At 74.0% G+C, this 115,343-nt stretch carries 99 protein-coding genes and 1 pseudogene; 57 read left to right on the plus strand and 43 right to left on the minus strand.

All coding sequences use genetic code 11. The features are described from left to right. Window positions 1-27: 27 nt before the first annotated feature. Window positions 28-1,041, minus strand: coding sequence for a tripartite tricarboxylate transporter substrate binding protein (locus tag ACFSHS_RS05415; protein ID WP_376872760.1), 1,014 nt, complete (start codon window positions 1,039-1,041; stop codon window positions 28-30). Between the two features lie 138 nt (window positions 1,042-1,179). Here ACFSHS_RS05415 and ACFSHS_RS05420 point away from each other — a divergent pair, with 138 nt between their 5' ends. The 10 genes from ACFSHS_RS05420 (at window position 1,180) to ACFSHS_RS05465 (ending at window position 12,623) form a co-directional block, all read left to right on the plus strand. Beyond that, the gene (locus tag ACFSHS_RS05420; protein ID WP_376872762.1) at window positions 1,180-2,073 is read left to right on the plus strand and encodes a LysR substrate-binding domain-containing protein; all 894 of its coding nucleotides are present in this window, start codon (window positions 1,180-1,182) and stop codon (window positions 2,071-2,073) included. A gap of 155 nt (window positions 2,074-2,228) precedes the next feature. Then, window positions 2,229-3,143: a 5-dehydro-4-deoxyglucarate dehydratase gene (gene kdgD / locus ACFSHS_RS05425; RefSeq protein ID WP_376872765.1), complete on the plus strand. Its 915-nt coding sequence runs from the start codon at window positions 2,229-2,231 to the stop codon at window positions 3,141-3,143. Between the two features lie 49 nt (window positions 3,144-3,192). Then, entirely contained in the window at window positions 3,193-4,524 is a 1,332-nt protein-coding gene (locus ACFSHS_RS05430; RefSeq protein WP_376872767.1) for an enolase C-terminal domain-like protein, read from the plus strand. 49 nt (window positions 4,525-4,573) lie between these two features. Then, window positions 4,574-5,740, plus strand: a complete 1,167-nt coding sequence (locus ACFSHS_RS05435; RefSeq protein ID WP_376872769.1) for an L-talarate/galactarate dehydratase — start codon at window positions 4,574-4,576, stop codon at window positions 5,738-5,740. A gap of 51 nt (window positions 5,741-5,791) precedes the next feature. Beyond that, a complete protein-coding gene (locus tag ACFSHS_RS05440; protein WP_376872771.1) occupies window positions 5,792-7,324 on the plus strand; it encodes an aldehyde dehydrogenase (NADP(+)) in 1,533 nt (510 codons plus the stop codon). After that, window positions 7,317-8,177 (plus strand): ATP-grasp domain-containing protein, encoded by an 861-nt coding sequence (locus ACFSHS_RS05445; protein ID WP_376872773.1) that lies wholly within the window; start codon window positions 7,317-7,319, stop codon window positions 8,175-8,177. The genes ACFSHS_RS05440 and ACFSHS_RS05445 overlap by 8 nt, the downstream gene beginning before the upstream one ends. Then, window positions 8,174-9,103: an AEC family transporter gene (locus tag ACFSHS_RS05450; RefSeq protein WP_376872776.1), complete on the plus strand. Its 930-nt coding sequence runs from the start codon at window positions 8,174-8,176 to the stop codon at window positions 9,101-9,103. The genes ACFSHS_RS05445 and ACFSHS_RS05450 overlap by 4 nt, the downstream gene beginning before the upstream one ends. A gap of 11 nt (window positions 9,104-9,114) precedes the next feature. After that, window positions 9,115-10,626 carry a malate dehydrogenase (quinone) gene (mqo, locus tag ACFSHS_RS05455; protein ID WP_376872779.1) on the plus strand — a complete coding sequence of 504 codons (1,512 nt, stop codon included), beginning with the start codon at window positions 9,115-9,117 and terminating at the stop codon, window positions 10,624-10,626. Beyond that, a complete protein-coding gene (locus ACFSHS_RS05460; RefSeq protein WP_376872781.1) occupies window positions 10,623-12,044 on the plus strand; it encodes an FAD-binding oxidoreductase in 1,422 nt (473 codons plus the stop codon). The genes mqo (ACFSHS_RS05455) and ACFSHS_RS05460 overlap by 4 nt, the downstream gene beginning before the upstream one ends. A 36-nt stretch (window positions 12,045-12,080) precedes the next feature. Beyond that, window positions 12,081-12,623 (plus strand): acyl-CoA thioesterase, encoded by a 543-nt coding sequence (locus ACFSHS_RS05465; RefSeq protein ID WP_376872783.1) that lies wholly within the window; start codon window positions 12,081-12,083, stop codon window positions 12,621-12,623. A gap of 37 nt (window positions 12,624-12,660) precedes the next feature. Here the strand turns inward: ACFSHS_RS05465 and ACFSHS_RS05470 are convergent, their stop codons facing one another. The 3 genes from ACFSHS_RS05470 to ACFSHS_RS05480 are packed head-to-tail and all read right to left on the minus strand — an operon-like array spanning window position 12,661 to window position 14,957. After that, window positions 12,661-12,933 carry a YciI-like protein gene (locus tag ACFSHS_RS05470; RefSeq protein ID WP_376872785.1) on the minus strand — a complete coding sequence of 91 codons (273 nt, stop codon included), beginning with the start codon at window positions 12,931-12,933 and terminating at the stop codon, window positions 12,661-12,663. A 10-nt stretch (window positions 12,934-12,943) separates the two neighbouring features. Next, the gene (locus ACFSHS_RS05475) at window positions 12,944-14,164 is read right to left on the minus strand and encodes an MFS transporter (protein ID WP_376872788.1); all 1,221 of its coding nucleotides are present in this window, start codon (window positions 14,162-14,164) and stop codon (window positions 12,944-12,946) included. Window positions 14,165-14,198: 34 nt separating this feature from the next. Then, on the minus strand, window positions 14,199-14,957 hold the full coding sequence (locus ACFSHS_RS05480; protein ID WP_376872790.1) for a DeoR/GlpR family DNA-binding transcription regulator: 759 nt from the start codon (window positions 14,955-14,957) through the stop codon (window positions 14,199-14,201). A gap of 83 nt (window positions 14,958-15,040) precedes the next feature. Between ACFSHS_RS05480 and ACFSHS_RS05485 the strand changes: the two genes are divergently transcribed. The 3 genes from ACFSHS_RS05485 (at window position 15,041) to ACFSHS_RS05495 (ending at window position 17,837) form a co-directional block, all read left to right on the plus strand. Further along, window positions 15,041-15,481 carry a flavodoxin family protein gene (locus ACFSHS_RS05485; protein ID WP_376872793.1) on the plus strand — a complete coding sequence of 147 codons (441 nt, stop codon included), beginning with the start codon at window positions 15,041-15,043 and terminating at the stop codon, window positions 15,479-15,481. A 129-nt stretch (window positions 15,482-15,610) separates the two neighbouring features. Next, window positions 15,611-16,816 (plus strand): low temperature requirement protein A, encoded by a 1,206-nt coding sequence (locus ACFSHS_RS05490; RefSeq protein WP_376872795.1) that lies wholly within the window; start codon window positions 15,611-15,613, stop codon window positions 16,814-16,816. A 43-nt stretch (window positions 16,817-16,859) separates the two neighbouring features. Next, complete coding sequence (locus ACFSHS_RS05495; RefSeq protein ID WP_376872798.1) at window positions 16,860-17,837, plus strand: patatin-like phospholipase family protein; 978 nt, start codon at window positions 16,860-16,862, stop codon at window positions 17,835-17,837. A gap of 24 nt (window positions 17,838-17,861) precedes the next feature. Here the strand turns inward: ACFSHS_RS05495 and mqo (ACFSHS_RS05500) are convergent, their stop codons facing one another. Further along, window positions 17,862-19,361, minus strand: a complete 1,500-nt coding sequence (mqo, locus tag ACFSHS_RS05500; protein WP_376872801.1) for a malate dehydrogenase (quinone) — start codon at window positions 19,359-19,361, stop codon at window positions 17,862-17,864. 268 nt (window positions 19,362-19,629) lie between these two features. Here mqo (ACFSHS_RS05500) and ACFSHS_RS05505 point away from each other — a divergent pair, with 268 nt between their 5' ends. After that, window positions 19,630-20,265, plus strand: a complete 636-nt coding sequence (locus ACFSHS_RS05505) for a DUF2238 domain-containing protein (protein ID WP_376872804.1) — start codon at window positions 19,630-19,632, stop codon at window positions 20,263-20,265. 25 nt (window positions 20,266-20,290) lie between these two features. Here the strand turns inward: ACFSHS_RS05505 and ACFSHS_RS05510 are convergent, their stop codons facing one another. Further along, entirely contained in the window at window positions 20,291-20,677 is a 387-nt protein-coding gene (locus tag ACFSHS_RS05510) for a YchJ family protein (protein WP_376872807.1), read from the minus strand. 83 nt (window positions 20,678-20,760) lie between these two features. Here ACFSHS_RS05510 and mug point away from each other — a divergent pair, with 83 nt between their 5' ends. From mug to ACFSHS_RS05535, 5 genes are all read left to right on the plus strand, one after another. After that, window positions 20,761-21,345: a G/U mismatch-specific DNA glycosylase gene (mug, locus tag ACFSHS_RS05515; protein ID WP_376872809.1), complete on the plus strand. Its 585-nt coding sequence runs from the start codon at window positions 20,761-20,763 to the stop codon at window positions 21,343-21,345. A gap of 86 nt (window positions 21,346-21,431) precedes the next feature. Beyond that, window positions 21,432-22,658 (plus strand): Gfo/Idh/MocA family protein, encoded by a 1,227-nt coding sequence (locus ACFSHS_RS05520; protein WP_376872812.1) that lies wholly within the window; start codon window positions 21,432-21,434, stop codon window positions 22,656-22,658. Between the two features lie 161 nt (window positions 22,659-22,819). Next, window positions 22,820-23,788: a substrate-binding domain-containing protein gene (locus ACFSHS_RS05525; RefSeq protein WP_376872815.1), complete on the plus strand. Its 969-nt coding sequence runs from the start codon at window positions 22,820-22,822 to the stop codon at window positions 23,786-23,788. A gap of 60 nt (window positions 23,789-23,848) precedes the next feature. Beyond that, entirely contained in the window at window positions 23,849-24,907 is a 1,059-nt protein-coding gene (locus ACFSHS_RS05530) for an ABC transporter permease (RefSeq protein ID WP_376872817.1), read from the plus strand. 1 nt (window position 24,908) lies between these two features. Next, on the plus strand, window positions 24,909-25,724 hold the full coding sequence (locus ACFSHS_RS05535; protein ID WP_376872819.1) for an ATP-binding cassette domain-containing protein: 816 nt from the start codon (window positions 24,909-24,911) through the stop codon (window positions 25,722-25,724). A gap of 252 nt (window positions 25,725-25,976) precedes the next feature. On the opposite strand, the gene ACFSHS_RS05540 is transcribed toward ACFSHS_RS05535, so the two are convergent. Next, the gene (locus tag ACFSHS_RS05540) at window positions 25,977-26,846 is read right to left on the minus strand and encodes a sugar phosphate isomerase/epimerase family protein (RefSeq protein ID WP_376872821.1); all 870 of its coding nucleotides are present in this window, start codon (window positions 26,844-26,846) and stop codon (window positions 25,977-25,979) included. A gap of 57 nt (window positions 26,847-26,903) precedes the next feature. Continuing rightward, complete coding sequence (locus ACFSHS_RS05545) at window positions 26,904-28,091, minus strand: phytanoyl-CoA dioxygenase family protein (protein WP_376872824.1); 1,188 nt, start codon at window positions 28,089-28,091, stop codon at window positions 26,904-26,906. 114 nt (window positions 28,092-28,205) lie between these two features. Between ACFSHS_RS05545 and ACFSHS_RS05550 the strand changes: the two genes are divergently transcribed. The 8 genes from ACFSHS_RS05550 (at window position 28,206) to ACFSHS_RS05585 (ending at window position 36,688) form a co-directional block, all read left to right on the plus strand. Then, a complete protein-coding gene (locus ACFSHS_RS05550) occupies window positions 28,206-29,246 on the plus strand; it encodes a LacI family DNA-binding transcriptional regulator (protein ID WP_376872826.1) in 1,041 nt (346 codons plus the stop codon). Window positions 29,247-29,359: 113 nt separating this feature from the next. Next, entirely contained in the window at window positions 29,360-30,382 is a 1,023-nt protein-coding gene (locus ACFSHS_RS05555; RefSeq protein WP_376872829.1) for a Gfo/Idh/MocA family oxidoreductase, read from the plus strand. Window positions 30,383-30,577: 195 nt separating this feature from the next. Then, entirely contained in the window at window positions 30,578-31,321 is a 744-nt protein-coding gene (locus tag ACFSHS_RS05560; protein ID WP_376873179.1) for a sugar phosphate isomerase/epimerase family protein, read from the plus strand. A gap of 35 nt (window positions 31,322-31,356) precedes the next feature. Further along, window positions 31,357-32,358 carry an intradiol ring-cleavage dioxygenase gene (locus tag ACFSHS_RS05565; protein ID WP_376872832.1) on the plus strand — a complete coding sequence of 334 codons (1,002 nt, stop codon included), beginning with the start codon at window positions 31,357-31,359 and terminating at the stop codon, window positions 32,356-32,358. Next, window positions 32,355-33,467: a maleylacetate reductase gene (locus tag ACFSHS_RS05570; protein ID WP_376872834.1), complete on the plus strand. Its 1,113-nt coding sequence runs from the start codon at window positions 32,355-32,357 to the stop codon at window positions 33,465-33,467. Before ACFSHS_RS05565 ends, ACFSHS_RS05570 begins: the two co-directional genes overlap by 4 nt. Window positions 33,468-33,478: 11 nt before the next feature. Beyond that, window positions 33,479-34,561: a Gfo/Idh/MocA family protein gene (locus ACFSHS_RS05575; RefSeq protein WP_376872836.1), complete on the plus strand. Its 1,083-nt coding sequence runs from the start codon at window positions 33,479-33,481 to the stop codon at window positions 34,559-34,561. 67 nt (window positions 34,562-34,628) lie between these two features. After that, the gene (locus tag ACFSHS_RS05580) at window positions 34,629-35,642 is read left to right on the plus strand and encodes a Gfo/Idh/MocA family protein (RefSeq protein WP_376872838.1); all 1,014 of its coding nucleotides are present in this window, start codon (window positions 34,629-34,631) and stop codon (window positions 35,640-35,642) included. Next, on the plus strand, window positions 35,639-36,688 hold the full coding sequence (locus ACFSHS_RS05585) for a Gfo/Idh/MocA family protein (protein ID WP_376872841.1): 1,050 nt from the start codon (window positions 35,639-35,641) through the stop codon (window positions 36,686-36,688). Before ACFSHS_RS05580 ends, ACFSHS_RS05585 begins: the two co-directional genes overlap by 4 nt. A 6-nt stretch (window positions 36,689-36,694) precedes the next feature. Here the strand turns inward: ACFSHS_RS05585 and ACFSHS_RS05590 are convergent, their stop codons facing one another. Next, window positions 36,695-37,693 (minus strand): sugar phosphate isomerase/epimerase family protein, encoded by a 999-nt coding sequence (locus tag ACFSHS_RS05590; protein ID WP_376872843.1) that lies wholly within the window; start codon window positions 37,691-37,693, stop codon window positions 36,695-36,697. A 29-nt stretch (window positions 37,694-37,722) separates the two neighbouring features. Beyond that, window positions 37,723-38,955 (minus strand): Gfo/Idh/MocA family protein, encoded by a 1,233-nt coding sequence (locus ACFSHS_RS05595; RefSeq protein WP_376872846.1) that lies wholly within the window; start codon window positions 38,953-38,955, stop codon window positions 37,723-37,725. Window positions 38,956-39,119: 164 nt separating this feature from the next. Between ACFSHS_RS05595 and ACFSHS_RS05600 the strand changes: the two genes are divergently transcribed. Both ACFSHS_RS05600 and ACFSHS_RS05605 read left to right on the plus strand, forming a co-directional pair. Next, on the plus strand, window positions 39,120-40,145 hold the full coding sequence (locus tag ACFSHS_RS05600; protein WP_376872848.1) for a LacI family DNA-binding transcriptional regulator: 1,026 nt from the start codon (window positions 39,120-39,122) through the stop codon (window positions 40,143-40,145). Window positions 40,146-40,307: 162 nt separating this feature from the next. Next, window positions 40,308-42,566, plus strand: coding sequence for a cytochrome P450/oxidoreductase (locus ACFSHS_RS05605; RefSeq protein ID WP_376872851.1), 2,259 nt, complete (start codon window positions 40,308-40,310; stop codon window positions 42,564-42,566). A 28-nt stretch (window positions 42,567-42,594) separates the two neighbouring features. On the opposite strand, the gene ACFSHS_RS05610 is transcribed toward ACFSHS_RS05605, so the two are convergent. After that, window positions 42,595-43,596, minus strand: coding sequence for a LacI family DNA-binding transcriptional regulator (locus ACFSHS_RS05610; protein WP_376872854.1), 1,002 nt, complete (start codon window positions 43,594-43,596; stop codon window positions 42,595-42,597). A 112-nt stretch (window positions 43,597-43,708) separates the two neighbouring features. On the opposite strand from ACFSHS_RS05610, the gene ACFSHS_RS05615 reads away from it, so the two are divergent. Both ACFSHS_RS05615 and ACFSHS_RS05620 read left to right on the plus strand, forming a co-directional pair. Continuing rightward, a complete protein-coding gene (locus ACFSHS_RS05615) occupies window positions 43,709-44,719 on the plus strand; it encodes a Gfo/Idh/MocA family oxidoreductase (RefSeq protein WP_376872857.1) in 1,011 nt (336 codons plus the stop codon). Further along, window positions 44,716-45,543 carry a TIM barrel protein gene (locus ACFSHS_RS05620; RefSeq protein ID WP_376872859.1) on the plus strand — a complete coding sequence of 276 codons (828 nt, stop codon included), beginning with the start codon at window positions 44,716-44,718 and terminating at the stop codon, window positions 45,541-45,543. The genes ACFSHS_RS05615 and ACFSHS_RS05620 overlap by 4 nt, the downstream gene beginning before the upstream one ends. Before the next feature lie 1,717 nt (window positions 45,544-47,260). Here ACFSHS_RS05620 and ACFSHS_RS05625 read toward each other — a convergent pair. From ACFSHS_RS05625 to iolC, 8 genes are all read right to left on the minus strand, one after another. Beyond that, window positions 47,261-48,754, minus strand: a complete 1,494-nt coding sequence (locus ACFSHS_RS05625; RefSeq protein ID WP_376872862.1) for a CoA-acylating methylmalonate-semialdehyde dehydrogenase — start codon at window positions 48,752-48,754, stop codon at window positions 47,261-47,263. An 11-nt stretch (window positions 48,755-48,765) separates the two neighbouring features. Further along, on the minus strand, window positions 48,766-49,704 hold the full coding sequence (locus ACFSHS_RS05630) for a sugar phosphate isomerase/epimerase family protein (RefSeq protein ID WP_376872864.1): 939 nt from the start codon (window positions 49,702-49,704) through the stop codon (window positions 48,766-48,768). Continuing rightward, window positions 49,701-50,774 carry a Gfo/Idh/MocA family protein gene (locus ACFSHS_RS05635; protein ID WP_376872867.1) on the minus strand — a complete coding sequence of 358 codons (1,074 nt, stop codon included), beginning with the start codon at window positions 50,772-50,774 and terminating at the stop codon, window positions 49,701-49,703. Before ACFSHS_RS05635 ends, ACFSHS_RS05630 begins: the two co-directional genes overlap by 4 nt. Next, window positions 50,771-51,766, minus strand: a complete 996-nt coding sequence (locus ACFSHS_RS05640; protein WP_376872869.1) for a sugar phosphate isomerase/epimerase family protein — start codon at window positions 51,764-51,766, stop codon at window positions 50,771-50,773. The genes ACFSHS_RS05635 and ACFSHS_RS05640 overlap by 4 nt, the downstream gene beginning before the upstream one ends. A gap of 34 nt (window positions 51,767-51,800) precedes the next feature. After that, on the minus strand, window positions 51,801-53,747 hold the full coding sequence (gene iolD, locus ACFSHS_RS05645; protein ID WP_376872873.1) for a 3D-(3,5/4)-trihydroxycyclohexane-1,2-dione acylhydrolase (decyclizing): 1,947 nt from the start codon (window positions 53,745-53,747) through the stop codon (window positions 51,801-51,803). After that, window positions 53,744-54,655, minus strand: a complete 912-nt coding sequence (gene iolB, locus ACFSHS_RS05650; protein ID WP_376872875.1) for a 5-deoxy-glucuronate isomerase — start codon at window positions 54,653-54,655, stop codon at window positions 53,744-53,746. The genes iolD and iolB overlap by 4 nt, the downstream gene beginning before the upstream one ends. Window positions 54,656-54,731: 76 nt before the next feature. Beyond that, window positions 54,732-55,649: a class I fructose-bisphosphate aldolase gene (locus tag ACFSHS_RS05655; RefSeq protein WP_376872877.1), complete on the minus strand. Its 918-nt coding sequence runs from the start codon at window positions 55,647-55,649 to the stop codon at window positions 54,732-54,734. Next, window positions 55,642-56,628 carry a 5-dehydro-2-deoxygluconokinase gene (iolC, locus tag ACFSHS_RS05660; RefSeq protein ID WP_376872880.1) on the minus strand — a complete coding sequence of 329 codons (987 nt, stop codon included), beginning with the start codon at window positions 56,626-56,628 and terminating at the stop codon, window positions 55,642-55,644. The genes ACFSHS_RS05655 and iolC overlap by 8 nt, the downstream gene beginning before the upstream one ends. Before the next feature lie 244 nt (window positions 56,629-56,872). Here iolC and ACFSHS_RS05665 point away from each other — a divergent pair, with 244 nt between their 5' ends. Beyond that, complete coding sequence (locus ACFSHS_RS05665; RefSeq protein ID WP_376872883.1) at window positions 56,873-57,610, plus strand: GntR family transcriptional regulator; 738 nt, start codon at window positions 56,873-56,875, stop codon at window positions 57,608-57,610. A 39-nt stretch (window positions 57,611-57,649) separates the two neighbouring features. Here ACFSHS_RS05665 and ACFSHS_RS05670 read toward each other — a convergent pair whose 3' ends face one another. Together ACFSHS_RS05670 and ACFSHS_RS05675 are read right to left on the minus strand one after the other, a co-directional pair. Continuing rightward, window positions 57,650-57,916, minus strand: a complete 267-nt coding sequence (locus tag ACFSHS_RS05670) for a hypothetical protein (RefSeq protein WP_376872886.1) — start codon at window positions 57,914-57,916, stop codon at window positions 57,650-57,652. 34 nt (window positions 57,917-57,950) lie between these two features. After that, window positions 57,951-58,385 carry a hypothetical protein gene (locus tag ACFSHS_RS05675; protein ID WP_376872889.1) on the minus strand — a complete coding sequence of 145 codons (435 nt, stop codon included), beginning with the start codon at window positions 58,383-58,385 and terminating at the stop codon, window positions 57,951-57,953. Between the two features lie 191 nt (window positions 58,386-58,576). Here ACFSHS_RS05675 and ACFSHS_RS05680 point away from each other — a divergent pair, with 191 nt between their 5' ends. Then, window positions 58,577-59,608 carry a LacI family DNA-binding transcriptional regulator gene (locus ACFSHS_RS05680; protein ID WP_376872892.1) on the plus strand — a complete coding sequence of 344 codons (1,032 nt, stop codon included), beginning with the start codon at window positions 58,577-58,579 and terminating at the stop codon, window positions 59,606-59,608. A 69-nt stretch (window positions 59,609-59,677) separates the two neighbouring features. Here ACFSHS_RS05680 and ACFSHS_RS05685 read toward each other — a convergent pair whose 3' ends face one another. The 4 genes from ACFSHS_RS05685 to ACFSHS_RS05700 form a co-directional block, all read right to left on the minus strand. Then, window positions 59,678-60,442, minus strand: a complete 765-nt coding sequence (locus ACFSHS_RS05685; protein ID WP_376872895.1) for a DivIVA domain-containing protein — start codon at window positions 60,440-60,442, stop codon at window positions 59,678-59,680. Next, window positions 60,439-61,578: a globin domain-containing protein gene (locus tag ACFSHS_RS05690; protein ID WP_376872898.1), complete on the minus strand. Its 1,140-nt coding sequence runs from the start codon at window positions 61,576-61,578 to the stop codon at window positions 60,439-60,441. Before ACFSHS_RS05690 ends, ACFSHS_RS05685 begins: the two co-directional genes overlap by 4 nt. An 85-nt stretch (window positions 61,579-61,663) precedes the next feature. Beyond that, window positions 61,664-62,926, minus strand: a complete 1,263-nt coding sequence (locus ACFSHS_RS05695) for a globin domain-containing protein (protein WP_376872901.1) — start codon at window positions 62,924-62,926, stop codon at window positions 61,664-61,666. Window positions 62,927-63,110: 184 nt separating this feature from the next. Continuing rightward, a complete protein-coding gene (locus ACFSHS_RS05700; RefSeq protein ID WP_376872904.1) occupies window positions 63,111-63,989 on the minus strand; it encodes a hypothetical protein in 879 nt (292 codons plus the stop codon). 148 nt (window positions 63,990-64,137) lie between these two features. Here ACFSHS_RS05700 and ACFSHS_RS05705 point away from each other — a divergent pair, with 148 nt between their 5' ends. Genes ACFSHS_RS05705 through ACFSHS_RS05720 form a run of 4 tightly spaced genes read left to right on the plus strand, consistent with a single transcriptional unit; the run spans window position 64,138 to window position 67,686 of the window. Then, window positions 64,138-65,436: a hypothetical protein gene (locus ACFSHS_RS05705; RefSeq protein ID WP_376872907.1), complete on the plus strand. Its 1,299-nt coding sequence runs from the start codon at window positions 64,138-64,140 to the stop codon at window positions 65,434-65,436. After that, a complete protein-coding gene (locus ACFSHS_RS05710; protein WP_376872910.1) occupies window positions 65,433-66,182 on the plus strand; it encodes a glycosyltransferase family 2 protein in 750 nt (249 codons plus the stop codon). Before ACFSHS_RS05705 ends, ACFSHS_RS05710 begins: the two co-directional genes overlap by 4 nt. Further along, on the plus strand, window positions 66,179-67,018 hold the full coding sequence (locus ACFSHS_RS05715; RefSeq protein ID WP_376872913.1) for a ChbG/HpnK family deacetylase: 840 nt from the start codon (window positions 66,179-66,181) through the stop codon (window positions 67,016-67,018). The genes ACFSHS_RS05710 and ACFSHS_RS05715 overlap by 4 nt, the downstream gene beginning before the upstream one ends. After that, on the plus strand, window positions 67,015-67,686 hold the full coding sequence (locus ACFSHS_RS05720) for a class I SAM-dependent methyltransferase (protein ID WP_376872916.1): 672 nt from the start codon (window positions 67,015-67,017) through the stop codon (window positions 67,684-67,686). The genes ACFSHS_RS05715 and ACFSHS_RS05720 overlap by 4 nt, the downstream gene beginning before the upstream one ends. A 22-nt stretch (window positions 67,687-67,708) precedes the next feature. Here the strand turns inward: ACFSHS_RS05720 and ACFSHS_RS05725 are convergent, their stop codons facing one another. After that, entirely contained in the window at window positions 67,709-68,707 is a 999-nt protein-coding gene (locus tag ACFSHS_RS05725; RefSeq protein ID WP_376872918.1) for a YihY/virulence factor BrkB family protein, read from the minus strand. A gap of 105 nt (window positions 68,708-68,812) precedes the next feature. Here ACFSHS_RS05725 and ACFSHS_RS05730 point away from each other — a divergent pair, with 105 nt between their 5' ends. The 4 genes from ACFSHS_RS05730 to ACFSHS_RS05745 all read left to right on the plus strand — a co-directional run bounded on the left by ACFSHS_RS05730 (window position 68,813) and on the right by ACFSHS_RS05745 (window position 77,976). Continuing rightward, window positions 68,813-69,592 (plus strand): sulfotransferase family protein, encoded by a 780-nt coding sequence (locus ACFSHS_RS05730; RefSeq protein WP_376872921.1) that lies wholly within the window; start codon window positions 68,813-68,815, stop codon window positions 69,590-69,592. A 469-nt stretch (window positions 69,593-70,061) separates the two neighbouring features. After that, window positions 70,062-72,068 carry a glycoside hydrolase family 3 C-terminal domain-containing protein gene (locus ACFSHS_RS05735; protein ID WP_376872923.1) on the plus strand — a complete coding sequence of 669 codons (2,007 nt, stop codon included), beginning with the start codon at window positions 70,062-70,064 and terminating at the stop codon, window positions 72,066-72,068. A 137-nt stretch (window positions 72,069-72,205) separates the two neighbouring features. After that, a complete protein-coding gene (locus tag ACFSHS_RS05740) occupies window positions 72,206-73,222 on the plus strand; it encodes a zinc-dependent alcohol dehydrogenase family protein (RefSeq protein WP_376872926.1) in 1,017 nt (338 codons plus the stop codon). A gap of 212 nt (window positions 73,223-73,434) precedes the next feature. Further along, a complete protein-coding gene (locus ACFSHS_RS05745; protein WP_376872929.1) occupies window positions 73,435-77,976 on the plus strand; it encodes a cation-translocating P-type ATPase in 4,542 nt (1,513 codons plus the stop codon). Window positions 77,977-77,995: 19 nt separating this feature from the next. On the opposite strand, the gene hutI is transcribed toward ACFSHS_RS05745, so the two are convergent. The 6 genes from hutI to ACFSHS_RS05775 form a co-directional block, all read right to left on the minus strand. Then, on the minus strand, window positions 77,996-79,159 hold the full coding sequence (hutI, locus tag ACFSHS_RS05750) for an imidazolonepropionase (protein WP_376872931.1): 1,164 nt from the start codon (window positions 79,157-79,159) through the stop codon (window positions 77,996-77,998). Further along, window positions 79,156-80,481: a formimidoylglutamate deiminase gene (locus tag ACFSHS_RS05755; RefSeq protein WP_376872933.1), complete on the minus strand. Its 1,326-nt coding sequence runs from the start codon at window positions 80,479-80,481 to the stop codon at window positions 79,156-79,158. The genes hutI and ACFSHS_RS05755 overlap by 4 nt, the downstream gene beginning before the upstream one ends. Further along, complete coding sequence (locus ACFSHS_RS05760) at window positions 80,478-81,737, minus strand: allantoate amidohydrolase (protein ID WP_376872935.1); 1,260 nt, start codon at window positions 81,735-81,737, stop codon at window positions 80,478-80,480. The genes ACFSHS_RS05755 and ACFSHS_RS05760 overlap by 4 nt, the downstream gene beginning before the upstream one ends. Beyond that, on the minus strand, window positions 81,734-83,392 hold the full coding sequence (hutU, locus tag ACFSHS_RS05765; RefSeq protein WP_376872937.1) for a urocanate hydratase: 1,659 nt from the start codon (window positions 83,390-83,392) through the stop codon (window positions 81,734-81,736). Before hutU ends, ACFSHS_RS05760 begins: the two co-directional genes overlap by 4 nt. 42 nt (window positions 83,393-83,434) lie before the next feature. Next, entirely contained in the window at window positions 83,435-84,973 is a 1,539-nt protein-coding gene (hutH, locus tag ACFSHS_RS05770) for a histidine ammonia-lyase (RefSeq protein ID WP_376872940.1), read from the minus strand. Window positions 84,974-85,047: 74 nt separating this feature from the next. After that, on the minus strand, window positions 85,048-85,857 hold the full coding sequence (locus tag ACFSHS_RS05775) for an IclR family transcriptional regulator (RefSeq protein ID WP_376872943.1): 810 nt from the start codon (window positions 85,855-85,857) through the stop codon (window positions 85,048-85,050). A 158-nt stretch (window positions 85,858-86,015) separates the two neighbouring features. Here ACFSHS_RS05775 and ACFSHS_RS05780 point away from each other — a divergent pair, with 158 nt between their 5' ends. Further along, window positions 86,016-86,699, plus strand: a complete 684-nt coding sequence (locus ACFSHS_RS05780; RefSeq protein ID WP_376872945.1) for a dienelactone hydrolase family protein — start codon at window positions 86,016-86,018, stop codon at window positions 86,697-86,699. 84 nt (window positions 86,700-86,783) lie between these two features. Here ACFSHS_RS05780 and ACFSHS_RS05785 read toward each other — a convergent pair whose 3' ends face one another. From ACFSHS_RS05785 to ACFSHS_RS05805, 5 genes are all read right to left on the minus strand, one after another. After that, complete coding sequence (locus ACFSHS_RS05785) at window positions 86,784-86,975, minus strand: DUF2795 domain-containing protein (RefSeq protein WP_376872947.1); 192 nt, start codon at window positions 86,973-86,975, stop codon at window positions 86,784-86,786. A 96-nt stretch (window positions 86,976-87,071) separates the two neighbouring features. Beyond that, the gene (locus ACFSHS_RS05790) at window positions 87,072-87,695 is read right to left on the minus strand and encodes a LutC/YkgG family protein (RefSeq protein WP_376872949.1); all 624 of its coding nucleotides are present in this window, start codon (window positions 87,693-87,695) and stop codon (window positions 87,072-87,074) included. Then, window positions 87,692-89,185: a LutB/LldF family L-lactate oxidation iron-sulfur protein gene (locus ACFSHS_RS05795; protein ID WP_376872952.1), complete on the minus strand. Its 1,494-nt coding sequence runs from the start codon at window positions 89,183-89,185 to the stop codon at window positions 87,692-87,694. Before ACFSHS_RS05795 ends, ACFSHS_RS05790 begins: the two co-directional genes overlap by 4 nt. A gap of 73 nt (window positions 89,186-89,258) precedes the next feature. Beyond that, window positions 89,259-90,047, minus strand: a complete 789-nt coding sequence (locus ACFSHS_RS05800; RefSeq protein WP_376872955.1) for a (Fe-S)-binding protein — start codon at window positions 90,045-90,047, stop codon at window positions 89,259-89,261. Further along, entirely contained in the window at window positions 90,044-91,153 is a 1,110-nt protein-coding gene (locus ACFSHS_RS05805) for a LacI family DNA-binding transcriptional regulator (RefSeq protein ID WP_376872958.1), read from the minus strand. Before ACFSHS_RS05805 ends, ACFSHS_RS05800 begins: the two co-directional genes overlap by 4 nt. A 129-nt stretch (window positions 91,154-91,282) precedes the next feature. Here ACFSHS_RS05805 and ACFSHS_RS05810 point away from each other — a divergent pair, with 129 nt between their 5' ends. The 10 genes from ACFSHS_RS05810 to ACFSHS_RS05855 all read left to right on the plus strand — a co-directional run bounded on the left by ACFSHS_RS05810 (window position 91,283) and on the right by ACFSHS_RS05855 (window position 103,027). Then, complete coding sequence (locus ACFSHS_RS05810) at window positions 91,283-92,836, plus strand: sugar ABC transporter ATP-binding protein (protein WP_376872960.1); 1,554 nt, start codon at window positions 91,283-91,285, stop codon at window positions 92,834-92,836. Continuing rightward, window positions 92,833-93,900 carry an ABC transporter permease gene (locus tag ACFSHS_RS05815; protein ID WP_376872962.1) on the plus strand — a complete coding sequence of 356 codons (1,068 nt, stop codon included), beginning with the start codon at window positions 92,833-92,835 and terminating at the stop codon, window positions 93,898-93,900. Before ACFSHS_RS05810 ends, ACFSHS_RS05815 begins: the two co-directional genes overlap by 4 nt. Beyond that, window positions 93,890-94,933, plus strand: a complete 1,044-nt coding sequence (locus ACFSHS_RS05820; protein ID WP_376872965.1) for an ABC transporter permease — start codon at window positions 93,890-93,892, stop codon at window positions 94,931-94,933. Before ACFSHS_RS05815 ends, ACFSHS_RS05820 begins: the two co-directional genes overlap by 11 nt. 88 nt (window positions 94,934-95,021) lie before the next feature. Beyond that, window positions 95,022-96,107, plus strand: coding sequence for a rhamnose ABC transporter substrate-binding protein (gene rhaS / locus ACFSHS_RS05825; protein WP_376872967.1), 1,086 nt, complete (start codon window positions 95,022-95,024; stop codon window positions 96,105-96,107). 70 nt (window positions 96,108-96,177) lie between these two features. Beyond that, on the plus strand, window positions 96,178-96,558 hold the full coding sequence (locus ACFSHS_RS05830) for an L-rhamnose mutarotase (protein WP_376872970.1): 381 nt from the start codon (window positions 96,178-96,180) through the stop codon (window positions 96,556-96,558). Beyond that, window positions 96,555-97,724: an L-rhamnose isomerase gene (gene rhaI / locus ACFSHS_RS05835; protein ID WP_376872973.1), complete on the plus strand. Its 1,170-nt coding sequence runs from the start codon at window positions 96,555-96,557 to the stop codon at window positions 97,722-97,724. The genes ACFSHS_RS05830 and rhaI overlap by 4 nt, the downstream gene beginning before the upstream one ends. A 94-nt stretch (window positions 97,725-97,818) precedes the next feature. Beyond that, a complete protein-coding gene (locus ACFSHS_RS05840) occupies window positions 97,819-99,855 on the plus strand; it encodes a bifunctional aldolase/short-chain dehydrogenase (protein WP_376872976.1) in 2,037 nt (678 codons plus the stop codon). Window positions 99,856-99,867: 12 nt separating this feature from the next. Then, entirely contained in the window at window positions 99,868-101,352 is a 1,485-nt protein-coding gene (locus ACFSHS_RS05845; protein WP_376872979.1) for a rhamnulokinase, read from the plus strand. Between the two features lie 89 nt (window positions 101,353-101,441). Continuing rightward, a complete protein-coding gene (locus ACFSHS_RS05850) occupies window positions 101,442-102,728 on the plus strand; it encodes a D-arabinono-1,4-lactone oxidase (protein ID WP_376872982.1) in 1,287 nt (428 codons plus the stop codon). Window positions 102,729-102,865: 137 nt separating this feature from the next. After that, window positions 102,866-103,027: a hypothetical protein gene (locus ACFSHS_RS05855; protein ID WP_376872984.1), complete on the plus strand. Its 162-nt coding sequence runs from the start codon at window positions 102,866-102,868 to the stop codon at window positions 103,025-103,027. 276 nt (window positions 103,028-103,303) lie between these two features. Here the strand turns inward: ACFSHS_RS05855 and ACFSHS_RS05860 are convergent, their stop codons facing one another. The 3 genes from ACFSHS_RS05860 to ACFSHS_RS05870 form a co-directional block, all read right to left on the minus strand. After that, window positions 103,304-103,987, minus strand: coding sequence for a GntR family transcriptional regulator (locus ACFSHS_RS05860; protein WP_376872986.1), 684 nt, complete (start codon window positions 103,985-103,987; stop codon window positions 103,304-103,306). 79 nt (window positions 103,988-104,066) lie between these two features. Beyond that, complete coding sequence (locus ACFSHS_RS05865) at window positions 104,067-105,674, minus strand: flavin-containing monooxygenase (protein WP_376872988.1); 1,608 nt, start codon at window positions 105,672-105,674, stop codon at window positions 104,067-104,069. Window positions 105,675-105,769: 95 nt separating this feature from the next. Then, complete coding sequence (locus tag ACFSHS_RS05870; protein WP_376872990.1) at window positions 105,770-106,714, minus strand: alpha/beta hydrolase; 945 nt, start codon at window positions 106,712-106,714, stop codon at window positions 105,770-105,772. A 202-nt stretch (window positions 106,715-106,916) separates the two neighbouring features. On the opposite strand from ACFSHS_RS05870, the gene ACFSHS_RS05875 reads away from it, so the two are divergent. The 3 genes from ACFSHS_RS05875 (at window position 106,917) to ACFSHS_RS05885 (ending at window position 110,282) form a co-directional block, all read left to right on the plus strand. Next, window positions 106,917-107,693, plus strand: a complete 777-nt coding sequence (locus ACFSHS_RS05875) for a cyclase family protein (RefSeq protein WP_376872993.1) — start codon at window positions 106,917-106,919, stop codon at window positions 107,691-107,693. After that, window positions 107,690-109,336, plus strand: a complete 1,647-nt coding sequence (locus tag ACFSHS_RS05880; protein WP_376872996.1) for a thiamine pyrophosphate-binding protein — start codon at window positions 107,690-107,692, stop codon at window positions 109,334-109,336. The genes ACFSHS_RS05875 and ACFSHS_RS05880 overlap by 4 nt, the downstream gene beginning before the upstream one ends. Before the next feature lie 73 nt (window positions 109,337-109,409). Further along, complete coding sequence (locus ACFSHS_RS05885; protein WP_376872999.1) at window positions 109,410-110,282, plus strand: alpha/beta fold hydrolase; 873 nt, start codon at window positions 109,410-109,412, stop codon at window positions 110,280-110,282. Here ACFSHS_RS05885 and ACFSHS_RS05890 read toward each other — a convergent pair. The 3 genes and pseudogenes from ACFSHS_RS05890 to ACFSHS_RS05900 all read right to left on the minus strand — a co-directional run bounded on the left by ACFSHS_RS05890 (window position 110,261) and on the right by ACFSHS_RS05900 (window position 112,519). Beyond that, the gene (locus ACFSHS_RS05890; RefSeq protein ID WP_376873002.1) at window positions 110,261-111,730 is read right to left on the minus strand and encodes an MFS transporter; all 1,470 of its coding nucleotides are present in this window, start codon (window positions 111,728-111,730) and stop codon (window positions 110,261-110,263) included. The genes ACFSHS_RS05885 and ACFSHS_RS05890 overlap by 22 nt on opposite strands. Window positions 111,731-112,063: 333 nt before the next feature. Further along, a pseudogene (locus ACFSHS_RS05895) lies at window positions 112,064-112,297 on the minus strand (OsmC family protein); the annotation flags it as partial. Window positions 112,298-112,318: 21 nt separating this feature from the next. Next, a complete protein-coding gene (locus tag ACFSHS_RS05900) occupies window positions 112,319-112,519 on the minus strand; it encodes a hypothetical protein (RefSeq protein ID WP_376873005.1) in 201 nt (66 codons plus the stop codon). 187 nt (window positions 112,520-112,706) lie between these two features. Between ACFSHS_RS05900 and ACFSHS_RS05905 the strand changes: the two genes are divergently transcribed. Next, a complete protein-coding gene (locus tag ACFSHS_RS05905) occupies window positions 112,707-114,359 on the plus strand; it encodes a RecQ family ATP-dependent DNA helicase (protein ID WP_376873008.1) in 1,653 nt (550 codons plus the stop codon). A 343-nt stretch (window positions 114,360-114,702) separates the two neighbouring features. Then, window positions 114,703-115,068 (plus strand): hypothetical protein, encoded by a 366-nt coding sequence (locus ACFSHS_RS05910; protein WP_376873011.1) that lies wholly within the window; start codon window positions 114,703-114,705, stop codon window positions 115,066-115,068. Window positions 115,069-115,343 lie beyond the last annotated feature (275 nt).

Below are 115,343 nucleotides of genomic sequence, written 5' to 3' on the forward strand. Positions count from 1 at the left end.
GGGTGTGCGCCCCGTCGTGCGCAGGTGTCATGAGTCCTCGCCGAGCTGGATGTCGTACTCCTCGACGACGGCCCGGTACTTGTCGAGGTTGCTCGTCCACTCCTCGCGGAGCTCCTCGCCGTCGACTTCGTGCGGGGTGAGCTGGTTCTCCTCGTTGAACTGCTGGTAGGCCTCCGACTCGAACGCCGTCTGGAACGACTCGCGCAGGGTGTCGAGGACGTCGTCCGGCGTGCCCTTCGGCGCGAAGATCGCGCGGGCCTGCTGCACGGGCACGTCGTAGCCCTCCTCGACGGCGGTCGGGGTGTCCGGCAGGTAGCTCACCCGCTCCTCGGCGAAGGTGACGATCGGAGTGAGCTCGCCGGCCTCGATCTGCTCGATCGCCTCACCGAGCTGGATCGAGCCGACGTCCACCTGACCACCGAGCACCGCGGTGAGGGTAGGCGACCCGCCGTCGAAGGGGACCGCCGTGGCCTCGATGCCGGCCTGGTTGAAGAGCAGCTCCTGCGACAGCTGGCTGCCCGTGCCCACGCCCGTGGTGCCGAAGGTGATCGGGCGCCCGGCGTTGGCGAGGTCCTCGACGGTCTCGAAGCCCGACGAGGGTGCGGTGACGAGCACGTAGTCGTCGCGCGAGATGCCGGTGACGATCTCGTAGTCGGCGATGTCGGGGGCCTCGCCCTCGCCGACGGCGAGCGGGGTGATGTAGGCCAGGCTGCCGTTGTAGACCATCAGCGTGTGGCCGTCGGGCTCCTCGCCCGCCAGCTCCTGGGCGGCCAGGGCGCCGTTCGCGCCGGGCTTGTTCTCCACGGTCACCGGCACGCCGAGGTCGTCGGACACCTCGTCGGCGAGCGCGCGGGCGATCAGGTCGGTGCTGCCGCCCGGGTCCTGGCCCACGAGGATGGTGATCGGGTCGCCGCCCGGGAACTCCTCGCTGTCGGCCTCCGACCCGCCGCCGACGTTGCCGCCGCAGGCGGCGAGCGAGAGGGCCAGAGCGAGTCCGGCACCGGTCGTCGCCCAGCGGCGCGCACGGTGGTTGGTGGTCATGTCGTTCTCCTCTTCGAGCAGCTCTTCAGCTGGGTGGACCTTGTGAGTGGGGTCACGAAGCCCGGACGCAGCGGAGCGTAGGGAGCCGACGTCATGCGGGTCCAACTCCAATGAGGCATTGATTGATACCTTGACGGCATGGCGTTCACCTTGGAGCAACTCCGCGGTTTCGTGGCCGTCGCCGACGAGCTGCACTTCGGCCGCGCCGCCGCCCGGCTCAAGATGACGCAGCCGCCGCTGAGCCGCCAGATCCAGAAGCTCGAGCGCGTCGTCGGAGCGCAGCTCCTGGAGCGGGACAACCGCCGGGTGGCCCTCACCGCGGCCGGTCAGGTCTTCCTGGAAGAGGCCCGGCGGCTCCTGTCACTCGCCGACACCGCGCCCGAGCTCGCCCGCCGGGTGTCCTCCGGGTCGCGCGGCGTCGTGCGGATCGGGTTCACGGCCGCCTCGACCTACGGCACGCTGGGCCGGCTCATCGACGAGGTGGGCCGTGGGCTGCCGGACATCGACCTCGACCTGCAGGAGATGGTCACCCGGGAGCAGATCGCGGGGCTGCTCAACGAGGAGATCGACCTCGGCCTGGCCCGGCCCCCCTTCGACGCCGAGACGTTCGGCTCGCGCCTGCTGCTGCGTGAGGCGCTGCTGGTCGCGGTGCCCACCGGGCACCGGCTGCTGGACCTGGGGAGGGACGCGGTCGCGCGCGACCTGGCGACCGAGCCGGTGGTGATGCACTCGCCGACACGGGCGCGCTACTTCTACGACCTGGTGGTGAGCATGGTTCCCGCCGCCTCGGGCAACGCCGTGCACACCGTGAGCCAGGTCCTCACGATGCTGTGGCTGGTCGCCGCAGGACGGGGCATCGCCTTCGTCCCCGCCTCCGCGGCCCGCCTCGCCATCGAGGGCGTGCACTTCGTCCGCCTGGAGACGCCCGTCCCCGACCCGGTGGAGCTGCACCTGCTCTGGGTCCGCGAGTCGCGGAACCCGGCGCTCCGACGGGTCCTGGAGCTGCTGGCCCGGAGCGCCATCGCCTTCTGATCGGCGCGATGCCCGAAGTGCATCACGCGATGCGCAACAACTCTTGGACAGGCATCGTCGCATGTTTCTACGGTGACGCCGACCGCCGCTTGCGCCCCGGCCCGCCGCCGACGCGCTCGGACCCCGCTCGGACCTGTCGCCCCGAAGGAACCCCCGTGACGATCCTCCCTCCTGACGCCCTCGCCGACCGCCTGAAGAACGGCCTGCTCTCCTTCCCGGTCACCCACTTCGATGCCGACCTGCGGGTCGACGAGGCGCGCTACCGCGAGCACCTGGCCTGGCAGTCGAGCTTCGACGTGGCCGGGCTCTTCGCCGCCGGCGGCACGGGCGAGGGCTTCTCCCTGACCTCGCAGGAAATCGACCGGGTGGTCCGCATGGCGGTCGAGGAGGCCGGCAACCGGGTTCCGGTGCTCGCTCCCGCGACCGGCAGCACGGCGCAGGCCGTCGCCCAGGCGCAGGCGGCCCAGGAGGCCGGCGCCTCCGGGCTCCTGCTCTTCCCGCCGTACCTGACCGAGGCCAGCCAGGCGGGCCTCGTCGAGCACATCAGCGCCGTCTGCCGGTCCACCGACCTGGGCGTCATCGTCTACAGCCGTGCCAACGCCGTGCTGCGCGACACCACGGTGGCCGAGGTGGCCGACCGCAACCCGAACCTGATCGGGCTCAAGGACGGCGTCGGCGACATCGAGCAGATGACCCGGACCTACGCCAAGGTGGGGGACCGGCTGATCTACGTGGGTGGCCTGCCGACGGCCGAGACGTTCGCCCTGCCGCTGCTGCAGCTGGGGGTGAGCACCTACTCCTCGGCGCTGTACAACTTCCTGCCCGAGTTCGCCCTCCGGTTCTACGCGGCGGTCCGGGCCCAGGACCGGGCGGCGGTCTACCAGATGCTCAACGATTTCGTGATCCCCTACCTCGACATCCGCGACCGCGCCAAGGGGTACGCGGTCTCGATCGTCAAGGCCGGGCTGACCGCCGTCGGTCGCGACGGCGGCCGCGTGCGCCCGCCGCTGACCGACCTGACCGAGGCCGAGCTCGCCGAGCTCACCACTCTGGTGGACAAGGTCTCCTGACCCGCCGGACGACAGATCCCGGAACGCCCGGACCCACCTGGAGGACCGCATGACCGGCCGGACGCCCACCGTCGCAACCGTCGAGGTCGTGCCCGTCGCGGGGCACGACAGCATGCTGCTGAACCTCAGCGGCGCGCACGGGCCCTTCTTCACCCGCAACGTCGCGATCGTCACCGACTCCGAGGGGCGCGTCGGGTTGGGGGAGGTGCCGGGGGGCGAGGCCATCCGCCGCACCATCGAGGACGCCGGCGCGCTGCTCGCGGGACAGCCGGTGGCGCACTACGGCCGGCTGCTGCGCTCGGTCTCGGCGACCTTCGCCGACCGGGACGCCGGCGGCCGCGGCCTGCAGACCTTCGACCTGCGGACGACGATCCACGCCGTCACCGCGCTGGAGTCCGCGCTGCTCGACCTGCTCGGCCAGCACCTCGGCGTCCCCGTCGCGGAGCTGCTCGGCGAGGGCCAGCAGCGCGACACCGTCCCGATGCTGGGCTACCTGTTCTACGTCGGGGACCGGACCGCAACCGACCTGCCCTACCTCGCCGAGGCCCACCCGGCCGACGACTGGGAACGGCTGCGCCGCGAGCCCGCCCTCACGCCCGAGGCCGTGGTGTCCCTGGCCGAGGCCGCCCAGGCCCGCTACGGGTTCAGCGACTTCAAGCTCAAGGGCGGCGTCCTGCCCGGGGAGCAGGAGGTCGCGGCCGTGACGGCCCTGGCCGAGCGGTTCCCCGACGCGCGGATCACGCTCGACCCCAACGGTGGCTGGCTGCTGGCCGACGCGATCGAGCTGTGCCGGGGACTGGGCCATGTGCTCGCCTACGCCGAGGACCCGGTCGGCCCGGAAGGGGGCTACTCCGGTCGCGAGACCATGGCCGAGTTCCGCCGCGCCACCGGCCTGCCGACGGCGACCAACATGATCGCCACCGACTGGCGGCAGATGGCGCACGCGGTCCGCTCGAACGCCGTCGACATCCCGCTGGCCGATCCGCACTTCTGGACGATGCGCGGCTCGGTCCGCGTCGCGCAGCTGTGCCACGACTTCGGCTTGACGTGGGGATCGCACTCGAACAACCACTTCGACATCTCCCTGGCGATGTTCACCCAGGTCGGCGCCGCCGCACCGGGTGCCATCACCGCCCTGGACACGCACTGGATCTGGCAGGACGGGCAGCCGCTCACCCGGTCCCCGCTGCAGATCAAGGACGGCGCGATCGCGGTGCCCACCGCGCCCGGCCTCGGCGTCGAGCTCGACCGGGACGCCCTCGACGCGGCCCACCAGCTCTACCTCGAGCACGGCCTGGGCGCCCGCGACGACGCCGTCGCGATGCAGTACCTCGTGCCCGGCTGGCAGTTCGACCCCAAGCGCCCCTGCCTCGTCCGCTGAGCCCCGTCCGATGAGCCCGTCCGCTGACCCGACCCCTCCTGGAGGAACCATGACGACGACTGCGGCCCCGCTCACGGCGGCACCGGCGGTGCTCGACCGGATCGAGTCGGTGACGCTCTCCTCGGTGACGCTGCCCCTGCCCAACCCCATCAGCGACGCCAAGGTCTTCACCGGCCGCCAGCGGCCCATGAGCGAGGTCGCCTTCCTCTTCGCCGAGATCCGCACGGAGGCCGGGTTCGAGGGCCTCGGGTTCGGCTACTCGAAGCGGGCAGGCGGGCCCGCGCAGTTCGCGCACGCCCGGGAGATCGCCGCCGACGTGATCGGCGAGGACCCGAACGACATCGCCCGGCTGTGGACCAAGCTCGTCTGGGCCGGGGCGTCCGTGGGCCGCAGCGGCGCCTCGACGCAGGCGATCGCCGCCATCGACGTCGCGCTCTGGGACCTCAAGGCCAAGCGGGCCGGCCTGCCGCTGGCCAAGCTGCTGGGCGCCCACCGGGACTCGGTGCGCTGCTACAACACCTCGGGCGGGTTCCTGCACGAGTCGATCGAGCAGGTCAAGGAGAACGCGACCCGGACGCTGGAGAGCGGCGTCGGCGGGATCAAGATCAAGGTGGGCCTCCCGGACTCCGCCGAGGACCTCCGCCGGGTGCGTGCCGTGCGCGAGCACCTCGGCGACGGCGTGCCGTTCATGGTGGACGCCAACCAGCAGTGGGACCGCCCCACCGCCATGCGGGTCAGCCGCCGGCTGGAGGAGTTCGACCTGGTCTGGATCGAGGAGCCGCTGGACGCCTACGACGCCGAGGGCCACGCCGAGCTGGCCCGCTCCCTGGACACCGCCGTGGCCACCGGCGAGATGCTCACCAGCGTGGCCGAGCACTACGAACTGATCCGGCAGCGCTCGGTCGACATCATCCAGCCTGACGCCCCGCGGATCGGCGGCATCACCCAGTTCCTCAAGCTGGCGGCACTGGCCGACCACGCCAACCTGCAGCTGGCCCCGCACTTCGCCATGGAGATCCACGTCCACCTGGCCGCGGCGTATCCGCACGAGCCGTGGGTGGAACACTTCGACTGGTTGCACCCGCTGTTCAACGAGCGGCTGGAGACGCGCGACGGCCGGATGCACCTGTCCGACCGCCCGGGCCTGGGTGTCACTCTTACCGAGCAGGCTCGCGCCTGGACGGTCGACAGCGTCCGCATCGACGCGCCCCGCTAGTCGCTCGCCCGACCCTGCCGACCCGGACCACCCGCACCCCTGGAGGACCCCATGGCCACACCCCCCGCCCGCGACGTCGTCAGCATCGATCCGCGCACCGGGGAGGCGGTCGAGGTGGTCGCGCAGGAGACCACCTCCGCCGAGGTCGACCGCCTGTGCGCGGCCGCGCTCGCTGCCGCCCCCGCGCTCGACGGGATGGGCCGCGCCGGCCGCGCCGCCCTGCTCCGGGCGCTGGCCGACGCGCTGGAGGCCCGGCGTGAGGACGTCGTCGCGACGGCCGACCGGGAGACCGCTCTGGGCGGGACGCGGCTCAACGGAGAGCTGACCCGCACCTGCTACCAGTTGCGGCTCTTCGGGGAGGTGATCGAGGAGGGCAGCTACCTCGAGGCGACGATCGACCATCCCGGGGACACGCCCATGGGCCCGCGGCCGGACCTGCGCCGCATGCTCGTGCCGATCGGCCCGGTGGCCGTGTTCGGGGCGAGCAACTTCCCGCTGGCGTTCTCCGTACCCGGTGGTGACACGGCCTCGGCACTGGCGGCCGGCAACCCGGTGATCGTCAAGGCGCACGGCTCGCACCCCGCGACCTCGCAGCTGTGCTTCGAGATCATGTCGGCGGCGGCGCGGGAGGCCGGCGCTCCCGACGGCACCCTCGGCATCGTGCACGGCGTGCAGGCCGGCGCCGACCTGGTGGCCCATCCCGCGATCCGGGCCGTCGGCTTCACCGGCTCGGTCAACGGCGGGAAGGCCCTCCTGGAGATCATCGAGCGCCGCCCCGACCCGGTGCCGTTCTTCGGCGAGCTCAGCAGCCTCAACCCGGTCGTGGTCACTCCGCAGGCCGCCGCCGAGCGCGGCGCCCAGCTGGGCCGCGAGCTCGTCGGCTCCTTCACCCTCGGAGCCGGCCAGTTCTGCACCAAGCCCGGCCTGGCGTTCGTCCCCGCAGGCCCCGAGGGGGACGCCGTCCTCGACGCCATGGCGGAAGCCGTGCGTGCCACCGACGCGCCGGTCCTGCTCAACGAGGGCATCGCCACGTCCTACAGCCGGATCTCCGGGGGCCTGGCCGAGCTGCCCGGCGTCTCGACGGTCGCGCGCGGGGGCGAGCCGCAGGAATCCGGCTTCCGGGCGACGCCGCTGCTGCTGGAGACCTCGGCGGCGGACATGCCCCACGAGGTGACCGAGGAGTGCTTCGGCCCGGTGTCGGTCGTGGCCCGCTACGACGACGAGAAGACGCTGTTCGCCGCCCTGGAGGCGATGCCGTCCTCGCTCACGGCGACGGTCCTGCGTGGCGAGGGGGAGACCGAGCTGCCGCTGGCGGTCTCGCAGGAGCTGCGCACCCGTGCCGGGCGCCTGGTCTACGACGCCTATCCGACCGGGGTCGCGGTCAGCTGGGCCCAGCACCACGGCGGTCCGTGGCCTTCCACCAACTCCCAGCACACCTCGGTCGGCACGACCGCGATCCGCCGCTTCCTGCGACCGGTCAGCTGGCAGGGCGCGCCGCAGGAGGTCCTCCCCGAGGAGCTGCGCGACGACTACCGCGGCATCCCGCGGCGGATCGACGGGAAGTTGCAGCTGCCCGGTGAGTGAGCGGGTCGCTCTGGTCGGCTCCGAGCGGGGGCTCCGGGTCGACCCCGACCTGCCGTTGGCCGGCACGGCCCTGCGGCAGGCCGGCTATGCGGTCGACCTCGTCCGCTGGGACGACTCGACCGTCGACTGGGACGCCTACGACCTCGCCGTCGTGCGGTCCTGCTGGGACTACGCCTGGCGGCTCGACGAGTTCCTGAGCTGGGCCGGGTCGGTGCCGCGGCTGCGCAACACCGCCGAGGTGCTCCGCTGGAACACCGACAAGTCCTACCTCCGCGACCTCGAGCGGGTGGGCCTCCCGGTGGTCCCGACGGTGTGGGACCCGGTCCGGGGCGAGGAGCTCCCCGACGCGGCCGAGTGGGTGGTCAAGCCGTCGGTCTCGGCCGGCTCCCGGGACACCGCCCGGTGGTCGGAGCCCGCCGCGGCGCTCGCCCACGTGGCCCAGCTGGTCCTGGCCGGGCGCACCGCGATGCTGCAGCCCTACCTCGCCAGCGTGGACGACGAGGGCGAGACCGCCATGCTCTTCATCGGCGGCCGGTTCTCCCACGCCGTCCGCAAGGGGCCGCTGCTCGCCCGCGGGGAAGGGGTTCGCCAGGACCGCGACAGCCGCGGGGACCTGACCCGGGCCCGGCCGACGGCGGCCCAGCGGGAGGTCGCCGAGGCGGTGTTCGCCGCCATCGGAGAGCTCGTGCCGGGCGCCGCGCCGCTGTACGCGCGGATCGACCTGGTGCACGACGACGCCGGGCGGCCGGTCGTCCTGGAGCTGGAGCTGACCGAGCCCAGCCTCTTCCTCCCGCAGGTCCCCGAGGCGGCGTCCTCCCTGGCGGGTGCGGTGGAGGCGGAACTCTCCAGGTGACCGGGGTGCTCGGCGGTTTCGCGGCCCTGGCCGCGGTGATCGCGGTCGGCTGGGTCGTCGGCCGCACCGGCGTCCTGGGCGCCGACGCGCCCGCCATCCTGTCCCGTCTGTCGTTCTTCGTGGCCACCCCGGCGCTGCTCTTCCTCACCCTGGGCGGGGCCGACACCACGGCGGTCCTGTCGGTCGCGCTCGTCGGGACCGCGGGGAGCGCGGTGCTGACCGCGCTGCTCTACGCCGCCCTGGCCTGGTGGCGCTGGCGGCTGCCGGCCGCGCAGCTGACGACCGGGGCGCTGGCCACGTCCTACGTCAATGCCGGCAACCTGGGCATCCCGGTGTCGGTGTACATCCTGGGCGACGCCTCCTACGTGGCGCCGGTGCTGCTGTTCCAGGTGCTGGTCATGGCGCCGATCGGGCTGGCGGTGCTGGCCGGCTCCCGCACCGGCGACCAGGCGGCGCCCACGTGGCGGCAGCTGCTCGCCCAGCCGCTGCGGACGCCGGTGGTGATCGGCTGCGCGCTCGGCCTGCTCCTGTCCGCGAGCGCAGTGGACCTCCCCGCGGCCGTCCTGGAGCCGGTCGAGCTCGTCGCCGCCCTGGCGGTGCCCGCCGCGCTGCTGGCCTACGGCATGACGCTGCACGGCGCGCCACGGCCGGCCGCGGGGGAGCTGGCGGGGCAGGTCTGGCTCGCCGTCGTGCTGAAGAACCTCGCCATGCCGGCCATCGCGTACGCGCTCGGGCGCTGGGTGGCCGGTCTGGAGGGCATCGCCCTGCTCGGGGTCGTGGTCACGTCGGCCCTGCCCACGGCCCAGAACGTGTTCGTCTACGCCGCCACCTACGACCGCGGGACGCTGCTGGCCCGCGACGTCATCCTGCTGAGCACCGTGCTGTCCGTCCCGGTCCTGGTCGGCATCGCCCTGCTGCTCGGCTGAGAGGAGAAACCGTGTCCGTGATCCCGGTGGAGGACCACGACGCCGTCCTCGTCGGCGGCGGGGTCATGAGCGCCACCCTCGGCACGCTGATCGGCGAGCTCGAGCCGGACTGGCGGATCGCCGTCGTGGAACGACTCGAGCAGGCGGGGCTGGAGAGCTCGAACGCCTGGAACAACGCCGGCACGGGCCATGCCGGGCTGTGCGAGTTCAACTACACACCGCGGCGGGGCGACGGGTCCGTCGACGGAACGCGGGCCGTGGAGATCGGCGAGCAGTTCGCCACCTCTCTCGTCCTCTGGGCGCACCTCGTCGAGCGCGGCGTCCTCGGTGACCCGGAGGACTTCCTCCACGCCGTGCCCCACATGGGCTTCGGCCGGGGTCCCGAGGGGGTCGCCCACCTGCGGGCGCGGTGGGCGGCCCTGCGCGGCCACCCGCTCTTCTCCGACCTGGAGTACAGCGAGGACAGGGAGGTCCTCGCCGGCTGGCTGCCGCTGATGTTCGGCGCCCGGCCGGACGGCGAGCCGGTCGCCGTGACGCGCTCGGCCCAGGGCACCGACGTCGACTTCGGTGTGCTGGCGCGCCGCATGCTCACGGCCCTCCGGGCCCGGGGCGCCGCCGTGCGGACCGGCCACGAGGTGACCTCGCTGAGCCGGCAGGGTGGGGCGTGGCACGTGGACGTCCGGGACCGGCGCACCGGGGTGCGGAGCCGCCTGCGGGCGCCGTACGTGTTCGTCGGTGCGGGCGGTGGCACGCTGCCGTTGCTGCAGCGCGCGGGGGTGCCGGAGGTCCGCCGCTACGGGGCCTTCCCGATCAGCGGGCAGTTCCTCCGGACGTCGCGGCCCGAGCTGCTGGCCGCCCACCACGCCAAGGTGTACGGCCACGCGGCGCCGGGGGCCCCGAGCATCTCCGTGCCGCACCTGGACCACCGGACCGTGGAGGGTCAGGAGCACCTGCTCTTCGGTCCCTTCGCGGCCTTCTCCCCGCGCTTCCTCCGGGCGGGACGGCTCACCGACCTGCTCCGGTCCGTGCGTCCGGGCAACCTGCCGGTGCTGGCGGCGTCGGCCCGGGACAACCGCTCGCTCATGGCCTACCTGGTGGGGCAGCTTGCCCAGTCGCAGCGGGCACGGCTGGCCGCCTTGGGCGGCTTCGTCCCCGAGGTGCGGGCGGAGGACTGGGAACTCGTGACCGCCGGGCAGCGCGTGCAGGTGCTCAAGATCGCCGGGGGTCGGGGCGCGATGGTCGGCTTCGGCACCGAGATCGTCACGTCCGCCGGCGGAACGCTGGCCGCCCTCCTCGGCGCCTCCCCGGGCGCCTCGACGGCGGCGTCGGCGATGGTCGACGTCCTGGCGGCGAGCTTTCCCGACCGGATGGCGGAGTGGACGCCGCGACTGCGGGAGATCGCCCCGCCCACCGCCGACCTCGCGCGCCTGGAGCGCGACGACCTGCTGGCGCGCACGGCCGCCGCGCGCAGGGTCCTGCGCCTGGACCCGCCGCACCCCACCCACCGGGAGGACACCGCATGACCGCCGCCGACGTACCCGCCCTGCTGCGGGAGACCGTGGGGGAGGGCGCCCTGATCACCGATCCGGCCGGGATGGGCAGCTACCTGACCGACTGGCGCAACGCCTGGTCCGGCGCCGCCGCGGCCGTCGTGCGACCGGGCAGCACGGAGGAGGTGGCCGCCGTCGTCCGTGCCTGCCGCACGGCGGGGGTCGCGGTGGTGCCGCAGGGCGGCAACACGGGGCTGTGCGGCGGGTCGATGCCCGACTCCTCCGGCCGGCAGGTGGTGCTCTCGCTGGACCGGATGCGGCGGATCCGCGGGGTGGACCCGGTCGACCTGACGATCACGGCCGAGGCGGGCGTGGTGCTCCGGTCGGTGCAGCAGGCGGCTGCCGCCGAGGGGTGCCTGTTCCCCCTCTCCCTGGGCTCCGAGGCCAGCTGCACGATCGGTGGCAACCTGGCGACGAACGCCGGCGGGACGGGGGTGCTCCGCTACGGGAACATGCGGGACCTCACGCTCGGGCTGGAGGTGGTCCTGCCCGACGGCCGGATCTGGAACGGCCTCCGCGCGCTCCGGAAGGACAACACCGGCTACGACCTCAAGCAGCTGTTCGTCGGGGCGGAGGGCACGCTCGGCGTCATCACCGCCGCGGTGCTGAAGCTGTTCCCGGCCGTGCGGAGCCGGGCGACGGCCTGGGTGGCGCTGCCGTCGCCGCAGGCGGCCGTGGACCTGATCGGGGTGGTCCGGGCGCTGTGCGGTGACCGGCTGACCGGCTTCGAGGTGATGTCGCGTCAGAGCGTCGACTTCGTCCTGCGCCACCAGGCCGGCGCCCGTGACCTCTTCGCCGACGTCCACCCGTGGTACGCGCTCGTCGAGCTCAGCGACACGCTGCCGGACGCCGGTCTCGACGGGCTGCTCGAGGCCGGCCTGGCCGAGGCGTTCGAGCGGGAGGTGGCGGCCGACGCGGTCGTGGCGTCCGGCTCGGCGCAGGTGGCCGCCCTGTGGGCCCTGCGCGAGGGCATCTCCGAGGCGCAGAACTTCGAGGGGCCGAGCCTCAAGCACGACGTCACGGTGCCGGTGAGCAGCATCCCCGCGTTCGTCGAGCGGACCGACCGCGCGCTGCAGGCCGCCCTGCCGGGCATCCGCATCGTCACCTACGGCCACATCGGCGACGGCAACCTGCACTACAACCTCAGCAAGCCCGCCGGCAGCGACGACGCCGCATTCCGGGCCATGGCGGGTGAGCTCGCGCGCGTCGTCTACGACTCGACCAGCAGCTTCGACGGCAGCATCAGCGCCGAGCACGGGCTGGGCCAGTCCAAGCGCGACGTGATCGCCGACTACAAGGACGGCCTCGAGCTCGAGCTGATGCGCGGGATCAAGCGACTGCTCGATCCGCCGGGGCTGATGAACCCGGGAAAGGTGCTCCCGTCGGCCTGAGAATTCCGCTCAGGAGCGATCGAGGAGGAAGGCGACATGGGCCCGAACGACACGCCGTCCCCGGAGAACACGTCCCCGGACGATCGGCACCGGCTGTCGATGACCATCCTGATGACGCCCGACATGTCGAACTTCGCGGGCAACGTCCACGGCGGCACCCTGCTGAAGTACCTCGACCAGGTGGCCTACACCTGTGCGACCCGCTACGCGCGGAACTACGCCGTGACACTGTCGGTCGACCGGGTCGTCTTCCGCGAACCCATCCACGTCGGCGAACTGGTCACCTTCCAGGCGTCGGTCAACCACACGGGTCGGACGTCGCTCGAGATCGGTGTCCGGGTGACCACGCAGGACCTGGTCCGGCAGACGGTCCGGCACACCAACAGCTGCTACTTCACGATGGTGGCCGTCGGACCGGACGGGAAGTCCGTCCCCGTCCCGCCCTGGGAACCGCGGACGGCCGAGGAGCGGCGCCGGCACGCGGCGGCGGTACGTCGTCGGCAGCTGCGACGGGAGATCGAGCGCGTGACGACCGAGATCAGGGCGTCCGCGGCCCCGGAGGAGGCCGCTCCGACCTGACCGGCCGACCGCTCCGACCGGCCGCCGCTCCGGCCGGTCAGCCGCCGACGACGACGTTCCAGGGGCGGATCGTCCAGCCGGTGACCAGGCCGTGCGTCACGTAGGGGTCACGGGCCACGAAGTCCTCGACGACCTCGCGGAGGGCCGTCCACACCAGCAGCGACCGGTCGTAGGGATCGGGCATCGCCCCGGCGAGCAGCAGCTCGCCGCGCTCGTGAGCGGTCTGCAGCAGCGCGAGGTGCTCGTCGCGCAGCGCCGTCCGGCGGTCGAGGTAGTCGTCGGCCAGGGAGTACTCGAGCACGAGGTGCATGCCGTCACTCTCACACGGCGGTGCGAGCGCCCGCGACACGCCCGCCGAGGACGCCGCCCAGCAGGAGGGCGCCGAGCCCGGCGACCACCACGGCGAGCAGCGCCACCCGGAGGCTGGTGGCGTCGGCGAGGACGCCGATCAGCGGCGGAGACAGCAGGAACCCGATGCGCAGCAGCCAGTTGATGACCGCCAGGCCGGTGCCGCGCCGCAGCCCGGGCAGCTCGTCGGCGGCGTGGTAGACGGCCGGGACCAGCGTGGCGACGCCCAGGCCGGCCAGGGCGAAACCGACCAGGGTCGACGCGATCGAGGGGACGGCCAGGGCCAGGCCCATGCCGCCGGCGATCAGGGCCCCGCCGACCTGGACGACCCGGCGCTGCCCGAACCGGTCCACGACGCGGTCGCCGGTGAGCCGGCCGACGGTCATGGCGCCCTGCAGGGCGACGAAGCCCAGCCCGGCGGTCGCTGCCCCGGCCGCGAGCTCGGTGCGCAGGTAGAGCGCGCTCCACGAGGCGCCGGCGTCCTCCACGAAGGCCCCGCAGGTGGCCAGCACGCCCAGGGCGGCCAGCGCGAGGACGGCGGTCCGCGCCCCGTTCCGGGGCTCGGCCGGCACCCCGTCGGCGCCGTTCTCCGACTCCTCGCGGTCGGCGTCGTCGTGCCCGGGGAGCATGGCGCGGAAGGCGAGCAGAGCCAGGGCGCCGAACACCACCGCGGTGACGCCCAGCTGGACGCCGAGCGGAACCCCCAGACCGGCGGCGGCCGACCCGAGCAGGCCGCCGCTCACCGCCCCGATGCTCCAGAGGCCGTGGAAGCCGTTGAGGATCGAGCGACCGTAGAGCCGCTGGACCCGGAGGCCGTGCGCGTTCTGGGCCACGTCGATCACCGCGTCCAGCCCCCCTGCCAGCAGGAGGATCGCAGCCAGCGCGGGCCAGTTGGGTGCGACCGCCACGCCCGAGAGCAGGACCCCCAGCAGCACCAGCCCGCCGGTGGCCACCCGGGCGGAGGTGAAGCGGCGGATCAGCGCCGCCGAGAAGAGTCCGGCCACGAGCGCCCCCAGGGGAACCGCGGCCAGCGCCGCGCCCAGGGAGCTGTTGCTCAGGCCGAGCTCGGCCTTGATCTCCGGGAGGCGCGGGACGAGCCCGGCGTAGAAGACGGCGTTCAGGAAGAAGCACAGGGCGACGGCGAGGCGGGCGGAGCGCAACGCGGTCGAGGGAGGGGCGAGGTCGGAGGGCATCCCGGCGTCCTGTCAGCAGTCGGAGGGGAGTCGGTCAGGCGCGGATCACGTCGACGCCGGCGGCGGTGAGCTGCGCGACCGCCTCGTCGGGCACGTCGACGTCGGTCACGACGGTGTCGATCTCGGTGACGGGGCAGACGACCACCAGCGCGGTCCGGGCGAACTTCGCGGCCTCGGCCACCAGCACCACCCGGCTGGCCGACGCCACGGCCGCGCGCTTCACGGCGGCGTCCTGCACGTCGTAGGCGGTCACCCCGTCGGTGGCCGAGAAGCCGCAGCAGGTCAGGACGACGGTGTCGAAGCGCAGCGACCGGAGACTCGCCTCGGTCATCGGGCCCACGAGAGAGCCCTCCCCGAAGCGCGCCGTCCCGCCGGGCACGAGCAGGGTCGTGGCCGGGCTGCCGGCCAGGGGACCCAGCGCGTGGATCGACAGCGGCATGACCGTGAGCCGGCGACCGGCGAGGGCGCGCGCGACCGCCAGGCCGGTCGTGCCGCTGTCGACGACGACCGCCTCGCCGTCGCGGAGGAGGCCGGACACGGCCGTGGCCATGCGTTGCTTCGCGTCGGAGGCCTCCACCTCGCGCATCGCGAAGGGGAGCTCCTCGCCGCGGGACAGGAGGCTGACCGCTCCTCCCCGGACCCGCCGCAGGACTCCGGCCCGGGCCAGGACGTCGAGGTCCCGTCGGATCGTCATCTCGGACGTGCCGAGGGCCGCCGCGAGGTCGGCGACCTCCACGCGTCCCTCCCGGCGCAGGTGGGTGAGGATGCCGGCATGGCGGGTCGTGCTGTCCACCCCGCGACCATACATAGCCGGTGTTCGTGCGAACAAACGAGGTGTGCGGACGGCGCGCGGTCCAGGTGCGGGAGGATGCCCGGGTGCCGCGCCTGCTGATCGTCCACCACACCCCCTCACCGAACCTGCAGGCCCTGCTCGAGGCGGCCCGGGAGGGTGTCGCCCTGGTCGACGGGGTGGAGCTCACCGTGCGCCCGGCGCTGTCCGCGGGGGCCGCGGACCTGCTCGGCGCCGACGGCGTCCTGCTCGGCACGCCGGCCAACATCGGTTACATGTCGGGGGCCCTGAAGCACTTCTTCGACACCGTGTACTACCCGTGCCTCGACGCGACCGTGGGCCTGCCCTACGGGGTCTACGTGCACGGTGGGGACGACACCGCCGGAGCCCTGTCGGCCATCCAGAAGATCACCGGGGCCCTGCGCTGGAAGCAGGTCGCCGCGCCGCTGAGCCTCACCGGCCCGCCCTCGGCAGCGGACCTGGAGGCCTGCCGCGAGCTCGCGGCGACGGTCGCGGTCGGTCTGTAGCCCGCTGAGCCGGCAGACCGGCCGCTGGCCCCGCCGGCAGGCGTAGCCGGCCCCGCGCGGGGTAGTGGCCCGACCGTCGACGGGGAGGCGCTCGCTGGTCGGGCGGCCCCCCGGATCGGGGTGGGCGACGTGGGGGATCGATCGGCGGCGGGACGGCTGCTGGACGCCCTCCGGGACGCGGTACGGCCGCCGGCCCTGACGACCGACGACGAGCGGGCCGCCTCCCGGCTGGAGCTGTTCTTCGATCTCGCGTTCGTCCTCGTGGTGGCCGAGCTGGCCATCGCACTGCGGGAGGACGTCACGCTGCACGGGGAGCTGCTGTTCGCCGGGCTCTTCACCGTGGTGTGGTGGTCGTGGGTGAGCGCGACCCTCTATGCGAACCGGTTCGACCACGACGACCTGGTCTACCGGGTCTACAAGCTGACCAGCATGGCGGCCGTCATCGGCATGGCCGCGTCGGCCACCGAGGCGACCGGGGAACGCTTCGGGATCTTCGTCGCGTGCCAGCTGGTGATGCGGGCGACCCTGCTGCTGCAGTACCACCGGGCCTACCGCCACGTCGTGGCGGCCCGCCCGATCGCGCGCCTCTACCTGGCGGGCGCAGGCATCGGGGCGGTGCTGTGGGCGGTCTCGCTGCTGGTGCCGCGGCCCGTCGCCTTCGGCCTCTGGGCCGCTGCCGTCCTCGTCGAGGCTCTCGTGCCGCTCCTGGCGACCCGGCACTCCGCCGACGTCCCGCTGCACGTGCAGCACCTGCCCGAGCGGTTCGCCCTGTTCGTGATCCTGGTGCTGGGCGAGTCGGTGGCGGGGATCGCGCACGGCTTGTACGACGCCGAGTGGGCGCCCTCGGCGATCCCCGTGGCGCTGCTGTGCTTCGTTCTGGCTGCCGCGTTGTGGTGGAGCTACTTCGACCTCGCCGGTGCCCGCGCCAAGCGGCTCCTCAACGAGGTCGGAGCAGAGCGCAGCGACCACTCTCACGACGTCTACGTCTTCGGCCAGCTCCCGCTGACCCTCGCGCTGGCGACCGTCGGTGCCGGCATCGAGCTGGCGGTCGTGCAGAGCGGGGCGGGCGAGGTCCCCGCCGGGACCCGGCTCCTCGTGGCCGGCGGGGTGGCCGTCTACCTGGTCTCGATGACGCTGACCGACAGCGGGATGTCCCGCGGGACGCGCCGAGGGTGGTGGTGGCCGCTGGCCGCGGCCGTGCTGGCTGCCCTCGACGCCGCCCTGGAGCTCCCCGCCGTGCTGGTCGTGGGCGTGCTCGCGGGCCTGCTCGTCGCGGTGGTCCTCGTCGGGACGGCGGAGCGGGTGACCGGCCGGCTGGACGTGGACCCCGTGTGAGGCCGCCGCGTCCCGGACCGGGGGCGCGTGGCAGGCTCGGACCGTGACGCGCGTGGGCCTCGTGCTCGGTGGCGGCGGGGTGGTGGGTCAGGCCTACCACTCCGGCGTGCTCGCCGTCCTCCAGCACGACTTCGGGCTCGACGCCCGCAAGGCCGACATGATCGTCGGCACCTCGGCGGGCTCGATCACCGGCACGCTGCTGCGGCTGGGGGTGTCGGCGGAGGACCTCGCCGCCTGGACGGTGAAGGCACCCCTCTCGGGCGACGACGACGTGCTCCGCCAGATGGCCGAGGCGCGCCTTCCCGAGCTCGCCCCCTTCCGGCCGCTGGAGCTGATCCGCCGGCCGCTGCGGCTGCCGGGGCGGCACATGCTGGCCCGGGCGCTGACCCGCCCGCTGCAGTTCCGCCCGATGGCGGCGGGCATGGCCCTCATGGCGCCGGGCCGGCACGACATCCTCGAGCAGCTGGCCGCGCTGCGCGAGCTCGAGCGCCCGGATTGGCCGCAGCCGGCCCTGTGGATCTGTGCCGTGCGGCGGCGCGACGGCCGGCGCGTGGTGTTCGGCCGGCCGGGGGCCCCGGAGGCGCCGATCCACCGGGCGATCGGAGCGTCCTGCGCCGTACCGGGTTACTTCACGCCCGTCCGGATCGGCCCGCACAGCTACATCGACGGCGGGGTGCACTCGCCGACGAACGCGGCGGTGCTGCGCGGGCAGGGGCTCGACATCGTGATCGTCGTCGCGCCGATGAGCGGCCCCGCCGGCTGGCGTCCCGGGCTCTTCCCGGCCGCCCGCCGGTACTCCGACCGGTTGCTGCGGCGGGAGGTCCGGGCGCTGGAGGAGGAGGGCGTGCGGACCGTCGTCTTCACCCCCGGCCCCGGCGAGCAGCGGGTCATGGGCACCGACATGATGTCCCGCGCGCGGCTGGACGAGGTCATCCAGCAGTCGTTCCTCACGGCCGGGGCGTACGCGGCGACCTCCGAGGTGGCCGACCTCCTGCGCGCCGCGGCCGGTCGCCGGCGCTAGCCGGCCGGCGACCGGCCGAGGGGATCAGCCGTTGAGCTCGAGGACCTGCATGGTGTCCGCCCGCACCTCGGCGAGCAGCGCCGGGTCGTCGGAGAGCCGGCGGCCGTAGGAGGGGATGGCCTCCTGCAGCGCGGGGCGCCAGGCCGGGATCCGGTCGGGGAAGCACTGTTCCAGGAGGCTCAGCATCGCCGAGACCGCGGTCGACGCCCCGGGGGAGGCGCCCAGCAGGCCGGCGACGGAGCCGTCGCCGCCCACGATGAGCTCGGTGCCGAACTGCAGCATCCCGCGGCCCGTCGCCGGGTCCCGCTTGATCACCTGGACGCGCTGCCCCGCGGTGATCATGTCCCAGTCGTGCTCCTCGGCCTCGGGCACGAAGTGGGTGAGCGTGGCGTGCCGGGCCGACCGGGACTGCAGGAGCTCGCCGATCAGGTACCGGGTGAGCGCGAGCTCGGTCCGCGCCACCCCGAGCATGGACCCGAGGTTGTCCGGCCGGACGCTGCGCGGCAGGTCGAACATCGAGCCGGCCTTCAGGAAGCGCGGGGAGAAGCCCGCGTAGGGACCGAACAGCAGCGAGTGGTCGCCGTCGATGAGCCGGAGGTCCAGGTGCGGCACCGACATCGGCGGCGCCCCCACGGCGGCCTGGCCGTACACCTTGGCCTGGTGCCGGCCGACCAGCTCCGGCGACGTGGTGCGCAGGAACTTCCCGCTGACGGGGAAGCCGCCGAAGCCGCGGATCTCCGGGATGCCGGCGCTCTGCAACAGCGGCAGGGCGCCACCGCCGGCGCCGACGAAGACGAAGCGGGTGCGCACGGTGCGGCGCTCGCCGGTGACGGCGTCCCGCACCGTGACGCGCCAGCGGCCGTCGGTCTCCCGCTCCAGGCGCTGCACGCGCTGGTTGCAGTGCACGGTGACGCCGCGCCCGGCGGCGTCGTCGAGCATCAGTCGCGTGAGTGCGCCGAAGTTGACGTCGGTGCCGGCGACCGACCGGGTGGCGGCGACGGTCTGGCCCGGGTCACGGCCGGTCATCATGAGCGGGAGCCAGCCGGCGAGCTCCTCGGCGCTCTCGGTGTACTCGAGGCCGGCGAAGAGCGGCTCGGCCGCCAACGCCTCGTAGCGGTTGCGCATGTAGGCGCGGCCGTCCTCACCGGTGACGAAGCTCAGGTGGGGGACCGGGGTGACGAACTCCTTGGGGGAGCCGGTCATGCCCCCGCGCACCAGGTAGGACCAGAACTGGCGCGAGACCTGGAACTGCTCGTTGATCGCGACGGCTTTCGACGGGTCGACGCGGCCGTCGGGCCCCGCCGGCGTGTAGTTCAGCTCGCACAGCGCGGCGTGCCCGGTCCCGGCGTTGTTCCAGGCGTCGGAGCTCTCCCCGGCCACGTCGGGGCCGGACTCGAAGACGGTGACGCTCCACTGCGGGGCGACCACACCGATCAGCGCGGCCAGGGTCGCGCTCATGATGCCGCCGCCCACGAGTACTACGTCGGGGTTCGCGCTGTCGGGAACCGCGCCGTGCTCAGTCACGTCTGCCTCTCAGGCCGTCCAGGGGTGCGCCGGAGGCGCCGTCCTTCTGATCGTCGGCCGAAACGGGCGGTCACATGCAGTCCGGTCGGTGTGAGCTATCTCCACCTCGTGATCTTCGCCATATCCGGGGGTCGATCGTCCGTGTCCGGCCAGGTCGGAGAGGTGGGCGCACACCGGCGACGGTCACTCCTGCGGGGGACCGACGCGCCCGGGCCCGCTTCCCGGCCCGCCGCGGTCAGCGGGCGTGGCGGGTGGGTAGGCGTCGCGCGTGGACACGCGCACACTCCTGCTGGGCGACTGGACCCCCGTGGTGCGGGACGGCATCGACGTCCTGCGCCTGGTCATCCTCGGCGGTGCCGTCGTGTACGCGGTGAACGGACGACCGGGACCGGCGGCGGTGCTCGCCACCCTGGGCGCCGTCACCGTCCTCGCGCGGCTGGTCAACCTGCCGCGGATCTACGACCTGTCGGTGACGGCGGCGATGGCCCTCCAGGGGTTCGGCGAGACGCTGGGGCTCTACGACGAGTTCGTGCGGTTCGACGACCTGGTCCACTTCACGCTGCCGATGCTCACCGCGCCGGTCATCTACATCGCGCTGGCGCGGGTCGAGGTCGTTCCCGACCCGCGGGAGGAGACCCATCTGCCGCACTACGTGGGCATCGCCGTCGTGACGGCGGCTCTCGGGATCGCGGTGGGCGCGCTGTGGGAGATCGTCGAGTGGCGGTCGGACGCCTGGTTCGGCACGGCGCTGTCGGAGGGCAACGACGACACCAACGGCGATCTGGTGCGCGACACCCTCGGCTCGCTGGCCGGGGCCGGGCTGCTCGTGGTGTGGGCCCGCTTCGGCTGGGGGTCGGTGCGGCGGATCCCGGGGGTGAACACCCACGAGGAGGTCATCGCCTGAGCCCTCGTCCGACCGGGCGGCGCGCTCAGGGCAGCGACACGCCGTCCAGATACCGCCACCGGCCGCCCTCGCGGACGAACCGGCTGGTCTCCTGCTGGACGCCGGTCCGGCCGCCCGTGACGTAGTGGGCGCGGAACTGGACGGTCCCCTCTGCGCCCAGCAGGCCGCCGCCCGTCGTGGCGAGCACCTCCAGGCCCGTCCACCGCACCGCGGGGTCGAGGTCCAGCGCCCGCGGACGGGTGTCGGGATGCCAGGTCTCCAGCAGGTAGGCGATGTGACCGAGGGCGAAGGCGCTGTACCGCGACCGCATCAGCTGCTCGGCCGTCGCGGCCGCGAGCGTGCCCTCGTGCAGCCGGCCGCAGCACTCGTCGAGGGGCAGACCGGTGCCACAGGGGCAGCGTCGGAGCGGCACGGCACGAGTCTCCCCCGTCGGGCGGGCGTCCGACGGGGGAGCCCCTGCGTTCATCCCGCATCCGGTGGGGCACCCACGGCGTCGTGCCTGCCAAGCCGCTGCCGGACGTCGTCGCGCCGGATCTCGACGTGCTCTTCTGCGGCATCAACCCGTCGCTGGTGTCCGCCGCCCGCGGTCACCACTTCGCCCGGCCCGGGAACCGCTTCTGGCCCGCGCTGCACCTGGCGGGGCTGACCCCGCGCCGGCTCGCGCCCGAGGAGGACCGGCTCCTCCTCGGCCACGGGCTGGGCGTCACCAACGTCGTGGACCGGCCGACGCGTGCGGCCGCCGAGCTGACCCCGGCCGAGCTCCGGGCGGGAGCGGCCGCGCTGGCGGGGCTCGTGGCGGAGTACCGGCCCCGCGTGCTGGCGGTCCTGGGCATCACTGCCTGGCGCGTGGCCTTCGACCGGCCCCGAGCGGGCATGGGCCGCCAGCCCGAGCGGGTCGCGGGCGCCGTCACCTGGGTGGTGCCGAACCCCAGCGGCCTCAACGCACACTTCCAGCTGCCGGACCTGGCGCGGATCTACGGTCGGCTGCGCACGGCGGGCGACGAGGGGCCGGGCCGACGCCGTCGTACGGCCGGAGGAGCAGCGCCGGCCGGCCGGACGCATGTCCGTCCCGGACGGTGACGGCCCGCGTCGAGGCGCACCGACCGGCCACCCCGGAGGCCGTCACGGGCACTAGCATCCCCGTCCGCGAGGACCGGAGGGCCGCCATGGGCGAGGTCGTCACGGAACCCGGTGGCACCCGGCCGATCGGGGTCGGCGTCATCGGATTCGGCTGGATGGGGAGGGTGCACGCCCAGGCCTATGCCCGGGTGCGCCACCACTTCCCGGGCCTGCGACTGGTCCCGGAACTGGTCGTGGTCGCCGACGAGGTGCCGGGTCGCGCGGAGGAGGCCGCCGAGCAGTTCGGGTTCGCCACGGCGGTGCGCGACTGGCGGGACGTGCTCGCCGACCCACGCGTGCAGGCAGTCAGCGTGACGGCGCCGAACTGGCTGCACCGGGAGATCGGGGTGACCGTCGCAGAGGCCGGCCGGCACCTGTGGATAGAGAAGCCGGTCGGGCTGACCGCCGACGACGCCCGCGCCGTGGCCGACGCCGCCCGCGCCGCCGGTGTGCGGAGCGCGGTGGGCTTCAACTACCGGAACGCGCCGGCCGTCGCGCTGGCCCGCGAGACGGTGGTCTCCGGTGGGATCGGCCGGGTCACGCACGCCCGGTTCTACTTCCTCAGCGACTACGCCGCGTCCCCCGACGGCGCGTTGACCTGGCGGTACGAGCGGGCTCGCGGCGGCAACGGGGTCCTCGGCGATCTCGCGTCGCACGCGGTGGACCTGGTGCGCTTCCTCCTGGGGGACATCGCCTCGGTGGTCGCCGACACCGCGGTCTTCCTGCCCGAGCGCGCCCGCCCCACCAGCGCCACGGCTGGGCACTCCCTGGTCGTCGGCGGGGAGAAGGGGGCCGTCGAGAACGACGACTACGTCTCGGCGCTGCTCCGCATGGCCTCCGGGGCGCGGGTCGCCCTGGAGGCCAGCCGGGTCGCCGTAGGTGAGCAGAACACCTACGGCTTCGTCGTGCACGGCACCGCCGGGACGGTGTCCTGGGACTTCCGGCGGATGGGGGAGCTCGGCGTGAGCCAGGGCGGCCGCCACCAGGACCAGCCGGTCACGACCGTGTTCGTGGGACCCGGGGCAGGCCACTTCGCCGCCTTCCAGCCCGGCGCAGGGATCCCGATGAGCTACGACGACCTGAAGGTCGTGGAGGCCCGGAACTTCCTGTCCTCCATCGCGTCAGGGCGGCCGGAGGGCGCGGATCTCGACGATGCCGTCGTCGCGGCCGTCACGCTCGACGCCCTGGCGGCATCGTCGGAGCGCGGTTCCTGGCTGGCTCCTACCGTCCCCGCCGGCCCCGGCGGTGCCCGCGCGACGACGAGGAGACCTTGACGTCCTTTGTCACTCATGTCACATTTCGCATGTCACTATGTCCAGACATACCGACGGCGATCGGGCCGAGGCCGGAGCGTCCTCGACCACTCGTGCCGGATGTCCCGGACCTGCCCGATCCCGCCGATACCCGCGCGGGTCCGCCCAACGAGGAGACGAGCATGAGGAGCACCCGTAGGTCGCTGCAGGCTGTGGTGGCGGTGACAGCCGCGACCGTTGGGCTGGCCGCGTGCAGCAGTGGGGGCGGCGCGCAGGACGCGCCCGAAGGCGGCCAGGATCTGACCATCGCGATGATCACCCACGAGGCGCCGGGCGATGCCTTCTGGGACAAGATCCGGGCGGGTGCCGAGGCCGCTGCGGACAACCTCGGAGTCACCCTGAACTACTCCAACGACCCCGACGCCGGCCAGCAGGCGACGCTGGTCCAGAACGCGATCGACAGCAAGGTCGACGGCGTCGCCGTCACCCTGGCCTTCGTGGACCAGGTCGGCCCGGCGGCGCAGGCGGCTGTCGACGCCGGGATCCCGGTGGTCGCCTTCAACTCCGGGATCGACAACTACCAGGACTACGGCATCTCGATGTACTTCGGGTCCAACGAGCAGCTCGCCGGCCGCACCGTGGGCCAGCGGATCCAGCAGGACGCCGGCGGAAAGGCCCTCTGCGTCATCCAGGAGCAGGGCCACATCGCCCTGGAGACCCGCTGTGCCGGTGTGACCGAGGGATTCCCGAACACCGAGATCCTCTACGTCGAGGGCACCGACCTGCCTTCGGTGCAGCAGACGATCGGGTCCAAGCTGCAGCAGGACCCGTCGGTGACCCACATCGTCACCCTCGGTGCGCAGGTGGCACAGGCCGCCCAGCAGGCCAAGACCGACGCCGGCAGCCAGGCGGAGATCGTCACCTTCGACCTCAACGCCGACATCGCGCAGGCCATCGAGAACGGTGACATCGCCTTCTCGGTCGACCAGCAGCCCTACGTCCAGGGCTACATGGCCGTCCAAGCGCTGTGGTTGAACCTGACCAACGGCAACGACATCGGTGGCGGTGGCCCGGTCCTCACCGGTCCGTCCATCGTCGACCGGGGCAACGTCGGCCCCATCGTCGAGTTCGCCCAGAACAACACCAGGTAGTCCCCACGGAGGGAGCCGGGGATCGTCCCCGGCTCCCTCCCCCAATCCCCTGGAGCAGTCATGAGTTCTTCTGTGGCGACAACACCGTCCACCCCGGCGACCACCGCGCCGGTCCGCTCGCAGCGCTCGCTGGTGTCGCGAGTCCTGGGCCGGCCCGAGATCGGCGCGCTCGCGGCGGCGATCGCGATCTTCCTGTTCTTCTACGCGGTCGCCGAGCCGTTCCGCACGCTGCCCGCCTTCGCCACCGTCCTGTACGCGAGCTCGACCATCGGCATCGTGTCGGTCGGGGTCGCCCTTCTCATGATCGGCGGCGAGTTCGACCTGTCGGCCGGGGTCGCGGTGGCCACCGCGGCGCTGGCCGCGGCGATGATCACCTACCAGTTCAGCCTGAACATGTGGGTGGGCGTCGTGTTCAGCCTCGTCGTCGCGCTGGCCATCGGCTTCATCAACGGCTGGCTGGTGATGAGGACCGGGATCCCCAGCTTCCTCATCACCCTGAGCACGTTCTTCATCCTCCAGGGCCTGAACCTCGGCGTCACGAAGCTGGTCACCGGGACGGTCGCCACCCCCAACACCAGCGCCATCGACGGTTTCGGCGCGGCCAAGGCGGTCTTCGCCAGTGACGTCGACCTCGGCTTCATCTCGCTCAAGGTCACGGTGCTGTGGTGGTTCCTCTTCGTGGCGGTCGGCACCTGGCTGCTGCTGCGGACTCGCACCGGCAACTGGATCACCGCCTCCGGCGGCAACCAGGCGAGTGCCCGCGCGGTCGGTGTGCCCGTGCGCAAGGTCAAGATCGGGCTGTTCATGGGGGTCGCCTTCCTGGCCTGGTTCCTGGGGATGCACCTGCTCTTCAACTTCAGCTCGGTGCAGTCCGGCCTGGGTGTCGGCAACGAGTTCATCTACATCATCGCCGCGGTCGTCGGCGGTGCCCTGCTCACCGGCGGCTACGGCTCGGCGGTCGGCTCGGCGCTCGGTGCCTTCATCTTCGGGATGACCACCCAGGGCATCGTGTTCGCCGGCTGGGACCCGAACTGGTTCCGCACGTTCCTGGGCGTGATGCTGCTGCTCGCCGTCCTGGTCAACCTGTACGTCAAGAACTACGCCGCTCAGAGGAAGTGACATGACCGACACGATCATGGAGCACGCCGCCCCTGACCTGCACAAGGGAGAGCCGCTCGTCGAGATGGAGGGCGTCGGCAAGAACTACGGCGCCATCCGGGCGCTCGAGGGCATCAACCTGCGGGTCAGCGCCGGGGAGGTGACCTGCGTCCTGGGGGACAACGGCGCCGGGAAGTCCACCCTCATCAAGATCATCTCCGGTCTGCACCCGCATTCCGAGGGCACGCTGAAGGTGGACGGTCAGGAGGTCCACTTCAGCTCGCCCAGGGAGTCGCTCGACCACGGGATCGCCACGGTCTACCAGGACCTCGCGGTGGTCGGCCTCATGGAGGTGTGGCGGAACTTCTTCCTCGGCTCGGAGATCCGGAAGGGCAAGTACCCCATGGCTCCGCTGGACATCAAGGCGATGCGGGAGATCGCCGACACCGAGCTGCAGAAGATGGGCATCGTCGTCAAGGACATCAACCAGCCGATCGGCACGCTCTCCGGCGGTCAGCGGCAGTGCGTCGCGATCGCCCGTGCGGTGTACTTCGGTGCCCGCGTCCTGATCCTCGACGAGCCCACCGCCGCGCTCGGTGTGAAACAGTCCGGCGTCGTCCTCAAGTACACCGCCGCCGCGCGTGACGCCGGCCTGGGCGTCGTCTTCATCACCCACAACCCCCACCACGCGTACCTGGTGGGCGACCACTTCATCATCCTCAAGCTCGGCCGCCGGGTCCTCGACCGGAAGCGCTCGGAGGTCACCCTGGAGGAGCTCACCACCGAGATGGCCGGCGGTCAGGAGCTCGCCGAGCTGTCCCACGAGCTCAAGCGCTAGGAACGACGCCAGGGCGCCCGCCGCCCGGACCACGCGTGTCCGGGCGGCGGGCGCCGTCGCGTACGCCCGGCCCGCGCTCGGAGCAGGGGACCCGAACCGGAGGGGTCGCCCGCGATGTGCGCGGTGTCGTCGACCGTGGGGTCGGCGGCCCGGTTGCCCGTGAGCTCCGCCGCGATCGGCTGCAGGCGTGTTGGTGCGCCCCCGTCGGCAACCCGCGCCGGGCAGCATCGTCGTCCCGCCGACCGATCGGGGTCAGCGGTGGGCCGAGACGGCCTCGAACTGGGCCCGGGTGGTGGTGGCCGCGTGCATGGCGGCCTGCCGGACGTCGAGTCGGCGGTGCTCGGTGGAGAGGATCTCGACGCCCCAGGGGCCGGACCAGCCGACGGCGCGCAGCGCGGTGATGATGCCGGCCAGGTCGAAGGAGCCCTCGCCGCAGTAGCGTCGCCGGTCGACGGTGTCCTCGGAGAACGTGCCGACGACCTCGCGGTCGGCGTCGTCGAGCTCCACGCCGACGATCCGGTGCAGCGGTAATGCGGCGAGCTCCTGCGGCGGGGTCCCGGCGCGCTCGACGTGCCAGACGTCGATGACGATCCCGCCGGCCGGGTGACCGGCGTCCTCGACCAGCCGCAGCGCGTCGTGGGCGGTCCGGATGTTGGACCAGGGCAGGAACTCGATGCCGAGGCGTACCCCCGCGTCGGTGGCCTGGGCGGCGAGGAGAGCGAACTCCGCCGCCCAGTGCTCCGGCTCCCACGGGCCCCCGCTGGTGTCGGGCGTGACCTTGAGGTGACGGGCGCCGAGCGCCTCGGCGGCGGACAGCACGAACTGGCGCAGCTCGTCCGATCGCGCCCGCTCGGGACCGCTGCTCCACCAGCGGGGCAGCCCCTCCAGCTCCAGGTGGACGATGCCGTTGTCCGTCAGCATCGCGCGGATGCCGGACAGGCCGTGCTCCCGCACGGCGCTGGCCACGTCGACGGCGAGCACCCCGAAGCCGGTGAACCCCGCGGCGGCCGCGGCCTCGATCCGCTCCCGCAGCGGGACCGGGCTGCGCCAGTCCGCCTCTGACGGCGCGGCGTCGCCGGCCGTGGTCCAGCACGTGGCCAGCAGCGCGTCCGCGGCTGTCATGTCCTCCCTCTGTGCTCCCGGATGCGGGAACGGCCACCCTCGGGCGGAGGGTTCGTTTCAGAACCCGCTGCGGTGCCGGTCGGCCTGGGCGGTCAGCTCGGTCGCCAGCGCGTCGGACGTCCACTGCTCCTGCAGGGCGCGCCAGACCAGCTCGGCCTGGGTCTCGGGTGCGAGGCCGCCGATCGGCTGGTCGCGGTCGAGGTTGGTGGGGAAGGCGTAGCCCTCGGCGGAGGCGGCGACGACGTTGCGCAGGGTGCGCTCGTCGACGCCGGCGGCCTGCAGCGCCAGCAGGACCGGGTAGATCGCCCGGCACATGGCCGAGCGGTCGACGGCCTCCATCGCGCGGCCGAAGGCGGAGGAGACCTGCAGCAGGTTGGCCATGCGGCGGACGTCGGTCGAGCGGTTGGTGCCGGCGCCGTGGAACAGGGCCGGGTTGAAGAAGGCGGCGTCGCCCTTGCGCAGCGGTAGCTGCACGAAGTGCTCGTCGAAGTAGGCGGTGAACTCCGGCTGGTGGAAGGCGACGTAGCCGGGGGCGTACTTCTGCGAGTGCGGCAGGTACATCGTCGGGCCGGTCTCCACCGGCATGTCGCAGTGCGCGACCGCTCCCTGCAGGGTCATGACGGGGGAGAGGCGGTGCACGTGAGCCGGGTAGGCCAAGGCCTGCTCCTCGGACATGAAGCCGAGGTGGTAGTCGCGGTGGGCGACCTGGGCCTGCCCGCCGGGGTTGACGACGTTGACCTGGCTGGTCACCTGGTACCCGCGGCCCAGCCAGGACTCCGAGACCAGGGCGAGCACGTCGTTGCCGTAGTACTCGGCGAACAGCTGCGGCTCGCGGACGGCGAACTTGTCGAGGGCGCCCCAGATGCGGTCGTTGGCGCCGGGCTTGGCGAAGTGGTCGCCGGCGACGACCCCGGCGGCCTTCTGCTCGGCGATCACCGCCTCGAAGACGGCGGTGGCCCGGTCGACGACTCCGGTGTCGGGGAAGGCGCCGGCGAAGACGACGATGCCCGGCCCGTCGGCGAGCGCGCGAGCCAGTTCGGCCTGCACGTCGCGGCGGCCCTCCGCGGTGGCGACGTGGTTGCGCAGCCGGGACCCGTAGACGAGGACGTTCTCCCGCACCTCGTCGGCGTACGGGTAGTCGGCCAGGTCGGTGGTCGTCTCGACGATCGCGCGGAAATCCGCCAGGCGGCAGTCGTCCGCGGTGAACCAGCCGGGAGCGGTCCGGGCGGCGGCGAAGGCGGTCATGGCGGCGTCCTTCCTGAGCGGGATGGGGATGTCATCGAGCCTGACGGGTGAGCGCGGCAGCTGCAAGGGGCCGCGGCCATCGCAGATCCGTCATTTGTCCCTCAGACTGGGCGCATGCCGCACCCGTATCCGATCCGCGAGATCGCCCGCCAGGCCGGGTTGTCCGAGGCGACCGTCGACCGTGTGCTGAACCGGCGCGGAGGGGTGCGGCAGAGCACCGTCGACGAGGTGCACCGGGCGATCGCCGATCTGCACCGGCAACGCTCGCAGGTCCGGCTGACCGGTCGGACGTTCTTCCTGGACCTGGTCGTCGACGCCCCGGCCCGGTTCTCCTCGGCGGTGCGGGCGGCGCTGGAGTCGCAGCTGCCGCTGGTCCGCCCGGCGACCTTCCGGGCGCGGTTCCACCTCGCGGAGGCGCCACCGGTCCCGGAGCTGGTGGCCACGCTCGACGGCATCGCCCGGCGCGGGTCGCAGGGCGTCGTCCTCAAGGCCCCGGACCACCCCCAGGTCGTGGCCGCGGTCGAACGGCTGGCCGAGACCGGCATCCCGGTGGTCACGCTCGTCACCGACCTGCCGACCAGCCGACGCGTCGCGTACGTCGGCCTGGACAACCGGGCCGCCGGGGCGACCGCGGCCTACCTGCTCGACCAGTGGCTGCCCGACGACGCCGCCGTCCTGGTCACCCGGGGCACCGGCTCCTTCCGCGGCGAGGACGACCGCGAGATGGGTTTCCGCGCGACGCTGCGGCAGGTGCGGCCCGGCCGGCAGCAGGTCGACCTCGTCGATCCGAGCGGGGACGACGCGGTGCTGCGCGGGCTGGTCCGCGACGCCCTGGCCGCCCACCCGGCCATCGCTGCCGTCTACTCGCTGTACGCCACCGGCGGCAACGCCGCGACGGTGGCGGCCTTCGCCGACGCCGGCCGGGCATGCCGAGCCTTCGTGGCGCACGACCTGGACGCCGAGAACCTGGCGCTGCTGCAGGAGGGACGGCTGTCGGTGGTGCTGCACCACGAGCTCGCCCTCGACCTGCGCCGCGCCTGCCACGTGGTCATGCAGGCCCACGGCGCGCTCCCCGGCAGTCCCCGGTCATGGCACTCGGGCGTCCAGGTGATCACGCCCTACAACCTCCCGTCCGAGGCCCTCACCGCCTCCTGACGGATTGAGGGGATTTTGAGGGACCGCTGACGTTGACGACGCTGTGGCGGCGGCCACAGCCTTGACCTCGACGCGGCCGGCGGAAGCGGCCGAACGGGATCGAGGAGGGCGTCGTGGCGCTGGACGTGGGGGTCATCGGGGTCGGCATGATCGGCCAGGAGCACATCCGCCGCCTGGACGGCGGCCCCGGCGGCAGCCGCGTGGTCGCGGTCGCCGACGCGGACGCCGAGCGCGCCGCGGCCGTGGCCGGGCAGCTGCCGGTTGCGAAAGCCCTGCCCACCGGCGAGGAGCTGATCGCGTCGGACGCGGTCGACGCCGTCGTCGTCACCTCCTGGGGGCCGACGCACGAGCCGTACGTGCTCGCGGCCGTCGCCGCCGGCAAGCCGGTGTTCTGCGAGAAGCCGCTGGCCACCACGCAGGAGTCCTGCCGGCGGATCGTCGAGGCCGAGGTCGCCGCCGGTCGTCGGCTGGTCCAGGTCGGCTTCAACCGGCGCTACGACCCCGCACACCGGGCGCTCAAGCAGGCCGTGGACGGCGGCGCCATCGGGGCTCCGCTGCTGGTGCACTGCGCGCACCGGAACGCCTCGGTGCCTCCGCACTACACACGGGAGATGTCGATCGCCGACACCGCGATCCACGAGATCGACGAACTGCGGTGGCTGGTCGGTCAGGAGATCGTCGCCGCCCAGGTCTTCACCGCACGGAAGAGCAGCCGCGGCGGGCAGCTGCAGGACCCCCTGCTGGTGCTCCTTGAGATGGCCGACGGCGTGCTCGTCGACGTCGAGGTGTCGGTGAACATCCACTACGGCTACGAGATCCGCTGCGAGGTGTCGGGGGAGACCGGCACCGTCGAGCTGGCCGAGCCTGCCCCGGTGACCATCCGCCGCGAGGGCACGGTCGCCGGTCTCGTCCCGGCCGACTGGCGGGAGCGCTTCGCCCTCTCCTACGACATCGAGCTGCGCGAGTGGGCCGACACCGTCGCCGCCGCACGGCCGCCACAGGGCCCCAGCGCATGGGACGGCTACGTCGCGCAGATCGTCTCCGACGCCGCGTTGCGCTCGTTGAGCGACGGCGCCCGGGTAGCGATCGAGCTGCCGCCGCGGCCGGACCTGTACACCCCGACCGCGACGCCGTGACGTCGGAGCCCGCACACGCGTCACGACCGAGGGAGGCGACATGATGCCCGGCCCGACCATTCCCAACCGCGAGCTGCTGGCCACCTGCTGGACCTCGGCCGGAGACGCGGCCCCCGACCGCGGCGACGAGGTCAGCCCGGTCGACCTGCGGACCCGGGTAGAGACCGCCGCGGAGGTGGGCTGGAGGGCTTCGGCCTGCTGCACGCCGACCTGGCGATCGCCGCGCGCACCTTCGGCCTGCCGGAGCTGCGCCGGATCTTCGACGGCGCCGGGATCACGCACGTCGAGCTGGAGGTCCTGCCGTGGTGGTGGACCACCGACGAGCGGCGACGCGTCTCCGACCAGCGGCGGACCCTACTGCTCGACGCCGCCGAGGTCCTCGGCGCCCGGACGATCAAGGTCGCCGCCGAGGGCGGCGGCCGACCGGTCGATCCCGCACGCTTCCACGACGACTTCGACCGCCTGGCCACCCAGGCCGGCAACGCCGGCGCACGCGTCGCGCTGGAGCCCATGCCGATGACCAACCTCTCGACCATCCAGGCCGGCGTCGACTTCGTCACCGCCGTGGGCAACCGGAACGGGGGCCTGACCGTCGACACCTGGCACGTCCACCGCGGCGGGACCAGCTACGCCGAGCTGGAGCGGATCCTGCCGGTCGAGTACCTGTTCATCGTCGAGCTCGACGATGCCGACGAGCAGATCGTCGGCACGCTGTGGGAGGACACCGTCAACGCCCGCCGCCTCCCTGGTGAGGGGATCTTCGACGTGCCCGCCTTCATCGCCGCCATCCACCGCGTGGGCTACCGCGGCCACTGGGGCGTGGAGATCATCTCGGCCGAGCACCGGAAGTTGCCCGTCCGCGACGGACTCACCCGCGCCCGCGCCGCCTCGCTCCAGGCGCTCGACGCCGCGGAGCGCCTCGTGGCCTCGGCCGGCTGACCCGAACACCCCCGACTCCACCCCGGAGGCACGTCTTGCCCGATGCGCCCATCGACACCGCGCTCTCCGCGCGGCCGGCACCCACCCGCGCAGGCGGCGAGCCCTTCACCGAGGAAGGCTCGGCCGAGGTGGTCGCCGCCAGCTTCGCCCGCACCCCGGACCCGCGGCTGCGGCAGGTGCTGACGTCGCTGGTCCACCACCTGCACGCATTCGTCAAGGACGTGGAGCTGACCGAGGAGGAGTGGGAAACCGCGATCGCGTTCCTCACCCGCACCGGCCAGATGTGCGACGACGTCCGGCAGGAGTTCATGCTGCTGTCCGACGTCCTCGGGGTCTCGATGCTCGTGGAGACGATCAACCACCGCACCGGGGGAACCTCGACCGAGTCGACGGTGCTCGGTCCGTTCCACATGGTGGAGTCCCCGCCGCGGGAGCTCGGGGACGACATCGCCCTCGACGGCAAGGGTGAGCCCTGCCTGGTCACCGGGCAGGTGACGGGCCCCGGCGGCGAACCGCTGACCGGAGCGCTGGTCGACGTCTGGCAGGCCGACGACGACGGCTTCTACGACGTCCAGCAGCCCGGCGTCCAGCCCGAGCGCAACCTGCGCGGCCTGTTCACCGCCGACGACGACGGGCGCTTCTGGTTCCGGACGATCGTGCCGCGCCACTACCCGATCCCCGACGACGGCCCGGTCGGGGAGCTGCTCGTCGCCACCGGCCGGCATCCCAATCGCCCGGCCCACGTGCACTTCATCGTCACGGCGCCCGGCCACCGGCCGGTGACCACGCACCTGTTCGTGGACGGCGACCCGTACATCGACTCCGACGCGGTCTTCGGGGTCAAGGAGAGCCTGGTCCGTGAGTTCCCGGTGGTCGACGACCCGGCCCGCGCCGCCGAGGTGGGTCTGCCCAACCCGTTCCGCACCGTGCACTTCGACGTCGTCCTGCTGCGCACCGACAGCCCCCATGTCGAGGCACAGCCGGCGGCCCAGCCGGCGCACCTCCAGTCGACCGTCGTGCAGGGAGCGCCGTCGTGATCCGGCCCTTCACCTACCAGGCGCTGCCCATGCGCGTGGTGTTCGGCCCCGGCTCGCTCGCTGGGCTCCCCGCCGAGGTCGCCGCCCTGGGGCTGGACCGGGTGCTCGTCCTCTGCTCCCCGGAGCAGGAGGTCACCGGCGAGCAGGTCGCCGCCGCCCTGGGCGCGAAGGCGGCCGGCGTGCTCCCCGAGGCGCGCATGCACGTGCCGATCGAGGTCGCCCGTCGCGCGCGCGAGGTGGCTGCCGACCTGGGAGCCGACGGCTGCGTCGCCGTCGGCGGCGGCTCCGCCATCGGGCTCGGCAAGGCCATCGCGCTCGAGCACGACCTTCCGGTGATCGCCGTGCCGACGACGTACGCCGGGTCGGAGATGACCCCGGTGTGGGGGCTGACCGAGGATGGGCAGAAGCGCACCGGCCGGGACATCAGGGTGCTGCCGAAGAGCGTGCTCTACGACCCGGAGCTGACGCTGACCCTCCCCGCGCAGCTGTCGGCGACCAGCGGGATGAACGCGATCGCCCACGCCGTGGAGGGCCTGTACGCGCCCGACGCGACCCCGATCGTCTCGCTGATGGCCGAGGAGGGGACCCGCGCGCTGGCAAGCGCCCTGCCCCGCGTGGTGGCCGACGGGAGCGACCTCGACGCCCGCGGCGAGGCGCTGTACGGCGCCTGGCTGTGCGGCGCGGTGCTCGCGGCGACGACCATGTCGCTCCACCACAAGCTGTGCCACACCCTCGGCGGCACGCTGGACCTGCCGCACGCCCAGACCCACACCGTCGTCCTGCCGCACGCGCTGGCCTACAACCAGCCCGCCGTCCCGGACGCGGTCGCCGCGCTGTCCCGCGCCCTCGGCGGCGTGCCCGATCCCGCCCGGGAACTGTGGGAACTGGCCGGCCGGCTCGGGGCTCCCCGCTCGCTGCGCGAGCTCGGCATGGCCGAGGACGACATCCCGCGGATCGCCGAGCTCGCCGTCGCGGGGTGGGCGGGGTCGGGCTATCGCAACCCCCGGCCCGTCACCCGCAACGGCATCGAGGCCCTGCTGTGGACCGCCTGGACCGGCGCCCCGCCGCCCCGTGGCGGCCCCACCGTCCCGACCCGCCCCGTCGAGTGAGGGAGCAGGACATGACCGAGCCCGTCGTCGTAGGACTCCTGGGCATCACCCATCCGCACGCCTCGGCGCGCGTCCGCGCACTCCGTGAGATCGACGGTGTGCAGGTCGTCGCCGCCGCCGACGACGATCCCCGGTTGAAGTACTTCACCGACAAGTACGACCTCGCGCCGGTCGCCACCGACGAGCTGCTCGCCGACGAGCGCATCACCGCGGTGATGGTGCACTCGAAGAGCAAGGACATGGTCCCGCTCGCCCTGCGCGTCCTGGACGCCGGCAAGGCCGTGCTCGTCGAGAAGCCCGGCGGCGCCGCGCTCGCCGACATCCGGCAGCTGGCTGCGGCGGCGCAGGCACCCGGCGCGATCGTGCAGGTCGGCTACAACGTGCGCTTCGCCGAATCCGTGACCCGCGCCCGGCAGCTGCTCGACCAGGGGCTCATCGGCGACGTCGTCTCGGTCAGTGCCCGAGGCGCCCCCCTCGTCGGCGAGCACCTCACCCAGCACCTCAACCAGCCCGCCGACATGGGCGGGGCGTTGTGGATCATCGGCTGCCACATGCTCGACGTCCTGCTGTCGATCTACGGCTGTCCCGACAGCGTCAATGCGCGCGTGCGCAAATACCCCCGGCTCTCCGACGCCTCCAGCCGCGAGGACGCCGCCGCCGTGATCCTCACCTACCCCGAGCGGCAGATCGTGTTCGACTTCGACGTCCACGACCGCCTGGAGTGGTTCGAGAGCTCACGGGTCGCCTTCCACGGCACCGGCGGCCTGCTGGAGATCGGCATCCTGCCGCAGTCGGTCCGCGTCCACCTGCCCGAGGCCCGCGACGGCTGGAGCGCGGGCTGGACCACCTGGGAGGCCAGCCGCTTCACCACCCCCTTCGCCCGCACCGAGCAGAACAGGTTCTCCGAGCTGCCCGAGCTGGACAACATCGACTTCTTCCGCCCGGAGATGCGCAGGTTCGTCGACAGCATCCGCACCGGCGCACCGGTCGCCGTCCCGGTCACCGAGGCCCTGGGCGTCGCCCTCGTCGTGGACGCCTGCTACCGGTCCGAGAGCGACCGTGGGGCCGACACACCCCTGGCGGACCCGGTCTGACGGGTCCGCCGACACCACACGACAGCAGGGGCTGACGGCCCCGCCATCTCGCAGAAAGGCGCACCTCATGCGGCTCGGACTGATCGGGCTCGGCAGGATCGGGGCGTTCCACGCCGGCACACTGGTCGGGATCCCGGCGATCGAGTCGCTGGTGGTGACCGATCTCGTCCCGGAGAAGACCAAGCAGATCGTCGACCGTCACCGGTCGGAGGGGGTCGAGGGAGTCGACTCGCTGGAGGCGCTGCTCGCCTCCGGCGTCGACGGGGTGATCATCGCGGCGGGTACCGACGCCCATCCCGAACTCGTCCTGGCATGCGTGGCGGCCGGACTGCCGACGCTGTGCGAGAAGCCGGTCGCGCAGACGGGCGCAGCGGGTGCCCAGCTGCTCCGCCGGCTCGAGGGCTCCACCGTCCCCGTGCAGATCGGGTTCCAGCGCCGGTACGACGCCGCCATCGCCGCGGCCCGGGCAGCGGTCGTCAGCGGCGAACTCGGGTGGGTCAACACGATCCGGTCCACCACCCTCGACCCCGAACCCCCGCCCCCCGAGTACGTGGCGGTCTCCGGCGGCATGTTCCGCGACTGCGGAGTGCACGACTTCGACGTCATCCGCTGGGTCACCGGCCAGGAAGCCGTCGAGGTCTACGCCACCGGCAGCAACCGGGGCGCGGACTTCTTCCGTAGGTACGACGACGTGGACACCTCCGCCGCCATCGTGACCTTCGCCGACGGCGCGCTCGGGGTCGTGTCGAACACCCGGTACAACGCCCGGGGCTACGACGTGCGGCTGGAGGTCCACGGCTCGCAGGACAGCGTCGCCGCCGGCGTCGACGACGGGTGGCCCATCCGCGCGACAGAACCCGGGGTGACGTTCCCGGCCGGCCCGCCGCACCGGTTCTTCATGGACCGGTTCCTGCCGGCGTTCCGGGCGGAGTTCGAGACCTTCCTCGAGGTCGTCGCCGGTGACCGGCCCTCGCCGTGCACGGTCGCCGACGGGCTGGAGGCGGACTGGATCGCCGAGGCCTGTGCCCGATCGATGAAGGAGCACCGGCCGGTGCGGATCGACGAGGTGCGCATCCCATGACGACCATCCCGACCACCGAGCCGCCGGCGTCCTCCGCGCCACTGCGGATCGGGGTCCTCGGTGCCGCCCGCATCGCCGAGAGGGGCATCGTCGTCCCCGCGAAGAACACGGGCTGCCGGCTGGTGGCGGTCGCCGCCCGGGACGCCGCGCGGGCCGAGGCATGGGCGCGCACGCACGGCGTCGAGCGCGTGCTGCCCTCCTACGCCGACGTCCTCGCCGATCCGGAGGTCCAGGCGATCTACAACCCGCTGCCGAACGCCCTGCACGGGCCGTGGAACCTGGCCGCGGTCGCCGCCGGCAAGCACGTGCTGTCCGAGAAGCCGTTCGCCTCGGACGCCGCGGAGGCCGCCGAGGTCCGCGACGCCGCGCACCGTGCGGGCCTGACCGTGATGGAGGGCTTCCACCACCTGTACCACCCGGTGATGCGCCGCCTGCTGCAGCTGGTCGGCTCCGGCGAGCTGGGCGACGTGGTCCACGTCGACGCCACCATCGCCATGCCGCCGCCGGACCCCGGTGATCCGCGGTGGTCGCTCGCGCTCGCCGGAGGTGCGCTCATGGACCTGGGCTGCTACGGGCTGCACGCCGCGCGCAGCCTGGCGCCGTGGACCGGCGGCGAGCCGGAGCCGGAGGCCGCGCAGGCGGGGGAACGCGCGGCAGCCCCGGGTGTCGACGAGTGGCTGCACGCCGACCTGCGCTTCCCGTCCGGAGCCACCGCCACCGTGCGCTGCAGCATGGTGCACCCCGACCGCGACTTCTCGCTGCGGATCGTCGGCACGCGTGGCGAGGCGACGGCGCCGGCGTTCGTCGAGCCGAACCGGGACGACCGGGTGCTGGTGCGCACGCCCGACGGCACGCGCACCGAGCACCTCGGCACCCGGTCGTCCTACACGTTCCAGCTGGAGGCGTTCATCGCCGCGGTCAGAGACGGGGCACCCGTGCCGACCGGTCCGGACGACGCGGTCGCCACGATGACGCTGATCGATCGCTGCTACGGGCTCGCCGGGCTGCCCCTCCGGCCCCGGGCTACGGTCGGACCGTGGGCCTGACCCGTCCTACATCTTGTCGGCCGCCGCCCGCAGGTTCTGCGCGGCCAGGGCGAGGCCGTCGAGGCGGGAGTACGCGGCGTCCTCGTGCTCGATGTTGACCGCCATGTCGGGGTCGACCTCGGCGAGCGCGCGGAGGAACTCGGTCCAGTAGTCGACGTCGTGGCCGACGCCGACGGCGACGAACCGCCACCCCGGGTCCTGCGGCCAGGCGTTGCACCAGAAGCCGTAACCGGTGGGCACCTTGTCCGGGGCGTCGGCGGGCACCCGCTCGAACGACGTGTCGAGCACGCCCCGGATGTCGACGCCGGGGGTGATCATCGCGTCCTTGGCCGCGGCGTGGAACACCAGCGGGCCGAGGTCCCGGATGCAGGCGACGACGTCCATGCCCTGCCACATCAGGTGGGAGGGGTCCATCTCGGCGCCGACGTTCGTCGCGCCGGTCAGGTCCACCAGCTTCCGCAGGGTCACCGGCGAGAAGACCAGGTTGTGCGGGTGCATCTCGATGGCGACCCGGACGCCGTTGGCACGGGCGAGGGCGTCGATGTCGGTCCAGAAGTCGGCGGCGACGTCCCACTGGTAGTCCAGGACGTCCATGTACACGCCGTCCCAGGGGTTCACGACCCACGACGGGTACCTCGCGTCCGGGTCGGAGCCCGGCGTGCCGGACATGGTCACCACGTTGCGCACCCCGAGCAGACCGGCGAGCTCGATCGTGCGGCGCAGGTCGTCGGCGTGCTTGGGGCCGACGCCGGGCAGCGGGTTGAGCGGATTGCCGTTGCAGTTGAGCCCGGTCAGCTCCATCCCCCGCGACGCGAAGACGTCGAGGTAGTCGCGCCGGGCCCGCTCCGAGGAGAGCAGCAGGTCGACGTGGCAGTGCGGGGAGGGGATGAAGCCGCCGGTGTTCACCTCGACGGAGGTCAGGCCGTTGGCCTGCAGCACGTCGAGGGCCTCGGCCAGGGGGCGGTCGTGCAGGCAGGCGGTGTAGGCGCCGAGCTTGAGGGCCATGGGACTGCTCGCTTTCCGGTCGTGGGGGGTCAGGCGGGGGGAGCGGGGACGGCCGGGGCGTCGGCCTCGAGGGGCGGGACAGCGCCCACCTCGACGGGGGCGCCGTCGGACCGGGACGACCGGACGACGGCCTGGATGACCTCCATCGTGTGGAGGGCGTCGGCGAAGGAGGCGTTTGCGGGCAGCGGGTCGGGCGTGCCGGCGACCTGGTCCAGGAAGGCCCGGCACTGGTAGGTGAAGGCCTCCTGGTTGCCGAGGCCGACGCCGGGGGCCTCCATGGGGTAGCCGCCGGAGAAGTAGGGCATCTGCGGGCCGACGATCACCTGCCGCACGCCGCGGGTGCGGGCCTCGGGCTGGGCGTCGTCGAACAGGTATTCAGCGGGACGGTGGAAGTCGAAGGCGGCGCGGCCGCCCAGCCCGTAGACGTCGAACCCCAGGCCGTTCGGCATGCCGAAAGCGGTGCGGGACACGGAGAACGACCCCGCCAGGCCGGACCCGAACCGCGCGGTGAACGTCGCGGTGTCCTCGTTCTCGACCTCGCCGACCTCGTCGCTGACCGGGGCGGTGCCGTGCCCGACGACGGCGCCGAGGGGCAGCGGGCGCTCGGGGATCTGGGTCGACAGCGCGCCGCCGGACACCGCGACGATCGGCCCGCAGAGGTACTCCGCGGCGTCGATCACGTGCGCGCCGATGTCGCCCAGCGCGCCGGAGCCGGGTCCCCCCTTGAACCGCCAGGTCAGCGGGCTGCGGGGGTCGCATGCGTAGTCGCACCAGTACCGGCCGGAGAAGAGCGACAGCTTCCCGAGCTCGCCCCTGCGCACGTGATCACGGATCGCGGCGATGGCGGGGGACCGGCGGTAGGTGTAACCGACGGCGGTGACGACCTCGGCGTCCGCCTCGAGGGCCACCATGGCCCGGGCGTCGTCCATCGAGCCGGCCAGCGGCTTCTCGCACAGGACGTGCTTGCCGGCGGCGACCAGCGCCTCGGCGATGGGCCGGTGCAGCGCGTTGCCGACCACGATGCTGACCGCGTCGATCGTGGGGTCCGCCACGACCGCCTCCCAGTTGGACACGGCCTTCTCGAAGCCGTAGCGGCGGGCGGCGTCCCGGGCCAGCGCTTCGTTGGCGTCCGCCACGACGGCCAGGCGGACCGGCGGCAGGCCCTCGCCGAAGACGGTGCCGGCCTGGCGGTAGCCGGCGGCATGGCTGCGGCCGGCCATCCCGGCACCGATGACGGCCACGGACAGTGGCTGGTGCGACATCGCGGTTCCCTTCTCATCGGACGAGCGGACCCACGGCGGCCACGACGGCGTCCTCGTGCGCCTGGCACCCTCGCGTGCGGCAGTGGTGTTGCCACGGCGCTTAAAGCGCTTTAATGATGCTGCCGATCAGAGCAGTGGACGGCGGACGTGTCAAGGGAGCGGCGGTGGGCGAGCTGAGCGTGGAGGAGCCGTCGCGACGTCCGCGGCTGCAGGACGTCGCGGACGAGGCCGGGGTCTCGACGGCGTCGGCGTCCCTCGTCCTGCGCGGTGCCGCCGGGCCCAGCGAGGCGACCCGGGAGCGGGTGCTGAGCGTGGCGGCGCGACTGGGGTACCGGCCGGATCGTGCCGCCAGCCTGCTGGCCCGTCGGCGGAGCAGGCTCATCGGTGTCCTGATGGACGTCCGCAGCACCTTCCACGCCCAGATGGTCGAGGACGTCCACGAGGTGGCCGCGGAGCGCGGATACGACCTGGTCCTGAGCACGATCACCCGCACCCGCGACGAGGGGCGGGCGGTCGAGACTCTGCTGGACTCGCGCTGCGAGGCACTCGTGCTCCTCGGTCCCGAGGCGCCGGCGAACCGCCTGAGTGCGCTCGACCGGCAGCTTCCCGTGGTGGCCGTCGGCCGGTCCGTCCCCTCGGCGGGTGTCGACGTCGTCCGCGCCGCCGACGACGAGGGCGTGGCGCTGGCCGTCGACCACCTCGTCGCTCTCGGGCACCGTCGCATCACCTACGTGGACGGTGGCCCCGGGATCATCTCCGCCGGCCGCCGCCGTGGCTACCAGCGGGCGATGCGCCGGCACCGGCTCGGCGGGCAGGTGCACGTCATGGCCGGCGACCACGGGGAGGAGTCCGGGGCGCGCGCGGCCCGGGAGCTGCTCGCGTCGGGCCTCCCCTCGACCGCGGTGGTCGCGTACAACGACCACTCCGCGGTGGGCGTGCTGGACACGCTGTCGCGCAGCGGGGTCGTGGTCCCCGAGGCCGTCTCCGTGATCGGTTACGACGACAGCCCGCTCTCGCGCCTGGCGCACGTCGACCTGACCACCGTCAGCCAGAACTCGCACGAGCTCATGCAGCACGCGGTCGCGGCGGTGGTCGAGCGGCTCGACGGCGGCCGGACCGGGCACCGCGAGGTCGTCGTGCCCCCGCGCCTGGTGGTGCGGGGGACGACCGGTCCGCCGCCCGACCGCTGACCCCGGGAGCTGGTCCGCCTCAGCGCGCACGTTTGACAGGACAAACTGTTGACAGTGAGCCGGGTCACTCGACAGCCTGGCAGTTGAAGCGCTTTAGACGGGCTGCCGGTCCAGCGCTTCGGTCCGCCGCCCCAGTCGACCCACGCGCTCGCGGAGACACACATGGCCAGCACCGCCACGGCGATCGACTACGACCCGTTCGCCCCCGACTTCTACACGTCCGATCCGTTCGGGGTGTACCGCCGGATGAGGGACGAGGCGCCGGTGTACTACAGCGAGCGGTGGGGCTGGTACGCCCTCACCCGCTTCGAGGACGTGCGGGCGGCCGCCCTGGACGCGGACACGTTCCGCAGCTTCGAGGGCATGGACATCGACGACAGCCGCCTCGAGCAGGTTCCGCCCGGCTCCATCGGCAGCATGGACAACCCCCGGCACGACCAGGTCCGGTCGGTGGTGCAGCCGTACTTCCTCCCTCGCCGGATCGCCGAGCTGGAGGACGGCATCCGCGCCGTGGTGCGCGAGCTGGTCGCCTCCTGGCGCGACCGCGGCGCGGTCGGCAGGGGGACGGTGGACATCGCCCAGGAGCTGGCCTGGCCGATGCCCTTCGACGTCTTCTTCCACCTGATGGGGCTGCCGAGCCGGCACGCCGAGGACCCGCTCGAGCGGGCGCGGCGCGAGCAGCTCGAGCACTGGACCCACGAGCTCAAGGACCGGGTGCCCGGCACCCCGCACCTCACCGCAGTGGCGAAGGCGGCCACCGCGGCCGTCCAGCAGTACTTCATCGACCTGCTCGAGGACCGCCGCCGCCGCGCCCGCGAGGACCTGGTCACCCGGTTCGTGCAGGCCGACATCGACGGGGTGCCGTTCGTCGACGCGCAGGTGACGCCGAGTTCCGAGGTCAGCGGCCTGATGATGATCCTCTTCCTCGGCGGCGTGGAGTCCACCGCCGGCCTGACCGGCACGCTGTTCAAGCTGCTCGCCGAGAACCCCGACCAGCGGACGCTGCTGCAGGCGGACCCCTCGCTCATCCCGGCGGCCGTCGAGGAGGCCCTGCGTCTCATCACGCCCCTGCAGCTGACGGCCCGGACGACGTCGCGCGAGGTCACCCTGCACGGGGTCACCATCCCGGCCGGGGGCCGGGTCGTGCTGGTCATGGGGGCGGCCAACCGGGACGAGCGCCAGTTCCCCCACCCGGACGCCTTCGACATCACCCGGCCCCGCAGCCGCCACCTGGGCTTCGGCGAAGGAGTGCACGGGTGTCTGGGCGCACCGCTGGCCCGCCTGGAGGCGCGGATAGCCCTGGAGGAGGCCCTGCCGGTGCTGGGCGGCTACGAGCCGGCCGGTCCACCGACCTTCTACCCGAGCTCGCCCAACATGTACGTCTGGAAGAACCTGCCGGTGACCTTCGGCCGGTCGGGACGGCGTCCGCACCTCGAGGCCGTCTCCCACCGGACGACGACGGTCACGCTCGCCACCTCGGAGTTCGAGGCAGAGGCCCGGGTGGCCGCCAAGCAGGAGGTGGCCGACGGCGTGGTCGCCCTGACCCTGCGCGAGGCCGGCGGCCGCCCCCTGCCCGTCTGGGAACCGGGCGCGCACGTCGACCTGGTCCTCGAGGGGGCGCCCACCCGGCAGTACTCGCTGTGCGGCGACCCCGCCGACCACTCCGCCTACCGGCTGGGGATCCTGCGAGACCCGGACGGCCGCGGCGGCTCGCTCTTCGTCCACGACCGGCTGCGGGAGGGGGACACCGTCCGGGTCCGCGGCCCGCGCAACAACTTCCCGCTGGTGGCCTCACCGCGGTACCTGTTCATCGCAGGCGGCATCGGGATCACGCCGGTCCTGGCCATGATCCGGGCCGCGGAGGCTGCGGGCGCCGACTGGGAGCTGGTGTACGGCGGCCGGCGACGGGCCTCGATGGCCTTCCTCGACGAGCTCGCCCGGTACGGCGACCGGGTGTCCGTCCGGCCCCAGGACGAGACCGGTCTGCTCGACCTCGATGCGCTGCTGGGCACGCCGCGGCCGGACACGCTGGTGTACTGCTGCGGTCCCGAAGCGCTGCTCGCGGCCGTCGAGCAGCGGTGCGTCGGCTGGCCGCGCGGGGCGCTGCACGTGGAGCGGTTCGCGCCGCGGCCCCAGGCCGAGCCGGCGCGGGCCGACGCCTTCGAGGTCGAGCTGGCGCGAAGCGAGCTGACCCTGACCGTCCCGCCCGACCGGTCGATCCTGTCGGTGGTCGAGGAGGCGGGTGTCGGCGTCCTCTCCTCGTGCGCGGAGGGCACCTGCGGCACCTGCGAGACCGCCGTCCTCGGGGGCGTTCCGGACCACCGGGACTCGGTCCTGAGCCCGGAGGAGAGGGAGGCGGACGACTGCATGATGATCTGCGTGTCCCGCGCCCGTTCGGACCGACTGGTGCTCGACCTCTGACCGACTGCGCGGGCGCCGGAGCGGTCCGTCAGCGGGGTGGGGCGGTGGTGCTCCGGACGACGAGCCGGGGCCGGACCACGAGCTCTCGCTGCTCGACGGGGACCCCGTCCAGGCGGTCCAGGGCCCGCCGGACCGCGAACTCGGTCAGCTGACCGACGTCCTGGGCGACGGAGGTGAGGTCGACGGAGGACAGCCGCGCGATCCGGCTGTCGTCATAGCCGACCACGCTGACGTCCCCGGGCACCGTGCGCCCCGCCAGGCGGAGGACGTCGAGCAGACCCACGGCGCACCGGTCGTTGAAGACGGTGACCGCACTGGGCAGGGAACCGGCCAGGAGGGTGCGCGCCGCGGCGGCGCCGTCGTCCTCGGTGAGCCCACCGGGCAGGACGCGGGGGACCAGGCCGTGCCGGCGCACCGCCTCGCGGTACCCCCGCCGCCGCTCGGCGGCGCCCGGTGCCCGCCCGCCGTCGACGTGCACCACGTCGTGGTGGCCGAGCGCCACCAGGTGGTCGAGCGCCAGGTGCATGCCCTCGTCGTCGGCGGTCCGGACGACGTCGACCGCGGCGGACCGCACGGAGCGGGCGACGACCACGACCGGCAGGCGGGTCGCCAGGTCGGCGAGGTGGGCGGTGGGCGACGACGGGCCGAGCAGCACGAGGGCCTCGCACCGGTCCCGGAGCAGGCTCTCCACCGCGCGCTGCTCGCCGCGCCCCGGCGTGACGGCGCTCAGGGCCAGCTCGTACCCGGCCTCCTCCGCGGCGTCGTACAGCCCGGCCAGCAGGTCGCCGTGGAAGGCGTGCTGGACCCCGAACACCACGCCGATCAGCCGGCTGCGGGAGCTGCGCAGCAGGCGGGCGCGGGCGTCGGGGCGGTAGCCGATCTCGTCGGCGGCGCGCCGCACCCGCTCGCGGGTCGCGGTGCTGGCACCGGGGGCGTCGCGCATGACGATCGAGGCGAGCGCCGTGGAGACGCCCGCGCGGGCCGCGACGTCGGCCAGGGTCGGTCGCCGGTCGGGGCTCGTCGAGGTCACCAGACGAGCGTAGTTCGGCGGACTAGAACGTTCTAGGCAGCTCCCCTTGACGGGGGAGGCGCTGGCCGCCACGCTGGCCAGGGACCTAGAACGTTCTAGCAAAGGAGTGGGGATGGCGAGCGAGACGGTGGGCGTGGCCCTGATCGGGTCGGGCCGGATGGGGGCCTTCCACGCCGAGACGCTGGCCCGACGCCTGCCGCAGGCGCGGCTGGCCGCCGTCGTCGACCCCGCGCCGGGGGCCGCCGAGCGGCTGGCCGGGGCGCTCGGGGCCGAGCGGGCGTACACCGACGTCGCCGCGGCCCTCGACGACCCCGCCGTCGAGGCCGTCGTGATCGCCGCGCCGGCCCGGTCGCACGCCGATCTGGTCGTGGCCGTCGCGGCGGCAGGGAAGCACGTGTTCTGCGAGAAGCCGATGGCGGTCACGCTGCCGGACGCCGACCGGGCGATCGACGCCGCCCGGGCAGCCGGCGTCGTGCTGCAGGTGGGGTTCAACCGCCGGTTCGCCGCGGACTGGCGGGCGGCCCGGGTGTTGCTGGACGCCGGGACGCTGGGCACCCCCCGGCTGCTGCGCTCCCTGACCCGCGACCCGGGCGGATTCGACCCGTCACGCGTCCTGCCGGACACGATCTTCCTCGAGACGCTCATCCACGACTTCGACACGCTGCGCTTCCTCAACCCGGGAGCCGAGGCCGTGGAGGTCTCCGCCATCGGGGACGCGCTCGTCGAGCCGGACTGGCGGGACCGCGGGCTGCTCGACACCGCGGTGGTCACGGTGCGCTTCGACAACGGGGCGATGGCGGTGGCCGAGGCCTGCTTCGAGGCCGCCTACGGGTACGACGTCCGCGGTGAGGTGCTCGGCTCCGGCGGCATGGTCACGATGGGCGACGGCCGCCGCAGCGGGATGGCGTTCTCCGGGCCGGCCGGGCGGCTGGTCGAGACCGTCCGCGGCGACCAGGAGCTCTTCCCGGAGGCATACACGGCGGAGCTGGCCGCCTTCGTCGAGGCCGTCCGGGGGGGAGGCCCGGCTCCCGTGACCGGCGAGGACGCCCGCGCGGCGCTGGCCATCGCGCTGGCCGCGGGGGAGTCCGTCCGCACCGGCGGCCCCGTGCGGGTCGAGAAGTGACGATCCCCCGTCCAGGGCACCGCCCTGAGCCTGCGAAGGGCGAGGAGGACGGTGTCCTCCGCCTGGCCGCCTCGGCCGAGATGCTCTTCCTCGACCTGCCGTTCGCCGAGCGGGTGCGGCGCATCGACCGCCTCGGGTTCGAGGTCGAGATCTGGGACTGGACGGCGAAGGACGTCGACGAGCTCGCCGCTACCGGGGCGACGTTCTCCTCGATGACCGGCTACGTCACCGGTACCCTGGCCGACCCGGACGGCGCTGCGGAGTTGCTGCGTACCGCCGAGCAGTCCCTCGCCGTCGCCGAGCGGCTGGGCTGCCCGCGGCTGAACGTGCACGGGACCGGGCTCGACGGCCGCGGGCTGCCCGTGATCCCCGCCGCCGTGGTGACGCCGGCGATGTGGCTCACCGCCGCGCGCACGCTCGAGCGGCTGGCCGCCCTGGGGGAGCGGGCCGGGCGGGTCTTCACCCTGGAGAACCTCAACACCGCCGTCGACCATCCGGGGACGCCCTTCGCCCGGGCCGCGGACACGATCGCGCTGGTCGAGGCCGTCGGAAGCCCCCACCTGCGGCTGAACCTCGACCTGTACCACGCGCAGATCGGCGAGGGGAACCTCGTGCAGCTGGTGGAGCGGGCGCTGCCGCTGGTGGGCGAGATCCAGGTGGCCGACGTCCCCGGCCGTTGCGAGCCCGGCACGGGGGAGATCCACCACCCGGCTATCGCCGCCGCTCTCGACCGGCTCGGCTACACCGGCGTCGTCGCCCTGGAGGGCTGGGCCTCCGGTGACCCGGAGGTAGCGCTCGATCGGTTCCGCACCGCCTACAGCTGATCCGCCTGCCTCGGCACTCCGACCCGAGGCCCGGACGCCTCGTCCCGCCGCCGGGGGACCGCTGTCCGGTGTTCACCGATCACCGCCCCGGGCGGCGTGTCGGGAGGACGCGGGCCCGTGCAGGCGGCGCACCGACGACCTCGTCGCTCCCGCCCGGACCGGTTCCCCGGTCCGTGGCGGGGTGCGGTTCCTCGACGGCCACCTGTGACGCCGGGACGCCGTCCCGGCTGCCGCCGTGGGTCCAGCCGACTCCCCGTGGGACCGCGTCCCGGCGTCCTGCCCGGCTGGCGACCGGCGGGTCCTGCGCAGCCCCTGTACCGCCGTGACGCCGGCACGCCGCGCCCGGAAGGCGTCGGGCACGCAGCGCACCGGCGACCGGTCGAGCGCGCCGAACTCGTCCACCATCCGGTCGATGGTCGCGAGCAGGTGGAGTCGATCTCCCAGAGACCGGAGCGACTGCGCGGGTCGCCCGACATCAGGTCCTGCGTCAGGGCCCGCCCGCTGCGCAGCGCCTCGAGCGCCCGGGCGAGCTGGTCGCGCCCGGCGTCCTCCCTCGCGCCGGCCCCCCTGCCGTGCGGAACGTCCCCGACCAGCCGGCGACCGAACTCCCGGACCGCGTTGCCCCGTCCGCTCGAGGAGACTCGCGACCGTGCGGCGGACGACGTCGGCGTACCCGGCGTCCTCCTCGCCGGTCCGTTCCCGGGTGGCGTCGATGGCCCGGAACAGGTGCGCAGCGACACCGACGTGTGCTCCAGGGCGTCCAGGCCCGTTCACGTCCTCCGGTCCACGGGCGGCACCCGCAGGGGCGCGGAGGTTGAGCCGGCGGCTCTCCTCGGCGTGGGCCAGCGCCCGGTCGACGCGGGGGGCGTGCCGGTTGAGCCGGCGGGCGTCCTCCAGTCAGCGGGTGGACTGCTCCACGGTCACCGGTCCCGGCGCGCACGGCCGACGCCGCGTCGTGCAGCAGGGCGGCGATCTCGTCGGCGAACCCCTGCAGCGCCCGGGTCGCGTACCGGGTCTGCAGCGCAGGCGGGAAGGCCACGTTGACCAGCACGCCGACGGCCGCCCCGATCAGCGTCTCCACCACACGCGCGGTCCCGACGGACCCGGTGGCCGACGCGCCGAGCACCAGCATGGCGCTGATCGGCACATCCACCAGGTGCGGACCCAGCCGGAGCAGCTGCCCGACCCGTATCGACGCCGCGACCAGCGCCGCGAGGCTCCACCAGGTCAGCCTGACGACGGCGGCGAGCAGCACCGCCAGGGTCATCCCGCAGACGACGCTCAGCACCCGCTGCACCCCGTTGACCAGGGTGCTGCTCAGCGTGGCCTGCACCCGAGCAGCGCGGTGAGTGCGGCGACCGGCGGCGGCGGGGTGTGCAGCCCGGCCACCTCGGCCACCAGGAATGCGGCGACGGTCGCGCCCGTCATGCGGGCTGCGCGGAAGGCGGCCGAGCGGTCCCGTCCGCGGTCAGCAGGACAAGAGCGCTGCCGCGGCGTCGGACGGGGCGGCCGACCGGTCGACGCCCGGGTGTCACCGCCCCGTCCTCGGTCGTCCGGAGGTGCCAGGGGCTCCTGCTCGCCGCGGGGGACCGCACCGCGCGCGGGACGTCCGGGCGGACCGCCCGCGCCCCTGGCCAGACGCGATCATGGCGCGGTGACCCTCCCGGAGGTCCGGACGGTGGTCATCGCGCCATGATCGCGGTGCGGTGCCCGCGGGCTAGGCGTTCTGCGGGAAGCCGAGGTTGAGGCCGCCGTGGCTCGGGTCGAGCCACCGGCTGGTGATCACCTTGCCGCGCGTGAAGAAGTGCACGCCCTCGGAGCCGTGCGCGTGGGAGTCGCCGAACAGGCTGTTCTTCCACCCGCCGAAGGAGTAGTAGGCCATCGGCACCGGGATGGGGACGTTGATGCCGATCATCCCCACCTCCACCTCGTGCTGGAACCGCCGGGCCGCGCCGCCGTCGTTGGTGAAGATGGCGGTGCCGTTGCCGTACTCGTTGGCATTGATCAGCTCGACGGCGTGCTCGTAGGTGTCCACCCGCAGCACCGACAGCACGGGACCGAAGATCTCGTCGGTGTAGACGGTCATGCGCGGCTCGACGTGGTCGACCAGGGTCGGGCCCAGCCAGAAGCCGTCCTCACCACCGTCGGGCTGGACCCGGCGGCCGTCGACGACGAGCTTGGCGCCCTCCTTCTCCCCGGCCTCGACGTAGGACTCGACGCGGTCGCGATGCCGCTTGCTGATCAGCGGGCCCATGTCGGCGCCCTTGCGGCCGTCGCCGGTGCGCAGGGTCTGGGTCCGCTCGGCGATCCGGGCCACCAGGTCGTCGCCGATCCCGCCGACGGCGAGCACCGCGCTGATCGCCATGCACCGCTCGCCGGCGGAGCCGAACCCGGAGTTCACCGCCGCGTCGGCGGCCAGGTCGAGGTCGGCGTCGGGCAGCACGACCATGTGGTTCTTCGCACCACCCAGGGCCTGCACGCGCTTGCCGTTGCGGGTGCCGGTCTCGTAGACGTAGCGGGCGATCGGGGTGGACCCGACGAAGGACACCGCCCTGATGTCGGGGTGCTCTAGCAGCCGGTCGACGGCGACCTTGTCACCCTGGACGACGTTGAAGACGCCGTCGGGCAGCCCGGCCTCCTTCCACAGCTCCGCGATCCACAGCGAGGCCGACGGGTCCTGCTCGCTGGGCTTGAGCACGACCGTGTTGCCCGTGGCGATCGCGATGGGGAAGAACCACATCGGGACCATGGCCGGGAAGTTGAACGGGCTGATGATCGCCACCGGGCCCAGCGGCTGGCGGACCGAGTGGACGTCGACGTTGGTCGAGGCGTTCTCGGTGAACCCGCCGCGCACCAGCGAGGGGACGCCGCAGGCGTACTCGACGACCTCCTGGCCGCGGGAGACCTCGCCAAGGGCGTCGTCGAGCACCTTGCCGTGCTCGGCGGTGATGATGGCGGCGAGCTCGGGCTTGCGGGCGTTGAGCAGCTCCCGGAAGCGGAACAGGACGGCGGTGCGCCTGGTCAGCGACATGTCCCGCCACAAGCGGAACGCCGCGGTCGCCGCGGCGACGGCCGCGTCGACCTCCTCGGTGGAGGCGAGCGCGACCTCGCCGATCACCTCACCGGTCGCCGAGTCGGTGACCTCTCCGGTGCGGCCGCTGGTGCCCTCGCGTCGGGCCCCGTCGATCCAGTGCGGGATGGAATTGGGCATGGGTGCCTCTCTCAGGGAGCGGTGTCGTCAGGGAGCGGGGTCTGCGGGAAGTTCGGCCGCCGCGACTCGGCGACCTGGGGGAGGACGTCCCCGGGGAAGTGCTTGCCGACGAGCTGGCGGATGGCGGTGAGCATCCGCATGCCCGACTCCCGGGCCTGGTCGTCCCAGCCGAAGACGCAGGTGGTGAGCACTCCGTCGAAGCCGATGCCGGCCAGGGCGGCGAAGGCCTCGTCGAAGTCGACGTCCCCGCGGCCGATCTCCATGTGCTGGTGGACGCGGATGGTGTTGCCGGGCGGGTTGGTGATGTAGCGCAGCCCGTCGGAGGCGCGGTGGTCCATCGAGTCGGCGACGTGGACGTGGGTGAGCTTGTCGCCGGCGTGCGCGATGATGCCGGCCGCGTCGTCGCCCTGGTGGAACGTGTGCGGCAGGCAGTAGAGGAAGGTGACGTTGGGGCTGTCGATGCCGCGGACCATGTCGACGGCCGGGTGGCCCAGCTCGATGAAGTCGTCGGGGTGCGGTTCGAGCGCCAGCTTCACGCCCTCCCGCTCGAAGACCGGCAGCAGTTCCTCCATCGAGCGCCAGAACATGGCCTCGGCCGGCTCCGGCGCCTCCGGACGCCCGTTGAACTCCGAGTTCATCGTGTCCACGCCGAGCTCGACGGTGATCTCGATGGCCCGCCGCCAGTACCGCACGGCGGCCTGCCGCTCGTCCTCGCCCGGCCCCGACCAGCGCATCACCGGCAGCACCGAGGTCACCCCCACGCCGGCCGACTCCAGCTTGGACCGGAAGGCCCGTACGGTCGCGAGGTCCACCCGGGGGTGCTTGAAGAACGGTACGAAGTCCTCGCGCGGGGAGAGCTCGATCCACTCGTAGCCCATCTGGGCGACGACGTCCGGCAGCTCCAGCAGGGGTGTCGTCCGCAGCATCTGCGGGTCCAGGGCGATCCTCACCGCGCCTCCATCCCCACCTCGGTGCGCCGGCCGCTGCGCAGCGCCTCCACGCCGGCGGCGCAGACCGCCTGGGCGGCGTAGCCGTCCCACGCGCCGGGCCCGTCGACCTCGCCGCGGCGGGCGGCGTCGACCCACCGCTGCAGCTCGATGTCGTAGGCCCGGCCGAAGCGCTGGCGGAAGTCCGGCGCGATGCCGCTCGACCGGGCCGCCCCGGACGGGTCACCGGAGGTGCGGACCAGCCCGCTGTCGAGGCCGATCAACGCGCTGCCGTCCTCGCCGACCACCTCGGTGCGCACCTCGTAGCCGACCCCGGTGCTGACGAAGCACTCGACGTCGACCATGCGGCCGCCGGTGGTCTCGAAGAGCACGAGCAGTGGGTCGGACTGGCCGGTCACCGCGTGCCGGGTCGGCCGCGGCCGGAGGACGGTGACCGCGGCGATCTCCTCGTCGAGGAGGAACCGGGTGACGTCGACCTCGTGCACCACCGAGTCGTTGATCATCATCTCGCTGGTGAAGTGCGGCGGGACGGCGGCGTTGCGGTGCGCACAGTGCACGAGCAGCGGCTCGCCCAGCCCGCCGGCGTCGATCAGTGCCTTGAGCTCGGCGTACTCGGGGTCGAAGCGGCGCATGAAGCCCACGGTGACCAGCCGGCGGCCGGTGCGGGCGGTGTACGCGTCCTCGGCCCGGACGATCCCCAGGGAGCTGGCCGCGTCCATGGTGAGCGGCTTCTCACAGAGCACGGGCTTGCCGTGCTCGATGCAGGCCAGCACCTGCTCCTCGTGGAACCGGCCGGGCGTGGCGATCAGGACGGCGTCCACGTCGTCGTCGGTGATCGCGGCCAGCGGGTCGTCGATCACCCGGCAGCCCGGCACCTCGGCAGCGACCTGCTCGGCCTTCTCGGCGAACGCGTCGCTGACGGCGACGACCTGGGCTCCGGAGATGCGGCTGTAGATCCGGGACACGTGGTCGGCGCCCATCATCCCGACGCCCAGGACGGCGACCCGCAGGTCCCGCGCCGGGACGTCGGCCAGCTCGGGGAGCGCCCCGGCGCGGGTCTCGGCGGTGGTCACGCCTGGGCCTCCGATCCGGTGGCCGGGGTCTTCGGGCGGCCGATCTCCAGGGAGGGGAACCCGCAGCCGGCGATGTAGCGGTGGGTGCGCTGGGCGATGGGGAACGGCATGTCGGGCGGGCACGGGTACATGTCGTGCTCGACGATCGCGAAGACGTCGAGCCCCAGCTCCTCGATGGCCTGCAGCAGCGGCGGGTACGCGGGCACGCCGTTGGGCGGCTCGACCATCGCGCCCCTGCGCACGGCCTCGGGCCAGACGATGTCCTTCTCCAGCACCTCGTCGATCACCGCGGGGTCCACCTGCTTGAGGTGCAGATAGCCGATCCGGTCGGGGTAGCGGCGGATCAGGTCGAGGTTGTCGCCGCGGTAGTAGCTGACGTGGCCGGTGTCCAGGCACAGCGGCACGTACTGCGGGTCGGTGTCGGCGAGGAACTGCTCGATGTCGCGCTGCCAGCCGACGTGGGTCTCCGCATGCGGGTGGAAGGCGATCGACAGGCCGTACTCCTCCTGGATCGCCTTGCCCAGGCGCTCCACACCGGTGGTCTTGGCCTTCCAGGCCTCGGGGGTGAGGTTGCGGGACTCGATGTCGGCGCCGGTCTTCTGGTCGCGGAAGGTGTCCGGGATGACGACGACGTGCGTGCCGCCCATCGCCTTGGTCAGCGCGGCGACGTCGCTGACCTGGCTCCACACCGCGTCCCAGGAGTCCGGCCGGTGCAGGTGCTCGAACACCGTGCCGGCCGACACCTTGAGGTTGCGGGCGGCGAGCTCGTCGGACAGCTGCGCCGGGTCCGTGGGCAGGTAGCCGTAGGGCCCCAGCTCGATCCACTCGTAGCCGCAGGCGCTGACCTCGTCGAGGAAGCGCTGCCACGGCACCTGCTCGGGGTCGTCGGGGAACCAGACGCCCCACGAGTCGGGGGCCGACCCCACCCGGATACGGGCGCGGCCCGGCAGGCGGCTGTCATGCGTGGCGGCCGCGGGGTCCTGTGCGGTCATCGTGTCTCTCTTCCGGAGGTGGGCGGACGGGTTGTCACTGCAGGACGCCGGTCTCGGACGGCGCCAGGTAGGTGTGCTGGCGGGCCTTCCAGTCCTCGTAGACGGCGCGGGCACTCTGGGTGCTCTCGAGCGTGGACACCTCGCTGACCGGGACGTCCCACCAGGACTCGCTGGACGGCGCGTCGACCAGCGGGTCGGTCTCCACGTGCACGACCGTCGTCCGGTCGGAGGCCTTGGCCTTGCGCAGGGCGGCCTCGAAGCTGGGGCCGTCCTGGGCGACGAGGACGTCGACGCCCAGGCTGGCCGCGTTGGCGGCCAGGTCGACCGGCAGCACGTCCCCGTCCAGCCGGCCGGAGGAGGACCGGAACCGGTAGCGGGTACCGAAGCGCTGGGAGCCCAGCGACTCCGACAGCGCACCGATCGAGGCGAATCCGTGGTTCTGGACCAGGACGACGACGATCTTCACGCCCTCCTGGACGGCGGTCACCAGCTCGGTCGGCATCATCAGGTAGCCGCCGTCGCCGACCATGACGAAGACGTCCCGGTCCGGGGCGGCCATGCGGATCCCGATCCCACCGGGGATCTCGTAGCCCATGCAGGAGTAGCCGTACTCGACGTGGTAGCCCTTCCGGTCGCGGACCCGCCACATCTTGTGCAGGTCACCCGGCATCGAGCCCGCGGCGCAGACGACGACGTCGCGCGGCCCGGACACCTCGTTGACCAGCCCGATCACCTCGTTCTGGGTGAGCCGCCCGCCCTCGCCCGCGCTCGGCACCTCCGGGTGGTAGGCCGCGTCCACCGTGGCCTCCCATGCGGCGGAGAGCTCCGCCGTGCGGGCGCGGTAGGCGTCGTCCACCGACCAGCCGGCGAGCGCCCCCGCCAGCGCGGTCAGCGTCTCGCGGGCGTCGGCCTGCACCATGACGCCGGCGTGCTTGGCGGCGTCCATCGAGGCGACGTTGACGTTGACGAACCGCACCCCTCGGGCGCTGAACGCCGTGCGCGAGGCGGTGGTGAAGTCCTGGTAGCGGGTGCCGATGCCGATGACGACGTCGGCCTCGCGGGCCAGCGCGTTGGCCGCCGTGGTGCCGGTCGAGCCGATCGCGCCGACCGACTGCGGGTGGTCGAAGGGCAGCGCGCCCTTGCCGGCCTGGGTCTGGGCGACCGGGATGCCGGTGGCGGCGGCGAACGCGTCGAGGGCCTCGGTGGCGTCGGAGTAGATGACCCCGCCGCCGGCCACGATCAGCGGGCGCCGCGCGGAGCGGATGACCTCCAGCGCCCGGGCCAGCGCGGCCGGCTCCGGCAGCGGCCGGCCGACGTGCCAGGTCCGCTCGGCGAACAGGTCGACCGGCCAGTCGAAGGCCTCGGCCTGCACGTCCTGCGGGAAGCACAGGGTCACCGCGCCGGTCTCGGCCGGGTCGGTGAGCACGCGCATCCCGCCGAGCAGCGCGCCGGGCAGCTGCTCGGGGCGCCACACCCGGTCGAAGTAGCGCGACACCGGGCGGAAGGCGTCGTTCACGGAGACGTCGCCGCTGTCGGGCCGCTCGAGTTCCTGCAGCAGCGGGCCGGCGGACCGGGTCGCGAACGTGTCGGCCGGCAGGAGCAGCACCGGGAGCCGGTTGATCGTGGCGAGGGCCGCGCCGGTGACCATGTTGGTGGCCCCGGGCCCGACGCTCGTCGAGACGGCCCACGTCTGCAGGCGGTCCTTGGCTCGCGCGTACCCGGTCGCGGTGTGCACCATCGCCTGCTCGTTGCGGCCGAGCACGTACGGCAGGGCGCCGGGCTCGTCGACCTCGGCCTGCAGCAGCGCCTGGCCCAGGCCGGCGACGTTGCCGTGGCCGAAGATGCCCAGGCAGCCGGCGAACAGCCGCTGACGATGCCCGTCGCGCTCGGTGTACTGGCGGGCGAGGAACCGGACGACGGCCTGCGCGACGGTCAGCCGCACCGTCTCGGGCGCCGCCGGCGGGGGAAGGGTCTGGCTCACGGTCGCGAGGCTCCGTTCTGCGAGCTGGCGGGAGGGGAGTGGAGGGGCAGCCGCGGGTCGACGTCCTGGGACTCCCACGTCCCGCGGATCCAGGCGTGCGCCGGGTCGTCGACGATGCGCCAGGCGCGTTCCTCGCCGGGCCCGGCCATCACGTTGAGGTAGTAGAGGTCGTGTCCCGGCGAGGCGATCGAGGGGCCGTGCCAGCCGTGGGGGATGAGGACGACGTCGCGGTCGCGCACCTCGGCCAGCACGTCGATCGGCCGTTCGGGCGTGCCGTAGACCCGCTGGTAGGCGAAGCCGGGCTGCCCCTGGGGCCCGGGGGAGACCTCGAAGTAGTAGATCTCCTCCAGCTCGCTCTCCACGTCGGACGTCTCGTCGTGCTTGTGCGGCGGATAGGAGGACCAGTTGCCGCCGGGCGTGACGACCTCGCAGGCGATGAGGGAGTCGGCCTCGAAGACGCCCGCCGTGGCGAAGTTGTTCACCTGGCGGCTGCACCGACCGGCCCCCCGCAGCTCCACCGGGACACCGGCGGCCGGGCCGTAGCGGACCGGCAGCCGCCGGCGGGCGCGGGCGCTGCAGAGGGCGAAGCGGCCGCCGCCGGTGCTGTGCAGCGTCGCGGTGGTCCCGAGCGGGAGGTACAGGAAGTCGGTGGGGCCGGCGAAGACGCCGCTCCGGCCCGTGAGGGTGATCTCCTGGCCCTCGCACGTCACGCGCAGGCCGCCTTCCAGCGGGACGACCACGACCTCGTCGGGGCCGGTGTCGAAGTTGTGCGAGCCGCCCGCGGCCAGGTCGAGCACGCGGAGGCCGGAGTAGGCCCAGCCGGCCGACTCGGGGGTGACCTCGAGCTCGTACGCGCCGACGGCGGCCGTGCCGGCGGGCAGGTGCAGCGACTCGGTGGTCGCGGTCATCAGCTGCTCCTCGGGTAAGGACCCGGTCCTCCCCGTCCCGCGCAGGCTCGCGGCGGGACCCGGGACGGGGCCGACTTCAGTGGACGAGGGAGACCGCGGTGTCGACGGCGGCGGCGACGTCGTCGTCGGGCGGGTAGAGCAGGGTCCGGCCGACGACGAGTCCGCGCACGGCAGGGAGCGCCAGCGCGGCCGACCAGCTGTCGTAGGTCTCCTCGGGGCTGTCCGTCGGGTCCCCGCCGAGCAGCAGGGTCGGCAGGGTGGTGGCGTCCATGACGCGCTCCATCTCCGCGACGACGGGCAGCTTCAGCCAGGTGAACGCCGACGTCGCACCCAGCCCCTGTGCGATGTGCACGGACTTGATGACCCCGTCGGGGCTCAGATCGTTCACGACCGCCCCGTCCACCCGGCGGGACATGAAGGGCTCGAGCATGGCGACGACGCCGGCGCGGGCCAGCTCGGTGATCGCCCGCCCCGAGGTCTCGAGCATCGCCACGGTGCCCGGGTCGTCCAGGTCGATGCGGTTGAGCATCTTCGCGGCGTCGAAGCGCGCCTCGACCACACCAGCGACGTCGTAGCCGGTCATGCGGTCGTCGAGCTCGAAGGCGGAGCCGGCGAGCCCGCCCCGGTTCATCGACGCCACGACCACCTTGTCCTCGAGCGCGCCGAGCAGCAGCAGGTCCTCGGCGATGTCGGCGGTGGCTAGCAGGCCGTCCACGCCCGGCCGGGCCAGCGCCGTCCGCAGGCGGTCCAGCATCTCGGTCCGGCTGGCCATGGCAGTCGGTCGGCCCTGGGCGGCGAGGGCGCCGCGCGCCGGGTGGTCGGCAGCGATCAGCATCAGCCGCCCGTCGGCCGGCAGGAAGGAGGGGCGTCGCCGGCGCGCGGCCAGCGCCCGTCCGATCGCGTGCGGGTCGCGGCTGCGCAGTTCGGTGATCTCGGGGTAGCCGGCGCATCGCGGCGCCTGGAGCACGACGGTGTCGGCAGCGGCTTCAGGCACGGGATCCCTCCAGACGTGGGGCCGCCGGCCGGCTGTCGGCGGCGGAGAGCTGGGCCTCGATCTCGGCGGCGGTGGGCATCGCGGTCGAGCACTCGAGCCGGGAGGCGACGATCGCACCCGCCGCGTTGGCGTTGCGGAGGATCTGCTCCAGCGGCAGCCCGGTGAGCAGGCCGTGGCAGAGGGAACCCCCGAACGCGTCCCCGGCGCCAAGTCCGTTGACCACGTCGACGGGGGTCGGTGGCACCTCCACGCGCTCGGTGCGCGTCTTCCCGAGCACCCCCCGGGGGCCCTGCTTCACGACAGCGAGTTCGACTCCCGCGTCCAGCAGCGCGTCGGCAGCCCGGTCCGGGTCGGTCTCGCCGACGGCGACCTCGCACTCCTCCCGGTTGCCGACCGCGACGGTGACGTGGGGCAGCGCCGCCCGCACCGCCGCTGCGGCCTCCGCCCGCGAGGCCCAGAACATCGGCCGGTAGTCCAGGTCCAGCACCGTGTGCCGGCGGCGACCCCGGGCCGCCCAGGCGGCGTGGTGCGCCGAGCGGCTCGGCTCCTCCGACAACCCGGTCACGGTGGTCCAGAACAGCTGCGCGTTCCGCACCGCCGTCAGATTGAGGTCCTCCGGGCGGATCTGGAGGTCCGGGGCGGTGGGGCGCCGGTAGAAGTACAGCGGGAAGTCGTCCGGCGGGAAGATCTCGCAGAAGGTGACCGGCGTCGGATGCTCCGGGTCCACGACGACGTGCCGGTCGTCGACGCCGAGGTCGCGCAGCGCCCGGCGGACGAACCGGCCGAAGGGGTCGTCACCGACCCCCGTGATCAGCGCGACCGAGTGCCCCAGCCGCGCGGCCGCGACCGCGACGTTGGCGGCACTCCCGCCCAGGAACTTGCCGAAGGTGTCCACGTCCTCCAGACCCACGCCGACCTGCTGCGGGTAGATGTCCACCCCGCTGCGGCCGAGGGCCACCACCTCGAGGGCGTCCTCCACGGTCGACCACCGTCCTTCCACCACGTCGTGTGGGCGGCCCCGGCCTGCGCCGCGTGTCCCAGACTGTGCTCCACAGCACAGGGACGTGTCAACACTTTGTCCTGACATAAGCGCATAGGTAGGTACGGTTGACGGGTACCCCCCATGTGAGGAGTGCTCGACGGCCCACGGTCTGCGATCATGCAAACCTGGGGTGCTCGAGCCGGCGGTCGAACCCCTGGTTCGCGCTCCGGAGGAGGTATCAGTGGGATCCGTGCTGAGGTACGACATCGACCGGTCCAGCCCCACGCCGCTGTACTTCCAGCTCGCGCAGGCGATCGAGAGCGCCATCGCCGGAGGTTCCCTGCCGGCCGGCTCCAAGCTGGAGAACGAGGTCCTGCTGGCTCAGCGCTACGGGTTGTCCCGGCCGACGGTGCGGCGTGCCGTGCAGGAGCTCGTCGACAAGGGCCTGCTGGTGCGCAAGCGCGGAGTGGGCACGCAGGTGATCCAGCCCCACGTCCGCCGGTCGGTGGAGCTCACCAGTCTCTACGACGACCTGGTGCAGGCCGGGGAGGCGCCGACGACCGAGGTGCTGTCGATGGAGCGCGTTCCGGCGTCCGCGGACATCGCCGAGGAGCTCGACCTGGCGGAGGGGGACGAGGTGGTGGTGCTCCGCCGTCTGCGACGGTCACACGGCGAGCCGCTCGCCCTGATGACCAACCACCTGCCCGGCCGGTTCGACCCGTCCGTCGACGAACTCGCCGAGCGTGGGCTCTACCAGTTCCTGCGCAGCCGGGGAGTGCACCTGCGCGTCGCGCACCAGCGGATCGGTGCCCGGCTGGCCCGCGCGGAGGAGGCGCGGTTGCTCGAGGAGCCGCCCCGTGCGGCGCTGCTCACCATGCAGCGGACCGCTTTCGACGACCACGGCACTCCTGTGGAGCTGGGGCGTCACCTGTACCGGGCCTCGCGCTACGACTTCGAGGCGACGCTCGTCGGTCGGTGAGGGCGGAGGGCCCCGCGGGCGCGCGGACGGCGCTTCGGCTCAGGCGAAGGGGTTCTCGCCGGCCTCGATCTGCTCGGCGAACTCCGTGAGCGCGACCCGGTCCGGCTCGCCGCCCACAGAGCGCACGGCAGCCTCGAGGGCCACCAGGACCTCGGCCGCGGGCCGGTGCGCATGGCTGCGGCCGATCTCCGCCAGCCTCGGGCGCGCCTGCTCGCTGACCTGTGCCGCCAGCCGGGGCACCGGCGGCCGGAGGAACGCCAGGAGCTCGCGTTGCAGCGCCGACTCGCGCCGGTGGCGGGGTCTCATCGGTGCTCCTCCCGGACGGGCCCGGACATGGCGGTCAGCGGATGGAGAGCGGGCGCTCCCCGGCGGTGATCAGGCTCAGGGCCTCGTCCATGTAGCTGTCGGACAGCTCCTGCACGAGGTCGTAGCGCTCCTCGGCCACGGCCATGTTCACCTGCTCGACGTGGGCGTCGTGCAACCGGCGGAGGCGCTCGGACACGTCCTCCGGCGCGAGGGTGTCGACGTCGCTCGACCGGTCGGTGGGCGTCGCGACGACGGGAGCGTCCGGACCCGGACGGGCGGTGGGGCGCATGAGTGCGGCAGCGACGAGAACGGTCATCGCCAGGACGAGGACGAGCCCGGCCGTGCCGTCGGCCAGCCAGGCGAGGAGGCCCAGGGCCAGGAACGGAAGCACGAGCGCGCGGATCCGGCCACGCGGGTCGTTCGGTGCCGCGGTGCCACCGGTCGGGACCGCGGGGAGGGAGCGGAGCACGGCAGTCTGCCTTTCCGATGTGGAGGGCGTCCGCCGGGGTGGTACCCCGGGGCCTCGGAAGGACGCCCGCGTTAGTCTCTGAATCGGTACAGAACCCAGCGTACGTCCGCGAGGTGCAGGTGTCGAAGAACGAACCGCTCGAACCGCCGATCGCTCGTTTGACCCTGCTCACACTCGCGCGGGATCTCGGGGTGTCTCGGGCGACCGTGTCCAACGCGTACAACCGGCCCGACCAGCTCTCCCCGGCGCTGCGGGCGCGGATCCTCGCCCGCGCGGAGGAGCTCGGCTTCCCCGGGCCCGATCCCATGGCCGCCGGTCTGCGCCGGGGGCGGGTCGGCGCCGTCGGCGTGCTCGTCGACGAGGGGCTGTCCCACGCGTTCTCGGACCCGACGACCGTGCTCCTCCTCGACGGCCTGGCGCGCGAGCTGCACCGCGACGGCCTGGGGCTGTTGCTGCACGCCGGTCGGGCCGACGGCGGCACGCTCCAGCCGATCCGGGACGCCGCTGTCGACGCCTGGGTGATCCTCTCCCTGCCCGACGGCCACCCCGCTGTGTCCGCCGCCCAGGCCCGCGGCCGGCCTGTCGTCGTCCTCGACCAGCCCTCGCTGCCGGACGTGCCGATGGTGGGCATCGACGACGTCGCCGGCGCCGAGGCGGCCGTCCGCCACCTGCTGGACCTCGGTCACCGCCGGCTCGCTGTCCTCGCCATGCCGCTCCAGGCGGGCGGCCGGGAGGGCAGAGCCGATCTGCGCCGTCAGGCCGAGGCCACCTACGCGGTCATGCGCCGGCGGCTCGCCGGTGCCGCCGCCGCGGTCCGGGGAGCGGGCCTGGACTGGGCGGACGTGCCGGTCGTCGAGTGCACCGCCCATCAGCCGGACGCAGCGGCCCGGGCGATCGCGAGCCTGCTCACCGGGCCGGACGCCCCCACGGCCGTCTTCGCGTGCAGCGACCAGCTCGCCCTCGGTGTCCTGTGGGCCGCCCGCACCGCAGGGCTGCGCGTGCCCGAGGAGCTGTCCGTCGTAGGGTTCGACGACTCGCCGGCGGCCCGGGTCGCGGACCCGCCGCTGACCACGGTCGCGCAGCCCCTGCGGGAGCGTGGCCGGGCGGTGGGGTCGCTGGTGCGCGCCCTCGTCCGAGGGGCGGACCCCGCGTCTCCCGCGTGCCATCCGGTGGAACTCGTCGTGCGGGGGAGCACCGCGCCGCCGCGGCGCGGCCAGGCGTGACGACACCGCGCCGGCAGGACCCGGCCCGTGACGGGGCCGAGCCGGACCTGCCGCCCGTCGACGACGCGACTACGACCCGGACCGGGAGCCCGCCGTCGCCGGCAGTCCCTCCTGCGCCTCGTCGTCGGGCGGCGCCTCGGCGACGGTGTTCCCGGTGAACGTCGTCGCCGATCCGGGGCCACCGTCGCGGCCGGAGCGCTGGGCCGGTGGCCGCGGCGGCTCCTGCGGCAGCGCGGCCGGATCGGCCCGGCCCCATTCGGTCTCGACGTCGCTGAGCAGCGCCTCGAGGTAGGAGCGCAGCTGCGTCCGGCAGGCCTGGCCGAAGGCCTTGAGGTACGCGACCTGCTCCTGCAGCTCCTCCACGCTGCGGGCGGGTGCGTCGGCCCCGGCCGGAGTCCCGGCGGAGATCCTCGCCGCGGCCTCCTGGGCCGCCGCGATGATGGCGCCCGCGTTCTCGCGTGCCTGGCGCACCGCCGCCTCGTACTCGGCCCGGGCCTCGCTGGTGACCTGCCGGCTGAACTCCTCGGCCTCGGCGACGTAGTTGTCGGCGGTCAGCTGGGCGCTGGCGAGGATCCGGACGGCCTGCTCGCTCGGGGGAGCCTGCGCCGCCGCGTCCTCCACCTGCGCCTGCAACGCCCGCACCCGGTCGCGCAGCTCCGCCTTCTCGGCGATGTGCCGCGCCAGTTCCTCGGCCAGGCGGTGCATCACCCGATCCACCTCGGTGTCGACGTAACCGGGATGCAGCATGGAGGCACGGGGAAACCGCAGGCTGTGCAGGTCGGCCGGCGTGATCGGCCGGGGAGCGCTCCCGGTCCCGTTCTGTGCGCTGCTCATTCCGTCACCTCTCCGTCAAGACTGGGCCCCGGTCGGCTGGGGGCGAAGACCTCGCTGGACACCCGTTGTCGCGGTACGCCGTGCTGCAGCAGCCGGCTGACCGTGTCGTCCACCATCGGGCCCGGTCCCGCGACGAAGACCTCCCGGCTGAGCCACGGACCGTGGCGCAGGACCACGTCACCCACCTCGCCGTGCTCCAGGTCGGAGATCTTGTCCTCCGAGACCGCGTAGGTGACGGTGAGCCAGGGGTTCTCCTGCTCGAGCCGCCGCAGGTCGCCGCGGTCGTAGATCTGGTCCTCGGTGCGGAAGCCGACGAAGAGGTCGACCCGCCGGGCCGGGCCCTTTCGCGCGATCTGGTCGACGATGGCCTTGAGCGGCGCCAGGCCCATGCCCCCGGCGACCAGCAGGAGGTCGCGGTCCGACTCCGCGTCGAGCGCCATGTGGCCCAGGGGCGGCCCCAGCCGGAGCACGTCCCCGACTCCGACCCGGCGGACGAGCGCGGAGCTGACCGGGCCGCCGTCGCGGGCCTTGACGTGGATCTCCAGGAGCCCGTCGGGCCGCGGCGCGTTGGCGGGGGAGTAGTAGCGCCACAACCGCGGCCGCAGTTCGGTCTCGAGCGAGACCGACTGACCGGGCAGGTAGTCGTACCGGGTGCGCGGGCGGACCTGCAGGACGGCGACGTCCAGGGTGCGCCGCTCGTGGCCGACGACGTCGGCATCCCACCAGGCCGGCTGCTCCGCCGCCTCGTCGGCCGCGTCGATCATGACGGTGGCGACGACGTCGTAGGCCTCCGACCAGCTCTTGGCCAGCTCGGGGTTCCACTCGTCGTCGAAGTGCTCGAGCGTCGCCAGGAGGCTCGCCCCGACGGCCGGGTAGTGCGCCGCGACGGTGCCGAACTTCCGGTGGTCGCGGCCCAGCTGCTGGAGGATCGGCACCAGCGCGTCGAGGTCGTCGACCCGGGCCATCACGTCGCCCAGGGCGGCGAACAGCCGGTCGCGCTGGTGGGCCATCGAGACCGGGAACAGCTGGCGGGTCTCGGGATGGCTGAGGAAGAGGTGGGAGTAGAAGTACAGCGGGGCCTCGTCCCCGGTGGCTGCGGCTTTGGCGAAGTTCGCCCGCATCGCGGGGATGTCCACGCGACGCCTCCTTCCTGAGGTGCATGCGGCCGGGCCGGCCGGCGGTCGTCCTCGCCGTCGGCCGGGGAGGAACCGGAACGGGTGGTCAGCCGGGCTGGAGCGCGCCGCGGTCGGAGGCGCCGGGGGTCTCCTCCGTCGCCAGGTCGGCCTGCCACAGATCGGGCCCGAAGACCTCGTACTGGATGTCGCGCGCGGGCACGCCGCGCTCGATGAGGGCGCTCCGGACTGCTTGCATGAAGGGCAGCGGACCGCAGAGGTAGTAGCCGGCGTCGTGGGGCAGCTTGACGTCGTCGAGATCCATCAGTCCCGCGTGCACCTCGGCGCCCATCGTGCTGGTTCCCCCGTGCTTCCCCCCGCGCTCGAACCACACGTGCGCCGACGCACCGGGCAGGTAGCGGATGTCCTCGAGCACCTGGTGGCGCAGGGCGAAGGACGCCTCGTCTACGTCGGCGTGCAGCAGGGTGATGGGCAGGTGTGACCTGGCGGCCGCCAGGTGGGAGAGCATGCCGGCCATCGGGGTGATGCCGATGCCGGCGCTGGCGAACACGGCCGGGCGGGAGTCGTCGAGGACGACGTCGCCGAACGGCAGCGACATGGTCAGCCGGTCGCCCACCTGCACGGAGTCGGCGAGGCGGTTGGACACCTCGCCGTCCGGCTTGCCGCCGCCCCGCACGCGCTTGACGGAGAAGTGGCGGTGCTCGCCGTCGTCGGCCCTGGTCAGGCTGTACTGCCGGGGTTGGCGGACGCCGTCGGGCATCGGCACCTGCACGGTCACGTACTGGCCCGGCAGCGACGTCTTGACCAGGCGGTCGTCGATCTTCCGCATCCGGAACGTGACGACGTCCTCGGTCTCCTGGACCTTCTCGGCGACCTCCCACTCCCGCCACACCGTCTCCGGCCGCACGCCCCGGGCGCTGTAGAGACCGCGCTCCTGGTTGATCAGCGCGTACGCCATCAACCAGTACACCTCGTCCCAGGCCGCCGCGACCTCCGGTGTGACGGCGTCGCCGAGCACGTCGACGATGGCCCAGAACAGGTGGTCGTGGACGACGTCGTACTGGGCCGGGGTGATCCCCAGCGAGGCGTGCTTGTGCGCGATGCGCGAGAGCAGGTGATCGGGCAGCTGCTCGGGCACCTTCACCAGGGAGTTCGCGAAGACGGCGACCGACCCGGCCAGCGCCATCTGCTGGGTCTTCTCGGCCTGGTTGCCGCGGTTGAAGACGCCGTCGAGCAACTGTGGATGCTCGCCGAACAGGTGGTCGTAGAAACGGGTGGCGATCTCCTCGATGTTGTCCGCGACGACGGGCAACGTCGCCTCGATCACGGGACGGGATCGGTCGGAAAGCACGTGGTCTCCTTGCCAATCGACTAGCCCCCCGCTGGCGCGGTCACGTTCCGCTCAGCCACCGCTACCCGTTCGTGCGGATCTGAGACGTACGGAATACGCCCGGGCGTGTCGCCGCGGGCGCGCCGGTCGGCAGGGCGGCCGGGTCCCGCACCGATGACGGCGCGGCCGGGTGTCGGGCCGCGGTTCAGCGGTCGGGTCCCGCGACGGCCGCCGAACCCCGACCGGGGTCCGCGGCGGCGCCGGTGACCGCCTCGGGGGCGCCGAAGCGGGCGAGCAGGAGGGCGCTGCAGACCGTGACGGCGAAGCCCGCCGCGGCCGCCCCTGCCATCCCGTCGGCCGGTCGGTCACCCACCGCCAGGCCCAGCAGCGACCCCAGCGCGGCCTCGGTGGCGACCATCGTGGTCGTCACCGCGACGACGGTGCCCCGTTGCAGGGCCAGGGCACCGGCGACCAGGCCGGCCGCGCTGGTCACCGCGACGGCGTAGGCGCTGGGGTCGGTGAGCACACCGGGGAGCGCGGTCGGGCCCAGGACACGGGCGCTCAGCGCCAGGAGCCCGAAGCAGCTGCCGGCCAGGGCCGCCACGACCGCAGCCGTGCGAGCCGACGGGCGGGTACGGGCCGCCACCACGGTGAGCGCGGCCAGCCCGAGGGCGGCGGCCAGCGCGGCCCACCGGACGACGCCGGGGACATCCGCGGGCCCCTGAGGCGCCGCCGCGAGCGCCACCGCGACGAGCCCGACCGCGACCCCGACCAGGGCGATCCTCTCGCGGGGACGGAGCCGGGTGCCCAGTACGAACGCGGCCAGGACGGCGGTGACACCAAGGCTCGAGGCGCGCGCGGACTGCACCACGAACAGCGGCAGCGCGCGGATGGCGACCACGGACAGCAGGAAGCCCGCGGCCACCAGCAGAAGACCGCACAGGTAGCGCGGATCGCGAGCCAGCCCGCCGAGCAGCCCCGTCAGATCGGTACGGGCGGACCGGGCGACCGCGGCGGCCTGGAAGACGGCCGACGCGCCGTAGCAGAGCGCCGCTCCAGCGACGGCGAGCACGGCCAGCAGCACGGCGACCTCGTTCCTCCTCGGCGCGGTTCCAGGGCGCGGCCGGGCGGGGGGCTCCCACGACGGACCGAGCGGGTGGTCCCACGCGTTTCCCGCGCGCCCTCGCGAGTCTCGCTGTACTCGGTACCCCCGCCGACATAGATTGCCCTACGTGACCCAGCCGCTGGGCGCGCGGCTGGCGCATGTCGTCCGGCGGCTGCCCCTCTACGCGCTCGGCGCCTTCGTCGTGGCGACCGTGCTCATGTCGCTGCTCGCCTGGGCCACGTACCGGACGGTGGGCCCGACCCCTGGTCACGAGTACCTGGACGGTCCCGGCTGGCTGGACGCGTGGTTCCAGGGCGACTCCGGCTGGTACCACCGCATCGCCGAGGGCGGCTACAGCTACACGCCGGGCCAGCAGTCCTCGATCGCCTTCTTCCCCACCTATCCCCTTCTGGTCAGCGTGGTCGGTGCGCTCCTCGGCGGCGACGTCTCCACGGCCGCCGGCCTGGTCACCCTGGTGTGCGCGGCGGGGGTGGTCGTGCTGTTCGCCGACTGGGTGCGCTCGCGGGTGCGGCCACGCACCGCATGCGTCGCGGTGGCCCTGCTGCTCGTCTACCCGTACAGCTTCTTCCTCTACGGCAGCGGCTACGGCGACGCGTCGTTCCTGCTCACCGCCCTGGGGTCGTTCGCCCTGCTGGAACGGCGGCACTACGCGCTCGCCGGACTGACCGGCGTCCTGGCGACCGCGGGGCGGCCGGTGGGGATCGCCGTGGCCGTGGCCCTGGTCGTCCGCGCCGTGGAGCTCACGGCCCAGGACCGCGCCGCGCGCCGGGACACGGAGGTGCGCGTCGGCGGGACGGCGGCGCCGGGTCCTCCCACAGGAGGACCGGCCGACGCCGCTGCGGGCGAGCGGGCCGGGCCCGTGTCGTGGCGGGAGCTGGTCGGGGCCGTGGGATTGCTGCGCTGGCGGCACGCGGCGGTCCTCGTGTCCGTCGGTGGCCTGGTCGCGTGGATGGTCTACCTCGGCGTCCGGTTCGGCGATCCGCTGGCGTTCGCCACCGTGCAGGGCGCGCCGGGCTGGGACCAGGGCGGCGGACCGCGCACCTGGTTCAAGGTGCCGTTCTTCGGAGCCCTGTACTACCGGAACTGGGACGACATCGTCCTGGTGGTGCCCCAGGCGCTGGCGTGCCTGGCCGCCGTCCTGCTGGTACGCACGGTCTGGCGGCGGTTCGGCTGGGGCTACGCCGCCTATACGGTGGTCTCGCTGGCGATCCCCATCATCGGCACCAAGGACTTCATGGGCACCGGGCGGTACGTCCTGGCCGCCTACCCGGTCCTGGCCGCGGCCGCGGTGGTGCTCACCGACGACCGACGCCCGCGCTGGCTGGCTCCGGTGGTCCTCGCGGCGCTGACCGTCGGCTTGTGCATCGCTGCACTCTCGTACGTGAACGGCGTGGAGGTCTCGTGAACGCGTCCGCCAAGGTGGAGCTGCTCTCGGTCTTCTTCCCCATGTGGAACGAGGAGGACTACGTCGAGCGCGCCGTGCGCGCCGCCGAGGACGAGTGCCAGCGGCTGGTCGACCTCGGGGAGATCGCCGCGTACGAGATCCTCATCGTCGACGACTGCTCGACCGACCGGACCCCGGAGATCGCCGATGCCCTCGCCGCGGCCGATCCCCGCATCCGCGTGGTCCACCACCCGGTCAACCGGGGGCTGGGCGGGAGCATCAAGACCGGGTTCGCGTCGGTGCGCGGCGACGTCGTCCTCTACACCGACGCGGACCTGCCGTTCGAGATGCTCGAGCTGGGCCGGGCGCTGCGAGTGCTGCGTCACTACGAGGCCGACATGGTCAGCGCCTACCGGTTCGACCGCACGGGTGAGGGACCGCGTCGTGCCGTCTACTCCTTCGCCTACAACACGCTGGTGAGACTGGCGTTCGGCACCCGGGTGCGCGACATCAACTTCGCCTTCAAGCTGGTGCGCCGGCACGTGCTCGACGCCGCCCGACCGGTCAGCGAAGGATCGTTCATCGACGCCGAGCTGGTCATCCGGGCCCAGAAGCTGGGCTTCCACATCGTGCAGATCGGCGTGGACTACTTCCCCCGTTCCCGCGGGGTGTCCACCCTCTCCTCGCTGGCCGTCATCCGCCGGATGCTGAGGGAGATGCGGCAGCTGCGGGCCGAGCTGGCCCGGCTCACCCCCACCGCCCGGTGAGCCGCCTGCTCGTGGTGAATGCCGACGACATGGGCCTGACGCCGGGGGTGTGCCGCGCGGTCCGGCGGGCGCACGCCGACGGCGTCGTCACGTCGACGTCGGTGCTCGCCGTCGGGACGGCGTTCGAGCAGGCCGCCACGGCGGTGCGGGAGGCCGGCGACCTGGGCCTCGGTGCCCACCTGGCCATCGTGGGGGAGGACCGCCCGCTCCTGTCGGCGCGTGAGGTGCCCACCCTCGTCGACCGGGAGGGCCGGTTCCCCCTCTCGTACCGCACCGTGGTCGCCCGCGGGGCGGCCGGACGGATCGACCCCGACGACGTCGCCCGCGAGTTCCGGGCGCAGCTGCAGCGGGTCCGGGGCATCGGGGTGCCCGTCACCCACCTGGACACCCACCAGCACACTCATCTGTGGCCCGCGGTGGCCGCCGTCGTGGTGCAGCTGGCATCGGAAGCCGGGATCCGGTGCGTGCGACTTCCCGGCAGCCGGCGGCGTGGACCCCTGGGAGCGGGGGTGCGGCTGCTGGCCGGCCGGCTCCGCCGGCGGATCACGGGGGCCGGGCTGCAGACCACCGACGCCTACGCCGGCCTGGACGAGGCGGGGGCGCTGGACGGCCCGAGGTTCGCGGCCGCCCTGCAGCAGCTGACCGACGGGGGCGCCGCGACGGCGGAGATCAACACCCACCCGGGTGAGGCGGGGGACGCCGATCTGGCCCGCTTCGACTGGGGCTACCGCTGGCCCGACGAGCTGGCCATGCTGACCGCCCCCGCGACCCGGGCGCTCGTCGAGCGGCTGGGGTGGCGGCTGGGGACCTTCGCCGACCTGCCGGGCGAGCGATGAGCCGCTGGCCGGACGAGGCGGCACGGGCGGCTCTGCGCAGCTACCGGGCGGCGCCGCCGGGGGACCGGCTGCACGTCCTGGTGCGCTGGCTGAGTTGCCCGTTCCCGCCCGTCGTCGAGGTGCTCCCGTCCACGGGTCGCGTCCTGGAGGTCGGCTGCGGCCACGGCCTGTTCAGCGGCTACCTCGCCCGTCGGTCGCCCGGGCTGCGGGTGCGCGGGGTCGACATCGACGCGGACAAGATCGCCGTCGCCGCGACGTCGTTGCCGCCCGATGACGGCCGGCTGGAGTTCGCGGTCGGCGAGCCGGGCTCGGTCCCCGACGGTCCGTGGGACGCCGTCGTCCTCGTCGACGTCCTCTACCTCCTCGACGAGGCCGGGCAGCGCGCCCTGCTGGCGTCCTGTGCCGCGGCGCTCGCCCCCGGCGGGCTCCTGGTGGTGAAGGACATGGACACCCGGCCGCGATGGAAGGCGCGGTGGAACGCCGCCCAGGAGGCGCTGTCGGTCCGGGTGCTGGGCATCACCGCGGGGTCCCGGGAGTTCACCTTCGTCCCGCCCGACGAACGGGCGCGCTGGCTCGTGGCCGCCGGTCTGCGCGACGTCCGGGCGAGCCGCCTCGACCGCGGCCGGGTGCACCCGCACCACCTGCTGGTCGCGCGGGCGCCCGGGTGAGCCGGCGGGAACCGGTCGCCGGTCATCCCTCGCCCGGGTACGGCGGGGCGCTGTCGGCCACGACGGCGCCCCGCTCGCCGAGCGGGCGCTCCGGGCCCACCGTCGAGTCGCGCACCGTCTGGCGCTCGGTCTCCGCGTTCACCGCCGCTCCGACGATGACCAGGAAGACGCTGATCCACAGCCAGAACATGCTGATGGCCACGCCGGCGAGCGAGCCGTAGGTGGACTCGTAGGAGCCCAGGCTCTGCACGTAGGCGAACAGCGCGACGGACGTGGCCAGCCACAGGACCGTCGCGACGGTCGCACCGACGGTGATCCAGCGCCACCGGGCCTGCTTCCGGTCGGGGGCGAACCGGTAGAGGACGTCGAGCACCAGGGCCATGAGCGCCGCCAGGAGCACCCAGACCAGCACGGGCGCCGCGGCTCGGACCGTGCCCGGCGCCCGGTCCAGGAGCCGGGCGACGACACCGGCGACGACCAGCACCGCCCCCAGCAGCAGGGCGCCGCCGAGCACGAAGGCGAGCGCCAGGCGGGTGCGCCGCAGGAACCCGCGGGTCTCGGTCTCGTGGTAGGCGAGCGTCAGCGCGTCGATGAGGTAGGTCGCGGCGGTGGTCGCCGTCCACAGGGCGACGACGAGGCCGCTGATGCCGCGCCAGGTGAGCACCTGGGTCGAGGCCGCCGTGATCGTCCTCAGCTGGTCGGCCACGAGCGGCTCGAGCTCGGGTGGCAGCAGCCGCACCACCGAGGACATCTGCTCCAGCGCCTGGTCCGGGGTGTTCACCGCGCCGTACACCGACAGCGCGGTCACGAGCACCGGGGCGATCGACAGGACGGCGAAGAAGGAGATGCCCGCGGCGAGCACCATCAGGCGGTCGCTGAGGACGTGCCGCCCGACCCGCCGGAGGATGCGGCCCCAGCCCCGGGCGGGGATCCGCCGCGGCGAGGTCGCGTCGTGCCCCTGGGGATCGCGTCCGCCCACGGCCACCTCCGTCGGGGCCGTGCTCTCCCGAGCCTGCGCCATGGCCAGGTCTTTCCCGGGAACCGGCCCCGGCAAGCGGGTGCGTCGAGGACATCCGGCCGGGTTCCCAGGAGGCGCCGTCCGAGCGGCCTCTGCGAGGGTGGGGGCGTGGCCGGAGCCCTGCCGAACCTCGTCGTCATCGGGGCCATGAAGTGCGGGACAACCTCTCTGCACCACTACCTCGACGCGCACCCCGAGATCGCGATGTCCCGTCCGAAGGAGCTCAACTTCTTCTTCGGACCGGCCGATGCCGCAGGCGCCGACGGCTGCGGATCCGATGTCGGCTGCGGATCCGATGTCGGCTGGGCGCGGGGCAACTGGCACCGGGGCGTGCCCTGGTACTGCGGTCACTTCGACCCGGCCGCCACGCTGCGCGGCGAGGCGTCACCGGGGTACACCTCGCCCTCGCACCCCGAGGTGGCCGCCCGCATGGCCGCGCTGATCCCCGACGCCCGGCTGGTCTACGCCGTCCGCGACCCGGTGGAGCGGGCCGTGTCCCAGTACCTGCACCACCGGCGCGACGGCGCCGAGACACGGGACCCGGGGGAGGCGCTGCTGGACCCGGGCAGCCAGTACGTCGCCCGGGGCCGGTACTTCGAGCGGCTGGCGCCGTTCCTCGCCACGGGCGCGTTCGACGGACGCATCACCGTCGTCGCCCGGGAGCAGCTCGCGGACGCCCCCCGGACGACGCTGCGCCGGCTGTACGCCGAACTGGGGGTGGACGACGACCACTGGTCGCCGGACCTGGAGCAGCGGCGCAACGAGTCCGTGGAGACGCCGCCGGAGCTGCCCGACCGGCTGCTGCGGCGGCTGCGCGCGGCGTTCGCCGACGACGCCGAGCGGTTGCGCGAGTTCGCCGGGCAGGACCTCCCGCGCTGGTCGGTCTGACGGCCGCCCGGAGGCGACCGTCCCGACGACGTGCCCACCGTCGGGACGTGCCGTTCACCCGGACCGGTCGGCTGGTCGGTGACCGCCGGTTCGCGGATGGTATGACCGGACGGACGTCCGGCGTCCCGTGGTCCCGTGGGGACCCGGTCACCCGCTCGTCCGCCCAGCGCGATGCCGACCGAGGAGACTCCGTGCCCGTACCCACCGGAGAACCGACCGACCGGAGCCCGGCCGGACCGGGTGACCCGGTCTTCGGCGCCCTTCCGCTCGAGGACAAGGCGGCTCTGCTCTCGGGGCGGGACTTCTGGACCACGAAGCCGGTGGGACCGGTTCCGGCGGTCGTGCTCACCGACGGCCCGCACGGGGTGCGTCGCCAGGCCGCTGATTTCGACCAGCTCGGTCTCCTGGAGAGCCTCCCGGCCACCTGCTTCCCGCCGCGGTCGCCGTCGCCTCCAGCTGGGACCCCGCCGTGGCCGAGCGCGTCGGCGCCGCCGTCGGGCGCGAGGCGCGTGCCCAGGGGGTGCACGTCGTCCTCGGCCCGGGAGTGAACATTAAGCGGTCGCCGCTGGGCGGCCGCAACTTCGAGTACTACTCGGAGGACCCGTTGCTGACCGGGGTGCTGGCCGCGGCGCACGTCCGCGGGCAGCAGGCGCAGGGAGTCGGTGCGTCGGTCAAGCACTTCGCCGCCAACAACCAGGAGACCGACCGGATGCAGGTGAGCGTCGACGTCGACGAGCGCACCCTCCGCGAGATCTACCTGCCCGCCTTCGAGCGCGTTGTCACCGAGGCCCGCCCGGCCACGGTCATGTGCGCCTACAACCGCATCAACGGGGTCTTCGCCTCGGAGAACCACTGGCTGCTCACCGAGCTGCTCCGCGACCAGTGGGGCTTCGAGGGCGTCGTCGTCTCGGACTGGGGCGCGGTGGACGACCGGCCCGCCGCCCTCGCCGCGGGCCTGGACCTGCAGATGCCCGGCGACGGGGGAGCGGGGGACCGGCGGGTCGTCGAGGCCGTCCGGTCCGGGGAGCTGGACGAGTCGGTCGTGGACACCAGCGCCCGCCGGGTCGCGGCCCTCGCCGCGCTGGTCGCTGAACCGGCGGGCGGGTTCGACGTCGAGGCACACCACGCGCTGGCCCGGGAGCTCGCCGCCGAGTGCGCGGTCCTCCTGCGCAACGAGCGGGGCGCGCTGCCCCTGGCACCCGGTGCGCGGGTCGCCCTCGTCGGGGAGTTCGCCCGGACGCCGCGCTACCAGGGCGGTGGCAGCTCCAACGTCAACCCGACCCGGCTGGACACCGCGCTCGAGGCGGTCCGTGCGCTGTCCCGGGCGGACGTGGCCTTCGCGCCCGGCTTCCCCACCGACGGTTCCGGCGACGCCGCCGCGCTGCGCGACGAGGCGGTCGCCGTCGCCCGGGACGCCGAGGTCACCGTCGTGTTCGCCGGGCTGGGGGCGGCCGACGAGTCGGAGGGCTTCGACCGCGCGACCCTCGACCTGCCGGCCGCCCAGGTCGAGCTGATCCGCGCCGTGGCGGCGGTCAGCCCGCGCACCGTCGTCGTCCTGTCCAACGGTGGCGTCGTCTCGCTGGAGGGTTGGCACGACGAGGTCGACGCGGTGCTGGAGGGCTTCCTGCTCGGCCAGGGCGGCGGGGCCGCGGTCGCGGACCTGCTGTACGGGGTCGCGAATCCGTCGGGCCACCTCGCGGAGACGGTTCCGCTCCGTCTCGAGGACACCCCGAGCTTCCTCAACTTCCCCGGGGAGCAGGGGCACGTCCGGTACGGGGAGGGTGTGATGGTCGGCTATCGCGGCCTCACCACCCTCGGCCGACCCGTGCGCTATCCCTTCGGGCACGGCCTGAGCTACACGGCCTTCGACACCACGGACCTCCGGGTGGTCGCCACCGGGAGCGACACGGCGACCGTCTCGGTGACCGTGGCCAACACCGGCGACCGGGCCGGCAAGCACGTGGTGCAGGTCTACGTCGCCACGACGGCGGGGCCGGTCCGCCGCCCGGCCCGCGAGCTGCGCGCCTTCACCAAGGTGGCGCTGGCGCCCGGGGAGCGGCGCACGGTGAGCCTCGGCCTCGACCGCCGCGCCTTCGCGTACTGGGACGTCCGCGAGGACGGCTGGGTCGTGGCGCCCGGGGAGTACACCGTCCAGGTCGGCGCGAGCGCCGTGGACGTCGTCGCGGAGGCGGTCGTGAGCCTTGCCGGCGACGACCTCGTCCGGGAGCTCACCCTCGCCTCCCCGGTGGCGGAGTGGTTCACCCACCCGGTCGCCGGGCCGGTGCTGGCGGAGGAGCTGGCACGCCCCTCGGACGGCGAGGAGCCGCGGCCCGGGCTGCAGGAGGAGATGCTGCAGATGGTCGGGTCGATGCCGATGCGGCGGTTCGTCGTGGACATGGGGGCCGACATCCCGGTGCACCTGCTCGAGCGGCTGGTCCACGAGGCGGCGCGGGCGCGGGCGGACCGGGTCGGCTGAGCCGGCCGGCCGACCCGGCCGTGGCGGCGCGGTAGACCACGGCCGCTCCCGGATACACCGAGCAGGCCGACCCGGACCGGGTCGTCGTCGTGGCCGGTCTCCCGGTCACGGGAACCGCACCCGAGAGGAACCGCACCGTGCGCGGAGCTGTGCTGCACGCCCCTGGCGACGTCCGCATCGAGCAGCTGCCCGATCCGGCGATCGTCGAGCCGACCGACGCGATCGTCCGGCTGTCGGCCACCTGCGTCTGCGGATCGGACCTGTGGCCCTACCGCGGCATCAACGAGGTCACCGAGCCGACGCCCATCGGGCACGAGTACTGCGGCGTGGTCGAGGAGGTCGGCCCCGGCGTCTCCTCGGTCCGGCCCGGCCAGTTCGTCATCGGCTCGTTCATCGCCTCGGACAACACCTGTCCGCACTGCCGGGCCGGCTACCAGAGCGCGTGTGCGCACAAGGTCGGCATGACCGGAGCCCAGGCCGAGCTGCTCCGGGTTCCGCACGCCGACGGCACGCTGGTCGCCACCCCCGACGACCCCGATCCCGAGCTGCTGCCGAGCCTGCTCACCCTCTCCGACGTGATGGGCACCGGGTGGTTCGCCGCGGTGGCCGCCGGTGTGCGGCCGGGGATGACCGTGGCCGTCGTCGGCGACGGCGCCGTGGGTCTGCTCGGCGTGCTCTCGGCGCGCCGGATGGGTGCCGAGCGGATCATCGCGATGAGCCGCCACGAGCCACGGCAGAAGCTGGCCACCGAGTTCGGCGCCACCGACGTCGTCCCCGAGCGGGGGGACGACGCCGTCGCGCGCATCCACGACCTGACCGACGGTGTGGGGGCGGACGCCGTCCTCGAGTGCGTCGGCACCGGCGAGGCGATGACGCAGGCGATCAGGTCGACCCGCGCCGGTGGCGGCGTCGGCTTCGTGGGCGTTCCGCACGGCGTCTCGATCCCCGGCGGACGGCTCTTCGCCACGATGGTGCGGCTGCACGGCGGCCCGGCGCCGGTCCGCCGGTTCCTGCCGGACCTGATCGACGCGACCCTGCGCGGGGAGATCGACCCCGGCCGGGTGTTCGACCTCGACCTGCCGCTGGACGAGGTGGCCGAGGGGTACCGCGCGATGGACGAGCGGCGCGCCATCAAGGCGTACCTGCGGCCCTGAGCCCGGCCGACGACGCACCACACGGCGACGAAGTGCGCACGGGCCCCGTTCCTGTCGCGGGAACGGGGCCCGTGCGCACACGCTGGGTGCCACTAGAGGTGCCTTGTTGCCACTGCGGTTGCACCTGCGTGTCCGAGAGCCGCGCGCCGACGACAGGCCGGTTCCGGTCCGGCGGCGTAGCGTCCAGGGATCCGTCGTCACAGGGGACGCCGATGCGACTGCTCCGCGGGATCGAGGCCGTCCGGAGTGCGGCCGGGGCCGTTGCGCGCCTGGCCGTGACCGAGGCCGCGCTCGCGATCACACCGGCCGTCGTGACCCCGGCACTGCTCGCCGAGCCCACCCGCGCCGCCGCTCGGCTGGCCCGCGCCGGGATGGACGCCACCGCGGCGGTCGCGGGGGGCTCGCTGCACCTCGCGAGGTCGGCCGCCGAGACCGGCACCCGGGCGGTCGGCACCCTGGTGACCGGCGCCAACCCGATTCCCGACGGGCACGTCCGGAGCATCGCCCGCATCGCCCGCGGCATGTTCGAGCCCCCCGAGGCGCGGCACACCCGCCGGGTCTACGCCGACGACCGGCACGTCCAGGTCGAGGTGGCCGCCCCCGACGCGGGCGACCGGAAGGAGGTCCGCACGGCGCTCCGGCGGCACCTCGAGCGGCTCGAGGGTGTCGAGTGGGCCACGGTCAACGACGTCGTCGGCCGGGTGCTCGTGGGCATCGACGACCGGCGGGTCTCCGTCGAGGAGATCGTCGGCGTCGTCACGGCCATCGAGCAGGGCCGCGGGGCGAAACAGGTCTTCCCGCAGCGGGAGGACCACCCCGCCGACCTCGAGCCGCTGCTGGCCGCCGTCATCGACGCCGCCATCGACACCGCCGCGGTGGGGGTGGCGATCGCCGCCAAGATGCTGCCCATCCCCGCGGTCACCCGGCACGCGACCCTCGCCATCGCCCTCCTCGACTCGCAGCAGTGGATCAAGGACGGGCTCGAGTCCCGGATCGGGCCGGTGGGCACCGATCTGGTGTTCACCGGCACCAGCGCCTTCCTCCACGCCCTCACGCAGAGCCCGACGGTCCCGGCGATCAACGCCGCCGCCGCGCTCCAGCAGGCGCTGGAGATCCGGGCCCGGCGGCAGGTGTGGCGCCGCCGGGAGGCGGAGCTGTGCCGGCCCGAGCCCGAGGACGACACGTCCGAGCCGCTCGTCCCGCCCGGTGACCGGCCCGCGCCGCTGCCGCGGGGGCCCATCGAGACCTACGCCGGCCGGCTGGGCCCCACCGCGTTGGCCGGCGCGGTCGGGCTGCTGCCGCTCACGGGCAGTCCCGGGCGGTCGGCCGATCTGCTGAAGGCGCTGACCCCGAAGGCCGCCGTCCTCGGCCGGAACTCCTTCGCCGCCGTCACCGACCTGCTCATGTGCCGCCGGGACGTCCTGCCGATGGACGGGTCGGCCTACCGCCGGCTCGACCGGATCGACACCGTCGTCGTGGACTCGGACGCCCTGTGCACCGGCCCACCGGTCGTCATCGAGGCCGAGGCCGACGCCGACGGCTGGGACGACGCCAGGGTGTGGACGGCGGCGGCCCGGCTGCTGGGCGCGGACGCCGCCCCCCACGAGGGCGACGGCCACGCCGGCCGGCTGCGGCTGGGCCCGGGTCGCGAGTCGCCGGACGCTCCGGGCGGTCAGCTGCGCACCCTGTTCCAGGGCCGGCGCCGCATCGGGCAGGTCACCGTGGCACCCGAGCTCGACCCGCACGCCGAGGCGCTGCTGACGGTGGCGGGCCAGGCGGGCCACCGGCTGGTGCTCTCGCCGCACGTCGGGACGCGGGAGATCGCCGCGGCCGCCGACGAGGTGACGCCCGCGGAGGAGACGCTCGTCGACACGGTCCGCCGGCTGCAGTCGGAGGGGCGCGGGGTGCTGGCCGTGTCCGCCGCCGACGGGCCGGCGCTGCTGGCGGCCGACGTCGGCGTCGCGCCGGTGCGGGAGGGGCGCGCGCCGGCGTGGGGTGCCGACCTGGTGACGCCGCCCGGGCTCCAGGATGCCTGCCGGCTCGTCGCGGCCACCACCGTGGCGCGCGCCGTCAGCCGGCGCGCGACCGGCACGGCGCTGACCGGCAACGTCCTCGGTTCCCTCCTGGCGGCGGTCGGGAGCGCGCGGTACGGGCAGGCCAAGGCCACGGCCCCCGGCAAGACGGCCACCACCTACGCCATGCTCGACGGCGCCGTCGCGGCCGTCCGGCTGGCCCGCCGGCCCGCGCCGCCGCCGTCGGTGCACACGCCCTGGCACGCGCTGGACGCCGACGACGTGCTCCGGCGGGTGTCGGGTCTGCCGGCCGAGGAGGAGCAGGAAGGGCGCCGGCTCCCCGCGCCGGTCCGTGCGGTGGCCGCGCTGCCGGTGGTCCGCGGCCCCGCCCGCTTCGCCCGGACCGTCGCCGCCGAGCTCTCCGATCCGCTCACCCCGATCCTCGGCACCGGCGCGGCCGCCACCGCGGTGCTCGGCGAGTCCACCGACGCGATCCTCGTGGGCGGCGTGACCGTCGGGAACGCGCTGATCAGCGGCCTGCAGCGGCTGCGGGCCGAGACGGCGCTGGAGTCGCTCCTGCTCGAGCAGGACGTCACGGTGCGCCGGGAGACCGACGGCGGCTCCGAGGACGTGCCGGCCAGCGCCCTGCGCGTGGGCGACGTGGTGCTCGTCGAGGCGGGGGACGTCGTGGCCGCCGACGCCCGGCTGCTCGAGGTGGCCGACCTGGAGGTGGACGAGTCCAACCTGACCGGAGAGTCGCTGTCGGTGTGCAAGGGCGTGGAGGCCACGCCCGGCGCCGACGTCGCCGACCGCACCTGCATGCTCTTCGACGGGACCACGGTGGTGGCCGGACGCGGCCGCGCCGTCGTGGTCGCCGTCGGGCAGGCCACGCAGGCGGGACGGGCCGCGCGTGCCGCGGGAGGCGCCGCGCCACCGGCCGGTGTCCAGGCCCGCCTGGGCGAGCTGACCCGCGCGGTGCTGCCGCTCACGCTGGCCGGCGGTGCGGCGGTCACCCTGCTCGGCGTGCTCTGGGGGCGGCCGCTGCGCGAGGCCGTCGGCTCGGGGCTGGCCATCGCGGTGGCCGCCGTCCCTGAGGGGCTGCCGTTGGTGGCGACGGTCGCCCAGCAGTCCGCGGCCCGGCGCCTGTCGCGCCGGGGCGCCGTGGTGCGCAGCGCCCGCGTGCTCGAGGCGCTGGGCCGTGTGGACACCGTGTGCTTCGACAAGACCGGCACGCTGACCGAGAACCGGCTGCGCGTGGTCCGGATGGTGCCGATCGACGGGCTGGGTGAGGACGACGTCCTCGGGCTCGCCGCCTCGGCCGCCGCCGAGGGCGACGACAAGGCCCACGAGACCGACCGCGCGGTGGCCGAGGCCGCCGCCGAGCGCGGGGTGGCCGAGGACGGCGACCCGGAGTGCGCCCTGCCCTTCGCCGCCGAGCGCGGGTTCTCCGCGGCGCTCCGCGACGGGCGCCTCGTGGTGAAGGGCGCCCCCGAGGTGGTGCTGGCCCGGTGCTCCGGGGCGGAGGGCATGCAGGAGCGGATCCAGGAGCTGGCGGCCGAGGGGCTGCGCGTCCTGGCCGTCGCCGACCGCGCGGTCGACGGCCGGCCCGACGACCTCGACGAGGCAGCCCGCGATCTGACCCCGCGGGGGCTCATCGGCCTCGCCGACACGCTGCGGGAGTCGTCGGTGGCCGCCGTCGAGCAGCTCTGCGCCGCCGGCGTGCGGGTGGTCGTGGCCACCGGCGACCACCCCGAGACGGCCGGCGCCATCGCCGCGAAGGCGGGCATCCCACACGCCGACCGGGTGGTGACCGGCGCTCAGCTGGCCCGGGCGTCGGACACCGAGCGCGCCGAGCTGGTGCGCACGGCCGGGGTCTTCGCTCGCCTGTCGCCGGAGCAGAAGGTGACCCTGGTGGCGGCGCTGCGACGGGCCGGCGCGACGCTGGCGATGACCGGGGACGGCGTGAACGACGCCGCCGCCATCCGGCTGGCCGACGTCGGGGTCGGCGTGGCCGGAGCGGAGTCGCCCGCGGCGCGGACCGCCGCCGACCTGGTGCTCACCGACCTCGACCTCACCCGGCTGGTCGACGCGATCGCCGAGGGCCGGGCCATGTGGTCGCGGGTGCGCGACGCGGTGTCGGTGCTCGTCGGAGGCAACGCCGGCGAGGTGGCCTTCACCGTGCTCGGCACGGTGTTCGGCGGGCGGGCTCCCGTGGGCACGCGGCAGCTGCTGCTGGTCAACATGCTCACCGACATGTTCCCGGCCCTGGCCGTCGCCGTCTCCACGCCGCGGGCGGCCGCCGTCGAGGACGCCGACGGGCCGCTGGCCGGGCACCCGCTGGCGCCGGTCCTCCTCGCCGGCCCCCAGCGGGGCTTCACCGACACCGTCCGGCGCATGGTGCTGGTGCGGGGCGCGGCGACCACCGTCGGCGCTACCGGCGCCTGGGCCACCGGCCGGCTCACCGGCACGTTCGGGCGGGCCAGCACGATGGGCCTGGCCGCGCTCATCACCACGCAGCTCGGCCAGACCGCCTGGGCCGGGCGCCGGAGCCCGCTGGTCGTCGCCACCGCCGCCGGCTCGCTGGCGGTGCTGTTCGCGCTCGTCCAGACCCCGGGGCTGAGCCGCTTCTTCGGCTGCCGGCCGCTGGACCCGCTGTCCTGGCTGGTGGTGCTGGCCTGGGCCGCCGTCGGGACGGCGACCGGGGAGCTCGGCCCGCGGCTGGTCCAGCGGCTCCGCGCCTGAGGCCGGGCGGCTCCGGAAGTCAGCGGGGCAGCTCCAGCGCGCGCACGAGGGGGACGCCGGGGCGGTAGGCCAGGTGGCGGTGGGACGGCGCGTCCACGACGGCCAGGTCCGCCCGGGCCCCGGGGCCCAGGTGGCCGACGTCGGTCCGGCGCAGCGCGGCCGCGCCCCCGGCGGTCGCCGCCCACAACGCCTCGGCCGGCGTCAGGTGCATCTCCCGGACGGCCAGCGCGATGCAGAAGGGCATCGACGAGCTGAAGCAGCTTCCCGGGTTGCAGTCGGTGGCCAGCGCGACCGTCGCCCCGGCGTCCAGGAGACGGCGGGCGTCCGGATAGGGCGACCGGGTGGAGAACTCCACGCCGGGCAGGAGGGTGGCGACCGTCGTCCCGCCGGCGAGCGCGTCGACGTCGGCACCGGTCAGGTGCGTGCAGTGGTCGGCGCTGGCCGCGCCGAGCTCCACCGCGAGCCGCACCCCGGGGCCCGCGGAGAGCTGGTTGGCGTGCACCCGCAGACCCAGTCCCGCGGCGCGCCCGGCCTCGAGCACCGACCGCGCCTGGTCGCCGTCGAACGCGTGCGCCGATCCCGGCTCGCAGAAGACGTCCGCCCAGCGGGCGTGCGGGGCGCAGGCGGCGAGCATCGGACCGGTCACCAGCTCGACGTACTCGTCGGACCGGCCGACGTACTCGGCCGGCACCACGTGGGCGCCGAGGAACGTCGTCTCCGTGGTCACCTCGGCGGCGAGCCGGAGGCACCGGGTCTCGTCCTCGACCGTGAGCCCGTAGCCGCTCTTCACCTCCACCGTCGTGGTGCCCTGGCGGCGCATCTCGGCCAGCAGGTCCCGCAGCCGGCCGCGCAGGTCCGCGTCGGATGCCGCCCGGGTCGCGGCGACCGTGGTGCCGATGCCGCCGCCGTCGTAGCGGGCGCCCGACATCCGGGCCTCGAACTCCGCGGCCCGGTCACCGGCGAAGACCAGGTGGGCGTGGCTGTCGACGAAGCCGGGGATCACCGCCCGGCCGCCGACGTCGAGCCGCGCGTCGGCTTCGGGCGCCGCCGCGGTCCGGCCCACCCACGCGACGGTGCCGCCCTCGACGACGAGCGCGGCGTCGGCCAGGACGCCCAGCGCACCGCTGCCGAGCGCCGGATCGTTGGTGACCAGCTCACCGATGCCGCTGACGAGGAGGCTCATCGGTCGTCCCGGAGTGCTCCGATGGCCGCGGTCAGCAGCCGCCCGACGTCGCCCAGGACGTGCTGCCCCTCCGACACCACGATCCGGCCGTCGACGACCACGGTGTGCACGTCCGTGGCGCCGGCGGCCATCACGACCTGGTCCGGCGCGCTGCCCGCGGTGCGCGGGCTGTCCAGCCGGACGGCGACCAGGTCGGCCCGCATGCCCGGAGCCAGCCGGCCGGCGTCGTGCCAGCCCAGCGCGCGGTGCCCGGCCGCGGTGAGGGCGTCGACGAGCTCGGCCGGGCGGAGGCGGCCGCGTTCCCCGGAGACCAGTCGCTCGCCGCCTTCCAGCAGCCGCGCCTCGGCGAACAGGTCGGTGACGACGTGCTGGTCGCTGCCCAGGCAGATCGGCGATCCGGCCTCCCGCAGCCGGCGGAAGGGGCCGACGCCGTCGGCGAGGTCGGCCTCGGTGCTGGGGCACGCGCAGACGCCGGTCCCGGAGGCCCCGAGCGTCGCGACGTCCTCGTCGGTCAGGTGCGTGGCGTGCACGGCGGTCGTCCGCGGGCCGAGCACCCCGTGCTTCTCGAGCAACCGGGTGGGGGTGCAGCCGTAGAACGCCTGGCAGGCGTCGTTCTCGGCCGGCTGCTCGGAGAGGTGGACGTGCAGGGGCCGCCCGGCGGCGGCCTCGGCGACCGTGGCCAGCGCCGGCGCGGGCACGGCACGCACCGAGTGCACGGCAGCTCCGACCCGCATCCCGGGCGGTGCCGGGAGGAGCGCCACGCGGGCCGCCCACGCGTCGGCGTCGCCGTCCGAGAAGCGGGCCTGGACGTCGTCGGGCGGGCGGTGGCCGTTTCCGTCGAGCCCGCCGGCGAGGTAGCAGGTGTCGAGCAGCGTCAGCCGGATCCCGGCTTCCGCGGCCGCCTCGACCAGGGCCGCGGCCATGGCGTTGGGATCGGCGTACCGGCCGCCCCCGGGAGGGTGGTGCAGGTAGTGGAACTCGCCCACGCAGGTGATGCCCGCCAGGGCCATCTCGGCGTAGGCGGCGCGGGCCAGGGCGAGGTAGCCGTCGGGGTCGAGGCGCCCGGCGACGGCGTACATCCGCTGCCGCCACGTCCAGAACGTGCCGCCGCCGTCGTGGGTGCGCCCACGCAGTGCGCGGTGGAAGGCGTGCGAGTGCGCGTTCGCCAGGCCGGGGAGCACGAGGCCGGCCAGCCGCATGTCGCCGGCGGCCGAGCGCGTGCCCGACTCGACGGAGGCGATCCGGCCGCCGTCCTCGACGATCCGGACCCCCGGCACGGCCCCCTCGCCGAGGTCGGCGTGCTCGCACCAGTAGGCGGTCATGCCAGCGCCTCGACCGCCCGGGCGAGTGCCGCCACCCCGGCGAGGCAGTCGGCCGGCTCGGCGTGCTCGGCGGGGGAGTGCGAGACCCCGGTCGGGTTGCGGACGAACAGCATGGCCGACGGGATCCCGGCCGCGGCGAGGATGCCGGCGTCGTGCCCGGCCCCGGTCGGCAGCACCGGCGCCGCGGATCCGTCGCCGTCGCCGAGCAGGGTGGCCAGCCGGTCGCGCAGCCCCCGATCGAACGCGGTCGTCGGCGTCCACGACTCCAGGACCGGCGTGGTCCCCGCGGCGCCGCCGACGTCGGCGACCACCGCGCGCACGCCGTCCTCGGACGGACCCCGGGCGTCGAGCCACGCGGTGACCGCCGACGGGATCGCGTTGACGCCGTTGGGCTCCACGCGGACCTTGCCCACGGTGGCCAGCGACCCGTGGCGGCCGGCCGCGGCCCGCGCCTCCAGGATCGCGGCCGCCAGCGCCGGCATCGGGTCCTCCCGGTCGGCCAGGCGCGTGGTCCCCGCGTGGTCCGCCCGGCCGCGCAGGTCCAGCCGCCAGCGGCCGTGCGGCCAGATGGCCGAGGCGACCCCCACGGCGGCGCCCCGCCCGCCGTCGGCGTGGACGAGCCCCCGGCCCTGCTCCACGTGCAGCTCGAGGAAGGTGCCGATCCGGCGCAGCGCCTCCTCGTCCGCCCCCAGCGTGCCGGGGTCGCGGCCGCACGCGGTGAGCGCCTCGGCCATCGTCGTGCCGTCGTCGTCGGTCAGGGACCGCGCCCGGTCGGCGTCGAGCACGCCGGTGAGCAGCCGGGAGCCGGCGCAGGCGACGCCGAAGCGGGCGCCCTCCTCGTCGGCGAAGCACGCGACGCCCACCGGACGGCGGGGCGACCAGCCTCGCGCGCGCAGCTGGTCGAGGGCGGCGAACGCGGAGACGACCCCCAGCGGCCCGTCGAAGGCACCGCCGTCCGGGACGGAGTCCAGGTGGCTGCCGACCACGAGCCCGGGCCGGCCGGCCGCCGCGGCCGAGTCCGGGTCGCCCGTCCACGCCCAGAGGTTGCCCGCCCGGTCGGTCGTCACGTCGAGACCGCGCCGCCCGGCCTCCCCGGTGAACCACTCGCGCAGGCCGGCGTCGGTCGGCGTCCAGGCGTAGCGGCGGTACCCGCCGGTCGAGGGGTGCCGCCCCATCGGGAGCAGGTCGGCCCACATCTGCTCGAAGGAGGTCGCCGGACGGTCGACGTCGTCATCCTGGCCCTCGTGGGCCCTCATGAGCCCTCCGCCATCGGGATCCGGACGCCGCGCTCCTCGGCGACCCGGGCGGCCAGGTCGTAGCCGGCGTCCACGTGCCGGATGACGCCCGTGGCGGGGTCGTTGCGGAGCACCCGCTCCAGTTTCTGCGCGGCCAGCGGAGTGCCGTCGGCGACGCTGACCTGTCCCGCGTGGAGCGACCGGCCGATGCCGACGCCGCCGCCGTGGTGGATCGACACCCAGGTCGCCCCCGACGACGCACTGACCAGCGCGTTGAGCAGCGGCCAGTCGGCGATGGCGTCGGAGCCGTCGGCCATCGCCTCGGTCTCGCGGTAGGGGGAGGCGACCGAGCCCGAGTCGAGGTGGTCGCGGCCGATGACGATCGGTGCGCTGATCTCCCCGGAGGCGACCATCTCGTTGAACCGCAGGCCGGCGCGGTCCCGTTCCCCGTAGCCGAGCCAGCAGATGCGGGCGGGCAGCCCCTGGAAGGCGACCTTGTCGCGGGCGGCGCGGATCCAGCGCTGCAGGTGGTCGTCGTCGGGGAACAGGTCGAGGACGGCGCGATCGGTGGCGGCGATGTCGGCCGGGTCGCCGGAGAGGGCGGCCCAGCGGAACGGCCCCTTGCCCTCGCAGAACAGGGGGCGGATGTAGGCGGGGACGAACCCCGGGAAGGCGAACGCCCGCTCGAAGCCGCCCTGCCGCGCCTCGTCCCGGATGGAGTTGCCGTAGTCGAACACCTCCGCGCCGGCGTCCAGGAAGCCCACCATCGCCTCGACGTGCCTGGCCATCGAGGCCCGCGCGCGGTCGGTGAACTCCTCGGGCTTCTTCTCGGCGTAGTCGGTCCAGTCGCCGGGGTCCACGCCTTCCGGGAGGTAGCTGAGCGGGTCGTGCGCCGACGTCTGATCCGTGACGACGTCGATCTCCACCCCGCGGCGCAGCAGCTCGGGGAACACGGTCGCGGCGTTGCCCACCAGCCCGACGCTCAGCGCCCGCCGGTCGCGCTTGGCGGTCAGGCAGCGGTCGACGGCGTCGTCCAGGTCCTCGGCCACCTCGTCGAGGTAGCGCTGGGCGACGCGGCGGCGCAGCCGGCTCTCGTCGACGTCGACGATCAGGCACACCCCGCCGTTGAGCGTCACGGCCAGCGGCTGGGCCCCGCCCATGCCGCCGCAACCGCCGGTCAGGGTGAGCGTGCCGGCCAGCGTGCCGCCGAACCGTTTCGCGGCGACGGCGGCGAAGGTCTCGTAGGTGCCCTGCAGGATCCCCTGGGTGCCGATGTAGATCCACGAGCCGGCGGTCATCTGGCCGTACATGGTGAGGCCGAGGTCTTCCAGCCGCCGGAACTCCGGCCAGGTCGCCCAGTCGCCGACGAGGTTGGAGTTGGCGATGAGCACCCGGGGTGCCCACTCGTGGGTGCGCAGCACCCCGACCGGGCGGCCGGACTGCACGAGCATGGTCTCGTCGTCGGCCAGCGTGGTCAGTGTCCGGACCATGGCGTCGAAGCTGCGCCAGTCGCGGGCGGCCCGCCCGGTGCCGCCGTAGACGACCAGGTCGTCGGGGCGCTCGGCGACCTCCGGGTCGAGGTTGTTCTGCAGCATGCGCAGCGGCGCCTCGGTCTGCCAGCTGCGCGCGGTCAGCGTCGTGCCGCGCGGCGAGCGCACGGGTCGTGCTCCGTCCATGGGAACTCCTCCTTCGCGCTTTCTCGCCAGAAAGCTCGTGGATCAGTGCAGGTCGAGTGCGGTGGCGGTGAGCAGGGCGCCGTCGTCCACCAGGCGGACGACGGTCTCGATCTCGGGCGCGAGGTGACGGTCGGGGCCGGGTCCGCCGACGCCCGCCGCGCGGACGGCGTCGCGGACGGCGGCCGTCGGGGCGGCCGGCTCCAGCGGTGCGCGCAGGTCGAGGGCGCGTGCTGCGGTGGCGATCTCGATCGCCAGGACCCGCGCGAGGCCGTCCAGCGCGCGGCGGAGCTTGCGGGCCGCGGCCCAGCCCATGGAGACGTGGTCCTCCTGCATGGCGGAGGAGGGGATCGAGTCGACGCTGGCCGGCACCGCCAGGCGCTTGAGCTCGCTGACGATCCCCGCGGCCGTGTACTGCGCGATCATGTGGCCGGAGTCGACGCCGGGATCGTCGGCCAGGAACGGCGGCAGGCCGTTGCTGCGCGCGGGGTCGAGGCACCGGTCGGTCCGGCGCTCGCTCATGCCGGCGACGTCGGCGACGGCGATGGCGAGGAAGTCGAGCACGTAGGCCACCGGGGCGCCGTGGAAGTTGCCGTTGGACTCGACCCGCCCGTCGAGGGTGATCACCGGGTTGTCGACGGCCGCCGCCAGCTCCCGTCCCGCCACGGCGGCGGCGTGGGCCGCCGTGTCGCGGGCGGCGCCGTGCACCTGCGGAGCGCAGCGCAGGGAGTAGGCGTCCTGCACGCGGGTGCACTCGGGCCCGCGGTGGCTGGCCATGATCCCGCTGCCGGCCAGGAGGGCGCGCAGGTTGGCGGCCGACGCGGCCTGCCCGGGATGGGGCCGGAGCCGGTGGAGGTCGTCGGCGAACACCGCGTCGGTGCCCAGCAGCGCCTCGACGCTCATGGCCGCGGCGACGTCCGCCGTGGTCAGCAGCCGGTCGAGGTCGGCGAGGGCCAGCACCAGCATCCCGAGCATGCCGTCGGTGCCGTTGACGAGCGCCAGCCCTTCCTTCTCGGCCAGCTCCACCGGCTCGATACCGGAGGCGCGCATCGCCTCGCCGGCCGGCCGGAGGACCCCCGTCCCGTCCCGCACGGAGCCCTCGCCCATGAGCGCGAGCGCGATGGAGGAGAGGGGGGCCAGGTCACCGGAGCAGCCCAGGGAGCCGTACTCGTGCACCACCGGCGTCAGGCCGGCGTCGAGCATCGCGGCGTAGGCCGTGGCGGTCCCCGGCCGGACGCCGGTGCGTCCGGTCGCCAGCGTGGCGAGCCGGAGGAGCATCAGCGCCCGCACGACCTCCCGCTCCACCGCGGGGCCCGATCCGGCGGCGTGCGAGCGGATCAGGCTGCGCTGCAGCTGGGTGCGCCGCTCGGCCGGGATGTGCGTGGTGGCGAGCGCGCCGAAGCCGGTGGAGATTCCGTAGTGCGGCCGGTCGTCCTCGGCGAGCTCGTCGACGACGTCCCGGCTGCGGGCGATCTCGGCCAGCGCGTCCTCGGCCAGCCGCACGCCGCACCCCTGCCTCGCCACCCGGACGACGTCCTCCGGGGTGACCGATCCGAGCCCCACGACTACCTGGTCGGTGCGCATGCCCTCATCGGACACCGCAGGTGCAGGGGTCGCCTAGGCCCCGACGCGCGGTCGTGTCCGGGATCCCAGACAGTTCATCGGGGGTCGGCCCCGGGGGGACGGCCGGTGATCCGCCGGGTCAGCTCGGCGGCCGCGCGCCCGACCCGACGGGCCAGCTCGTCACGCGCCGCCGGGTCGACCTCCTCCGCCGGGAACGTCACCGCGACGCTCGCGGTCGGCCGGCCCGCGTGGTCGTGGACGGCGGCGGCCACCGAGGCGAACCCCGGCGTCACCTCGCCGTCCTCGGTGGCGAAACCGTTCCGGCGGACGGCGACCAGCAGCCGGCGCAGGTCGGTGAGACGGCGCGGGCCGGTCCCGTGCCGGTCGACGAACGCGCTCGCGTCGGGGAACAGCGCCCGGACGTGCGGACCCGGCAGGTCGGCGAGCATCGCCCGGCCGCTGGCGGTCAGCTGGGCCGGCAGCCGCACGCCGACGTCGGTCACCAGTGGCGGGCGACCCGGGGCCCGCTGCTCGACGACGTAGAGCACCTCGCGGCCGTGCAGCACCGCCAGGTGCGCGGAGTGGCCGACCGCGTCGACCAGACGCGCCAGCACGGGCCGGGCCAGCCGGGCCAGCGGCTCCTGGCGCGCGTACGCGCTGCCGATCTCGAACGCGCTCACGCCCAGCCCGTACCGGCGCTCCTCCGGCAGGTGGACGACGAAGCCCGCGGCGATCAGCTCGGCGAGCAGGTGGTAGGTCGTCGAGCGGGGCAGGCCGAGGTCGCGCGCCAGCGCCGCGGCGGGCACCGGGCCCGGCTGCCGCGCCATGGCCTGCAGCAGGGCCAGCGCGTGCCGCGCGGCGGGTACGCCGGCCGGGGTGCGGCCGTCGCGCGCCGTCCCCGTCATCCGGTCAGCGTAGGAGGCCGAGAGCCGGCGCAGCCCCTGGCCGATCCCGGACACCACCGGCAGGCTGATGGCAGCCCGGGCACCGTCCCGCGACGGGGCGGCCACGGCGGGCGAGCACGGCGGGCGAGCACGGCGGGCGAGCACGGCCAGGGGGACGCATGGCCATCGAGGAACCCACGATCCGGCGCACCGTCGAGGTGCCCACGACCCGGGCCGCCCTCGCCGGGGACCTCGTCGTCCCCGCGGCCGCCCGGGGCGTGGTGCTGTTCGCCCACGGGAGCGGCAGCAGCCGGCACAGCCCGCGCAACCGGAAGGTGGCCGCCGCCCTGCAGGACGCGGGCTTCGGCACACTGCTGATCGACCTCCTGACCGAGGTCGAGGAGGCCGTCGACGCGCGGACCCGGCACCTGCGGTTCGACATCGGCCTGCTCGCCGGCCGGCTCACCGGGGCAGCGGACTGGCTCGCCGGCGACGCGGCGACCGCGGGCCTGCCGCTGGCCACCTTCGGCGCCAGCACCGGCGCGGCCGCAGCGCTGGTCACCGCAGCGGAGCGGCCGGACCGGGTGGGCGCGGTGATCTCCCGCGGCGGCCGGCCCGATCTGGCCGGCTCCGCGCTGGAGCGGGTGCGGGCTCCGACGCTGCTCGTCGTCGGCGGGGCAGATCCGCAGGTCCTCGACCTCAACCGCGCGGCGGCGGCCCGGCTGGCGGCCGAGTACGAGGTAGCCGTGGTCCCCGGTGCCACCCACCTGTTCCCCGAGCCGGGGGCGCTCGAGCAGGTGGTCGACCTCGCGCTCGCCTGGCTGGACCGGTGGCTGCGCGTCCCGCCGACGTCCGGAGGCTGAACCGGCACGACCGGTCCCCGCTACGGCGCGCCGCCGGGGAACGTCGGGTGGTGCCGGGTGCGGGCGCGGGCTACAGGGGCCGGGCTACAGGGGCAGGGAGCGGACGACCTCGGCGCGGTTGCGGTAGTCGACCGGTGGAATGGCGCGGATGGCGCGCAGCACCTCGTCGGAGGCGCCGCGCGCTCCCGCGTAGGACACGAGCGTGTCCTTGTCCGCCGGATAGTCCACGTCGGTCAGGTACCCCATGACCTGGTCCGCCGTCACGCCTTCGGCCACGCTGCTGTCCTTCCGGGCCGTCCGGCCGCGCGTCCTCTCGGCGCGGCGGCGGAGGGCTACCCGGACGGCCGGTGAGATAACGCGGAGGCCGGGCTGTCAGGCGACGAGGACGACGACCAGCGTGCGCGGGCCGTGCACGCCCTCCACCCGCTGCAGCTCGATGTCGCTCGTGGCCGACGGTCCGCTGATCATGGTCAGCGGGGCGACCGGGTCGAGGCGGGCCAGCCCCTCGGGTACACCGCCCACCACCTGGTCCGCGGTCACCACGCACACCAGGCAGTCGGGCAGCAGCGACAGCGCCCGGCGCCCGCACGGCGGGCTGCCGTCGAGGACGAGGGTTCCGGTCTCCGCGATCGCCACGGAGACACCGGTGACCGCGGCGGCGTGCGCGGCGAGCGCCACGGCCGGGCGGCCGTCGTCCTCGGTCGCGCCGTCCGGCCGCCAGTCGCCGGGCAGACCCGGTGCGACGACGACGTCGGCGGGATCGTGCTCCCCGAGCGCCGTCCGCAGGGCTTCGGCGACGGTGGCCGCGACCGCGGCCGGCCCGCACCGGACGACCGTGGCCTTGTAGTCCTCGAGGCGGTCGACCAGCACGTCGCGCAGGACCTCCGGCTCCCGGTCGTCGGTCAGCCGGTAGTCGCGCTGCACCTCCGGCGGGGCGGCACGGTCGGGACCGAGCGCGGTGCGGATCCGGCCGAGGATCTCCTCCCGGGCGCTCACCCGCCGTGCTCCCGGGCCCAGGCCTGGGTGAACGTCTCCCGCGGCGGGGTCGGCAGGTCGCGGGTGCGGGTCCACTTCGACGCCGGCGGCGGCAGGACGGCGGGCAGGGTGGCCTTCCCGCGGGCGAGCAGGCGCCCCAGGCCCGCGGCGCGCTGGGCCGCCCGCCACAGCCGCGGGCGGGACATGGCCCGGGCGAGCGCCCGGAAGGCGACCGCCTCCGGCGTCGTCCGTTCCTGCGCCTCGACGTGCTCGGCGCGCAGGTGGACCAGGATCGACGGGATGTCGATGGCGACCGGGCAGGCGTCGTAGCAGGCGCCGCACAGGGAGCTGGCGTAGGGCAGCGAGGCGTTGTCCTCGATCCCGGTCAGCTGCGGTGACAGGACGGCGCCGATCGGGCCCGGGTAGACCGAGCCGTAGGCGTGCCCGCCGGCCCGCTCGTACACCGGGCAGACGTTGAGGCAGGCCGAGCAGCGGATGCAGTGCAGCGCCGCGCGCCCCACCTCGTCCGCGAGGACCGCCGTCCGGCCGTTGTCGACCAGCACCAGGTGGAACTCCTGCGGGCCGTCGCCGGGGGTCACGCCCGCCCACAGCGAGGTGTAGGGGTTCATCCGCTCGCCGGTGGAGGAGCGGGGGAGCAGCTGCAGGAAGACCGCGAGGTCGCGCCAGCTGGGCACCACCTTCTCGATGCCCATGACCGTGATCAGCGTCTGCGGCAGGGTGAGGCACATCCGGCCGTTGCCCTCGGACTCCACGACGGCGAGGGTGCCGGTCTCGGCCACGGCGAAGTTGGCGCCGCTGATGGCGACCCGGGCGCGGAGGAACCGCTCGCGCAGGTGGGCGCGGGCGGCCATCGCGAGCCTGCGCGGCTCGTCGGTGAGGCCGGGATCGACGCCTGGCATGGTGCGCAGGAAGATCTCGCGGATCTCGGCCCGGTTCTTGTGGATCGCTGGAACCAGGATGTGCGACGGCTTGTCCTCGCCCAGCTGCACGATGAGCTCGGCCAGGTCGGTCTCGTGCGCGGCGATGCCCGCGGCCTCCAAGGCCTCGTTCAGGCCGATCTCCTGGGTGGCCATCGACTTGACCTTGACGACCTCGTCGGTGCCGGTGGCCTGGACGAGCCGGGTGACGATCGCGTTGGCCTCGGCGGCGTCGCGGGCCCAGTGCACCGAGCCGCCGCGGGCGGTGACCTGCTCCTCGAGCGCGACCAGGTGCTCGTCGAGGCGGGCCATGGTCGCGGCTTTGAGCGCGCTGCCGGCCGCGCGCAGCTGCTCCCAGTCGGGCACCTCGCCGACGACCGCGGCCCGCTTGGCGCGGATGGTCGCCGTCGCGTGCCCGAGGTTGGCCCGCAGCTGCCCGTCGCGCAGCGAGTCGCGCGCGGCGTCGGGGAACGACCGGTCGCCCCGAAGGTGGCCGATCCCCGCCGGGGCGGTGGGGAGGGTGGGCCGTTGCGCGGTGGGCAGCGTCGGCATGCCGAGGTCCACGGCGCTCATCGCCCGTTCCCGCTTTCTGTACCGACAGCTGAAGGGAACGGCGCAGCTTTCTGTACCGGAAGCCGGATCGGGGTCATGTCGGCACCGCCGGGCTGGTGGACTGCTGGGGGGTCACGGCGTCCTCCGTGGAGGCGAGGATCTCGGCGAGGTGGACGGTGCGGGTTCCCGAGCGGAGCCGGGAGAGGCCGCCGCCGATGTGCATCAGGCAGGACGCGTCGCCGGCGGTGCAGACCTCGGCGTGCGTCGAGAGCACGTTGGCCATCTTGTCGGTGAGCATCGCCGTCGAGGTCTCCGCGTTCTTCACCGCGAAGGTGCCGCCGAAGCCGCAGCACTGGTCGGCGGCGGGCAGCTCCACCAGATCGAGCCCGCGGACGGCCCGCAGCAGCCGCAGCGGCCGGTCGCCGACCCGCAGCATCCGCAGGGAGTGGCAGGTCGGGTGGTAGGTGACCCGGTGCGGGTAGTAGGCGCCGACGTCGGTCACGCCCAGGACGTCGACCAGGAACTGCGACAGCTCGTACGTCCGGTCGGCCAGCGCCGCGGCGTCGTCGGCGAGTGCGTGCTCCCCGGCCCGGCGGGCGACGGCCGCCTGCTGGTGGTGGATCGAGGCCACGCACGACCCGGAGGGGGCGACGATCGCCTCGACACCCGACGACAGGGCTCCGGCGAAGGCCCGGACGTGGTTGGCGACGATCGGCACGGCCTCGCGCCGGTAGCCGGTGTTGACGTGCATCTGGCCGCAGCAGCTTTGGCCGGGGGGGACGACGACCTCGTGGCCGAGCCGTTCCAGCAGGACGGCGGTCGCCCGCGCCACCTGCGGGACCATCGTGTCCACCAGGCAGGTGGCGAACAGTGCGACCTTCACGGCGTGCCCTTCCGTGCGGGACCCGGACGCCGGACCATGCTCGACTCCCGGACGACGAGCTGCGGCTCGAACAGCAGCTGCTCGTGGCGGTGCCCCTCGTTGCGGGCCTCATCGAGCAGCAGTTCCGCGGCGCGCCGGCCCAGCTCGTGCCGCGGCTTGCGCACCGACGACAACGGCACCGCGGCCGCCGCCGCGAAGTCGATGTCGTCGTAGCCGACGATGGCGAAGTCGTCGGGCACGCGCATCCCGTGCCGGACCATCTCCTGCAGCATGCCCAGCGCGACCAGGTCGTTGGCGCAGATGGCGGCGGTGGGCCGGCGGGCGGCCGGCATCCCGATGATCTGCTCGCCGGCCTGGCGCCCGGCCGCGACCGTCAGCTTCTCGGGCGACATCACCGTGAGCCCGTCGTCGGATCCGCACGCCTCCCGCACGGCGAGCTCGACGCCCTCGTGCCGCTCGTGCACCTGGGGCAGGCCCGACGAGCCGCCGACGAAGGCGAGCCGCCGGTGACCCCGCTCCAGCAGGTGGTCGGCGGCCAGCCGCCCGCCCAGGACGTCGTCCACCGCGACGGCGCACTGGTCCGGCCCGGTGGCCCGGCGGTCCAGCAGGACCACCGGGACCCCGCGGCTGCGCAGCGCGTCCAGGGCGGGGGACAGGTCCGCGGTCGGGGTGATGAGGACACCCTGCACGCGCTGCTCGGCCAGGACGTCGAGGTGCGCGGACTCCTTGGCCGGGACGTCGTCGGAGTTGCACAGGATGACCGCGAGACCGGCGGCGTTGGCGATCTCCTCGACGCCGCGCGAGACGTCGGTGAAGAACGGGTTGGCGATGTCGAGGACGACCAGGCCGATGGTCCGGCTGCGGCCGGCGCGCAGGTGCCGGGCCGACTCGTTGCGGACGAAGCCGAGCGCCGCGATGGCGTCCAGGACCCGCTGACGGGTTCCCTCGCTCACCGTCTCGGGCCGGTTGAGGACGTTGCTGACGGTCCCGACCGAGACCCCGGCGTGCCCGGCGACGTCCCGGATGCTGGCGGTCAGGGCTCCTCCTGTGGTCGCGGACGCACCGTCCGTGGCTGGAATGGTGCCCGCCGGCCTGAAACGTGTCAACGCGGCCTGAGCCGCCCAGGTCACGCGTGGGGAACGGCGCGAGGGTGACGGTTGACACGTTCCCAGCAGCGTCTCTATGGTCTGCGCCACAACGACGATGAATCGTTTCATCCGATGGAGGCGGTCAGCGTGGAACACGCCCCGGCACCACCCCTGGACGGCGAAGCAGGGCCGAGGCCCGTCGTCCTGGCGCTCGAGGACGTGAGCAAGTACTTCGGGGCGGTGGCCGCGCTGCGCGGTGCCCGCCTCGAGCTCCGCGCCGGCGAGGCCCACGCCCTGGTCGGGGAGAACGGCGCCGGGAAGTCCACGCTGGTCAAGATCCTCGCCGGCGTGCACGGGCCCGACACCGGCCGCGTGCTGCTCGACGGCGCGCCGGTCACCCTCGACAACCCCGCCGCCGCCCGGGCGGCCGGCATCGCGGTCATCTACCAGGAGCCCACGCTGTTCCCGGACCTGTCGGTCGCGGAGAACATCTTCATGGGCCGGCAGCCCCTGACGACGGGCCGGCGGATCGACCGCAGGGAGCTGGCGGCCCGTTGCCGGGCGCTGTTCGAGCGCCTCGGCGTCCACCTCGACCCCGACCGCCCCGCGCGCGGGCTCTCGATCGCCGACCAGCAGATGGTCGAGATCGCGAAGGCGCTGTCGTTCGACGCCCGGGTGCTGGTGATGGACGAGCCGACGGCCGCGCTCTCCGGGGTCGAGGTGGAGCGGCTGTTCACCGTCGCCCGCTCCCTGCGGGACGACGGCGCCGCGGTCCTGTTCATCTCGCACCGGTTCGACGAGGTCTTCGACCTCTGCGACCGGATCACCGTCATGCGGGACGGGCAGTGGGTCTCCACCGACGCGGCCACCGATCTCACCGTCGACCAGGTGGTCCGCCGGATGGTCGGCCGCGAGGTCGCCTCCCTGTTCCCGAAGATCGACGTGGAGCCCGGTGAGGTGGTGCTCGAGGTCCGGGGGCTGACCCGCCTGGGCGTGTTCGCCGACGTCTCCTTCGACGTCCGTGCGGGCGAGATCGTCGCGCTCGCCGGTCTCGTCGGGGCCGGCCGCAGCGAGGTCGTGCGGGCCGTGTTCGGCGTCGACGCCTACGACTCGGGCTCCGTGCGCGTCTCGGGGCGCGAGCTGCGCAAGGGGAGCCCGGCCGCCGCCATGGCCGCCGGGCTGGCCCTGGTCCCGGAGGACCGCCGCCAGCAGGGGCTGGTCATGGAGCTCTCGGTCGAGCGCAACGCGACGCTCACCCGCCGCTGGAAGCTCGCCCGCTTCGGCCTCCTCTCCTCCCGCGGGGAGCGCGCCACGGCGGCCGACTGGGCCAGGCGCATGCAGGTCAAGGCCGGAAAGCTCTCCGACCCGGTGTCGACCCTGTCGGGCGGCAACCAGCAGAAGGTCGTCCTCGCCAAGTGGCTGTCGACCGAGCCCCGCGTGCTGATCGTCGACGAGCCCACCCGGGGCATCGACGTCGGCACCAAGGCCGAGGTCCACCGGCTGCTCTCGCAGCTCGCCGCCGACGGGATGGCCGTCGTCATGGTCTCCAGCGAACTCCCGGAGGTGCTCGGGATGGCCGACCGCGTCCTGGTCATGCACGAGGGCCGCCTCGTCGACGACATCCCGCGCGCCCGCGCGGACGAGAGCAGCGTCATGCTGGCCGCCACCGGTCAGGCCGGCCGCGCGGTGGTGGCGTCGTGAGCGCCCCCACCACCCAGGCGCCGGCCCCGGTCGACGCCGCGCCGGAGCACACCGGCACCCGTGGCGCGACGCTGGTGCAGCGGCTCGTCGTCGTCCGCGAGCTCGGCATCCTGGCGGCCCTGCTGCTGCTGGTCGTGGTCACGGTGATCGCCAACCCGAGGTTCCTGTCGGGGCAGAACGTCCGCGACCTGCTGTTGTCGGCGTCGATCCTCACGGTCCTGGCGGCCGGCCAGACGATCGTGATCATCACCCGCAACGTCGACCTCTCGGTCGGCTCGGTGCTCGGCCTCTCCGCCTACGCCTCCGGCACGCTGCTGGTGAACGCGCCCGGGACGCCGGTGGTCCTCGTCGTCCTGGCGGGTATGGCGGTGGGCGCGCTGTGCGGGGTCCTCAACGGGGCGATCGTGGCGGTCGCCAAGGTCCCGTCGCTCGTCGTCACGCTCGGCACGCTGTACGCCTTCCGGGGGCTGGACTCGCTGTGGGCGAGCACCAGCGACCGGCTCCAGATCAACGCCGCCGACCTCCCGGCGGGCTTCAAGGCTCTCGGCGGAGGACGGCTGCTGGGTATCCCGGTGCTGTTCCTCATCGCGCTGGCCGTGGTGCTGCTGGTGGGGTACCACCTGCGGAACTACCGCAGCGGGCGGGAGCTGTACGGCATCGGCTCCGATCCCGACGCCGCGCGGCTGTCGGGCATCCCGGTGGGGCGCCGGGTCTTCGCCGCCTTCGCGGTGAACGGCGCACTCGCCGGTCTGGCGGGCGTGCTCTACGCCGCCCGGTTCCAGACCCTCGACGCCACCGCCGGCACCGGGCAGGAGCTGCTGGTCGTGGCGGCGGCCGTGGTCGGGGGCGTGGCCATCTTCGGCGGCAGCGGGTCGGTCTACGGCGCCGCGCTGGGCGCCCTGCTGCTCACCACGATCGGCGCCGCGCTGCCGCAGCTGGGGCTCAACCCGTTCTGGCGGGAGGCCGCCGTGGGCGGGCTGATCCTCGCCGCCATCGTCCTGGACCGGACGCTCTCGCTGCGCCTGGCCCGCCGCCTCCGAGGGAGGAACCTCCGTGGCAGTTGACACCGCCCCGGCCACGCCCGCTGGTCAGGCCCCCGCCCGGCGGCCGGCGCCGTCGTCGCGGCTGCGCCTGCTCGGCACCGGCGACGGCGTGATCACGCTGGTCCTGGTCGCGTTCCTGCTGGTCGCCTCGTTCGCCGTGGAGGGGTTCGCCTCCTCGCGCAACACCGGCTTCCTGCTCCTGGACGTCGTCGTGATCGTGCTGATCGCGCTTCCGCTGACCCTCGTCATCGTCACCGGCGAGATCGACCTGTCCGTCGCCAGCACGGTCGGCCTGACCAGCGCGGTCATGGGCCAGCTCTGGTACGCAGGTCTCGCCCTCGAGCTGATCATCCCGCTGTGCCTGGTGCTGGGCGCGGTGCTCGGCGCCGTCAACGGCTTCCTCGTCACCCGTCTGGGGCTGCCCTCGCTCGCCGTGACGATCGGCACGCTGGCGCTGTACCGGGGTCTGGCGTTCGTCGTCCTCGGCGACCGGGCGGTGGCCGACTTCCCGCGGGCCTGGACCACGTGGGCGCTGAGCAGCATCGGCGGGACCGGCATCCCGGTCGTCGTCGTCCCGCTGCTGGTGCTCGTGGTGGTCACCGGGGTGGTCCTGCACGCCACCCCGATCGGCCGGTCGCTGTACGCCATGGGCAACAGCGAGGACGCCGCGCGGTTCAGCGGCATCGACGTGGGTCGCACCAAGTTCTGGCTGTTCGTCGTCACCGGCGTCGTCGCCGCCCTGGGTGGCGTGTACTGGACGCTGCGCTACGGCAGCGCCCGGGCCGACAACGCCCAGGGCCTCGAGCTGCAGGTCATCGCCGCGATCCTCCTCGGCGGGGTGTCGATCTTCGGCGGCAGCGGCGGCCTGGTCGGTGTCATCGCCGGGGCGCTGCTGCTCGGCTCGGTGCGCAACGCCCTGCAGTTGGTCAACGTGCCCGCCGACGTCCTCAACATCGTGACCGGCGTGCTGCTGATCGTCGCCGTCGTGACGCCGCAGGTCGCGGCCCGCGTCCGTGCCCGCCGGCGGCCCCGGGGCCGGCCGGCCCTCCCATGAGCGCACCAACCGTGAGCCCAGTTCGGGGCGCACATCCGTCCACCGACCCCGGCCGCCCCGGCGCCGGCGCACCAGAAAGAGGGAACCGATGACCAGCTTCCTGACCAGCCGCCGCGTGCGCGGCGGCCTGACCGGCGTCGCCGTCGCCGCCATGGTGCTCACCACCGCGGCCTGCGGCGGGACCACCCGCGGCGAGGACGAGGGCAGCGCCTCGGCCGGCGCGGCGACCGCCTCGGCGAACCCCGACGCGGAGATCCCCGCCGACCTGGCCGTCGCCTTCCTGCCCAAGCAGGTGAACAACCCCTACTTCGACATCGCCGCCCAGGGCGCCGAGGCCGCGGTGGCCGAGTTCGAGGGCGAGCTGAACGTGACCGGCCCCTCGGAGGCCAGCGCCTCCTCCCAGGTCAGCTACATCAACACGCTGACCCAGCAGGGGGCGGACGTGATCCTGACGTCGGCCAACGACCCCAACGCCATCTGCAGCGCGCTGGACCAGGCGCGCTCGGCCGACGCCAAGGTCGTCACGTTCGACTCCGACACCGACCCGGAGTGCCGCGACCTGTTCATCAGCCAGGCGACCACCGAGGGCATCGCGCAGTCGCAGATCGACCTCATCGCGGAGCAGATCGGCGGCTCCGGCCAGGTGGCGATCCTGTCGGCCACGGCCAACGCGACCAACCAGAACGCCTGGATCGAGGTCATGGAGGAGTACGCCGCCGAGGAGTACCCGGACATCGAGATCGTCGCCACGGTGTACGGCGACGACGAGGACGAGAAGTCCTTCCAGGAGACCCAGGGTCTGCTGCAGACCTACCCGGAGCTCAAGGGCATCATCTCGCCGACCACCGTGGGCATCGCCGCCGCGGCGCGCTACCTGTCCGGCTCGGAGTACAAGGGCCGGGTGGCACTGACCGGCCTCGGCACCCCGAACCAGATGCGGGAGTTCGTCAAGGACGGAACCGTGACCGCGTTCGCGCTGTGGAACCCGGAGGAGCTGGGCTACCTGGCCGCCTACGCCGGGGCCGCCCTGGCCGCCGGCCAGATCACCGGTGCCGAGGGCGAGACCTTCGAGGCCGGTGAGCTCGGCGGGTACACGATCGAGGAGAACGGCGTCGTCGTCCTCGGCGAGCCCACGGTCTTCAACGCCGACAACATCGACGACTTCGACTTCTGAGTCGTCAGCTCCTGCCGCCGCCGGTCCGCCGGCCGGCGGCGGCAGGGACCGACCGCGAAGGGAACCGGCCGTGCCCCGCGTCTGCTTCACCCTCCAGGTCCGCCCCGACCGGCTGACCGAGTACCGGGAGCGCCACGCCGCCGTCTGGCCCGAGATGCTGCGCGCCCTGCGCGACGCCGGCTGGCACGACTACCAGCTCTTCCTGCGCGAGGACGGCCTGCTCGTCGGGATCGTCGAGACCGACGACTCCGCTGGTGGACTGGCCGCCGCGCAGGCCGCCATGGACGCGACCGACGTCAGCGCCCGCTGGGAAGCGGAGATGGCGCCCTTCTTCGACCTGCCCGGCGGCCGCGACGGCCGGGACAAGACCGAACTCGACCTCGTCTTCGACCTCGACGCCCAGCTCGCGGCCCTCGAGGAGACCACCGCACCGATCGGAGAGACCCCGTGACCGACCTCCGCGCCGCCGCGCTGGACGCACTGGCGCAGCAGACGATCGAGCTGCCCTCCTGGGGCTTCGGCAATTCCGGCACCCGCTTCAAGGTCTTCGGCCAGCCCGGCGTCGCCCGGGATCCGTACGAGAAGCTCGAGGACGCCGCCCAGGTGCACAAGCACACCGGTGCCGCGCCCCGGGTGTCCCTGCACATCCCGTGGGACCGGGTCGACGACTACGGCAAGCTGGCCGCGCACGCCCGCGACCTGGGGGTGCGGATCGGTGCCATCAACTCGAACCTGTTCCAGGACGACGACTACCGGCTCGGGTCGCTGACCCACCCCGACGAGGCGGTCCGCCGCAAGGCGATCGACCACCACGCCGAGTGCGTCGAGGTCATGCGCCAGACCGGCTCCACCGATCTCAAGCTGTGGCTGCCCGACGGCACGAACTACGCCGGGCAGGACGACCTGCGGGCCCGCCAGGACCGGCTGGCCGATTCGCTGCAGCAGGTCTACGCGCTCCTGGAGCCGGGCATGCGGCTGCTGCTGGAGTACAAGTTCTTCGAGCCGTACTTCTACGCGACCGACATCCCGGACTGGGGCACCTCGCTGCTGCACTGCCTGGCGCTGGGTGACCAGGCAACGGTGGTCCTCGACACCGGCCACCACGCGCCGGGCACCAACATCGAGTTCATCGTCATGCAGCTGCTGCGGGTGGGCCGGCTGGGCGCCTTCGACTTCAACTCCCGCAACTACGCCGACGACGACCTGATCGTCGGGTCGGCCGATCCGTTCCAGCTGTTCCGGATCATGAACGAGATCGTGGCGCAGGGCGCGCACCGGCCGGAATCGAAGGTCAACTTCATGCTCGACCAGTGCCACAACCTCGAGAAGAAGATCCCGGGACAGATCCGGTCGGTGATGAACGTGCAGGAGGCGACGGCGAAGGCGCTGCTGGTCGACCGCGAGGCGCTGGCGACCGCCCAGCGCGGCGGTGAGGTCCTCGACGCCCACGGCATCCTCATGGACGCCTACTCCACCGACGTCCGTCCGCTGCTCGCGCAGCTGCGGGAGTCCCAGGGTCTCGACGCCGACCCGTACGCCGCCTACGCCCGCTCCGGCCACCAGGAGCGCATCGAACGCGAGCGCGTCGGCGGCCAGCAGGCCGGCTGGGGCGCCTGAAGAAGGACCTGACCGCCCCCCACCACTCGCACGCTCGCGGCGGGCCCCTGCGGCCAGGCCGTTCCAGCACGTCACCACCGGAAGGACGACGAACGTGACGAACCCCGTGGTCAGTGATCTCCTGGCCCGCAGCAACCGCCTCGGCGCGGACCCGCGCAACACCAACTACGCCGGCGGCAACACCTCCGCCAAGGGCAGCGGGACCGATCCGGTCACCGGCCGGCCGGTCGAGCTGCTGTGGGTCAAGGGGTCGGGCGGTGACCTCGGCACCCTGACCGAGCCGGGCCTGGCCGTCCTCCGGCTGGACCGGCTGCGCTCGCTGGTCGACGTCTACCCCGGCGTCGAGCGCGAGGACGAGATGGTCGCCGCGTTCGACTTCTGCCTGCACGGGCGGGGCGGCGCCGCGCCGTCGATCGACACCGCGATGCACGGCCTGGTCCGCGCCGCGCACGTCGACCACCTGCACCCCGATTCGGGCATCGCGCTGGCGACCGCGGCCGACGGCGAGGCGCTGACCCGCGAGTGCTTCGGCGACCGGGTGGTGTGGGTGCCGTGGCGCCGGCCGGGGTTCCAGCTGGGCCTGGACATCGCCGCCATCGCGGAGAAGAACCCGCAGGCGATCGGCTGCATCCTCGGCGGGCACGGGATCACCGCCTGGGGCGAGACCAGCGAGCAGTGCGAGGCCAACAGCCTGGAGATCATCCGGACGGCGGAGCGCTTCCTGGCCGAGCGCGGCAAGGAGGAGCCGTTCGGCCCGGCGCTGCCCGGCTTCGAGCCGCTGTCGGTGGCCGCGCGGCGGATCAAGGCCGCGGCCCTGGCTCCGGTGATCCGCGGCCTGGCCTCCACCGACAAGCCGCAGGTCGGGCACTTCACCGACTCCGACGTCGTCCTCGACTTCCTGGCCGCGTCCGAGCACCCGCGGCTGGCGGCGCTGGGCACGTCGTGCCCCGACCACTTCCTGCGGACCAAGGTACGTCCCCTGGTGGTCGACCTGCCCTCGAGCGCGCCGGTCGGCGAGGTCGTCGCGCGGCTGAAGCAGCTGCACGAGGAGTACCGTGCCGAGTACGCCGCCTACTACCGGCGCCACGCCACCCCCGACAGCCCGCCGATGCGCGGCGCGGACCCGGCGATCGTGCTGGTGCCCGGCGTCGGCATGTTCAGCTTCGGGACCAACAAGCAGACCGCCCGGGTGGCCGGCGAGTTCTACGTCAACGCGATCAACGTCATGCGCGGCGCGGAGGCGGTCTCCACCTACGCACCCATCGACGAGGCGGAGAAGTTCCGCATCGAGTACTGGGCGCTGGAGGAGGCCAAGCTCCAGCGGATGCCCAAGCCGAAGCCGCTGGCCACCCGGGTCGCCCTGGTCACCGGCGCGGCGAGCGGCATCGGCAAGGCCATCGCCCACCGGCTGGCCGCCGAGGGCGCCTGCGTCGTGGTCGCCGACCTCGACCTGCAGAAGGCCACCGCCGCCGCCGCGGAGATCGGTTCCTCCGACGTCGCGGTCGGGATCGCGGCGGACGTGAGCGATGCCGAGGCGGTCGCCGGCGCCTTCCGGGCCGCGGTGCTCGCCTTCGGCGGCGTCGACCTGGTGGTCAACAACGCGGGCCTGTCGATCTCGAAGCCGCTCCTGGAGACGACCGAGGCCGACTGGGACCTCCAGCACGACGTCATGGCCAAGGGCAGCTTCCTGGTGTCCCGCGAGGCCGCCCGCATCATGATCCAGCAGGGCATCGGCGGCGACATCGTCTACATCTCCAGCAAGAACTCGCTGTTCGCCGGCCCGAACAACATCGCCTACGGCGCGACCAAGGCCGACCAGGCCCACCAGGTCCGGCTGCTGGCCGCCGAGCTCGGCCCGCACCAGATCCGGGTCAATGGCATCAACCCCGACGGCGTGGTCCGCGGGTCGGGCATCTTCGCCGGCGGGTGGGGTGCCAGCCGGGCGGCCGTCTACGGCGTCGAGGAGGAGAAGCTGGGGGAGTTCTACGCCCAGCGGACGCTGCTCAAGCGCGAGGTGCTGCCGGAGCACGTGGCCGACGCCGTGTTCGCGCTCACCGGCGGTGATCTCACCCGGACGACGGGGCTGCACGTCCCGGTCGACTCCGGCGTCGCCGCCGCCTTCCTCCGCTGAGCGAGGGCGATCGTGGCCACACAGGCCCTGCCGGCGTTCGCCGCGGTCGACCTCGGCGCCTCCAGCGGCCGCGTCATGGTCGCCCGGGTGGGCCCGGACGTGCTCGAGCTGACCGAGGCGCACCGCTTCCCGAACCGGCCGGTGCGCACCGGGGATGCCCTGCACTGGGACGTGCTCGGCCTCTACGCCGGGGTCCTCGACGGGCTGCGCGCGGCGGGCCGGGAGGCCGGCCGGCTGGCGGGCGTCGGCATCGACAGCTGGGCGGTCGACTACGGGCTGCTCGACGCCGACGGGGCGCTGCTGGGCAATCCCCTGCACTACCGCGACGGCCGGCACGCCACCGCGGTGCCGGCGGTGCACGCCGCCGTCGGTCCTGACGAGCTGTACCGGCTCTCGGGGCTGCAGCACCTGCCGTTCAACACGGTGTTCCAGCTGGCCGCCCGCCGCGGCAGCGTCCAGCTGGGTGCCGCCCGCAGGCTGCTGCTGGTCCCCGACCTGCTGGCGCACTGGCTGACCGGCGCCGAGGGGGCCGAGGTCACCAACGCCTCGACCACCGGGCTGCTCGACGCGACCAGCCGCGAGTGGTCGTGGGAGCTGATCGAGCGGCTCGGCCTGCCGCGCGGGCTGTTCCCGCCGCTGGTCCGGCCCGGTGACCGGGTGGGGGAGCTGCGCGTCGACGTCCTCGAGGAGACCGGGCTGGCCGGACCCGTGCCGGTGACCGCGGTGGGCTCGCACGACACCGCCTCGGCGGTGGTGGGTGTGCCGGCCGCCGACGACCGGTTCGCCTACGTCTCCTGCGGCACCTGGTCCCTGGTCGGTGTCGAGCTGGACAAGCCGGTGCTCACCGAGGAGAGCCGTGCCGCCGGGTTCACCAACGAACTCGGCGTCGACGGCACCGTCCGGTACCTGCGCAACGTCATGGGCCTGTGGCTGCTGCAGGAGTCGCAGCGCACCTGGGTCGCCCACGGCCTGCCCTCCGACCTGCCCGACCTGCTCGCCGCGGCCGCGCGGGTACCGGCCTTCACCACGCTCGTCGACCCCGACGACCCGCGCTTCCTGCCGCCGGGGGACATGCCGGCGCGCATCGCCGCCTACTGCCTCGAGACGGGTCAGACGCCGCCGCAGAGCCAGGCGGAGACGGTGCGCTGCATCCTCGACAGCCTCGCGCTGGCCTACCGCCGCAACGTCCGCCGGGCCGCGCAGCTGTCCGGCCGGTCGGTGGAGAACGTGCACCTCGTCGGGGGCGGCGCGCGCAACGCGCTGCTGTGCCAGCTCACTGCCGACGCCTGCGGGCTGCCGGTCCTCGCCGGCCCGGTGGAGGCGGCCGCACTGGGCAACGTGCTGGTCCAGGCCCGCGGCCTCGGCGTGCTGTCCGGCGGCCTCCCCGAGCTGCGGGCGTTGCTGCGCGCCACCCAGGACGCCCAGCTCTACCTGCCCACGCGGGACGCGGAGGCGGCCTGGGCGGCGGAGGAGGCGCGCCTCCCGGATCCGCGCTGAGGCGGCCGCGGGGCAACGAAGGCGCTCACGAGCCCCCGCCGGGTGGAGGGGCCTACTGCGGCCGGAGACGCCCCGGAGATGCTGGTGGCATGTCCACACCAGGCACCCGGCCGGCCGGCACCAACTGGGCGGGCAACCACACCTACCCGGCGGAGCGGCTGCACCGGCCGGCCGGCCTCGAGCAGCTGCAGGAGATCGTCTCGGCCGCCCGCAGCGTGCACGTCCTGGGCTCCCGGCACTCCTTCAACGGCATCGCCGACGCCGCAGAGCTGGTCTCGCTCGAGGCGCTGCACACCGACCAGGGGCTGCCCGCCGCCGTGCGCGTCGATGCCGGGACCCGGACGGTGTCCTTCGGGGGAGGCGTCAAGTACGGCGAGCTCGTCGAGCGGCTGCACGACGACGGGCTGGCCCTGCACAACCTGGCCTCCCTGCCGCACATCTCCGTCGCGGGCGCGGTGGCGACGGCGACCCACGGCTCGGGCTCCACGAACGGGAACCTGGCGACGGCGGTGGCGGCGCTGGAGATCGTCACCTCCAGCGGCGAGGTGGTCAGCGCCCGACGCGGCGATCCCGACTTCGACGGCATGGTGGTCGGCCTCGGCGCGCTCGGCGCCGTCACGCGCATCACCCTCGACGTGGAACCGGCGTTCGACGTGCGGCAGCAGGTGTTCGAGGGGCTGAGGTGGACGGCGCTGCTGGAGCACTTCGACGAGATCATGTCGTGCGGCTACAGCGTCAGCGTCTTCACCCTCTTCGGCGATGCCGTGGACATGGTGTGGGTGAAGACGCGCACCGACTCCCCGGCCGAGGTGCCGGGGCAGCTGTTCGGCGCGCGCCCGGCGTCGGAGGAACTGCATCCGGTGATCGGCCTCGACCCGACCCCGTGCACGCCGCAACGAGGCAGGCCGGGCCCGTGGTACGACCGCCTCCCGCACTTCCGCATGGGCTTCACCCCCAGCGCCGGCGAGGAGCTGCAGTCGGAGTACCTGCTGCCCCGCCGTCACGCCCCCGCGGCGATCGAGGCGGTGCGCGCGCTGGGCGACCGGCTCCGGCCCCTGCTGCTGACCTGCGAGATCCGCACGGTGGCCGCCGACCGGCTGTGGCTGAGCACCAGCTACGGCGAGGACTCGGTCGCGCTGCACTTCACCTGGGCCCCGGCCCAGGACGCTGTCGAGGAGCTGCTCGTCGCACTGGAGGCGGCGTTGTCCCCGTTCGCCGCGCGCCCGCACTGGGGGAAGGTCTTCACCGCCGACGCGGCGGCGATCGCGGGCCGGTACGAGCGTCAGCCGGAGTTCGTCCGGCTGGCCGAGCGGATGGACCCGCGCGGCGCCTTCCGCAACCCGTGGCTGGAGGCCCGCGTCCTCGGCCGCAGGTGAACCGTCGGCACGGCGGCCCCGGTCAGCCCTCGCCGGGCCGGAGGACGGTCATCGTGACGCCGTCGGCCAGCCGGTAGGGGTTGGTGCTCACCAGGCCCCCGACGACCCGCCGGAGGCGGGAGACCTCGGCGCGCGCGGTGACCAGGCGGTCGTCGTCGCGAACAGCGCGGTGCTCAGCCGGGCGGCACCTGCACCAGTCGCGGCACTACTCGCTCTACCTGGCGCTGCAGCTCAAGGCCCGCCACGCCGGGATCCCGACGCCGGTCTACGGCCTGCAGGAGGTGCACCACCGCAGCTGAGCGGCGGGGATGCCGGGGGCCGGTTCCGGTCCCCGGCACCCGCCGCCACGCCGCTCCTGTTCTTCGACGCCGACGTGTTCGCCGCCCGGGTGGAGCGGTCCGCCGGCGAGTACCGCGTCGTCACCTATGACCACCGCGGTCAGGGCGGCGGCGCTGCCGCCCCGGTCGAGGCCGGCGCGTCGGGCTGCGTCCGTGCGCGCCGGTCCGGCGCCGGCCGCAACAGCCGCTCCGGGGGCGATGCGGGATGGCCCACCCGCGGGGTGAGGGCGCCTGTCGTCAGCTCCGGGTCGGCGGGTGGAACAGCATGGTCTCCACCCGGGCCCGGTAGTCCACGTAGATCTGCCGGTAGCGCCCGACCGCGTCCGCCGGCCGGCCCGCCTCGAGCAGTTCGAGGGTCTCGCGGTAGCCGCTCACCCACAACTCCCAGATGTCCGCGCCGGCACTGCCGGCCAGCAGCCGCAACGTCCGGGCGACGACGAGGTCCACGTGGGTCTGCAGCTCCCGGTTGCCGCTCGCGAGGATGACGATCGTGCTGAAGTCGGCCCCGGCTGCGGTGGCTGCGGTGATGTTCCCGGCCCGCAGGTTGTCGACGAACTCCTCCAGGCGCTCCCGCATCCGCTCCAGGTGGGAGGCGGTCAGGTTCGGGACACCCCACTCGAACCCCGCGCAGGCAAGGACCGACATCACGTCGATGAGCTCGAGCGCGTTCTTCTGCGTCACCTCGGTGACGCGCCGGGTGCGGTTCGGGGCGATGTCGATCAGCCCCTCGGCGGCGAGCTGGGCGATCGCCTCCCGGACGGGGGTGATGCTGACGCCCAGGCGGGCGGCGACCTCGGCGTCCTTGAGGACCGTTCCGGCGGGGAGGACGCCGGTCACGATCTCGTCGCGGATCTGTCGGAGGACCGCCTCCCGCCGGGTCGGTGGCAGGGCGAACGCGGAGGGTCCTCCGGGGCCGGACATGAGCGGCGACTCTACAGAAACGGCCGGACCGGACCGCCTCCGTCAACCGTCCGGCTGACGAAGGCGGCCGGCGTCCCGGTCAGGCCGGGGTCAGCGCGAACCCCTCGTAGTCGTTCGCCACGATCTGGTCGCACCGCTGGCGGTACGCGCCGACGCCGCCGATGTAGGCCATGAACACCCGCGGCTTGCCGGGCACGTTCGACCCCATGTACCAGGAGTCGGCCGTCGGGTAGAGCGTGTAGGCGCCCACCTCGGCGACGTGCTCGACCCAGGCGTCCTCGGCTTCCGTCGTCGCCTCGATCTCGGCGATGCCCCGCTCCCGCATCGCGACGATGCAATCGGTGACCCAGTCGACGTGCTGCTCGATCGACACGATCATGTTGCTGAGCACCGACGGGCTGAGCGGGCCGGTGATCGTGAACAGGTTGGGGAACCCCGCGATGGACAGGCCCAGGTAGGTCCGCGGGCCCTCGCCCCACTTCTCCTTGAGCGACAGGCCGCCCTTCCCGCGGATGTCGATGGCGGTGAGCGCCCCGGTCATCGCGTCGAAGCCGGTGGCGAAGACGATGGCGTCGAACTCGTACTCCTCCTCCGAGGTCCGCACCCCCTTCTCCGTGACCTCCACGAGCGGGGTCTTGCGCACGTCGACCAGGTGCACGTGCTCCCTGTTGAAGGTGTCGTAGTAGCCCGTGTCCAGGCAGGGCCGCTTGGTCCCGAAGGGGAAGCTGCGCGGCGAGAGCGTCTCGGCCAGCTCGGGATCCTTGACCGTCTCCCGGATCTTGTTCCGCACGAACTCGGCGGCGGTGTCGTTGGCCGCCTTGTCGGTGAGCGTGTCGGTGTAGGAGGCCAGGATCGCGACCAGGCTGCCCCTGTCCCACCCGTCCTGGTAGACGGCGGTGCGCTCGTCCTCGGGGACCTCCAGCGCGGATCTGGTCGCCGCCGGGACGGGGACCCCGAAACCGGAGGTGCGCTGCGCCTCCCGCCAGGCGCGGTAGTTGGCCTTCATCTCGCTGACCTCGTCCTCGGACAGCGGCCGGTTGCCGGCCGGCATGCTGAAGTTGGGTGTCCGCTGGAAGACGGTGAGGTCGGCGGCCTGCTCGGCGATGATCGGGATGGACTGGATGCCCGAGGAGCCGGTGCCGATGACGCCGACCCGCTGGCCCGAGAAGTCCACGCCCTCGTGCGGCCAGTGCCCGGTGTGGTACGTCCGGCCGTGGAACCTTTCCAGCCCCGGGATCTCGGGCGTCTTCGACGCCGACAGGCATCCCGTGGCCATGATGAGGAACTGCGCGTCGACCACGTCCCCGCTGTCGGTGATGACCAGCCAGCGCTTGGTCGCCTCGTTGTACGCGGCACTGGTGACCCGGGTGTTGAACGTGATGTCGCGTCGCAGGTCGAACCGGTCGGCCACGTGGTTGATGTACTTCAGGATCTCCGGTTGCGTGGGGTACTTCTCGGTCCAGGTCCACTCCTGCTCGAGCTCGGGGGAGAACGAGTAGGAGTAGGACAGGCTCTCGACGTCGCACCGGGCACCGGGATACCGGTTCCAGTACCACGTCCCGCCGACGTCGGCGGCGGTCTCCAGGACGCGGGTCGTCAGGCCCAGTTCGCGCAGCCGGTAGAGCTGGTAGAGGCCGGAGAGACCGGCACCGACGACGACGGCGTCGACGGTCTGTGGTTCGGACATGGGAGCTCCTGTCGGCGGACGTGCTCGTCCGCTCGCTCGAGGGGTGGGGACTTCTCGTCGAGTTGGGGGGTCCGCCACGTGGCGGGAGGGGGAGGTCAGGCGGGCGCGGCGGACCGGCTGCTGAGGTGGCGGTCCAACTGCTCGACCACGTAGTCGAGACCGACCGCGGCGCCGGGCAGCACGTTGACCATCGTGAAGAACCCGTGCATCTGCCCGTCCAGCCGGCGCAGCTCGACCGGAACACCGGCCGCCCCGAGCTTCTCGGCGTACGCCTCACCCTCGTCGCGCAGCACGTCGTGCTCGGCGGTGAGCACCACGGCCGGGGGCAGGCCGGAGAGGTCGTCCACACGCAGGGGGGAGGCGTCGGGCGCGGTGCGGCACGACGCGTCGGGCGTGTAGTGGTCCCAGAACCAGATCATGCTCTCGCGGGTGAGGAGCAACTGGTTCTCGGGGTCGGAGTAGGACGCGTTGTCCAGGTCGCAGTCGGTGACCGGGTAGACCAGCACCTGGAGTGCGATGTCCGGCCCACCCTCGCGGGCGCGCTGGGCCACGATGGCGGCCAGGTTGCCGCCGGCGCTGTCGCCCATGACGACGAGCGGGGCGCCGTCGTACGCCAGATCGCCCATGTTCTTCGCGACCCATTCCAGCGCCGTGTAGGCGTCCTCGGCCGCCGCCGGGTAACGGTGCTCGGGCGCGAGCCGGTAGTCGACCAGGACCACCGTCGAGGACGACTTCTCCGCCAGCTGCCGGCCGAGGGTGTCGAACTCGTCGAGCGCGCCGATCACCCAGCCACCGCCGTGGTAGTAGATGATCACCGAGCGGGGATCGCCGTTCGGGACGAGCACCCGGGCCGGGACGTCGCCGTGCGGTGCGGGGATCGAGATGTTCTCCACCCGGGCCATCTCCGGTCCGGGGCCGTAGAGGTCCCGCAGCATGCCGCCGAAAGCGCGTGCCTCCTGCGGGGTCATCTCGTGCAGGGGCTTCGCGCCGGAGGCGGCCATCTGCTGCAGGAGTTCGGACGTTGCCTGGTCGAGCGCCATGGGCTCTCCTCGGGGTGGGCGGTAGGCCCTCGGCGTCGTGTCGAGCGCCTGTGATGCCGGCCACACTGCAGAATGCATCCTGCAGTGTCAACGGGTCCCGGCGGGATCCGCGGAGGTTTCCGTCGCTGCTGGCGCCGACTCCGGCGCGCCGGGCCGGACGTGGTTGGCTGACGGCCGTCGTCGCCCGTCGGAAGGGACCCAGATGTCGGCTCTCGCAGCGTTCGCCGAGGCCCTGGCCACCGGCCGGATCGAGGTCGTCGACCTCACCGCGCCGCTTTCCTCGGGGACGCCGGTCATCCAGCTGCCCCCGCAGTTCGCCCAGACCGCCCCCTTCGAGCTCGAGGAGCTCAGCCGCTACGACGACCGGGGCCCGGCCTGGTACTGGAACAACTTCCGGACGGGCGAGCACACGGGCACCCACTTCGACGCGCCCAACCACTGGCTCACCGGCCGGGACGGCGACGACGTGGCGTCGGTGCCCGCGCGGCGGCTGATCGCCCCGGCCGCCGTCCTCGACTTCTCCGCGCAGGCCGCCGCGGACCCCGACTTCCTGCTGGAGATCCAGCACGTCCGCGAGTGGGAGAAGGCGCACGGCCCGCTCCCCGAGGGTGGCTGGCTGCTGTACCGCACGGGCTGGGACGCCCGGTCGGACTCCCAGCAGGACTTCCTCAACGCCGACGAGTCCGGCCCGCACACCCCCGGGCTGTCACCGGCGTGCGCCCGGTGGCTGGCCGAGGAGTCGCCGGTGATCGGCCTGGGCGTGGAGACGGTGGGGACCGACGCCGGCGCCGCGCACTCCTTCGACCCGCCGTTCCCGTGCCACGCCGCCCTCATGGGCAGCGGCAAGTACGGGCTCACGCAGCTGCAGAACCTCGCCGCGCTGCCGCCGACCGGCGCCGTGGTCGTCGCCGCTCCGCTGCCGATCGTGTCCGGCTCGGGGTCGCCGTCCCGGGTGCTCGCGCTGGTCGACCGCGGGTGAGCCCGGCGGGGGACACCGTCGCCGACGCCGTCGGCCGGGCGCTCGTCCGGTCGGGGATCGACGTGGTGTTCGGCGTCGTCGGCTCCGGGAACTTCGCGGTGACCAACGCGATGGTGGCCGCCGGCGCCCGCTACGTCGCCGCGCGGCACGAGGGCGGCGCCGCCACGATGGCCGACGCCCATGCCCGCATGAGCGGGCGAGTGGCCGCCGTGAGCGTGCACCAGGGCTGCGGGCTCACCAACGCCCTGACCGGCATCACCGAGGCCGCCAAGAGCCGCACCCCTCTGGTGGTGGTGACGGCGGAGGCGACGTCGCCCCGGTCGAACTTCTCGGTCGACCAGTTCGCGCTCGCCGAGGCGGTCGGGGCCGTGCCCATCCGGGTGGCGTCCGCTGCCGACGCCGTCGCGCAGACCGCCGCGGCGGTGGCCACCGCCAGGGACGACCGGCGGGTCGTCGTCCTCAACCTGCCGCTGGACGTCCAGACATCGGCGGCAGCCGCCGGCGAGGTCCCCGCCCCGGGGAACCGGGCCGCGGCCCCCCCGGAGCCGGCCGCGGTCGAGCGGTTGGTGCAGGCGCTGACGACCGCCCGGCGACCGGTGTTCGTCGCCGGCCGCGGATCCCGCGGGGCCGGCTGCCGGACGGCACTGGAGGACCTGGCGGACCGCTGCGGCGCCCTGCTGGCCACCTCGGCCGTCGCCAAGGGGCTCTTCCGAGGCAGCGACTGGGACCTCGACGTGTCCGGCGGCTTCGCCACCCCGCTGGCCGCGGAGCTCATCGGCGGCGCGGACCTGATCGTCGGGTGGGGCTGCGCCCTGAACATGTGGACGATGCGGCACGGGCGGCTGATCGCCGACGACGCCGTCGTCGTCCAGGTGGACGTGGAGGCGGACGCGATCGGTGCCCAGCGCGACGTCGCCCTCGGTGTCGTGGGGGACGTCCGGACCGTCGCGGAGGCGGCCACGGCACGGCTCGGCGAGGTGCGCACCGGCTACCGGACGCCGGAGGTGCGGACCCGTATCGCCGGGCGGGGCCGGTGGCGGGACGTGCCGTTCGAGGACGCCGGGGAAGCGGGCCGCATCGATCCGCGGGCCCTGACCATCGCCCTGGACGACCTGCTCCCGCCCGAGCGGGTGGTGGCCGTGGACTCCGGCAACTTCATGGGCTATCCGAGCATGTTCCTCGACGTCCCCGACGAGCACGGCTTCTGCTTCACCCAGGCCTTCCAGTCGGTGGGGCTGGGCCTGGCGACGGCGATCGGCGCGGCGCTGGCTCGACCGGACCGTCTTCCGGTCGCCGCGCTCGGGGACGGCGGCGCGCTCATGGGTGCCGCCGAGCTGGAGACCGTGGTGCGGCTGGGCCTGCCCATGGTGGTCGTCGTCTACGACGACGCCGCCTACGGGGCGGAGGTGCACCACTTCGGCCCGGGCGGGCACGACCTGGGCACGGTGCGGTTCCCCGAGACCGACTTCGCCGCGATCGCACGTGGGCACGGCTTCGAGGCGGTCACCGTCCGGGGTGTCGACGACCTGGCCGGTGTGGCCGCCTGGGTGGCCGGCCGGCGGACCGCGCCGCTCCTGATCGACGCCAAGGTCGCGCGCGAGGAACCGTCGTGGTGGCTGGAGGAGGCCTTCCGCGGCCACTGAGCGGCCGCGCCGCTGTCGGCGTCGAGCAGCGGCAGCGCCGGTCCGGCTCCGCCGGGCCGGGTAGGAACGGGTCATGGACGACGTATCGGTGCCCCGCGAGGGGTCGGTCCGGCTCCGCGACGGCCGCACCCTCGCCTACGCCGAGTGGGGGGACCCCGAAGGGTGGCCGGTGCTCGGCTGCCACGGCTCCCCGAGCTCGCGGCTGGAGCGGCACGTGGAGGACCCGGGCGCGTACCGGCGCTGGGGCGTGCGGTTCGTCGTCCCCGACCGCCCCGGCTTCGGCCGGTCGGATCCGCAGCCCGGCCGCCGGGTGATGGACTGGCCCGGCGACGTGCGACAGCTGCTCGACCACCTGGGCGTGGACCGGTTCGCGGCGCTCAGCCTCTCCGGCGGGGCCGCCTACGCGCTGGCGTGCGCGTACACCTTCGGCGACCGGGTCCGTGCCGTCGGCATCCTCGGCGGGGCGCCGCCGCCCGACGTCCCGTGGCCGTGGCCGGGCTGGGTGCCCGAGCGGGTGCGGGCGACCGTGCACCGGCCGTCGCTGGCCGCCTCGCTGCTGCGACCGGTGTTCGCGCCGGTCGCGATGCGGCCGGCGGCCATCCCGCGCTACCTGCAGCTGCGGCTCAACGCGGCCGACCGGCGGGTGATCGGCCGGCCCGCGGTGCGGCGGATCCTCACCGAGACCTTCACCGAGGGGCTGCGGAACGGCCCGGCGGCCCTCGCCGAGGACCGCGCCCTGTTGTTCCGCCCGTGGGGATTCCCGCTGTCCGCCGTCCGGCAGCGGGTGCACGTCTGGCACGGCACGCAGGACTGGCAGGTGCCGGCGGCCTTCGGGCAGGTGCTCGGCGCGATGCTCCCGGACTGCGCGGTGCACTGGTTCCCGGGGGAGGGCCACTTCCTGGTGTTCGACCACGCGCAGGAGGTCTACGCGGCACTGCGCTTCTGACCCGCGGGCCCCTGACCCGCGTGCCCCTGACCCGCGGCCCCCGGAGCGAGGTGCTCGTCGCGGGGGGACGCTGCCGGGCGCCGCCCGGCCACGAGCCACGCGACGAGGGCGGTCGCGATGCAGGTGGCGAACCCGATCGCCGCGATCGTGGTGTACCCCTCGCCCGACGGTGCTCCGCCGGCCGTGGGAGTGGCGGCCGCGAGCACCGTGCCGGTCAGGGCGCTGCCCAGGGCGAAGCCCACGTACCGCAGGACCTGGTTGAGGCTCATGGCGCTGCCCGTCTCCGAGGCCGGGACGGCGGAGACGACCAGCGCCGGGAAGGCGGCGAACGCCGCGCCGACACCCAGCCCGGCCACCGCCATGAGCGCGAAGAGCTGCCACAGGTCCGTCCGGGCCAGGCCGAACAGCACGAAGGCACCGCTCTGCACCAGGGCGGCGGCCGGCAGCACCGCCTGCCGGCCGGCCCGGTCGGCCAGGGCGCGGGCCAGCCGCCCGCCGACGACGCTCGCCGCCGAGAACGGGAGAAGCACCAGACCCGCCACGACGATCGAGGCGCCGAACCCCGACCCGGACGACGCCGGCGCCTGCGCCAGGACGGGTACCGACGCGAGCAGCAGGTAGTTGGACAGGCCGACGAGCAGGGCGGCCGAGTGGGCCGACAGCGCCACGCGGCCCCGGGCGAGCCGCAGGTCGACCAGGGGCGACGCCGTCCGCAGCTCCCAGACCCCCCAGGCCGCCAGCGCGGCGACCGAGCCCCCGACCAGGACCCACGGTGCGGGCGACCCCCAGCCCCGGGTCTCCGCCGCGCCGAGGGCCACGAGCACACCGGCCAGCCCAGCGCCCAGCAGCAGGGCGCCCACCACGTCCAGCCGACGGCTCACCGGAGCCGACGGCGGGGGGAGCACGACCGCCGACGCGCCCAGCGCGACGGCACTGACCGCCGCGCCGGCCCAGAAGGCCGCGTGCACACCGCCGAGCTCGGCGACCAGCCCGGCCAGGGGATAGCCCAGGCCCACCCCGGCCACCACGGTCACCGACAGTGCCGCGATCGTGGACCGCGACCGCTCACCGGTCAGGGCCTCCCGCGCGGTGGCGATGGCCAGCGGGGTCAGCCCCAGCCCGAACCCCTGCAGGGCCCGGCCGGTGATCAGCCACCCGAGCCCCAGCGGCAGGGCGGCGAGCACGCCGCCGAGCGTGACCACACCGAGCACGGCCAGGATGACGCCGCGCCGGTGCGGACCGTCGCCGAGTCGCCCGATCACCGGGGTGGCCACCGCGCCGACCAGCAGCGTGACGGTGAGCGACCACTGTGCCCCCGGCAGCGACGCCCCCAGGCTGTCCGCGATCGCCGGGACCAGCGGCGCGCCGAGGCTGCTGATGACCGCCACCACGGTGCCCACGAAGATCAGCACGGGGACGAGGGCGCGGGGCGATGCGGGAACCGCCATGCTCCCAGCGTCCCAGCCCGTTGCATGTCGCAAGCAGTGATCCCGGCCGCAGCCGACCTCCGTCGGCCAGGGCGGCCGTGGGGCGACATGATCGGGGTCACGTGACGCCGACCCGGCGCGGGAGCTCGCCCGGCTGCGTGCCCAGCTGGCTGCGGTCACCTCGCCCTTCCGGACGGCGGAACGGTTCGGCGTCCAGGACCTGATCGACCCGCGGGACAGCCGCGCCCTGCTGTGCGAGTGGGTCGCCGACGCCTACCGGGTGCTCCCCGAGCTCGCCGGGCCCGCGTCGTTCGGCACCCGCCCGTGACCGTCGCCGGAGCGGGTTACGGCGGGTCAGCCCAGCCGCGTGGTGATCTGGATGGCCCCCTTCAGGCTCCGGGCCACCGGGCAGCCGTCGGCGTGGACGGCCAGCGCCCGCTGGACCTTCGCGGCGTCCGCCTCGTCGAATTCCAGGCCGGTGTAGGTGACCTCGATGCGCTTGAGCACCAGCACCTTGTCCTCCAGCTCGACCTCTCCGCGGGCGTGTCCGACCAGACCGGTCGGATCGATCCGCCGGGCCCTGAGGGCCCCGGCGAACGTCCCGGTGAGCTAACCGAGCGCGGCCCCGACCACGTGGTCGATCGTGCTGGCGTGGCTCGGCGCCGAACCCGGCTCCATCCCGTAGTGCTCGGCGATGGCTCCGTGCATGCCGTAGACGGTCGGTTCCTCCTCGCCCGGCAGGTACGCCGCGCGGAGCGGTCCGCCCAGGCGCTCGACGCGCACCTCCGAGACGTAGGCGATCTCGGCCATCGGCTCCTCCTGCGGTCGTTCGCCGGGTCCTCAGGGTGGCACCTGGTCCGGGTCGGCACCACGCGGGCGCGGCACCCCGGTCGGCTCAGGCGATCGACTTCCCGAGCCGCCGGGCGATGGGCGCCCGCACCGGCCACCGACACCCCGCGCGGCGGGTAGCGCCGACCTCCTCGGGTACCGGCCGACGATGGCGGACCGGACGCACGAGCTGCAGCAGGTGGCCCGCGACACCTTCGGCTGGGCGGAGCTGCGTCCCGACCAGCTGGAGGCCATGGAGGCGGTGATGGCCGGCCACGACGTGCTGGCCGTCCTGCCGACGGGGGCGGGGAAGTCGGCCATCTACCAGGTCCCGGCACTACTGCTCGACGGCCCGACGCTGGTCGTGTCCCCGCTGCTGGCCCTGCAGCAGGACCAGGTCGAAGGCCTGGAGGACTCCGCGGCGCCGGACGCGGTCGCAGTGAACTCCGGCCAGCGGGCGGGACAGCGGCGGGAGTCGTGGCAGGCCGTGCGCGAGGGCGACGCCGAGTACCTCTTCCTGTCGCCGGAGCAGCTGGCCAAGGACGACGTCGTCGAGGAGCTGGCCGGGCTGGGGGTCGGCTTCTTCGTCGTCGACGAGGCGCACTGCGTCTCGGCGTGGGGTCACGACTTCCGGCCGGACTACCTCCGGCTCGGCCCGGTGATCGAGCGGCTGGGCCATCCTCCGGTCCTCGCCCTGACGGCCACGGCGGGGCTCCCGGTGCGCCAGGACATCCTGGCCCGGCTCGGGCTGCGCGACCCGGTCGAGGTGATCGCCAGCTTCGACCGCCCGAACCTGCACCTGGCGGTGGAGCGGGAGAGCGACGACCGGCGCAAGGGATCCGCGGTGGTGGTGCGCGTGGGCGCCCTGATGGCCGACCCGGCGACCCGCGGAGGGCTGGTCTACGTCACCAGCCGCAAGGACGCCGAGTACTACGCCGACGAGCTGGCGCAGATCGGTGTCCGGGTCGCCGCGTACCACGCCGGGATGAAGGCAGCCCACCGGCAGCGCGTCCACGAGCAGTTCCTCGCCGACGAGGTCGACGTCGTCGTCGCGACCTCGGCCTTCGGGATGGGGATCGACAAGCCGGACGTGCGGTTCGTGGTGCACGCCTCGGCCGTCGACTCCCTGGACACCTACTACCAGCAGATCGGCCGCGCCGGGCGGGACGGCGGGCCGGCGGCGATCACCCTGTTCTACCGGCCCGAGGACCTGCACCTGCAGACCTTCCTCACCGCCAGCCGCGCGCCCGAGGACGCCCTCGAGGACGTGGCGGACGCGCTGGAGGAACGGGACGAGCCAATCCAGGTCGGGCAACTGGCCGAGGAGGTCGACGTCTCGGCGGCGAAGCGCACCCGGGCGGTGAACCTCCTGGAGCAGGCCGGGGCGGTGGGCACCACGGACGACGGGCGGCTGGAGTACCTGGACCCCGACCGGCCCACGGAGGAGGCGGTCCAGGATGCCGTCGAGGTCGCCGAGACCCACCAGCGGCTCACGCGGTCCCGCATCGAGATGATGCGGGGCTACGCCGAGACCACCGGCTGCCGACGGCAGTTCCTCCTCGGCTACTTCGGCCAGCAGCTGCCCCGTCCGTGCGGCAACTGCGACACCTGCGAAGCGGGGACCGCGCAGGAACACCCGGACGAGGACACGGCGTTCCCCGTCAACAGCGCGGTGCAGCACGGCGAGTGGGGTCACGGTGTGGTCATGTCGGTCGAACCCGACCGGCTGACCGTGCTGTTCGACGAGGTCGGCTACAAGACCCTCGCCCTGGCCGCCGTCGAGTCACGGCAGCTGCTCACGGCCGACGGTCCTCGCGGCTGATCAGCGGCCGTCCCCATACGTCCGCCGGGACGGCCTGCCGCGCGGCGGGGCCCGGGTGTTGAAAAGGTGGGCGGCGTGCGTGTCCTCGTCGCCGGGTCGATCGGTTTCGCCGAGGTCATCGCCACGGTGGGCGACGAACCGGGCACCGGCACCGTGGTCGCCTGGCGGGCGCGGGCCGACCTGGCCATGCAGCACGTCGGGGCGGCAGGGGAGGCCCGGGCGGCCGCCCCGGTGGTGGCCGTCGCGTTCACGCCGGCGCAGGCGAGTACGACGAGCGCACCCGGTCGGAGCAGGTGCGCGGCCCACTGGAACGTCCGCCGGCTGGGGAACCGAGGAGGGCGTCATGCCGGTCCGATCCGCAGGAGCCCGGCTGGCCCGGGCGCACGGCATCTTCAACGTCGCCGGCGGGCTGTGGCCGCTGCTGCACCTGCGCAGCTTCGAGGCGGTCACCGGGCCGAAGGTGGACCGCTGGCTGGTGCGCACGGTTGCGGGGCTCATGGTGGCCAACGGGGTGGCCCAGTGGCGGGCGGGCCCGTCGGTGGAGGGCGTCGCCACGGCCCGGCGGATCGGGCTGGGGACGGCGCTGACGCTGGGAGTGGTCGATGTCGTCTACGGGGTCCCGCACCGGATCAGCCGGGTCTACCTGGCCGACGCCGTCCTCGAGGCGGGCTGGGTACTGGCCTGGGCGCGGTCCCGTCCGGGGGCGTGAGGCGCCGTACCGACCGCGGTCACGCGCACGTCGCCGGTCCCGCTGCCGCCCGCAGGCAGTCGTCGGTCCGGCGGGTCCAGGTCCGTGCGGCGCCCAGGCGATCCGGTCGGCCGCGGGGCCCGCCGGCTCGTCGGCCGCCGCCACCGTCGCCGCCGCCATCTCCGCGGCCCCCGTGACCAGGGAGGTGTGCGGGGGAGCTCAGCGGAGTGCTCCAGGTGGCCCGCCGTCGCGAGCACGAGCACGCCGCGGCAGGAGTAGGCGTAGGCCTTCATCGA

Source organism: Blastococcus deserti (genome assembly GCF_042682525.1).
Lineage (GTDB): Bacteria > Actinomycetota > Actinomycetes > Mycobacteriales > Geodermatophilaceae > Blastococcus_B > Blastococcus_B deserti.

Bases quoted from the DNA above. Each gene is read 5' to 3' on its own strand.
- ACFSHS_RS05415 (WP_376872760.1), bottom strand. From the start codon at position 1,041: ATGACCACCAACCACCGTGCGCGCCGCTGGGCGACGACCGGTGCCGGA.
- ACFSHS_RS05525 (WP_376872815.1), top strand. From the start codon at position 22,820: ATGAGGAGCACCCGTAGGTCGCTGCAGGCTGTGGTGGCGGTGACAGCC.
- ACFSHS_RS05550 (WP_376872826.1), top strand. From the start codon at position 28,206: ATGCCGCACCCGTATCCGATCCGCGAGATCGCCCGCCAGGCCGGGTTG.
- rhaS (WP_376872967.1), top strand. From the start codon at position 95,022: ATGACCAGCTTCCTGACCAGCCGCCGCGTGCGCGGCGGCCTGACCGGC.
- ACFSHS_RS05590 (WP_376872843.1), bottom strand. From the start codon at position 37,693: ATGGCCCTCAAGCTCGGCGCCTACACCGCCTGCCTGCACGACCGCCCC.
- ACFSHS_RS05760 (WP_376872935.1), bottom strand. From the start codon at position 81,737: ATGAGGGCCCACGAGGGCCAGGATGACGACGTCGACCGTCCGGCGACC.
- ACFSHS_RS05575 (WP_376872836.1), top strand. From the start codon at position 33,479: ATGACCGAGCCCGTCGTCGTAGGACTCCTGGGCATCACCCATCCGCAC.
- ACFSHS_RS05865 (WP_376872988.1), bottom strand. From the start codon at position 105,674: ATGTCCGAACCACAGACCGTCGACGCCGTCGTCGTCGGTGCCGGTCTC.
- ACFSHS_RS05580 (WP_376872838.1), top strand. From the start codon at position 34,629: ATGCGGCTCGGACTGATCGGGCTCGGCAGGATCGGGGCGTTCCACGCC.
- ACFSHS_RS05585 (WP_376872841.1), top strand. From the start codon at position 35,639: ATGACGACCATCCCGACCACCGAGCCGCCGGCGTCCTCCGCGCCACTG.
- iolB (WP_376872875.1), bottom strand. From the start codon at position 54,655: ATGACCGCGACCACCGAGTCGCTGCACCTGCCCGCCGGCACGGCCGCC.
- ACFSHS_RS05875 (WP_376872993.1), top strand. From the start codon at position 106,917: ATGTCGGCTCTCGCAGCGTTCGCCGAGGCCCTGGCCACCGGCCGGATC.
- ACFSHS_RS05540 (WP_376872821.1), bottom strand. From the start codon at position 26,846: ATGACAGCCGCGGACGCGCTGCTGGCCACGTGCTGGACCACGGCCGGC.
- ACFSHS_RS05535 (WP_376872819.1), top strand. From the start codon at position 24,909: ATGACCGACACGATCATGGAGCACGCCGCCCCTGACCTGCACAAGGGA.
- ACFSHS_RS05435 (WP_376872769.1), top strand. From the start codon at position 4,574: ATGACGACGACTGCGGCCCCGCTCACGGCGGCACCGGCGGTGCTCGAC.
- ACFSHS_RS05900 (WP_376873005.1), bottom strand. From the start codon at position 112,519: ATGGCCGAGATCGCCTACGTCTCGGAGGTGCGCGTCGAGCGCCTGGGC.
- ACFSHS_RS05745 (WP_376872929.1), top strand. From the start codon at position 73,435: ATGCGACTGCTCCGCGGGATCGAGGCCGTCCGGAGTGCGGCCGGGGCC.
- ACFSHS_RS05860 (WP_376872986.1), bottom strand. From the start codon at position 103,987: ATGTCCGGCCCCGGAGGACCCTCCGCGTTCGCCCTGCCACCGACCCGG.
- ACFSHS_RS05910 (WP_376873011.1), top strand. From the start codon at position 114,703: ATGCCGGTCCGATCCGCAGGAGCCCGGCTGGCCCGGGCGCACGGCATC.
- ACFSHS_RS05530 (WP_376872817.1), top strand. From the start codon at position 23,849: ATGAGTTCTTCTGTGGCGACAACACCGTCCACCCCGGCGACCACCGCG.
- ACFSHS_RS05595 (WP_376872846.1), bottom strand. From the start codon at position 38,955: ATGTCGCACCAGCCACTGTCCGTGGCCGTCATCGGTGCCGGGATGGCC.
- ACFSHS_RS05870 (WP_376872990.1), bottom strand. From the start codon at position 106,714: ATGGCGCTCGACCAGGCAACGTCCGAACTCCTGCAGCAGATGGCCGCC.
- ACFSHS_RS05890 (WP_376873002.1), bottom strand. From the start codon at position 111,730: ATGGCGGTTCCCGCATCGCCCCGCGCCCTCGTCCCCGTGCTGATCTTC.
- ACFSHS_RS05615 (WP_376872857.1), top strand. From the start codon at position 43,709: ATGGCGAGCGAGACGGTGGGCGTGGCCCTGATCGGGTCGGGCCGGATG.
- ACFSHS_RS05780 (WP_376872945.1), top strand. From the start codon at position 86,016: ATGGCCATCGAGGAACCCACGATCCGGCGCACCGTCGAGGTGCCCACG.
- ACFSHS_RS05720 (WP_376872916.1), top strand. From the start codon at position 67,015: ATGAGCCGCTGGCCGGACGAGGCGGCACGGGCGGCTCTGCGCAGCTAC.
- ACFSHS_RS05725 (WP_376872918.1), bottom strand. From the start codon at position 68,707: ATGGCGCAGGCTCGGGAGAGCACGGCCCCGACGGAGGTGGCCGTGGGC.
- ACFSHS_RS05440 (WP_376872771.1), top strand. From the start codon at position 5,792: ATGGCCACACCCCCCGCCCGCGACGTCGTCAGCATCGATCCGCGCACC.
- ACFSHS_RS05640 (WP_376872869.1), bottom strand. From the start codon at position 51,766: ATGACCGCACAGGACCCCGCGGCCGCCACGCATGACAGCCGCCTGCCG.
- ACFSHS_RS05670 (WP_376872886.1), bottom strand. From the start codon at position 57,916: ATGAGACCCCGCCACCGGCGCGAGTCGGCGCTGCAACGCGAGCTCCTG.
- ACFSHS_RS05905 (WP_376873008.1), top strand. From the start codon at position 112,707: ATGGCGGACCGGACGCACGAGCTGCAGCAGGTGGCCCGCGACACCTTC.
- ACFSHS_RS05795 (WP_376872952.1), bottom strand. From the start codon at position 89,185: ATGAGCGCCGTGGACCTCGGCATGCCGACGCTGCCCACCGCGCAACGG.
- ACFSHS_RS05475 (WP_376872788.1), bottom strand. From the start codon at position 14,164: ATGCCCTCCGACCTCGCCCCTCCCTCGACCGCGTTGCGCTCCGCCCGC.
- hutH (WP_376872940.1), bottom strand. From the start codon at position 84,973: ATGCGCACCGACCAGGTAGTCGTGGGGCTCGGATCGGTCACCCCGGAG.
- ACFSHS_RS05520 (WP_376872812.1), top strand. From the start codon at position 21,432: ATGGGCGAGGTCGTCACGGAACCCGGTGGCACCCGGCCGATCGGGGTC.
- ACFSHS_RS05470 (WP_376872785.1), bottom strand. From the start codon at position 12,933: ATGCACCTCGTGCTCGAGTACTCCCTGGCCGACGACTACCTCGACCGC.
- ACFSHS_RS05420 (WP_376872762.1), top strand. From the start codon at position 1,180: ATGGCGTTCACCTTGGAGCAACTCCGCGGTTTCGTGGCCGTCGCCGAC.
- ACFSHS_RS05545 (WP_376872824.1), bottom strand. From the start codon at position 28,091: ATGACCGCCTTCGCCGCCGCCCGGACCGCTCCCGGCTGGTTCACCGCG.
- ACFSHS_RS05755 (WP_376872933.1), bottom strand. From the start codon at position 80,481: ATGACCGCCTACTGGTGCGAGCACGCCGACCTCGGCGAGGGGGCCGTG.
- ACFSHS_RS05605 (WP_376872851.1), top strand. From the start codon at position 40,308: ATGGCCAGCACCGCCACGGCGATCGACTACGACCCGTTCGCCCCCGAC.
- ACFSHS_RS05625 (WP_376872862.1), bottom strand. From the start codon at position 48,754: ATGCCCAATTCCATCCCGCACTGGATCGACGGGGCCCGACGCGAGGGC.
- hutU (WP_376872937.1), bottom strand. From the start codon at position 83,392: ATGGACGGAGCACGACCCGTGCGCTCGCCGCGCGGCACGACGCTGACC.
- ACFSHS_RS05850 (WP_376872982.1), top strand. From the start codon at position 101,442: ATGTCCACACCAGGCACCCGGCCGGCCGGCACCAACTGGGCGGGCAAC.
- ACFSHS_RS05685 (WP_376872895.1), bottom strand. From the start codon at position 60,442: ATGAGCAGCGCACAGAACGGGACCGGGAGCGCTCCCCGGCCGATCACG.
- hutI (WP_376872931.1), bottom strand. From the start codon at position 79,159: ATGAGCCTCCTCGTCAGCGGCATCGGTGAGCTGGTCACCAACGATCCG.
- ACFSHS_RS05885 (WP_376872999.1), top strand. From the start codon at position 109,410: ATGGACGACGTATCGGTGCCCCGCGAGGGGTCGGTCCGGCTCCGCGAC.
- ACFSHS_RS05430 (WP_376872767.1), top strand. From the start codon at position 3,193: ATGACCGGCCGGACGCCCACCGTCGCAACCGTCGAGGTCGTGCCCGTC.
- ACFSHS_RS05775 (WP_376872943.1), bottom strand. From the start codon at position 85,857: ATGACGGGGACGGCGCGCGACGGCCGCACCCCGGCCGGCGTACCCGCC.
- ACFSHS_RS05460 (WP_376872781.1), top strand. From the start codon at position 10,623: ATGACCGCCGCCGACGTACCCGCCCTGCTGCGGGAGACCGTGGGGGAG.
- ACFSHS_RS05465 (WP_376872783.1), top strand. From the start codon at position 12,081: ATGGGCCCGAACGACACGCCGTCCCCGGAGAACACGTCCCCGGACGAT.